The sequence below is a fragment of the Pseudomonas sp. MWU13-2862 genome (assembly GCF_023242495.1).
Taxonomy (GTDB): Bacteria; Pseudomonadota; Gammaproteobacteria; order Pseudomonadales; family Pseudomonadaceae; genus Aquipseudomonas; species Aquipseudomonas gingeri_D.
The window spans coordinates 345240-457824 of sequence record NZ_JALMEZ010000004.1 but is presented as its reverse complement, the minus strand read 5'-3'; the positions used below and the strand labels follow the sequence as shown (position 1 = coordinate 457824).

The 112585-nt window shown below is 62.3% G+C and carries 103 protein-coding genes, 1 tRNA gene and 1 pseudogene (2 of these 105 only partly in view); 51 read left to right on the top strand and 54 right to left on the bottom strand.

The window, feature by feature from the left end; translation table 11 throughout:
- Positions 1–310, top strand: the 3' end of a protein-coding gene (locus tag M5C56_RS10230; RefSeq protein ID WP_103498245.1) for an NAD(P)H-dependent oxidoreductase. 347 nt of this gene lie to the left of the window's left edge; the window shows 310 of its 657 coding nt (coding positions 348–657); its start codon lies beyond the left edge, outside the window; it ends in the stop codon at positions 308–310.
- A gap of 302 nt (positions 311–612) precedes the next feature.
- Here M5C56_RS10230 and M5C56_RS10225 read toward each other — a convergent pair whose 3' ends face one another.
- Both M5C56_RS10225 and M5C56_RS10220 read right to left on the bottom strand, forming a co-directional pair.
- Positions 613–1824 (bottom strand): methyltransferase, encoded by a 1212-nt coding sequence (locus M5C56_RS10225; RefSeq protein ID WP_103498244.1) that lies wholly within the window; start codon positions 1822–1824, stop codon positions 613–615.
- Between the two features lie 147 nt (positions 1825–1971).
- On the bottom strand, positions 1972–2826 hold the full coding sequence (locus M5C56_RS10220; protein WP_103498243.1) for an SDR family oxidoreductase: 855 nt from the start codon (positions 2824–2826) through the stop codon (positions 1972–1974).
- A gap of 86 nt (positions 2827–2912) precedes the next feature.
- On the opposite strand from M5C56_RS10220, the gene M5C56_RS10215 reads away from it, so the two are divergent.
- Positions 2913–3326 (top strand): helix-turn-helix domain-containing protein, encoded by a 414-nt coding sequence (locus M5C56_RS10215; protein ID WP_247263115.1) that lies wholly within the window; start codon positions 2913–2915, stop codon positions 3324–3326.
- Positions 3327–3398: 72 nt separating this feature from the next.
- Here the strand turns inward: M5C56_RS10215 and M5C56_RS10210 are convergent, their stop codons facing one another.
- The 4 genes from M5C56_RS10210 to M5C56_RS10195 form a co-directional block, all read right to left on the bottom strand.
- Entirely contained in the window at positions 3399–4088 is a 690-nt protein-coding gene (locus tag M5C56_RS10210; RefSeq protein WP_103498929.1) for an ABC transporter permease, read from the bottom strand.
- Complete coding sequence (locus M5C56_RS10205) at positions 4088–4780, bottom strand: ABC transporter permease subunit (RefSeq protein WP_103498928.1); 693 nt, start codon at positions 4778–4780, stop codon at positions 4088–4090. Before M5C56_RS10205 ends, M5C56_RS10210 begins: the two co-directional genes overlap by 1 nt.
- Positions 4781–4846: 66 nt before the next feature.
- Positions 4847–5602 (bottom strand): ABC transporter substrate-binding protein, encoded by a 756-nt coding sequence (locus M5C56_RS10200; RefSeq protein WP_103498927.1) that lies wholly within the window; start codon positions 5600–5602, stop codon positions 4847–4849.
- A gap of 13 nt (positions 5603–5615) precedes the next feature.
- Positions 5616–6389: an ABC transporter ATP-binding protein gene (locus M5C56_RS10195; protein ID WP_103498926.1), complete on the bottom strand. Its 774-nt coding sequence runs from the start codon at positions 6387–6389 to the stop codon at positions 5616–5618.
- A gap of 527 nt (positions 6390–6916) precedes the next feature.
- On the opposite strand from M5C56_RS10195, the gene gabP reads away from it, so the two are divergent.
- Entirely contained in the window at positions 6917–8308 is a 1392-nt protein-coding gene (gene gabP / locus M5C56_RS10190; RefSeq protein ID WP_103498925.1) for a GABA permease, read from the top strand.
- A 257-nt stretch (positions 8309–8565) separates the two neighbouring features.
- Here the strand turns inward: gabP and M5C56_RS10185 are convergent, their stop codons facing one another.
- The gene (locus tag M5C56_RS10185) at positions 8566–8973 is read right to left on the bottom strand and encodes a hypothetical protein (protein WP_103498930.1); all 408 of its coding nucleotides are present in this window, start codon (positions 8971–8973) and stop codon (positions 8566–8568) included.
- A 36-nt stretch (positions 8974–9009) separates the two neighbouring features.
- Positions 9010–9963, bottom strand: a complete 954-nt coding sequence (locus M5C56_RS10180; RefSeq protein WP_103498924.1) for an alpha/beta fold hydrolase — start codon at positions 9961–9963, stop codon at positions 9010–9012.
- A gap of 157 nt (positions 9964–10120) precedes the next feature.
- Here M5C56_RS10180 and M5C56_RS10175 point away from each other — a divergent pair, with 157 nt between their 5' ends.
- Positions 10121–11542, top strand: a complete 1422-nt coding sequence (locus tag M5C56_RS10175) for a PLP-dependent aminotransferase family protein (protein WP_152737806.1) — start codon at positions 10121–10123, stop codon at positions 11540–11542.
- A 17-nt stretch (positions 11543–11559) separates the two neighbouring features.
- Here M5C56_RS10175 and M5C56_RS10170 read toward each other — a convergent pair whose 3' ends face one another.
- The 9 genes and pseudogenes from M5C56_RS10170 to M5C56_RS10130 all read right to left on the bottom strand — a co-directional run bounded on the left by M5C56_RS10170 (position 11560) and on the right by M5C56_RS10130 (position 19098).
- On the bottom strand, positions 11560–11931 hold the full coding sequence (locus tag M5C56_RS10170; RefSeq protein WP_103498922.1) for a hypothetical protein: 372 nt from the start codon (positions 11929–11931) through the stop codon (positions 11560–11562).
- Between the two features lie 13 nt (positions 11932–11944).
- On the bottom strand, positions 11945–12724 hold the full coding sequence (locus M5C56_RS10165; RefSeq protein ID WP_103498921.1) for a class I SAM-dependent methyltransferase: 780 nt from the start codon (positions 12722–12724) through the stop codon (positions 11945–11947).
- A 50-nt stretch (positions 12725–12774) separates the two neighbouring features.
- Positions 12775–13674: a DMT family transporter gene (locus M5C56_RS10160; protein WP_103498920.1), complete on the bottom strand. Its 900-nt coding sequence runs from the start codon at positions 13672–13674 to the stop codon at positions 12775–12777.
- A gap of 157 nt (positions 13675–13831) precedes the next feature.
- Positions 13832–14677: pseudogene (locus tag M5C56_RS10155) on the bottom strand (AMP-binding protein); the annotation flags it as partial.
- Between the two features lie 212 nt (positions 14678–14889).
- Positions 14890–14965: transfer RNA gene (locus tag M5C56_RS10150), tRNA-Phe, on the bottom strand.
- Positions 14966–15068: 103 nt separating this feature from the next.
- Positions 15069–15341 carry an oxidative damage protection protein gene (locus M5C56_RS10145; RefSeq protein ID WP_100940325.1) on the bottom strand — a complete coding sequence of 91 codons (273 nt, stop codon included), beginning with the start codon at positions 15339–15341 and terminating at the stop codon, positions 15069–15071.
- Entirely contained in the window at positions 15338–16405 is a 1068-nt protein-coding gene (gene mutY / locus M5C56_RS10140; protein WP_103496795.1) for an A/G-specific adenine glycosylase, read from the bottom strand. Before mutY ends, M5C56_RS10145 begins: the two co-directional genes overlap by 4 nt.
- The gene (locus M5C56_RS10135; protein ID WP_103496796.1) at positions 16402–18615 is read right to left on the bottom strand and encodes an AsmA family protein; all 2214 of its coding nucleotides are present in this window, start codon (positions 18613–18615) and stop codon (positions 16402–16404) included. The genes mutY and M5C56_RS10135 overlap by 4 nt, the downstream gene beginning before the upstream one ends.
- Positions 18616–18699: 84 nt before the next feature.
- Positions 18700–19098, bottom strand: a complete 399-nt coding sequence (locus tag M5C56_RS10130) for an acetyl-CoA sensor PanZ family protein (RefSeq protein ID WP_103496797.1) — start codon at positions 19096–19098, stop codon at positions 18700–18702.
- Positions 19099–19439: 341 nt separating this feature from the next.
- Between M5C56_RS10130 and M5C56_RS10125 the strand changes: the two genes are divergently transcribed.
- The 7 genes from M5C56_RS10125 (at position 19440) to M5C56_RS10095 (ending at position 25173) form a co-directional block, all read left to right on the top strand.
- Positions 19440–21101 carry an OFA family MFS transporter gene (locus M5C56_RS10125; protein WP_103496798.1) on the top strand — a complete coding sequence of 554 codons (1662 nt, stop codon included), beginning with the start codon at positions 19440–19442 and terminating at the stop codon, positions 21099–21101.
- 191 nt (positions 21102–21292) lie between these two features.
- Positions 21293–21886, top strand: a complete 594-nt coding sequence (hisB, locus tag M5C56_RS10120; protein WP_100940330.1) for an imidazoleglycerol-phosphate dehydratase HisB — start codon at positions 21293–21295, stop codon at positions 21884–21886.
- Entirely contained in the window at positions 21886–22524 is a 639-nt protein-coding gene (gene hisH / locus M5C56_RS10115; protein WP_103496799.1) for an imidazole glycerol phosphate synthase subunit HisH, read from the top strand. The genes hisB and hisH overlap by 1 nt, the downstream gene beginning before the upstream one ends.
- Positions 22525–22785, top strand: a complete 261-nt coding sequence (locus M5C56_RS10110) for a DUF2164 domain-containing protein (protein WP_103496800.1) — start codon at positions 22525–22527, stop codon at positions 22783–22785.
- Between the two features lie 41 nt (positions 22786–22826).
- Complete coding sequence (gene hisA, locus M5C56_RS10105; protein WP_008041005.1) at positions 22827–23564, top strand: 1-(5-phosphoribosyl)-5-[(5-phosphoribosylamino)methylideneamino]imidazole-4-carboxamide isomerase; 738 nt, start codon at positions 22827–22829, stop codon at positions 23562–23564.
- Between the two features lie 9 nt (positions 23565–23573).
- Positions 23574–24344, top strand: a complete 771-nt coding sequence (gene hisF / locus M5C56_RS10100) for an imidazole glycerol phosphate synthase subunit HisF (protein ID WP_100940334.1) — start codon at positions 23574–23576, stop codon at positions 24342–24344.
- Positions 24345–24417: 73 nt separating this feature from the next.
- Positions 24418–25173 carry an ABC transporter substrate-binding protein gene (locus tag M5C56_RS10095; RefSeq protein WP_103496801.1) on the top strand — a complete coding sequence of 252 codons (756 nt, stop codon included), beginning with the start codon at positions 24418–24420 and terminating at the stop codon, positions 25171–25173.
- 13 nt (positions 25174–25186) lie between these two features.
- On the opposite strand, the gene M5C56_RS10090 is transcribed toward M5C56_RS10095, so the two are convergent.
- The 4 genes from M5C56_RS10090 to gpmI form a co-directional block, all read right to left on the bottom strand.
- The gene (locus M5C56_RS10090; protein ID WP_103496802.1) at positions 25187–25963 is read right to left on the bottom strand and encodes a divergent polysaccharide deacetylase family protein; all 777 of its coding nucleotides are present in this window, start codon (positions 25961–25963) and stop codon (positions 25187–25189) included.
- A 1-nt stretch (position 25964) separates the two neighbouring features.
- Positions 25965–27287, bottom strand: coding sequence for a S41 family peptidase (locus M5C56_RS10085; protein WP_103496803.1), 1323 nt, complete (start codon positions 27285–27287; stop codon positions 25965–25967).
- A 30-nt stretch (positions 27288–27317) separates the two neighbouring features.
- Positions 27318–28604, bottom strand: coding sequence for a murein hydrolase activator EnvC (locus M5C56_RS10080; RefSeq protein WP_103496804.1), 1287 nt, complete (start codon positions 28602–28604; stop codon positions 27318–27320).
- Between the two features lie 139 nt (positions 28605–28743).
- On the bottom strand, positions 28744–30279 hold the full coding sequence (gene gpmI / locus M5C56_RS10075) for a 2,3-bisphosphoglycerate-independent phosphoglycerate mutase (RefSeq protein ID WP_103496805.1): 1536 nt from the start codon (positions 30277–30279) through the stop codon (positions 28744–28746).
- Positions 30280–30427: 148 nt separating this feature from the next.
- Between gpmI and M5C56_RS10070 the strand changes: the two genes are divergently transcribed.
- Genes M5C56_RS10070 through secB form a run of 3 tightly spaced genes read left to right on the top strand, consistent with a single transcriptional unit; the run spans position 30428 to position 31627 of the window.
- Complete coding sequence (locus tag M5C56_RS10070; RefSeq protein ID WP_100940340.1) at positions 30428–30841, top strand: rhodanese-like domain-containing protein; 414 nt, start codon at positions 30428–30430, stop codon at positions 30839–30841.
- A gap of 1 nt (position 30842) precedes the next feature.
- Positions 30843–31097 carry a glutaredoxin 3 gene (gene grxC / locus M5C56_RS10065; protein WP_103496806.1) on the top strand — a complete coding sequence of 85 codons (255 nt, stop codon included), beginning with the start codon at positions 30843–30845 and terminating at the stop codon, positions 31095–31097.
- Between the two features lie 47 nt (positions 31098–31144).
- Positions 31145–31627: a protein-export chaperone SecB gene (gene secB, locus M5C56_RS10060; RefSeq protein WP_103496807.1), complete on the top strand. Its 483-nt coding sequence runs from the start codon at positions 31145–31147 to the stop codon at positions 31625–31627.
- A 151-nt stretch (positions 31628–31778) separates the two neighbouring features.
- Here the strand turns inward: secB and M5C56_RS10055 are convergent, their stop codons facing one another.
- Entirely contained in the window at positions 31779–32234 is a 456-nt protein-coding gene (locus tag M5C56_RS10055; RefSeq protein ID WP_103496808.1) for a tRNA (cytidine(34)-2'-O)-methyltransferase, read from the bottom strand.
- Between M5C56_RS10055 and M5C56_RS10050 the strand changes: the two genes are divergently transcribed.
- Positions 32233–32673 (top strand): hypothetical protein, encoded by a 441-nt coding sequence (locus M5C56_RS10050; RefSeq protein WP_100940344.1) that lies wholly within the window; start codon positions 32233–32235, stop codon positions 32671–32673. The two genes, M5C56_RS10055 and M5C56_RS10050, sit on opposite strands and share 2 nt — an antisense overlap.
- A 736-nt stretch (positions 32674–33409) precedes the next feature.
- Here the strand turns inward: M5C56_RS10050 and ntrC are convergent.
- The 5 genes from ntrC to M5C56_RS10025 all read right to left on the bottom strand — a co-directional run bounded on the left by ntrC (position 33410) and on the right by M5C56_RS10025 (position 38015).
- Complete coding sequence (ntrC, locus tag M5C56_RS10045; RefSeq protein ID WP_100940345.1) at positions 33410–34846, bottom strand: nitrogen regulation protein NR(I); 1437 nt, start codon at positions 34844–34846, stop codon at positions 33410–33412.
- Positions 34843–35928, bottom strand: a complete 1086-nt coding sequence (gene glnL / locus M5C56_RS10040) for a nitrogen regulation protein NR(II) (RefSeq protein WP_040063506.1) — start codon at positions 35926–35928, stop codon at positions 34843–34845. Before glnL ends, ntrC begins: the two co-directional genes overlap by 4 nt.
- Before the next feature lie 251 nt (positions 35929–36179).
- Positions 36180–36815: a DUF4124 domain-containing protein gene (locus M5C56_RS10035; RefSeq protein ID WP_103499147.1), complete on the bottom strand. Its 636-nt coding sequence runs from the start codon at positions 36813–36815 to the stop codon at positions 36180–36182.
- Positions 36816–36822: 7 nt separating this feature from the next.
- On the bottom strand, positions 36823–37362 hold the full coding sequence (locus M5C56_RS10030; protein WP_103499148.1) for a DUF4124 domain-containing protein: 540 nt from the start codon (positions 37360–37362) through the stop codon (positions 36823–36825).
- Positions 37363–37445: 83 nt separating this feature from the next.
- A complete protein-coding gene (locus M5C56_RS10025) occupies positions 37446–38015 on the bottom strand; it encodes a chorismate mutase (protein ID WP_103499149.1) in 570 nt (189 codons plus the stop codon).
- A 78-nt stretch (positions 38016–38093) separates the two neighbouring features.
- On the opposite strand from M5C56_RS10025, the gene M5C56_RS10020 reads away from it, so the two are divergent.
- Positions 38094–38294: a hypothetical protein gene (locus M5C56_RS10020; RefSeq protein ID WP_247263114.1), complete on the top strand. Its 201-nt coding sequence runs from the start codon at positions 38094–38096 to the stop codon at positions 38292–38294.
- A gap of 8 nt (positions 38295–38302) precedes the next feature.
- On the opposite strand, the gene M5C56_RS10015 is transcribed toward M5C56_RS10020, so the two are convergent.
- Positions 38303–38689 (bottom strand): cupin domain-containing protein, encoded by a 387-nt coding sequence (locus M5C56_RS10015; protein WP_103495505.1) that lies wholly within the window; start codon positions 38687–38689, stop codon positions 38303–38305.
- 205 nt (positions 38690–38894) lie between these two features.
- Entirely contained in the window at positions 38895–40301 is a 1407-nt protein-coding gene (gene glnA / locus M5C56_RS10010; protein ID WP_100940351.1) for a type I glutamate--ammonia ligase, read from the bottom strand.
- A gap of 331 nt (positions 40302–40632) precedes the next feature.
- On the opposite strand from glnA, the gene thiI reads away from it, so the two are divergent.
- Together thiI and typA are read left to right on the top strand one after the other, a co-directional pair.
- Positions 40633–42087 (top strand): tRNA uracil 4-sulfurtransferase ThiI, encoded by a 1455-nt coding sequence (gene thiI, locus M5C56_RS10005; protein WP_103495504.1) that lies wholly within the window; start codon positions 40633–40635, stop codon positions 42085–42087.
- 139 nt (positions 42088–42226) lie between these two features.
- Entirely contained in the window at positions 42227–44047 is a 1821-nt protein-coding gene (gene typA / locus M5C56_RS10000) for a translational GTPase TypA (protein WP_103495503.1), read from the top strand.
- A gap of 217 nt (positions 44048–44264) precedes the next feature.
- Here typA and M5C56_RS09995 read toward each other — a convergent pair whose 3' ends face one another.
- Positions 44265–44699, bottom strand: a complete 435-nt coding sequence (locus tag M5C56_RS09995; RefSeq protein WP_103495502.1) for a YkgJ family cysteine cluster protein — start codon at positions 44697–44699, stop codon at positions 44265–44267.
- Positions 44700–44964: 265 nt separating this feature from the next.
- Here M5C56_RS09995 and M5C56_RS09990 point away from each other — a divergent pair, with 265 nt between their 5' ends.
- The 5 genes from M5C56_RS09990 (at position 44965) to M5C56_RS09970 (ending at position 54294) form a co-directional block, all read left to right on the top strand.
- Entirely contained in the window at positions 44965–47415 is a 2451-nt protein-coding gene (locus M5C56_RS09990) for a glycogen/starch/alpha-glucan phosphorylase (RefSeq protein WP_103495501.1), read from the top strand.
- 96 nt (positions 47416–47511) lie between these two features.
- Positions 47512–51153: a DUF2339 domain-containing protein gene (locus tag M5C56_RS09985; protein WP_103495500.1), complete on the top strand. Its 3642-nt coding sequence runs from the start codon at positions 47512–47514 to the stop codon at positions 51151–51153.
- Positions 51150–52514: a DUF3999 domain-containing protein gene (locus tag M5C56_RS09980; protein WP_103495499.1), complete on the top strand. Its 1365-nt coding sequence runs from the start codon at positions 51150–51152 to the stop codon at positions 52512–52514. Before M5C56_RS09985 ends, M5C56_RS09980 begins: the two co-directional genes overlap by 4 nt.
- Positions 52515–52676: 162 nt before the next feature.
- Complete coding sequence (locus M5C56_RS09975) at positions 52677–53687, top strand: class 1 fructose-bisphosphatase (protein ID WP_103495498.1); 1011 nt, start codon at positions 52677–52679, stop codon at positions 53685–53687.
- A gap of 4 nt (positions 53688–53691) precedes the next feature.
- A complete protein-coding gene (locus tag M5C56_RS09970) occupies positions 53692–54294 on the top strand; it encodes a DUF924 family protein (protein ID WP_103495497.1) in 603 nt (200 codons plus the stop codon).
- Positions 54295–54432: 138 nt separating this feature from the next.
- Here M5C56_RS09970 and M5C56_RS09965 read toward each other — a convergent pair whose 3' ends face one another.
- Positions 54433–56325 carry a methyl-accepting chemotaxis protein gene (locus M5C56_RS09965; RefSeq protein WP_103495496.1) on the bottom strand — a complete coding sequence of 631 codons (1893 nt, stop codon included), beginning with the start codon at positions 56323–56325 and terminating at the stop codon, positions 54433–54435.
- 398 nt (positions 56326–56723) lie between these two features.
- Here M5C56_RS09965 and M5C56_RS09960 point away from each other — a divergent pair, with 398 nt between their 5' ends.
- Together M5C56_RS09960 and M5C56_RS09955 are read left to right on the top strand one after the other, a co-directional pair.
- Positions 56724–56978, top strand: coding sequence for a hypothetical protein (locus M5C56_RS09960; RefSeq protein WP_103495495.1), 255 nt, complete (start codon positions 56724–56726; stop codon positions 56976–56978).
- Between the two features lie 30 nt (positions 56979–57008).
- A complete protein-coding gene (locus tag M5C56_RS09955; protein ID WP_103495494.1) occupies positions 57009–57566 on the top strand; it encodes a lipocalin family protein in 558 nt (185 codons plus the stop codon).
- 37 nt (positions 57567–57603) lie between these two features.
- Here M5C56_RS09955 and M5C56_RS09950 read toward each other — a convergent pair whose 3' ends face one another.
- The gene (locus M5C56_RS09950; RefSeq protein ID WP_103495493.1) at positions 57604–58968 is read right to left on the bottom strand and encodes a formimidoylglutamate deiminase; all 1365 of its coding nucleotides are present in this window, start codon (positions 58966–58968) and stop codon (positions 57604–57606) included.
- Between the two features lie 105 nt (positions 58969–59073).
- On the opposite strand from M5C56_RS09950, the gene hutC reads away from it, so the two are divergent.
- From hutC to hutG, 12 genes are all read left to right on the top strand, one after another.
- Entirely contained in the window at positions 59074–59823 is a 750-nt protein-coding gene (gene hutC, locus M5C56_RS09945) for a histidine utilization repressor (RefSeq protein ID WP_103495492.1), read from the top strand.
- Positions 59820–60398: a HutD family protein gene (locus tag M5C56_RS09940; RefSeq protein WP_103495491.1), complete on the top strand. Its 579-nt coding sequence runs from the start codon at positions 59820–59822 to the stop codon at positions 60396–60398. The genes hutC and M5C56_RS09940 overlap by 4 nt, the downstream gene beginning before the upstream one ends.
- A gap of 404 nt (positions 60399–60802) precedes the next feature.
- Entirely contained in the window at positions 60803–62503 is a 1701-nt protein-coding gene (gene hutU / locus M5C56_RS09935) for a urocanate hydratase (protein ID WP_103495490.1), read from the top strand.
- 122 nt (positions 62504–62625) lie between these two features.
- Positions 62626–64095, top strand: coding sequence for a cytosine permease (locus M5C56_RS09930; protein ID WP_103495489.1), 1470 nt, complete (start codon positions 62626–62628; stop codon positions 64093–64095).
- Between the two features lie 116 nt (positions 64096–64211).
- The gene (locus tag M5C56_RS09925; protein WP_247263113.1) at positions 64212–65180 is read left to right on the top strand and encodes an ABC transporter substrate-binding protein; all 969 of its coding nucleotides are present in this window, start codon (positions 64212–64214) and stop codon (positions 65178–65180) included.
- A 71-nt stretch (positions 65181–65251) separates the two neighbouring features.
- On the top strand, positions 65252–66103 hold the full coding sequence (locus tag M5C56_RS09920; RefSeq protein ID WP_100940369.1) for a proline/glycine betaine ABC transporter permease: 852 nt from the start codon (positions 65252–65254) through the stop codon (positions 66101–66103).
- The gene (locus M5C56_RS09915) at positions 66100–66930 is read left to right on the top strand and encodes a glycine betaine/L-proline ABC transporter ATP-binding protein (protein WP_103497740.1); all 831 of its coding nucleotides are present in this window, start codon (positions 66100–66102) and stop codon (positions 66928–66930) included. The genes M5C56_RS09920 and M5C56_RS09915 overlap by 4 nt, the downstream gene beginning before the upstream one ends.
- 16 nt (positions 66931–66946) lie before the next feature.
- A complete protein-coding gene (gene hutH, locus M5C56_RS09910) occupies positions 66947–68470 on the top strand; it encodes a histidine ammonia-lyase (RefSeq protein ID WP_103497743.1) in 1524 nt (507 codons plus the stop codon).
- Positions 68471–68579: 109 nt separating this feature from the next.
- Positions 68580–70118, top strand: coding sequence for a histidine ammonia-lyase (gene hutH, locus M5C56_RS09905; RefSeq protein WP_103497738.1), 1539 nt, complete (start codon positions 68580–68582; stop codon positions 70116–70118).
- Between the two features lie 213 nt (positions 70119–70331).
- Positions 70332–71741: an amino acid permease gene (locus tag M5C56_RS09900; RefSeq protein ID WP_103497737.1), complete on the top strand. Its 1410-nt coding sequence runs from the start codon at positions 70332–70334 to the stop codon at positions 71739–71741.
- A 17-nt stretch (positions 71742–71758) separates the two neighbouring features.
- Positions 71759–72964 carry an imidazolonepropionase gene (gene hutI / locus M5C56_RS09895; RefSeq protein WP_103497735.1) on the top strand — a complete coding sequence of 402 codons (1206 nt, stop codon included), beginning with the start codon at positions 71759–71761 and terminating at the stop codon, positions 72962–72964.
- 11 nt (positions 72965–72975) lie between these two features.
- Positions 72976–73779, top strand: a complete 804-nt coding sequence (gene hutG / locus M5C56_RS09890; RefSeq protein ID WP_103497734.1) for an N-formylglutamate deformylase — start codon at positions 72976–72978, stop codon at positions 73777–73779.
- Position 73780: 1 nt separating this feature from the next.
- Here the strand turns inward: hutG and M5C56_RS09885 are convergent, their stop codons facing one another.
- Positions 73781–74701, bottom strand: a complete 921-nt coding sequence (locus M5C56_RS09885; RefSeq protein ID WP_103497732.1) for a hypothetical protein — start codon at positions 74699–74701, stop codon at positions 73781–73783.
- Positions 74702–74973: 272 nt separating this feature from the next.
- Between M5C56_RS09885 and pip the strand changes: the two genes are divergently transcribed.
- From pip to M5C56_RS09860, 5 genes are all read left to right on the top strand, one after another.
- Positions 74974–75945: a prolyl aminopeptidase gene (gene pip / locus M5C56_RS09880; protein WP_103497730.1), complete on the top strand. Its 972-nt coding sequence runs from the start codon at positions 74974–74976 to the stop codon at positions 75943–75945.
- Positions 75942–76379: a D-aminoacyl-tRNA deacylase gene (gene dtd / locus M5C56_RS09875; RefSeq protein ID WP_103497728.1), complete on the top strand. Its 438-nt coding sequence runs from the start codon at positions 75942–75944 to the stop codon at positions 76377–76379. The genes pip and dtd overlap by 4 nt, the downstream gene beginning before the upstream one ends.
- A 265-nt stretch (positions 76380–76644) precedes the next feature.
- Positions 76645–78498 (top strand): glucan biosynthesis protein G, encoded by a 1854-nt coding sequence (locus tag M5C56_RS09870; protein WP_103497741.1) that lies wholly within the window; start codon positions 76645–76647, stop codon positions 78496–78498.
- Positions 78491–81061 (top strand): glucans biosynthesis glucosyltransferase MdoH, encoded by a 2571-nt coding sequence (gene mdoH / locus M5C56_RS09865; RefSeq protein WP_103497727.1) that lies wholly within the window; start codon positions 78491–78493, stop codon positions 81059–81061. Before M5C56_RS09870 ends, mdoH begins: the two co-directional genes overlap by 8 nt.
- A 191-nt stretch (positions 81062–81252) precedes the next feature.
- Positions 81253–82053, top strand: a complete 801-nt coding sequence (locus M5C56_RS09860) for a transporter substrate-binding domain-containing protein (RefSeq protein ID WP_103497725.1) — start codon at positions 81253–81255, stop codon at positions 82051–82053.
- Positions 82054–82104: 51 nt separating this feature from the next.
- Here the strand turns inward: M5C56_RS09860 and M5C56_RS09855 are convergent, their stop codons facing one another.
- The 10 genes from M5C56_RS09855 to ubiE form a co-directional block, all read right to left on the bottom strand.
- A complete protein-coding gene (locus M5C56_RS09855) occupies positions 82105–84048 on the bottom strand; it encodes a methyl-accepting chemotaxis protein (protein WP_103497723.1) in 1944 nt (647 codons plus the stop codon).
- 292 nt (positions 84049–84340) lie between these two features.
- Positions 84341–85048, bottom strand: a complete 708-nt coding sequence (locus M5C56_RS09850) for a 16S rRNA (uracil(1498)-N(3))-methyltransferase (protein ID WP_103497721.1) — start codon at positions 85046–85048, stop codon at positions 84341–84343.
- Positions 85045–85848, bottom strand: a complete 804-nt coding sequence (gene tatC, locus M5C56_RS09845) for a twin-arginine translocase subunit TatC (protein ID WP_177103215.1) — start codon at positions 85846–85848, stop codon at positions 85045–85047. Before tatC ends, M5C56_RS09850 begins: the two co-directional genes overlap by 4 nt.
- Positions 85827–86288, bottom strand: a complete 462-nt coding sequence (tatB, locus tag M5C56_RS09840) for a Sec-independent protein translocase protein TatB (protein WP_103497717.1) — start codon at positions 86286–86288, stop codon at positions 85827–85829. The genes tatC and tatB overlap by 22 nt, the downstream gene beginning before the upstream one ends.
- 10 nt (positions 86289–86298) lie before the next feature.
- Positions 86299–86577, bottom strand: a complete 279-nt coding sequence (locus tag M5C56_RS09835; protein WP_103497716.1) for a twin-arginine translocase TatA/TatE family subunit — start codon at positions 86575–86577, stop codon at positions 86299–86301.
- A gap of 23 nt (positions 86578–86600) precedes the next feature.
- Complete coding sequence (locus M5C56_RS09830) at positions 86601–86933, bottom strand: phosphoribosyl-ATP diphosphatase (RefSeq protein ID WP_018929162.1); 333 nt, start codon at positions 86931–86933, stop codon at positions 86601–86603.
- A 2-nt stretch (positions 86934–86935) separates the two neighbouring features.
- Complete coding sequence (gene hisI, locus M5C56_RS09825; protein ID WP_103497714.1) at positions 86936–87328, bottom strand: phosphoribosyl-AMP cyclohydrolase; 393 nt, start codon at positions 87326–87328, stop codon at positions 86936–86938.
- An 80-nt stretch (positions 87329–87408) separates the two neighbouring features.
- Positions 87409–89010: a ubiquinone biosynthesis regulatory protein kinase UbiB gene (gene ubiB, locus M5C56_RS09820; RefSeq protein WP_103497713.1), complete on the bottom strand. Its 1602-nt coding sequence runs from the start codon at positions 89008–89010 to the stop codon at positions 87409–87411.
- A complete protein-coding gene (locus M5C56_RS09815; protein ID WP_103497712.1) occupies positions 89007–89630 on the bottom strand; it encodes an SCP2 domain-containing protein in 624 nt (207 codons plus the stop codon). The genes ubiB and M5C56_RS09815 overlap by 4 nt, the downstream gene beginning before the upstream one ends.
- Entirely contained in the window at positions 89630–90400 is a 771-nt protein-coding gene (gene ubiE / locus M5C56_RS09810; protein WP_103497711.1) for a bifunctional demethylmenaquinone methyltransferase/2-methoxy-6-polyprenyl-1,4-benzoquinol methylase UbiE, read from the bottom strand. The genes M5C56_RS09815 and ubiE overlap by 1 nt, the downstream gene beginning before the upstream one ends.
- Positions 90401–90554: 154 nt before the next feature.
- Here ubiE and M5C56_RS09805 point away from each other — a divergent pair, with 154 nt between their 5' ends.
- The 3 genes from M5C56_RS09805 (at position 90555) to M5C56_RS09795 (ending at position 92227) form a co-directional block, all read left to right on the top strand.
- The gene (locus M5C56_RS09805) at positions 90555–90830 is read left to right on the top strand and encodes a polyhydroxyalkanoic acid system family protein (RefSeq protein ID WP_103497709.1); all 276 of its coding nucleotides are present in this window, start codon (positions 90555–90557) and stop codon (positions 90828–90830) included.
- A 139-nt stretch (positions 90831–90969) separates the two neighbouring features.
- Positions 90970–91392, top strand: coding sequence for a phasin family protein (locus M5C56_RS09800; RefSeq protein WP_103497708.1), 423 nt, complete (start codon positions 90970–90972; stop codon positions 91390–91392).
- Between the two features lie 10 nt (positions 91393–91402).
- Positions 91403–92227, top strand: a complete 825-nt coding sequence (locus M5C56_RS09795; RefSeq protein WP_103497706.1) for a phasin family protein — start codon at positions 91403–91405, stop codon at positions 92225–92227.
- A gap of 131 nt (positions 92228–92358) precedes the next feature.
- Here M5C56_RS09795 and M5C56_RS09790 read toward each other — a convergent pair whose 3' ends face one another.
- From M5C56_RS09790 to M5C56_RS09745, 10 genes are all read right to left on the bottom strand, one after another.
- The gene (locus M5C56_RS09790) at positions 92359–92979 is read right to left on the bottom strand and encodes a TetR/AcrR family transcriptional regulator (protein WP_103497705.1); all 621 of its coding nucleotides are present in this window, start codon (positions 92977–92979) and stop codon (positions 92359–92361) included.
- A gap of 63 nt (positions 92980–93042) precedes the next feature.
- Positions 93043–94725 (bottom strand): class II poly(R)-hydroxyalkanoic acid synthase, encoded by a 1683-nt coding sequence (gene phaC, locus M5C56_RS09785; RefSeq protein ID WP_152737763.1) that lies wholly within the window; start codon positions 94723–94725, stop codon positions 93043–93045.
- A 129-nt stretch (positions 94726–94854) separates the two neighbouring features.
- Positions 94855–95712 carry a poly(3-hydroxyalkanoate) depolymerase gene (phaZ, locus tag M5C56_RS09780; RefSeq protein WP_103496428.1) on the bottom strand — a complete coding sequence of 286 codons (858 nt, stop codon included), beginning with the start codon at positions 95710–95712 and terminating at the stop codon, positions 94855–94857.
- Between the two features lie 156 nt (positions 95713–95868).
- A complete protein-coding gene (phaC, locus tag M5C56_RS09775) occupies positions 95869–97548 on the bottom strand; it encodes a class II poly(R)-hydroxyalkanoic acid synthase (protein ID WP_152737762.1) in 1680 nt (559 codons plus the stop codon).
- A 241-nt stretch (positions 97549–97789) separates the two neighbouring features.
- On the bottom strand, positions 97790–98170 hold the full coding sequence (locus M5C56_RS09770; protein ID WP_103495041.1) for a DUF971 domain-containing protein: 381 nt from the start codon (positions 98168–98170) through the stop codon (positions 97790–97792).
- Positions 98171–98295: 125 nt separating this feature from the next.
- Positions 98296–99633 (bottom strand): ATP-dependent protease ATPase subunit HslU, encoded by a 1338-nt coding sequence (gene hslU, locus M5C56_RS09765; RefSeq protein ID WP_103495040.1) that lies wholly within the window; start codon positions 99631–99633, stop codon positions 98296–98298.
- Positions 99634–99677: 44 nt separating this feature from the next.
- Entirely contained in the window at positions 99678–100208 is a 531-nt protein-coding gene (hslV, locus tag M5C56_RS09760) for an ATP-dependent protease subunit HslV (RefSeq protein ID WP_103495039.1), read from the bottom strand.
- Positions 100209–100502: 294 nt separating this feature from the next.
- Entirely contained in the window at positions 100503–101219 is a 717-nt protein-coding gene (locus M5C56_RS09755) for an SPOR domain-containing protein (RefSeq protein WP_103495038.1), read from the bottom strand.
- 1 nt (position 101220) lies between these two features.
- Complete coding sequence (gene argS, locus M5C56_RS09750; RefSeq protein ID WP_103495037.1) at positions 101221–102957, bottom strand: arginine--tRNA ligase; 1737 nt, start codon at positions 102955–102957, stop codon at positions 101221–101223.
- A 225-nt stretch (positions 102958–103182) separates the two neighbouring features.
- Positions 103183–105402 (bottom strand): primosomal protein N', encoded by a 2220-nt coding sequence (locus M5C56_RS09745; RefSeq protein ID WP_103495036.1) that lies wholly within the window; start codon positions 105400–105402, stop codon positions 103183–103185.
- 186 nt (positions 105403–105588) lie between these two features.
- Here M5C56_RS09745 and rpmE point away from each other — a divergent pair, with 186 nt between their 5' ends.
- Positions 105589–105810 carry a 50S ribosomal protein L31 gene (gene rpmE / locus M5C56_RS09740; RefSeq protein ID WP_100940403.1) on the top strand — a complete coding sequence of 74 codons (222 nt, stop codon included), beginning with the start codon at positions 105589–105591 and terminating at the stop codon, positions 105808–105810.
- A gap of 288 nt (positions 105811–106098) precedes the next feature.
- Complete coding sequence (locus M5C56_RS09735) at positions 106099–107367, top strand: malic enzyme-like NAD(P)-binding protein (protein ID WP_103495035.1); 1269 nt, start codon at positions 106099–106101, stop codon at positions 107365–107367.
- A gap of 215 nt (positions 107368–107582) precedes the next feature.
- On the opposite strand, the gene M5C56_RS09730 is transcribed toward M5C56_RS09735, so the two are convergent.
- On the bottom strand, positions 107583–110018 hold the full coding sequence (locus M5C56_RS09730) for a penicillin-binding protein 1A (RefSeq protein ID WP_103495034.1): 2436 nt from the start codon (positions 110016–110018) through the stop codon (positions 107583–107585).
- 203 nt (positions 110019–110221) lie between these two features.
- Here M5C56_RS09730 and M5C56_RS09725 point away from each other — a divergent pair, with 203 nt between their 5' ends.
- The 4 genes in view from M5C56_RS09725 to pilP are tightly spaced (each overlapping or abutting the next) and all read left to right on the top strand, a layout consistent with a single transcriptional unit that may run on beyond the window.
- Complete coding sequence (locus M5C56_RS09725) at positions 110222–111286, top strand: pilus assembly protein PilM (RefSeq protein ID WP_100940406.1); 1065 nt, start codon at positions 110222–110224, stop codon at positions 111284–111286.
- On the top strand, positions 111286–111852 hold the full coding sequence (locus M5C56_RS09720; protein WP_103495033.1) for a PilN domain-containing protein: 567 nt from the start codon (positions 111286–111288) through the stop codon (positions 111850–111852). Before M5C56_RS09725 ends, M5C56_RS09720 begins: the two co-directional genes overlap by 1 nt.
- Entirely contained in the window at positions 111849–112478 is a 630-nt protein-coding gene (gene pilO / locus M5C56_RS09715; protein ID WP_103495032.1) for a type 4a pilus biogenesis protein PilO, read from the top strand. The genes M5C56_RS09720 and pilO overlap by 4 nt, the downstream gene beginning before the upstream one ends.
- On the top strand, positions 112475–112585 hold the beginning of the coding sequence (pilP, locus tag M5C56_RS09710; RefSeq protein ID WP_103495031.1) for a type 4a pilus biogenesis lipoprotein PilP. It continues 417 nt past the right edge of the window; 111 of the gene's 528 nt are visible here — the first part of the coding sequence; it begins with the start codon at positions 112475–112477; its stop codon lies off the right edge, out of view. Before pilO ends, pilP begins: the two co-directional genes overlap by 4 nt.

Genomic DNA, 112585 nt, shown 5'->3' with positions numbered 1-112585 from the left:
CGCGGGGGAGAAGTTTGGTCTGCTCAAGGATCGGCCGACTTTTGTGCTGGTCAGTTCAGGGGGCTTGATTCAGGGCGAACAGGCTCGTCAGCCGGACTTTCTCACGCCTTATTTAAAGGCGATCCTCAATTCCATCGGCATTCATCAGCTGACGTTTATCTATCTGGAGGGCACTGTCCGTGGTGGTGAGGCGGTTGAGCAAGCTGTGTTGGCCGCTCGGGAGGCATTGCTGAGGGGGCTTCAGGCTAATACGAGAACCTGTTGGAGCCCGCTTGCCGGCGATGAGGCCAGTGAGTCTTGCATCGCCTGAGCGGACGCTATCGCCGGCAAGCCAGCTCCTACAGGGGGTTGTGGCGTTTTCAGAATGTGGAAAAAAGCGCGTTATATCTGTTGACTAAAACGCTTATGCACAAGTGACTGGTGGTTGGCGCGCTGAGAATGCAATTTTGTGGACGCGTTCTCATCACGCTGCAACTATCTGTTTTTCCGGTGCTTTATTTTGTGAACAAAAAATGATCAGTCAGCTTTTTGCTCTGTAGGCGGCGTTTTCAGGGCGTCTTCGGGAAAAGCATCAACAGACTTATCCACAGGCTGCGTCGTGCGCCAGGGCGGTCAATGGCGCTCTGCCAGTAGCATAAGATTGCGCGGCGTCAACGGGCTTTCGCAAAATAAGCCCAGGCGTACCGCATAGCCTTGCTCTTCGAGGAACAGCGCGCGGTCCAGCACCAGCCAGAGTTCCAGCGGGCGGCGGAACAGTCCGCGTAGCAGTTCCAGGTTGCGCACTTGCGCCAGTCGTTGCCAGCCTGCCGTTTCCAATTCCGCCCAATTCTGCTCGCCGACTGTGGATAACTCTTTGAGCGCGGCTAGGTCGTGGCAGTAATCGGCGAAGGGTTTATCGAGCCAGGCGCTGGGTAGCGAGGGGGTGGGCAAGTAGTCGCCGGTTTGTCGCAGACGGCGTTGCAGCAGGTCGAAGGCCAGGCGTCGGGCCATGGAGGTGTCGCGCTGGCGGCGGACCCGGGCACCGGCGGTGACGGTTTCGCTCAGGGGCAGGGCGAGGTCGTCCAGGGATAGATGCAGGGGCGAGGCTTGGGCGGCAGTGGACAGAGGTTGGTAGTTCGCGGTGCTGATGCGGTTGTAGCAGCAAGGGGCGATCGCCAGTTGGCGGCAGCCGGCGTGGCTGGCGAGTTGCATCAGGCGGACGTGGAGGTCGCCGCAGGCGTGGAGGGCGACCGGGGTGTGCTCGGCGTTCAGGCGGGCGGCGGCATCAGGCGCTAGGACGTCTTGTTGCAGGTGTTGGGCCGGTAGGTGGTGGTGCTGGCTGAGTTGCTGGCCGCTGGCGATCAGGGCCGGGTCGTATTCCAGGCAGGTCAGGTGTTGGCCGGGTTGTAGTAGACGGCGGCCCAGGTGGCCTTTGCCGGAGCACCAATCGAGCCAGTGGGTGGGCGATTGGGCGAAGTCCAGGCGGCTGGCGAAGGCTTCGATTTGTTGCCATTTGCGCCCGGGGACGTCGACGTTCAGGCGGTGATTGGCAGGGGGCAGGGCGCTGTCGGGGAGTGTTCCGACAGTAGCCAGTGCCTGGGATTCGGCAGCTAACGCGGGAAACGGCGCGGGGGCGGCGAGGTGTTCCGGGTGGTTGTGGCTGGCTTCGGCATCGTCGAGGCTGCGTTGGCGTAGCCAGGTGGCGAGTTCCGGGTGTTGGGTTTCCCACGGCAGATGCAGGTGGGTGAACGGGCGCGGGCGCCACAGGTGCTGGTGCGCCGAGAGGAATGCGTCCAGGGCCGTGAAGCGGGTTTGCAGGGTGGGGCCTTGGAGGATGGCGGGCATGCTGCGGGTTCCGGGGTGGCATCTTTGCGGGTAAGCGCCAATGTAAAGCAATCACGCGATATGTAGGAGCCGGCTTGTTGGCGAAACCAGGCTCCTCGATAACTGGGTATCGACGGCGCCGCTCAATGCGGCGGCCTAAAACGACGGTTAGTGCTTAAGCACCGTGCTAACCGATTCAGCGATCGGAGTGGTTGGACGCCCCAGCAGGCGACTCAGTTGGCGGGAGTCATCAAACAGGTCGCCTTTAGCTGCCGCGGCATCAGAATCGGCAAGCAAGGCGGCCAACCCTTCCGGCAGGCCCATGCCAATGAGCGCTGACTTGTATTGCTCCTGGGGAAGATCGTTGTAGACAACGGCTTTACCCGATTGTTTGGCGACTTCCGTGGCCAGTTCCGATAACGAGTAGCTCTCGTCACCTGCCAACTCGTAAACCTTGCCTGCTTGTCCTTCACGGGTCAGCACTATGGCTGCCGCCTTGGCATAATCTGCTCGAGAAGCGGATGAGATTCGACCCTCTTGGGCACTTCCCAGAATGGCTCCATGCTCGACTGCCGGCGCCAGACCCGCTGTGTAATTCTCGCTGTACCAACCATTGCGCAGCAATACGTAACCCAGTCCGGACTCTGCCAGCGCTTGCTCGGTGTCCCGATGCTCGACCGCCAAGCCCAGCGTCGACCGGTCTGCGTGTAGCAGGCTGGTGTACGCCAACAGATGCACACCTGCTGATTTAGCCGCCTGAATGACCGCACGATGCTGTGCGCTGCGTTGTCCGACTTCGCTGGACGAAATAAGCAGCAGCCGATCTACACCGACCAGAGCGCTATTGAGCGATTCGGGTTGGCCATATTCTGCCTGACGAACATTGATGCCTTTGGCGCCGAGATCTTGCGCCTTGAGCGGGTCGCGTACCAATGCGACCAATTCGTCCGGGGAGACGCTTTTAAGCAACTCGTCAATAACAAGGCGGCCCAACTGGCCTGTAGCGCCCGTGACAGCAATCATGAGAAGTACCTTGATTCCAATGGGAGGAACGGTCATCTTACGATTCGGACTAACCAATAGTAAGTACGTACAAAAAGGTAAGTTTCATGAGCTACCCCGAAAACCCTCCTCACACCTTTTCCGCAAAAGTACGTCGCGGCGAACTCCTGCAAGCCGATTGTCCATCACGAGAGGTCCTGAAACATATGACCAGCCGGTGGGGCGTGCTGGTGCTGGTGGTTCTGTTGGGGGGGACTCATCGTTTCAGTGAACTGCGCCGAAAAATCGGTGGAGTAAGCGAGAAAATGCTTTCACAGACACTTCAGGGACTGGAGGGGGATGGGCTGGTCCATCGGCTCTCTCGTCCGGTAGTGCCACCCTATGTGGAATACAGGTTAACGCCCCTGGGAAAAGCCGCCGCCGCCAAGGTGGAAGCAATGGTCGATTGGATCGAAGACAGCCTGCCCGAGATCATGCAGTTCAGGAGAGAAAGCATGATCGCGGACAAAGAGCTGACCTGAGGATCATTCTCGCTACTCAATCGGCCGCATGGTGAGGCGTGGTAGCGGTTCGATCATCAACAGCAAACACCCTCACCGCCCCTGGCAGGCATCCACCCGCATCCAGCGCTCCACCTGCTTGAACGCCTGCACCAGCAGGAACGAGATCACCAGGTAGAACACCCCCGCGGTGAAGAACATATCCACCGTCAGGTAGTTGCGCGCAATGATGGTCCGGGTCATGCCGGTCAGTTCCAGCAGCGTCACGGTGCTCGCCAGCGAGCTGGCCTTGAGCATCAGGATCACTTCGTTGCTATAAGCCGGCAAGCCGATCCGCGCCGCGCGCGGCAGGATGATGTAGACCATCGCCTTGGCCCGCGACATCCCCAGCGCCCGTGCCGCTTCGATCTCCCCCGGCGGAATGGCCTGGATCGCACCGCGCAGGATCTCAGCGATATACGCGGTGGTGTGCAGCGTCATGGTCGCCGTCGCACACCAGAACGGGTTGCGCAGGTAAGGCCACATAAAGCTCTCGCGAATCGCGTCGAACTGCGCCAGGCCGTAATACACCAGGAACAGTTGCACCAGCAGCGGCGTCCCGCGGAAAAAGAAGATGTAGGCGTAGGGCAGGGATCGCACATACCAGAGCTTCGACGCCCGGGCGATACCCAGCGGCACCGCCAGGATCAACCCCAGCACCACGGCGATGCCCACCAGTTCCAGGGTCAGTACCGCGCCCTGGAAGAACTTCGGCAGCCATTTGAAGATGACTTCCCATTCCATTATGTGGTCCTCACAAAACCGCGAGCGGCACGTTTTTCCAGGAAATGCATGCCGGTCATGGCCAGGACGGTCAGCCCCAGGTACATAAAGGCCGCCACCAGGTAGAAGGTGAACGGTAACTTGCTGAACAGCACCGCGTTCTGCGCCTGGCGCATGATTTCTTCCAGGCTGATCACCGACACCAGCGCGGTGTCCTTCATCAGGATCATGAACAGGTTACCCAGGCCCGGCAGGGCGATGCGCCACATCTGCGGCATGATCAGCCGGGTGAAGATCCGCACCCTGGACATGCCCAGTGCGACCCCCGCTTCCCGATGCCCCTTGGGGATCGCCAAAATTGCGCCACGAAACACTTCCGTGGCGTAGGCACCAAAGCACAGGCCCAGGGCGATCACCCCGGCGGCGAACGGGTTCAAGGCCAGTTCGGGATTACCGAACACCTCGCCCAATGCGCTCATCAACGTGACGGTGCCGTAGTACATCAGCAGCACCCAGAGCAGTTCCGGTATGCCGCGAACCAGGGTCGAATAGGCGCCCCCCAGCCATTGCAGCGGTTTGTACGGTGAAGTCTTGGCCAAGGCGCCGAGCAGCCCGAGGACCAGTCCCAGGCACAGGGCACAGAGCGCAAGCTTGACGGTCATCAGCGCGCCGGCGGCGAGCGCCGGGCCGAATCCATAGAGGTCGATATTCATGGGCAGAGGCAGGCTTTACCAGGGACAGCCGACACCTTGCGTTGAGGTGCCGGCCATCGGGGCAGGTCAGAGGATGCTGAACGGGAAGTACTTGTCGTTGATCTTCTTGTAAGTACCGTCGGCGATGATTTCTTTCAGCGCGGCGTTCAGCTTCTCACGCAGTTCGTCGTCCTTCTTGCGCACGGCGATGCCGATCTTGTCGCTCTCTTCGACCGGGTTGCCCTTGAACTCGTAAGGCTTGCCGGCTTCGCTCTTCAGCCATTCATAGTTGACGTATTTGTCCGCCAGGATGGCATCCAGGCGCCCGGCCTGCAGGTCGAGGTAGGCGTTTTCCTGGGTGTCGTAGAGCTTGATGGTGACGTCGTCGCCCAGGTGGTCATCCAGCCAGCTGCCGGCCAGGGTCGCGCGCTGGGCACCGATGATCTTGCCCTTGAGCGAATCCTTGTCGGTCTTGAAATCGGCGTCTTTCTTGGCCGCGATAAATTGCAGCTTGTTGGAGTAGTAGGGGTCGGTGAAGTCGACCGCCTGCTTGCGTTCTTCGGTGATCGACATCGAGGAGATCAGGAAGTCGAACTTCTTGGTCTGCAGGGCCGGAATGATCCCGTCCCAGTCGGAGGTCACGACCGTGCACTCGACCTTCATCTTGGCGCACAGGGCGTCGCCGATGTCCTTGTCGAAGCCCACGACCTGGCCGCTGGCATCCTTGTTGTTGAACGGCGGGTAGGCGGCTTCGATACCCATTTTCAGGGTTTCGGCAAAGGCACTGGCGCTGAAGGCCATGGAGACGGCAGCGGCCAGGAGGAATTTTTTGTAGGTCTGCATACGTGTTGCTCCGTTAGCGGTTGCTGGACATGAATTGTTTGCAGCGCGCCGACAGCGGGTTGTCGAAAACCTGCTGCGGGGTTCCTTGTTCTTCCACCAGGCCCTGGTGCAGGAACACCACTTCACTGGACACCTGGCGGGCAAAGCCCATTTCGTGGGTGACCAGCAGCATGGTGCGGCCTTCTTCGGCCAGGGCACGGATTACAGCGAGGACTTCCTGGACCATTTCCGGGTCGAGGGCCGAGGTCGGCTCGTCGAACAGGATGACCTTGGGCTGCATCGCCAGGGTGCGGGCGATGGCCGCGCGCTGTTGCTGGCCGCCGGACAGTTGCGAGGGGTAGGCGTGGCGCTTGTCTGCGATGCCGACCTTGGCCAGCAGCGCTTCGGCCACGTCGATGGCCTCGGCCTTGCTCTGGCCGAGCACCCGGCGCGGGGCCTCGATGATGTTGTCGAGGATGCTCATGTGCGGCCAGAGGTTGAAGTTCTGGAACACAAAGCCGATTTCGCTGCGCAGGCGGTTGATCTGCTTGCCGTCGGCGGCCACCAGCTCACCGTTTTTCGCGGCCTTGAGCTTGAGTTCCTCGCCATTGACCAGGATCTGGCCCTGGTGCGGGTTCTCCAGCAGGTTGATGCAACGCAGGAAGGTCGACTTGCCGGAACCGGAGGAACCCAGGATCGAGATCACATCACCGTCGCGGGCGGTCAGCGAGATACCTTTGAGTACCTCCAGCTCACCGTAGCGTTTGTGCAAGTTGCGGATTTCAAGCGCGGGCGTGGCCTCAGCCATGTGCGGTCCTCATTGTGTTCTGTCGTGCTCCTGCTATTGGCGGCCTTCCTGGCGAGCGCCAAGCTAGCATAGGGAAAAGCCGGTGCAGGACGGATGGGTGACAGGTTGTCGCATCGGCACAGCAGTCTGTCGCCACGGCAACAACCAAAGAGCCTTTGATCCGTCTTCCTGACTCGGCAGTCGCTTAAAAAAGGGCGCGATGGTGCCAGCTTTGGCCAAGGGTGGGAAGGGTAAACCCGCTGAGTGGGCATAGGCTCGCCCTGAAATGGGGCGTTACGCTATTTTTTGAGTGTTTCTGGTGCGACCGGCAGGTCTAGATTTGGGTGCCTCGGTAACGTCTTGGCAAATAGCCATTAATCTCAACAGGTTACGAATATCCTTCGGTCGGGCGTGCAGGCCACGGAAACCGGAGTCCTGTAACATTTTGGCGCAAATCTTGCGTAAAAAATAAAATACGCCCCCGTTGGATTCCTTCAACAAGGTCTTCCGATGTGTAGGGCGAGCTCTTCATTGCAAAGGTAGCCTCAATGAGCAGTACGCATAATTCCAATAACCTGGAGCAAGGGCTCAAGTCGCGGCATGTGACCATGCTGTCGATTGCCGGGGTGATCGGGGCCGGTCTGTTTGTCGGTTCCGGGCACGCGATCGCCGAAGCCGGTCCTGCCGTACTGATGGCTTACGCCGCGGCCGGGACCCTGGTGGTGCTGGTGATGCGCATGCTCGCCGAAATGGCCGTGGCCTCGCCGGATACCGGTTCCTTTTCGACCTACGCCGACCGTGCCATCGGGCACTGGGCCGGTTTCACCATCGGCTGGTTGTACTGGTGGTTCTGGGTGTTGGTGATCCCGCTGGAGGCCAACGCCGCCGCGACCATCCTCCATGCCTGGTTCCCCAATGTGGCGATCTGGGCCTTTACCCTGATCATTACCTTGTTGCTGACCGCGACCAACCTGTTCAGCGTGAAGAACTACGGTGAGTTCGAGTTCTGGTTCGCGCTGATCAAGGTGATTGCGATCATCGCGTTCATCGTGTTGGGCGTGCTGGCGATCTTTGGCTTGCTGCCGACCAGCCAGGTCAGTGGCGTGTCGCATCTGGTGGATACCGTGGGCTTTATGCCCAATGGCCTGGGCGCGGTATTGGCGGCCATGCTGACCACCATGTTCTCGTTCATGGGCACGGAAATCGTCACCATTGCCGCGGCTGAATCGAAAGACCCGGGCAAGCAGATCTCCAAGGCCACCAACTCGGTGATCTGGCGGATCGGCCTGTTCTACCTGGTGTCGATCTTTATCGTGGTTGCGCTGGTGCCGTGGAATGACCCGAGCCTGGCGGCGGTCGGTTCCTATCAGGTGGTGCTGGATCGCATGGGCATCCCGAATGCCAAGCTGATCGTTGACCTGGTGGTGCTGGTGGCGGTGACCAGTTGCCTGAACTCGGCGCTGTATACCGCGTCGCGGATGCTCTTTTCCCTCGGCAAGCGCGGTGATGCGCCGGCCGTGTCCAAGCGCACCAATGCCAGCGGCACGCCTTATTGGGCGGTGATGCTGTCGACGGCGGCGGCCTTCCTGGCGGTGTTCGCCAACTATGTCGCGCCGGCAGCGGTGTTCGAGTTCCTGTTGGCCAGTTCCGGCGCCATTGCGTTGCTGGTGTACCTGGTGATTGCGGTGTCGCAGCTGCGCATGCGTCGTCAGCGCATGGCCAAGGGCGAGAAGATCGACTTCAAGATGTGGCTGTTCCCGGGGCTGACCTGGGCGGTGATTGTGTTCATCGTGGCGGTATTGGCGGTGATGTTGTGCCAGGAAGCCCATCGCGTCGAGATTCTCGCCACGGGCTTGCTCAGTGTGCTGGTGGTGGCCGCCGGGCTGCTGGTGGCGCGCCGTCGTCGGCATGAGAAAGTCGGGCGGGTGGTGTTGAACTGATGGATTGATGGTGGTTTGTCTGCGGGGCTTTGGGTGATAGTGACGGCCTCTTCGCGGGCAAGCCCTGCTCCTACAGTTCTGTGTCGTGCGCAGGTTTGGCGCATGGTATGCGGTTCGGTGTCGTGCGCAGGTTTGGCGCATGGCGTGCGGTTCGGTGTCGTGCACAGGGGGTGTGTACGACGCGAACCTGTAGGAGCAGGGCTTGCCCGCGAAGGTCGTGAACGATTACGCGAAGAATCAGAGACGCCGCCGTATGGTTAGCCGGCGGCTTTCTGTAGCGCCTGCGAAGCCGCCACATAGTCGGCCTGGAAGGCCGGGCTTTCGATCCAGGCCAGGGCCGCTTCCTCGGTGGCCTCGGTGGACCACTGGCGGTATTCGATCAGTGCCGAAAGGATAAAGTCCGTCGCTTCTTCCTCACCTTCCTGCTCCAATACCAGCTCCAGTAGCGGGTCCTCCAGGAACACGCTGCACATGGCCAACTGGCCGCCGTGCTCGGCGTCACGCATTCTCTTGAACAGATCCGTCAGGTCGACGGAAGCGAAGTCGATCCGGTCGTCATCCACCGGCAGCGTCTCGACCGGTTCGCTGGCGCGGCGGGTGCGGTTCTGCTTGGCCTTGGCTTTCGCCCGTTGCGCGCGTTTGTCTTGCTTGTTCTGGGATGCCATGGACTCGGGTGCTTTCACAAAGAGGTAAGCAGGCAATTATCCTCCGTGAGCCGCCGCAATTCCAATCTTCCCCGGCGCTCCCGCCTGCAACTCCCCCTTCTCCAGCCAGTTCAACGCAATCGGCCAGAGCTTTTCCTGGTACTGGCTGCGGAAAAAAGCGAAATGCCCCACCTCTGATTCATCGATATCTTCCGGTGCAATGCGCAGGTGAGTCCGGCTGCTGGCGCTGAAATACGCCAGCAGCCGTTCGATGGCGGCGACGGTGCCGAACGGGTCGTCGGTCAGGCTGATCGCGAGGATCTGCGCCTTGACCCGGGCAAAGGGCAGCGCCGCCAGCTTGCGTCCGCTGGGGCGCTTTTCGTAGCGGGCGGTCGGCGTACTCCAGTCCCGCACCACCCCGGCCGGGGTATCTTCCAGCCAGCCGAGGCGCTTGCCGGGGAAGTAGCCGTAGAGGCCGGTCAGGAGCGGCATGACCAGGTGCCATTTGCCGAACATCTTCCAGCGGGTGGCGGGCGCATAGTCGCGCCAGTAGGCGAATTGCGCGCCGACGGTGACCACCCGGCGAATCAACTGGCCCGAGGCTGCCAGCCCGACCGCGCAGCCGCCGAAGCTGTGGGCGACCACATCGATGGGCTGGCCGGGATATTCGCGCGCCGCCCGTTGCAGCATGGCTTCGAAATCCAGCGCGCCCCAGTCGGTCCAGGAAGCCTTGAGCCCGCGCAGGGTCGCCGGCCGCGATTCGCCGATGCCGCGATAGTCGTAGGTGATGACATCCATGCCGTTGGCAAACAGGTAGTCGGCAAAGCGCGAGTAATGGCGGCAGCGCACCGAGGTCGCGGCATTGATGATCACCACGGGACGGACGAGAGCGCTGTCACCGTGACGCCAGGCGAATCCGCCCAATGCGAAGCCGTCGGCGGCCCGCTCAATAAAGGGCTCGGCGCACAAGGCGTCGGGCGAGAGACAGGGTTGGCAGTTGATCGAAGTCATTGAACGGCTTCCAGGCATGGAATGTGTCTGTTCTTGAACGCTATTGGTGCCCCAATACAGTGCTTGCAGCTGGGCAAATTGATGGCTGATACTGCGGCTTCTATCGGTGCACGAGGCGCTGGCCTGCTGGCTGCGGCTGTTTCAACAAGGGAATGCCATGTTCCAGATAGACCGTAACAGCAAGACGCTGTTGGTGGACCAGATCAGAAATGCGATCATTGCCCGTATTGAATCCTTCCAGTGGGTCCAGGGCGGGCGACTCCCGTCTGTGCGTGCGCTGGCCAAGCAATTGGGCGTCAGCATCTTCACGGTGAGCAGCGCCTACGAAGACCTGGTGGCGCAGCACATCATCGAGTCGCGTCCGGGGGCGGGCTATTTCATCCTGGCCTGCCATTCGGTCGGTCCGCTCAAGGACGTTGACACGCTGGTGCCACCTTCCAGTGAGCACTCGAGTTTTCTCTTTCGTGCACTGGATCCGACGCAATACGATATTCCCGTCAGCTCAGGCTACCTGCCACCGGCCTGGCTGGCCGACGCGGTCCCGGCTTCCGTGACCGGACGGCTGATTCGTAACACACTTTCCTGCAGCACTCCAGCGCCCGCGGCCGGCAGCCAGGACCTGCGGGCAGTGATTGCGCGCAAATTGCGCGAGGTCCATATCAACGCCTCCAGCAGCCAGATCGTGGTCACCATGGGCGCCACCCATGCGTTTTCCCTGCTGCGCAGTATTCTCCTGAAACCCGGGGATTACCTGCTGGTGGAAGACCCCAGCTACCTGCTGCTGCAACTCAAACTGATCAAGGATCGCGACTTCAAGATCATCACCGTGCCGCGCCTGGATGACGGGCCTGACCTGGCGGCGATGGAAGCGATGCTGATCAAATATCGGCCGAAGCTGTTCCTGACCCAGACCCTGGTGCACAACCCCACCGGCGGCAGTACGTCTCCGGAGAAAGGGTTCAAGCTGCTGTCGCTGGCTCGCCAGTATGATTTCCATATCATCGAGGACGATATTTTCGGTGTACTGTCGTCCCGACAGACGCTTCGGCTCGCCAGCCTGGATGGCTGCGAAAGGACTTTCTATATCAGTGGTTTCAGCAAGATGCTGAGCCCGGCGCTACGCCTGGGGTATGTGGCGGCGCCACCGGCTTTTGTCGAGCGGCTGGTCGAGCAGAAAATGTACAACCTGCTCTGCGGCTCGGCTATCGACGAAACCATCGTCACCTACACCCTGGAGTCCGGTCGCTATCAGCATCATCTGGATGCGCTGGGTCAGCGGGTCATGCAGGAGCGCTCAAGGGCGCGGGAGTGGTTGGGGGCTTGTGGGGTGGTGTTTGACGAGCACGGCGCCGATGGCCTGTTTCTCTGGGGGCGTCTGCCGGGGTATGTGAATATCTCGAACCTGGTCGAACAGGCCCATCACGCCGGCATCCTGCTGGCGCCAGGTTCCTTGTTCAGCAATACCGGCGATTATGATCAGTACATCCGCTTCAATGTCAGCCACTGCAATCATCCTGGATTCAAGCGTTTTCTCCAGGCGCATATCACGTCGGTGCTGTCCATCGAACACGGTGCCTGAGAACGTCGCACGCGAGCTCAGGCGTTGGTCGTGCTGCGTAGTATCTGTCCGCCTGCCGCTTCGATTATCGAGCTGAGCTTTTCATATTGGGCTTGGGGGATGAAGGCGCCGAGGAAGACCGAGCCGAGGCTGCGCTGCCAGAGTTTGAAGTAGCGCTCCAGGCTCATGACTTCGCTCAGGTTCTGATAGGAGAAGATGGTGCCTTCAAGGATGATGACCTCATCACTGTCCTGCAGATTCTGAATGCACAGCTCGTCATCCACTTCCGAGTTGTTGATGGTCAGTCTGATGTTCTCTATCCAGTGCAGTGGCCTGCCGTCATGGCTCAGCCACACGGCGGGTTCGGCATAAAAGGATTTCAGTGCAGATCCAGTGGTTTTCGTCGACATGGACACCTCCTGTTCACTTTTTCTCGGCTTTGAACCGTAGGCACGTGCAGTCCAGTGTCCATTGGCCATTGCTGTCCAGCAAATCGGCAGCCAACTCTTCGGTCACTTCATTCAAAAACGCATCTTGCGATTCGACGGGCAGCAAGGCCAGGTAGCGGGCACCGAACTTTTGCAGCCATTGGGCAATCGAACTATCCAGGGGCGCCGGGCGTTCGAACCAATGAATGGAATTGACATGGAATCCCGCGTTTTCCAGCACCCGCTGATAAGCCCCGGCGGTAGGCAGATAAAGCTGATCGGCGACTTCGAAGTCAAGGGATCTGCGCGCCAGTGAGTCGCGTAGCGCGCGCCGCAGAATTTTCTGGTGTCCGGCCCCGGCGAATTCGCCGACAAAACGTCCCCCTGGTTTCAGGGCTTCATAGATCCCGATGGCCACCTGGTCCGAGCGCTGCATCCAGTGCAGTGCGTCATAGCTCAGGACCGCGTCGAACTCCTGGTAGAAGTACAACTGTTCGGCATTGCCATGGCGTACCTCCAGCCCTCTGGACCGGGCTGCCGAGACCAGTCCTGGGTCGTTGTCGAACCCCACCACCTGATGCCCATCGCGTTGGAGTTGTTCGCTCAGGTAGCCGTCGCCGCAGCCGATATCGAGGAGCAGTTCGCCGGGCTTGGGTGCCAGCAGTTCAAGGATTGCCCTGGCAGTATGGTCTGTAAAATGGATGTCACGTTCATCCCGCGCTGCCCCCCTTTGCTGCGATTCACCGCTCTGACAAAAAGATGTCGAAGAAGTCATGCTCAAGATTCCATTCTAGGGCGAGGGCGGCGCGGCCACCGGGCGAGGAGTCAGGTACGTTTGGACACCCAGACCAAGATGATGACAATAGCGCAGACTAATGGTGTCAGCCAGTTCCAGGTTTCGCCCATCAACCAGATCGAGAAGCCGAAGGTGAAGAACGGTTGCAGCAACTGCAGCTGGCTGATCCGCTGGATACCACCGAGTGCGAGGGCACGGTTCCAGGAAAAGAAGCCCAGCAGCGAGTTGACCAGCGCCAGGAACAGCAGGGCGGCGACGCCGGTGCCCGGCAGGTGGGCGATGGTGTTGCTGTCGAAGAGCCACAGGCTGGCCGGCAGCAGCACCGGCAGGCTGATGACCAGGGTCCAGCACATCACCTGCCAGCCCGGCAGTTCCTTGGACAGCGCGCCGCCCTGGGCATAGCCGAAGCCCGCCAGGGCAACGGCGCCGAGCAAGGCGAGGTCACCGATGTAGATGTCGGAAACATTCGACTTCATCACCGTGTACGACATGACCACCAGGAAGCCCAGGCTGGAGACTGCCCAGAACGCCTTGGACGGCCGGGTGCCGGTGATCAGGGTGCCGAAGATCGCGGTCGACAACGGCAACGCGGCCAGGACCACGCCGCCGTGGCTGACGGGCACAGACTGCATGCCCAGTGCCGTGAGGATCGGGAAGCCGTAGACGATCCCGGTGGAGGTCAGCAGCATGCGCTTGATCTGCGAGCGGTTCGGAAGCCTGGCGCGACCAATGAGCAAAAAGGGAATCGCGGCGAGGGCCGCGATCACCGAGCGAAAGATCCCGACCTGGACGGCGCTCAGATCGCCCGCGAGCATCTTGGCCGCGGGCAGGGTCATGGCAAAGGCTGCTACTGAGATCAGGCCCAGGAAGTAGGCTTGCAGGTCTTGACTCTTGGTTTCTGGAACGCTGGCTATGTTGGCTTGCGTCATGCTGACGGCTCCTTTTTGTGGTGGGGAGGGCTCCGGGGCGGCCGGGTATCCGTAAATATGTTCTTCAGGGCGTGGAGGGGTCATTTGCGCTGGCTTTCAACCACAGGCGCAGCTCCGTCTTGAGGAGTTCGCCGTAGTTGTTCCTGAGCACTACGTTGCGCAGGTCTGTCGGGTAGATGGGCGCGTCGCCGTAGATGATGGTCTTGATGCCCTTGCCGTCGTAGCCTTGGAGGCGGGCCTGCTCGACTATGTAGGTGAACATGGTGGGGGCCATGAATAGCGAGATATTGCCGAACCCGCTCGCCAGTTCGAACAGTTCATCGGCCTTGAAGTCGCGGGACTGCGGGACGACATGGCGGGCGGCCCGACGCACATGGATCAGGTTGTAGAGCCCGGCGCAGTGAGACATCGGCGCGGCATAGACCACGGCCTCATCGGCGTCGAACGGATCGAGATCGGGCGAACAGTCCTGCGACATGGCCGTCAAGTTGCCGTGGCTGAGCATCACCGCCTGTGCGTCGCCTGTGCTGCTGGGGGTGTAGAACAGCCAGGCCAGGTCGTCGGCATGCCGCGGATAAGGTGTGTCCGGCGGCGAAGTGATCGAGGTGAGTGCGCCCATGTCCTCCCGGTCCAGTTCGTGGCACCCCAGGGGGAGTCTCTCGGGGGCGAATACCTGGCCGCCGTCGGTGAAAATCAGCCGGGCGTCGGCGTTGCCGACGATCCAGCCGGCCTCGACGGGGTGCAGCTTGCAGTTGATCGGCACTGCCACGGCACCGGCCCACCAGATGGCGTAGAGCAGTTCGAGGTATTCGCAACAGTTCTTCATGAACAGCACGACCCGATCGCCGGGGGCGATGCCGTGCTCGTCGATCAGATAAGCGGCCCGGTGTCGGACCAGGGCGACAAAGGCTCCGTAGTTGGCGACTAGCTGCTGCCCTTCGAACAAGGCCGGACGCTTCGGGTATCGAAGGCCGGCTTCATCCAGCCAGTTGGCGATATTCATGCTCGGCTCCTGCGTGCCTGAAGGACAGGTGCACACTAGTCAGCCAGGCGGGCCCAGTACCGGTACGGTTGGGAGTGAGCGCAACGAACTGTATTGTTTGCCGACCATGACAGTTGTCGGACGGAGAAGAAAATCCGGACAACAAAAAACCCGCACTAGGCGGGTTTCTTGTGGGCTTTCAGATGATGTTGACACCACCTAAAACTAATTAGTGGTGCCCAGAGACGGAATCGAACCGCCGACACGGGGATTTTCAATCCCCTGCTCTACCGACTGAGCTATCTGGGCAACGGGGCGCATTAAACTGGTTTTTCGAGGGGTCGTCAAGCGCGATTTCAAAAAATATTTAATTATTACCGTCGCTTACGACCCAAAGCTGTTCCAGCCCTGATTATTCGGCCGGCGGAACGTAGCCTTCGGCCTGGGCGTATTCCTCGCCGGAAAAGAACTTGTCCATCTCGCCCTGGATGTATTTGCGGTCTTCGCCGTTCATCATGTTCAGGCGTTTTTCGTTGATCAGCAGGGTCTGGTGCTTCAACCAGTCGCCCCAGGCTTTCTGCGAAATATGTTCGAAAATATCCTGGCCCTTGGCACCCGGGTACGGAGGGCGCTCAAGGCCGGGCAGTTCTTCGTGGTACTTGCGGCACATTACGGTGCGGGTCATGACGACTCTCCTGCATTCAAAACGTCGGCTGCCCGTTTGAGCAGCTTTTTCACCGGGGCGGCAAGGCCCAGGCGCGGCGGGGTGGCGAGGTTATACCAGAGCCAGTCGGCCTCGGCCACGTGATGGGCGCTCTCCTCGACCTGCACCAGCCACGGCTCGATGGCCAACTGGAAGTGGCTGAAGGTGTGGGTCAGGTTCGGCAACGCCTGTTGCGCGCCCAGTTCCAGCGAGTGCTGCGCCGCCAGGTGTTGCAGGTCGTCGAGGTCGTCCAGCTCCGGCAAGCTCCACAAACCGCCCCAGAGGCCGCTGGAAGGGCGCCGGTAAAGCAGAATGGCGCCCTCGCGGTTGGCGAGCATTGGCATCAGCGTGCGCTTCTGCGGCACGCTCTTGCGCGGCTTGGGAATCGGGTAGCGGGTCTCCAGGCCGAGCATGTGGGCTTCACAGCCGACTTTCAGCGGGCAGAGCAGGCAGCTGGGCTTGCTGCGGGTGCACAAGGTCGCGCCCAGGTCCATCATCGCCTGGGTGTAGTGGTTCACCCGGGTGTCGGGGGTAAAGCGCTCGGCGTTGGCCCAGAGCTGCTTGGCCACCTTGGGTTCGCCCGGGTAACCCTCCTGGGCGGTGTAGCGCGCCAGCACGCGCTTGACGTTGCCGTCGAGGATCGCCGCGCGCAGGCCCATGCTGATGCTGGCGATGGCGCCGGCGGTGGACAGGCCGATGCCCGGCAGCTCGGTGAGTTTCTCGACGTCGCGGGGAAACTCGCCGCCATGCTCGGCAACGACGATCTTCGCGGTCTTCTGCAGGTTGCGCGCCCGGGTGTAGTAGCCCAGGCCCGTCCACAGGTGCAGCACTTCATCTTCCGGCGCGGCGGCCAGGGCCTCGACCGTCGGCAGCGAGGCCATGAAGCGGTCGAAGTAGTTCAGCACGGTGCTGACCTGGGTCTGCTGCAACATGATCTCCGACACCCACACCCGATAGGGCGTGATGCCCTGTTGCCAGGGCAGGTCGTGACGGCCGTGACGGTCGTACCAGTCCAGCACGGCGCTGGAAAACTGCTCGGCTCTCATCGCTTGAACAGCCCCTTGAGTGCGTCCTTGAGTTCAGGACTGACCTTGTCGCCGAGCTTTTCTTCAACTTTCTCGCTCAGTTTGTTGCCGGCCAGCCGCGCGGCGACCTGGCCGAGGCCGTCCTTGTCGATGCGGCAGGCCTTGGCGCCCAGCTCCAGCGGTCCACGGCAGCGCAGCGGCCATTCGATCCCGGCGAAACGTTCGCTGACCTGGCAGGCCGGGTCCGGCATGTCGCTCTTGTCGCCTTCGACGATGATGCCGATGCGGTAGTCCATGCCCAGCACGCGCAGGTCGATATCGCCGTTGCCGTTGACGCTCAGGCCCGGGATGTTGACTTTCAGGTCCGGGTTGCTGGCCACGCCGTTGTGCAGGTTCAGGCTGCCCTTGAGGTCCTGGAACGGTGTGTCCTTGCCCCGCGGTTCGCCACTCAGGGTCTTGCGGTTGAGGGTGGCGATGCCGGTGCACAGTTGCTGTTCGAGGTTGGCGTTGAGCAGCAGACCGTCGTTGAGGACAAAGCTGGCGGTGCCGTTGAGGCTGTCGATCAGGGCTTTCTGGCTGTTGCCGCTGGCAGTGAAGTCGCTGTTGAGGGTCAGGGCGCCCTTGACCGGCGGTTTCTGTCCCTGGGCTTGCAGGATACGTTCGAGCGGCACCCGGCTCAGCCGCGTTTGCAGGCTCAGGCGCGGCACGTCAGGGCGCACGTCGAGGCTGCCCTTGGCGCTGAAGCTGCCGCTGTAGAGCTCGCCGCGTAGGTCGCCGAGGGTCAGCACGCCACCCAGGCCGGTGGCCTTGAGGGCGGCGTTGCCGATCGGCAGCTTCTTCAGGGTCAGTTGGTCGAAACTCAGGTCGGCGTCCACATCGGCGCTGCGCAGGCGTTCGATGGGCAGCAACTTGTCGCTGCTCCAGGCACCCTTGGTCGGGGATTCCGGCAATGGCGAGCTACTGGCGATGGCGTTGGCTTCGCTATTCAGCACATCGGCCTGGCGGACCTTCGAGGCGCTGTTGGCGTCGGCCGATTTCGGCGGCAGGTAGCGATCGGCGTCGAATTTGTCGCCCTTGAGCTGTACGCGCAAGGATTGCTTGGCGAAATCCTCGATGGCGATGCGACCGGTGAAGTTGCTGTCATCGAGTTTCAGGTTGAGGCCATCCAGCACCAGGCTGGTGGGCGTGCCGGTGAGGTGGGTGACCAGCTCGACCTTGCTCAGGCTGCCGTCGGCGACGGTCGGCAGGGGCTGGCCGATACTGTCGAGAAACTTCATCAGGTCCAGTTGGGCAATCGACAGCGTGCCGTTGAGTTGCGGGGTCTTGTTCAGGTCGTTGGCCTTCAGCTCGCCGAGGGCGCGCAGTTGGTTGGCCGACAATTTCAGGCTGGTCCATTCGGCGACGTTCGCCTGCATATCCACCAGCAATTGGCCCTGGGCCGAGAACGTCAGCGGCTTGCCTTGCAGCGGATCGCCCGTCAGTTCGCCGCCGAGGCGCATGTCTTCGAACTGGTAGCGCTTGAGTACGCGGTCGAAACGCAGGTTGCCGCTGAGTTCGGTACGGGCCCGCAGGACCGGCTGGTTGGTGCCGAAGAAGGCGGTCAACTTGACCGGAATTTCCTTGCCGTCATGCACCGCGCCGGTGCTCAGCTGGATGCTTTCCGAGGTGATCTGGCGGCCGGTCTTTTCATCGTTGAATTCGATCCGGGCGTTGTTCACGGTCAGGCTGTCGATATCCAGGCGGATCGGCTGCGAGGGTTTTTCTTCCGCCTCGGCGCCGGCCGGTTCGGCGACCTTGTCGGCCTGCGCGGTGATGCTGGCGCCGGGGGCCGGGCGGCCGATGTCCTGCCAGTTGCCGTGGCCGTCCTTGTCGCGATTGAGCCGCAGGTTCAGGCCTTCGACGCGGACATCGCTCATCTGCACTTCACGACGCAGCAGCGGCAGGACGCGCACCGACAGGCCGAGCATCTGCAGGTCGGCAAACGGCTGGGTCGGGGTGACCAGGGTCGCCACGCTGGCATCGTGCAGCTCCAGGCCCAGCCAGGGGAAAAGGCTCCAACCGATGTCGCCATTGAGGGTCAGCTCAATGTGGGCCTTGTCGCGGGCAATCTGGCGAATCTCGTTTTTATAGTCGTTGGGATTGAACAGGTGGGTCAGGGCAAAGCCTGCCGCCACGATGATCAGCAACAACCCGAGAAGCCCCAGACCCAGGATTTTGCCGAACGCTTTCATGGGCGAGTCCTTGTAGTCAGTGGAATTTGAAATTCAGCCCGCGAGTATAGCGTCACGGGGCTGGCGACAGGGCAGGGATGATCCCTAGAGCGGATCCAGGGGAATCCGCAGCTTGGCCGCCAGCGCCTGGGCTTCGAGATGTCCGGCGGGGGCCAGGAGCCGCAGTTCCGCGCCGGCCAGCCTGGCCATCCGTGCGGCTTCCGTCACCAGTCGTTCGGCTACCCCACGGCGCCTGGTGACTTTTCTGACGCAAAGTTGGGATAAAAGCCAGAGATCCGCCCGCCGCTCCAAGCGCGCCGCGCCCAGCAGGCGGTCATTGAAACGCCCGGCGATCAGGCTGCCGTCGGCCAGGGCGGTCTCGATCAGTTGCTGGCCGTCGGCTTGCGGTGCGAAAAGCCAGGCGGGGGCGTCCAGGTAGATTTTCTGCAGGTCCTGCTGGTCCTGGTAAGAGGCTTCGGTGAGGGACTCGACAACGATGGGCATAGATTCCTCGAACGTCCGGGGTTGGCGTTTCGTAGGAGCAGGCTTGCTCGCGATAGCGATCTTTCGGGCGCCATCTGCATTCGCGGCTGATGGCCGCCTGCGGCGGATCGCGAGCAAGCTTGCTCCTACAGGAAAGCAGAGCAGTTGCATTACATAAAGAGCGTATCAGTCTGGTTGTGCTGTCATGCGTAAATGGTAACCTCTCGCAGTTGGTCGGTCTTTCTGCGACCTATTGTCGCGTAACAAGCATCACTCAATAACACGGCCATGCCTGCGTGCACCAAGGTCGGGAGTGATGTGTGGCCGGCGAACCATCATTTCAATTGGGGGAAACACTTCAAATGAGCAGCAGCATGACGGCGCGCATTCAAGCCGCCGAACCTGCGTTCCTGTCAAAAGAGCGCATTATCGCCAAGCCCGGTTTCAACCGCTGGCTGGTTCCACCGGCCGCCCTGGCCATCCACCTGTGCATCGGCATGGCCTACGGTTTCTCGGTGTTCTGGTTGCCACTGTCCAAGGCCTTGGGCATCACCGCACCGGTCGCTTGCGCGCCGGACATGAGCTTTATCTCACAAGTGTTCTCGTCACAGTGTGATTGGCCGATTTCCATGCTCGGCTGGATCTACACCCTGTTCTTCATTTTCCTCGGCTGCTCGGCCGCGATCTGGGGCGGCTGGCTGGAACGTGCCGGTCCGCGCAAGGCCGGTGTGGTGTCCGCACTGTGCTGGTGTGGTGGCTTGCTGATTTCCGCGTTGGGGGTCTATACCCACCAGATCTGGCTGATGTGGATCGGTTCCGGGGTGATTGGCGGTATCGGTCTGGGGCTGGGCTATATCTCGCCGGTCTCGACCCTGATCAAGTGGTTCCCGGACAAGCGCGGCATGGCCACCGGCATGGCAATCATGGGCTTCGGCGGCGGCGCGATGGTCGGTGCACCGTTGGCGGCGGCCTTGATGGGCCACTTCGCTTCGCCTACCAGTGTCGGCGTGTGGCAGAGCTTCGCGGTGATGGCGGCGATCTACTTCGTCTTCATGATCGGCGGCGCATTGTCGTACCGCGTGCCGCCTACCGGTTGGAAGCCCGAGGGCTGGACCGCGCCGGTGAAGAAGAGCAGCAACGCGATGATCACCCACCGTCACGTGCATGTGAACGTGGCCTGGAAGACCCCGCAGTTCCGTCTGGTGTGGCTGGTGCTGTGCCTGAACGTGTCCGCCGGTATCGGCATCCTCGGCATGGCTTCGCCGCTGTTGCAGGAAGTCTTCGCCGGTAAATTGCTCGGCAACGGCCTGACCTTCGGCCAGTTGGACGCCGCGCAACTGGGCCTGATCGCTGCCATCGCAGCCGGCTTCACCGGTTTGCTCAGCCTGTTCAATATCGGCGGCCGGTTCTTCTGGGCGTCGTTCTCGGACTATATCGGCCGCAAGGCGACCTACTTCGTGTTCTTCGCCCTGGGTTTCGCGCTCTATGCGTCGGTGCCGAGCCTTGGTCATCTGGGCAGCGTCGCGCTGTTCGTGGCGGCGTTCTGCGTGATCCTGTCGATGTACGGCGGTGGTTTCGCCACGGTGCCGGCTTACCTGGCGGACCTGTTCGGCACCCAGATGGTCGGTGCGATCCACGGTCGCCTGCTGACCGCCTGGGCGGCAGCCGGGGTGCTGGGGCCGGTGCTGGTGAACTACCTGCGTGAGTATCAGTTGAGCATCGGCGTCGAGCGCGCCGCGGCCTACGACATCACCTTGTACATCCTCGCCGGCCTGCTGGTGCTGGGGTTCATCTGCAACCTGCTGGTGCGTCCGGTGGCCGACAAGTACTTCATGACCGACGCGGAACTGGCCGCCGAGCAGGCGCTGGGTCATGACAAGGGCGCCGACAGCACTACCGTGCTGGAGTGGAAAGCCGCTGCGGGCAGCAAGCCGATGGCGGTTGCCGCCTGGCTGGTGGTGGGCATTCCGTTGGCGTGGGGCGTGTGGGTCACCCTGCAGAAGACGGCGGTGCTGTTCCACTAAGTTGTACATCGTGATCATTCCCGCGTAGCGCGTGGGAGTGATCACGCCCTCCTTTCGTAGTTGTCCTGACAGGTATATCCCCGACACGCCTGGATTCAGCCCGTCCGGGAGTTCACCTTGCGTGTTTCTGTTTGCCGCCCGCGCCCCTATAATGGCTGCCTTTTTCGCCCAATGATTTTGCGGAGCTGGTGATGGCCGAACGTAAGGCGTCCGTCGAGCGCGACACTCTGGAAACCCAGATCAAAGCCTCGATCAACCTGGATGGCACCGGAAAGGCCCGATTTGATATCGGTGTGCCTTTTCTTGAACACATGCTCGACCAGATCGCCCGTCACGGGCTGATCGACCTGGATATCGAGTGCAAGGGCGACCTTCATATCGACGACCACCACACCGTGGAAGACGTCGGTATCACCCTGGGTCAGGCCTTTGCCAAAGCCATCGGCGACAAAAAAGGCATCCGTCGCTACGGTCACGCCTATGTGCCGCTGGACGAAGCGCTGTCGCGAGTGGTCATCGACTTCTCCGGCCGTCCCGGCCTGCAGATGCACGTGCCCTACACCCGCGCCACCGTGGGCGGCTTCGACGTCGATCTGTTCCAGGAATTCTTCCAGGGCTTCGTCAACCACGCCCTGGTCAGCCTGCACATCGACAACCTGCGTGGCACCAACACCCACCACCAGATCGAAACCGTGTTCAAGGCCTTCGGTCGCGCCCTGCGCATGGCCGTCGAACTCGACGACCGCATGGCCGGGCAAATGCCTTCGACCAAGGGCGTCCTGTAATGCAGACGGTCGCGGTTATCGATTACGGCATGGGTAACCTGCACTCGGTGGCCAAGGCCCTCGAGCACGTGGGTGCCGGCAAGGTGCTGATCACCAGCGATGCGGCTGTGATTCGCGAAGCCGACCGGGTGGTTTTCCCCGGCGTCGGCGCGATTCGCGACTGCATGGCCGAGATCCGTCGCCTGGGTTTCGACGCCCTGGTGCGTGAAGTCAGCCAGGATCGTCCGTTCCTTGGCATCTGTGTCGGCATGCAGGCCTTGCTCGACCATAGCGAAGAGAACGCCGGCGTCGACTGCATCGGCCTGTTTCCTGGCCAGGTGAAGCTGTTCGCCAAGGACCAGCACGAGGACGGCGAGCATCTGAAAGTGCCGCATATGGGCTGGAACGAGGTGACGCAGGTAGTGGATCACCCCCTGTGGCACAACATCCCGGACCTGGCGCGCTTCTACTTCGTGCACAGCTACTACATCGCCGCCGGTAACCCGCGGCAGGTGGTGGGCCGCGGGCACTACGGCGTCGACTTCGCTGCGGCTCTGGCCGAGGGCTCGCGTTTCGCCGTGCAGTTCCACCCGGAGAAAAGCCATACCCATGGCCTGCAATTGCTGCAGAACTTCGCCGCCTGGGACGGACGCTGGTAAATGGCCGCGAAGAAGACCAAGCCGCCGATCCTGACCCTCGCTCCGGAACAGGAGAACGAGGCCAATCAGAAGATCAAGCGCTTCATGGAAGAGCGCTTCGAACTGGACCTGGGTTCGTTCGAAGCGGCTGAAATCCTCGACCTGTTTACCCGTGAAATTGCTCCGCACTATTACAACAGGGCGATTTTCGATGTGCAGACGCACCTTAAAGAAAGGTTCGAAAGCATCGAAAGCGACCTGTGGGCACTCGAGAAAAACTGATTTCCGAGTGAAGCTGAAAAAACGACTCTAAGGTTTGCCAGATGCTGATTATCCCCGCTATCGATCTCAAAGACGGTGCCTGCGTTCGTCTGCGCCAGGGCCGCATGGAAGATTCCACGGTGTTCTCCGATGACCCGGTGAGCATGGCTGCCAAGTGGGTGGAGGGCGGCTGCCGCCGTCTGCATCTGGTCGACCTGAACGGCGCGTTCGAAGGCCAGCCGGTCAATGGCGAGGTGGTCACCGCCATCGCCAAGCGTTACCCGAACCTGCCGATCCAGATCGGCGGCGGTATCCGTTCCCTGGAAACCATCGAGCACTACGTCAAGGCCGGCGTGAGCTACGTGATCATCGGCACCAAGGCGGTGAAAGACCCTGCGTTCGTTGCCGAAGCCTGCCGCGCGTTCCCGGGCAAGGTCATCGTCGGCCTGGATGCCAAGGACGGTTTTGTCGCCACCGACGGCTGGGCTGAAATCAGCACCGTGCAGGTCATCGACCTGGCCAAACAGTTCGAAGCCGACGGCGTCTCCGCCATCGTCTACACCGATATCGCCAAAGACGGCATGATGCAGGGCTGCAACGTGCCCTTCACCGCAGCCCTGGCTGCGGCCACGAAAATTCCGGTGATCGCTTCCGGCGGTATCCACAACCTGGGCGATATCAAGAGCCTGCTGGACGCCAAGGCACCGGGCATCATCGGCGCGATTACCGGCCGGGCGATCTACGAAGGCACCCTCGATGTCGCCGAGGCGCAAGCCTTCTGCGATTCGTACAAAGGCTGAGGACTCACCATGGCGCTGGCCAAACGCATCATCCCTTGCCTGGACGTCGACAACGGTCGCGTGGTCAAGGGCGTCAAGTTCGAGAACATCCGTGATGCCGGTGACCCGGTGGAAATCGCCCGGCGTTACGACGAGCAGGGCGCGGATGAGATCACCTTTCTCGACATCACCGCCAGCGTCGACGGCCGTGACACCACGCTGCATACCGTCGAGCGCATGGCCAGCCAGGTGTTTATCCCGCTGACGGTCGGCGGCGGCGTGCGCACCGTGCAGGACATCCGCAACCTGCTCAATGCCGGGGCCGACAAGGTCTCGATCAACACGGCGGCGGTGTTCAACCCCGAGTTCGTCGGCGAAGCGGCGCAGCATTTCGGCTCGCAGTGCATTGTCGTCGCCATCGATGCGAAGAAGGTCTCGCTGCCGGGCGAAACCCCGCGCTGGGAAATCTTCACCCACGGCGGGCGCAAGCCCACCGGGCTCGATGCGGTGGAGTGGGCTTCGAGGATGGAAGGCCTCGGTGCCGGCGAGATCCTGCTCACCAGCATGGACCAGGACGGCATGAAAAGCGGTTTCGACCTCGGCGTGACCCGGGCCATCAGCGATGCCCTGGGTATCCCGGTGATCGCTTCGGGCGGTGTCGGCAACCTGCAGCACTTGGCCGACGGGATTCTGGAAGGCCACGCCAGTGCGGTGCTGGCGGCGAGCATCTTCCACTTCGGCGAGTACACGGTGCCGGAAGCCAAGGCCTATATGGCCGCGCGCGGTATCGTGGTGCGCTGAGGGCAACAGTCCACTGGACAGTATGGCGGGCTCAAGTCACTCTTGAGTCCGCCACGGATTCCGGTTGCCTACTATGTCTAAACGCTTTTTCCTCGCGCTGTTTTGCCTGATCGGACTGTTGTCGGGCACGGTGGCTGCGGCGGACGCTACCGATGACGGCATTGTCCTGCTGACGGAGAACTTCCCGCCCTACAACATGGCGAAAAATGGCAAGAACTTCGCCAAGGACGAGAATATCGAAGGCATTGCCGCCGATATCGTGCGGGAAACCTTCAAGCGCGCCGGTATTTCCTACAGCCTGACCCTGCGTTTCCCCTGGGAACGTATCTACAAGCTCGCCCTGGAAAACCCCGGCTACGGGGTGTTTGTCATGGCCAGGCTGCCGGAGCGCGAGAGACTGTTCAAATGGGTCGGGCCGATCGGTCCTGACGATTGGGTGCTGCTGGGCAAGACGGACAGCCCCATTGCCTTGTCGGGCCTGGAGCAGGCCCATCGCTACCGGATCGGCGCCTACAAGGGCGACGCTATCGCCCAATACCTGGCGCAGCACGGATTCAACCCGGTGCTGGCCCTGCGCGACCAGGATAATGCGCGCAAGCTGGTCGACGGTCAGATCGACCTGTGGGCCTCGGGCGATCCCGCCGGACGCTATCTGGCGCGGCAGGAGGGCATTGCCGGGCTCAAGACGGTCTTGCGCTTCAACAGTGCGTCCCTTTACCTGGCCCTCAACAAAGAGGTGCCCGATACCGTCGTTGCCAAGCTGCAGTCGGCACTCGATCAGCTACGCCGTGAAGGTGTGGTGGATCAGGCCTTCGGGCGTTACCTGTAACGGTGTCGTCCACTCAGTGATAGACGCCCTGCTTGCCGTGAGCCTCGGTCGCCTGGTTGCCGCGTAGGGCGATCATCGATTTGATATCGATCCAGTCGATGCCCTGCTCCTTGAGTTTAGGCAGTTCGCGTTCGAGGACCGCCAGGGTCTGCGGGTAGGGGTGGCCGATCACCACCGCCGAGCCGTGCTTGCGCGCCAGCCTGATCGCTTCTTCCAGTTGTGCGGTGATGGCCGGTTCGGTGCGTTCGTTGTCGAGGAAGACATCCCGCGACACGCTGGGCAGGCCGATCTTCTGCGCTTGGGCCGCGGCGACGGTCTTGGCGCTGGTGCGGCTGTCGACGAAGAACTTGTTGCGCCGCTGCAATTCGCCCATCAGCCAGGCCATGGCCACCGGTTCGGCGGTCATGCGGCTGCCTTCATGGTTGTTGATCCCGCTGGTAAAGGGCACGGCCTTGAAGGCGGCGGCCAGGCGCGTTTGCAATTCATCGAGGGACAGGTCGGGATGCCAGGCGAAAGGCCCGGTGGCCGGGTCCATGGGCATGTGCAGCATGACGATCTTGCCGGCGGCATGGGCCTCGCGGGCGAATTCGGCGGCGTGCAGGGTGTCGGGCATGATCGATGGAGTGACCGGCCCGGGCAGGGCCAGCACCCGACGATCCCGGGGCAGGTTCTGCCCCAGGTCATCGATAATCAGGGTGAGGTAGGCCTTGGTCGGTGCCGGCGGCTCGACCGGCGCCGCCTGGGCAACGCCGATCAAACAGCCGATAAGGAGCAGCAGCCAGCGGCGCATCTCAGTTGCCGCGTGTCACGCTCAGGCCTTTGAGCAGGCTCAGGGCCTGTCCCAACTGGTAGTCGTCGTCCTGCAGGCGTGGCTTGGCCTTGGGCGCCTTGACGCTTGGCTTGTCCGCGCCGCCGTTGCCGTTGCCCAGGTGACCCTGGAGATCGGCTTCCTTGAAGGTGTCGTCGTCCTGGGCACCGGTGACCTTGGCCTGGCGGACTTCAACATCGGGGATGATGCCCTGGGCCTGGATCGAGCGACCGTTAGGCGTGAAGTACAACGCGGTGGTGATCTTCAGCGCGCGGTCATTGCTCAGCGGCAGCACGGTTTGTACCGAGCCCTTGCCGAAGCTGGTGGTGCCCATCAACACGGCGCGTTTCTGGTCTTGCAGGGCACCGGCAACGATTTCCGAAGCCGAGGCGCTGCCGCCGTTGATCAGCACCACCATCGGCACCGCTTCGCTTTCGTCGTGGCCGGTGGCCGAGAAGCGCAGTTCGGAGTTGGCGATGCGACCTTTGGTGTAGACGATCAGGCCCTTGGTGATGAAGTGGTCGACCACTTCCACCGCCGCCTGCAACACGCCGCCCGGGTTGTTGCGCAGGTCGAGGACGATGCCGTTGAGCTTCTTGCCGTTTTCCTTGTGCAGGGCCGCGAGGGCCTTGGAGACCTCTTCGCCGGTCTTGACCTGGAACTGGGTGATGCGGATATAGCCGTAGCCGTTTTCCAGCAACTGGCTGCGCACGCTCTTGGTGCGGATGATCGCCCGGGTCAGGGTCACGTCGAACGGCGCGCCGCCGCCGCGCACCAGGGTCAGGGTGATTTTCTGGCCGACCTTGCCGCGCATCTTGTCGACGGCTTCGGTCATGGTCTGGCCGCGGGTCGGCTGGCCGTTGATCTTGACGATCAGGTCGCCGGCCTGCACGCCGGCCTTGGACGCCGGGGTGTCGTCGATCGGCGAGACCACCTTGACGAAGTTGTCTTCCATGCCGACTTCGATGCCCAGGCCGCCGAATTCGCCGCTGGTGTCTTCCTGCAACTGGGCGAAGTCGTCCGGCCCGAGGTAGGCGGAGTGTGGGTCAAGGTTGCTGAGCATGCCCTTGATGGCATTCTCCAGCAGGGTCTTGTCGTCCACCGGTTCGACATAGGCGGCCTTGATCCGGTCCATGACCTCGGCAAAGGTGCGCAGCTCGTCGAGCGGCAGCGGGGCCTTGGCGGTGACGGCCGGAGCAGCGGCAGCCGGCGCGGGCTGGGCAGGTTGCGCAGCGAACGCGTGGGGCGCACCGATCACCAGGGCGATCGTCAGGGCCAGCGAGGTGAGGCGGGACAAATGCAACATGTCGAACGAACTCCTGATTAAGATGCGGGCCTATCCTTGGGCGCGGCACCATTGGGCCGGATCACTCGGGTGACCCTGCTGACGTATAGCGAAATACAACGCGGGTGCGTCCTGACCGCCACTGTTGCCTACAGTAGAGATCGACTCACCGGCTTTTACCACATCGCCTGCGGACTTGAGCAGCGTCTGGTTGTGCCCGTAGAGGCTCAGGTAACCGTTGCCGTGGTCCAGAATGACCAGCAAACCGGCGCCCCGCAACCAATCGGCGAACACCACGCGGCCACCGTGCACGGCGTGCACCTGGCTACCGGCGGCGGCGCTGATCATTACCCCGTCCCACTTGGTCCGGGCGTCATCGCCACGGGTTTCACCAAAGCGCGCAAGCAGTCGACCATCAACTGGCCATGGAAGTTTGCCGCGCGCTGAAGCAAAAGGGCCGCCGAAGGATTCTCCCGCACTCGATACCAAGGCTCCAGGCGTGGTTTTACGCGGTGGCCGTGGGCTGTCGTCGGTGGCGACCGCAGCCTCACGCTGGCGCTTTTTTTCGGCTTCCTGCTGGGCGAGCAGCGCTTTCTGACGCGCTTCTTCCGCCTCGCGGGCCTGGCGAGCCAGGGTTTCTTCGATGGTCTTGAGGACTTTCGACAGGTCGGCCTGGTCCTGTTCGCGAGCGGCGAGCTTCTGGTCGCGGGCTTTCACGTCGTCACTGAGTTTGGCCAGGGCCGCCTGGCGTTCCTTGCGGACCTTGTCCAGTTCGTCGCGCTGGCTGTCCAGGCTGCTTTTCTGCACCAGCAACTGGGCTTGCTGCAGATTGATGTCGTTTTCGACATTGGCCAGTTGGCGCAGGGTTTCGTTGAAGTTCTTCAACTGCTCCATGCGCGCCTGGCTCAGGTAATCGTAATAGGTCAGGGTGCGGGCGAATTTTTCCGGGTTTTGCTGGTTGAGCAACAGCTTGAGGTACTCCTGGCGGCCACCCTGGTAGGCGGCGCGGGCCTGGATCGCGATCAGTCGCTGCTGTTCAATGCGCGCGCTCTGGAGTTTTTTTTTCTCTGCGTCGAGCCGCTGCAGTTCGCTTTCGCTCTTTTTCAGCTCTTTCTGCAGGGCATCGACCTGCTTCTCCAGCTTGCCCATCTCGGTTTCGGTGCCGCGCAGTTCTTTCTGCACCCCGGATTTTTCTTCCTGCAGCTTGCCCAGGAGCTTTTTCAGCTCAGCGATATCCTGACGCGTGGCGTCCAATTGCTGCTGGGTTTGTGCGCGCTCGTCGGCAAAGGCCGGTTGGAGCAGGCAGATCAGGGCTAGGGCGATAAGGGCGCGAAGCATGGGGCGGGCGACACCTGGGAACGAGACGCCCTAGTATGCCCGCCGCGGGCTGCAAAAAAAACGCCCAAAAGCGGTTGCTTTCAGGCGTTTCCGATAAAGAGGTAGGCCGCAGGCCTGCGGCCTACCTGATTTGTGGCGTTTAGAGGTCAGTCAGGATCGACGTACCGGTCATCTCTTTCGGCTGTTCCAGGCCCAGAAGCTTGAGCATGGTCGGTGCGACATCTGCCAACACGCCGCCTTCACGGACCTTCAGCGGACGCTTGCCGACATAGATGAAAGGTACCGGCTCGGTGGTGTGGGCGGTGTGGGCCTGGCCGGTGGATTCGTCTTCCATTTGTTCGACGTTGCCGTGGTCGGCGGTGATCAGCGCTTCGCCGCCGACCTTGTCCAGGGCCTCGACGATACGTCCTACACACAAATCCAGACATTCCACTGCTTTAACGGCCGCATCGAACACGCCGCTGTGGCCGACCATGTCGCCGTTGGCGTAGTTGACCACGATCACGTCGTAACGCTGGTGTTCGATAGCATCGACGATGCGGTCGGTGACTTCCGGCGCGCTCATTTCCGGTTGCAAGTCGTAGGTGGCGACTTTCGGCGACGGGATCAGGATACGTTCCTCACCCGGGAAAGGTTCTTCGCGCCCGCCGGAAAAGAAAAAGGTGACGTGGGCGTACTTCTCGGTTTCGGCGATCCGTAGCTGGGTCTTGCCGTTTTTCGCCAGGTAGTCGCCCAGCACGTTTTCCAGGCTGCCCGGGGCGAAGGCCGACGGCGTGTGAATGCTGGCGGCGTACTGGGTCAGCATGATGAAGCCGGCGGTTTTCGGCTGGCGGGCGCGCTCGAAGTCCTTGAAGTCGTCTTCGACGAACACCCGGGTCAGTTCACGGGCACGGTCGGCGCGGAAGTTCATGAATACCACCGCATCGCCGTCTTCGACGGTGACTTTCTCGCCAATGCGGGTGGCCTTGACGAATTCGTCGCTCTCGCCGCGCTCATAGGCGGCTTGCAGGCCTTCCTGGGCATTGGCGGCGTGGAACTCGGCCTGGCCGTCGACAATCAGGTTGTAGGCCTGGGCCACACGGTCCCAGCGGTTGTCGCGGTCCATGGCGAAATAGCGCCCGATCAGGCTGGCGATACGGCCCTTGCCCAGGGTACGGAAGGTTTCGTCGAGCAACTCGATGGATGACTGGGCGCTTTTCGGCGGGGTGTCGCGGCCATCGAGGAAGGCGTGCAGGTAGATTTTCTCGGCGCCGCGCTTGAACGCCAGCTCGGCCATGGCCACCAGGTGGTCCTGATGGCTGTGCACGCCACCTTCGGACAGCAGGCCGAGGATGTGCACCGCCTTGCCCGCGCCCACGGCCTTGTCCACCGCCGCGCAGATGGTCGGGTTCTCGAAGAACTCGCCGTCGCGGATCGACTTGGTCACGCGGGTGAAGTCCTGGTACACCACCCGGCCGGCGCCGAGGTTCATGTGGCCGACTTCGGAGTTGCCCATCTGCCCATCCGGCAGGCCGACATCCATGCCGGAGCCGGAGATCAGGCCGTTGGGCTGGGTCGCGACCAGGCGGTCGAGCACCGGTTTTTTCGCCGAATAGACGGCGTTGTAGTCATGGCTCTCACTGTGACCGAAGCCATCCAGGATGATCAGGACCAAAGGTTTAGGCGTGGTAGTCATGGACGGCACTCGCGGCTGGATTGAAAGGTCATGGAAAAAAGAGTCGCAGTTTAAAGCCAAGTTCAAATGCAGTCACCGCCGGGCGGGGTTTGGCCGACCTTGACGGCTGTGTATACTGGCCCACATTTTAACGCCCTGGAACCTCCTGATGGTCGATCACCTGATTGCATTTGCCACTAGCCACTACCTGTTAGCCGGCGCCTTCGTGCTCCTGCTGGCCTTGCTGATTGCCCATGAAATGAGCCGCGGTGGCGCCAGCCTCAGTACTGGCCAGTTGACCGCACTGGTCAACCAGGACCAGGGCGTGGTCATCGACTTGCGCCCGAGCAAGGACTTTGCCGCCGGTCATATCGTCGGCGCGCTGAACATTCCCCAGGACAAACTGATGGCTCGCATCGGTGAACTGGAGAAGCACAAGGCCAAGACCCTGATTCTGGTCGACGCCCAGGGCCAGCACTCCGGGACTCACGCCCGCGAGCTGCTCAAGTCCGGTTTCACTGCCGCCAAGCTGTCCGGTGGTATTTCCAGCTGGAAAGCCGACAATCTGCCGCTGGTGAAGTGATATGAGCCAGGTCGTTGTCTACTCCAGTGATTACTGCCCTTACTGCATGCGCGCCAAGTCGTTGCTCGGCAGCAAGAACGTTGCTTTCGACGAGATCAAGGTCGATGGTAAACCGCAGTTGCGGGCCGAGATGTCCCAGAAGGCCGGGCGCACGTCCGTGCCGCAAATCTGGATCGGCGACCGGCACATCGGTGGTTGCGACGACCTGTTCGCCCTCGAGCGCGCCGGTAAGCTGGACGCGTTGCTGGAAGCTTGATTCCCCCAACCCTTTAAAGACCTGAAGATCAAGAAGGATCTGCTGCGATGACTGACCAACAGAACACTGCTGCCACTGAAGAAGATAGCCAACCGCAATTCTCCTTGCAGCGTATCTACGTGCGCGACCTGTCCTTCGAAGCCCCGAAAAGCCCGGCGATCTTCCGCCAGCAGTGGGAGCCGAGCGTCGGCCTGGACCTCAATACCCGTCAGAAAGCCCTGGAAGGCGACTTCCACGAGGTGGTGCTGACCCTGTCGGTGACCGTGAAGAACGGTGAAGAAGTGGCTTTCATCGCTGAAGTGCAGCAGGCCGGTATCTTCCTGATCAAGAACCTCGATGCGGCTTCCATGAGCCACACCCTGGGTGCATTCTGCCCGAACATCCTGTTCCCGTACGCCCGTGAAACCCTGGACAGCCTGGTCACCCGTGGTTCGTTCCCGGCGTTGATGCTGGCCCCGGTGAACTTCGATGCCCTGTACGCGCAAGAGCTGCAGCGTCTGCAGGAAGACGGCGCGCAAACCGTTCAATAAACGGATTGCCTGCCCTTTGTAGGAGCCGGCTTGCTGGCGATAGCGGTCAGCCAGGCGGCGCAAGTCTGGCAGGCTTCATCGCCAGCAAGCCGGCCCCACAGAAAAAAAGCGCCCAGTCCGGCGCTTTTTTTGTTCAGGCGGGGCCTGGTTTTCAGGCAAAGCCCAGCTGGCGCCAGCCTTCGTAGACCGCCACCGCCACGGTGTTGGACAGGTTCAGGCTGCGGCAGCCTTCGCGCATCGGCAGGCGCAGGCGTTGTTCGCCGGGCAGGGCGTCGAGCACCTCGGCCGGCAGGCCACGGCTTTCCGGGCCGAAGAGAAACGCATCACCCTCGGCGAAGCGCGCCTCATGGAACACTCGCGAACCCTTGGTGGTAAAAGCGAACAGGCGCGGGTGGCCGAGGCTTTCCAGGCAACTGGCGAGGTCGGCGTGGGTCTTGAGCGTGGTGTACTCGTGATAGTCGAGGCCGGCGCGGCGCAAGCGCTTGTCGTCCATTTCAAAACCGATGGGCTCGATCAAATGCAGGTGGCAGCCGCTGTTGGCGCACAGCCTGATAATGTTGCCGGTGTTCGGCGGAATTTCTGGTTGAAAAAGGATGACGTGAAACATGCACGGCTCCGAAGATGAAGATGGGCAGCATTCTACCCCCGAAGAGGACCCGCGATCGAAGCTATTGCCGCGGGTGTTGGGATCGCTGGCGATTGTCGGCTTGATGGTCGGGATGATGATCGGTCGCCTGACCGCGCCCGAGCCCCTGGTTTTGCAACAGGTCGAGGTGGTGCCCGAGGGGGTGGTGGTCTGGTTCAGTGCCGAGCCCAAGGTGCATGGCGAGCAGGTCGACGGCACGGTTGCGTTGTTGTTCGACGCCGAGGGCAAGGCGCAGAACGGTCACTTGCAGGTGGCCGGCAAGGACGCCAACTGGCGTGTGCGCTTGAGTGACAAGGGGTTGTTGCTGACGCTGCTGGCGGCGCGTCCGTTGCACGGCGAATGGGCCGGGGCGAAGGTGGACGGACGCTGGAGATTGGCGATCAATCTGCGGGAGGAATAAAAGAGGGAATCTCCGGCCTGCCTGTACCGGAGCTCCCAGAACGGCTATCGGGCTCGTCGCGGTGAGCGGTGTGAGCCCCGGTGTAAAGAGGGGGAGTCCCGGCCTGCCTGTACCAGGGTCCCCGAAAACGTCTGGACTCATCGCTGTGTGCGGTATGAGTCCCGGTGTAAAGAAGGGAATTCCTGACCTGCCTGTATCAGGGTTCCCAAAAGCGTTTTGGGACTCGTCGCTGTGAGCGGTGTGAGTCCCGGTGTAAAGAAGGGGAGTCTTGACCTGCCTGTATCAAGGTCCCCGAAAGCATCTGGACTCGTCGCTGTGAGCGGTATGAGTCCTGGTGTAAAGAAGGGAAGTCCCGGCCTGCCTGTACCAGGGTTCCCAAAAGCGTCTTGGGACTCGTCGCTGTGAGCGGTGTGAGTCCCGGTGTAAAGAAGGGGAGTCCCTGACCTGCCTGTATCAGGGTCCCCAAAACTGGGTTGTACTGGGGTTATTGCAGGGCGCGTGCCAGCTTTTGAAAAAACGCCAATGATTGCCCTGATAATTTTCAAAATGTGTCTGAAGGTCCCGGAATACGGGGCCTTTCTGCTCGAGCGTAAAAACGGCGATGGCGCCTGCGCGGCCTGATTCTCTGCTCGATCGCGGTTCAAGGCGCATTGCCGTGGTGCACGCCGCCCCATTTGCAGGGCAATAAAAAACCCTCTACAGCCAGGCTGTAGAGGGTTTGGCTTGAAGCGACGGATCAACCCTCGTCGCTGTCGTCCTCATCGCCGCCATCGACCTTCATGCCCAGTTCCTTGATCTTGCGGGTCAAGGTGTTGCGGCCCCAGCCCAGCAGCACGGCGGCGTCGCGACGGCGGCCGGCGGTGTGCTTGAGGGCGGTCTCGATCATGATCCGCTCGAAACTCGGCACGGCGCTGTCCAGCAGGCTCGATTGGCCGCGTGCCAGCGCCTGGTCGGCCCACTGGCGCAGTGCCTGTTCCCAGTTGGTCACCGGTGCCGAATCCTGCGGCAGGTTCAGCAGCTCCGGCGGCAGGTCGCTGATATGCACCTCGCGCCCGGAAGCCATCACTGTGATCCAGCGGCAGGTATTCTCCAGCTGGCGCACGTTGCCCGGCCACGGCAGGTTCTTCAGGTATTCCTCGGTTTCCGACTTCAGCAGCTTCGGCTCCACCGACAGTTCCTGGGCGGCGCGGGCGAGGAAGTGCTTGGCCAGGGTCGGGATGTCTTCGCGACGGTCCGACATCCGTGGAATATGGATGCGGATCACGTTCAGGCGATGGAACAGGTCCTCACGGAATTTGCCCGCGTGAACCAGGGTTTCCAGGTTCTGGTGGGTCGCGGCGATGATGCGCACGTCGACCTTGACCGGCGTATGCCCGCCGACCCGGTAGAACTCGCCGTCCGCCAGTACCCGCAGCAGACGGGTCTGGGTGTCGGCCGGCATGTCGCCGATTTCGTCGAGGAACAGGGTGCCGCCGTCGGCCTGTTCGAAACGCCCGCGCCGCAGGTTGGCCGCGCCGGTAAAGGCACCTTTTTCATGGCCGAACAGCTCGGATTCCATCAGGTCCTTGGGAATCGCCGCCATGTTCAAGGCGATGAACGGTTGCGCCGCCCGTGGGCTGTGGCGGTGCAGGGCGTGGGCCACCAGCTCTTTGCCGGTGCCGGACTCGCCATTGATCAATACGGTGATGTTGGAGTGGCTGAGGCGACCGATGGCGCGAAACACTTCCTGCATCGCCGGCGCTTCGCCGATGATTTCCGGGGTCCGGGTCAGGGTCGGCGCCACGGCCATGCCTTGTTGTTCCTGGGCATGCTGGTTGGCGCGCTTGACCAGCGACACCGCTTCATCGACGTCAAACGGCTTGGGCAGGTATTCGAACGCCCCGCCCTGGTAGGAGGCCACCGCGCTGTCGAGGTCGGAATGGGCGGTCATGATGATCACCGGCAGGCGCGGGTGCTGCTCGCGAATCCGCGCGAGCAGGTCCAGGCCACTGGCGCCGGGCATGCGGATGTCGGAGATGATCACATCCGGCTGCTGACGGACCAGGCGGCTCATTACGCCATCGGCACTGTCGAAGCTCTGGGTGGTCATCCCTTCCTGTTGCAGGGCTTTTTCCAGGACCCATCGGATAGAACGGTCGTCATCGACGATCCACACGGTTTCACTACGGCTCATGTCGATGTGGCTCCTTGTTCCAGTGGCAGAAAGATCGAGAATGTGGTGTGGCCGGGGTGGCTCTCACATTCGATCAGGCCCTGGTGCTGGCTGATGATGTTCTGGGTAATGGCCAGGCCGAGCCCGGTACCGTCCGGGCGGCCGCTGACCATGGGATAGAAGATGGTTTCCTGCAGCTCGGCGGGAATCCCCGGGCCGTTGTCGATGATCTCGATCTTGGTCACCAGGCGATGGCGCACGTGGCCGATGGTGAACTGGCGGATCGCCCGGGTGCGCAGGCTGATGCGACCCAGGCGCAGCTCGTTCTGGCTGCTGATGGCCTGCATGGCGTTGCGCACGATATTGAGCACGGCCTGGATCATCTGTTCACGGTCGATCAGTACATCGGGAATACTGGGGTCATAGTCGCGCACCAGATTGATGCAGCCCTGGCTCTCGGCTTCCACCAGGCTGCTGACGTGTTCCAGGACTTCATGGACATTGGTCAGCGCCAGGGACGGCAGCTTGTTCGAGCCGAGCATGCGGTCCACCAGGTTGCGCAGGCGGTCGGCCTCTTCGATGATGACGTTGGTGTAGTCCTTGAGGCTTTCTTCCGGCAGCTCGCGAGCCAGCAACTGTGCGGCGCCGCGAATCCCGCCCAGGGGATTCTTGATTTCGTGGGCCAGGCCGCGCACCAGCATCTTGGTGGTTTCCTGCTTGGACAGCTGGGCCTCTTCCTTGGTGATCCGCAACAGGCGGTCGCGGGGATGGACTTCCAGCAGCAGGAGGGTTTCGCCCTGGCTGAGAATCGGCGTCACGGCGTAGTCGACGGTCAGGGTCTGGCCGGTCAGCGCCGTGAGCATGGCTTCGCGCTTGGTGAACGGGTGCGCCTGTTCCACGGCCTGGCGCAGGGAGTTCAAGGCCTCGACCGACTCGGTGAACAGTTCGCTGATGAACTGGCCATGGCTGCGCTGGCCACTGATGGCCAGGAGCATTTCAGCCGCCGGGTTCATGTACTCCAGGCGCAATTCGGCGTTGAGCAGGATGGTCGCGGTGGTCAGGTTGTCGAGTAACAGTCTGTGCAGGGCGTCACTGATGGTCATGGGGACCTCTTTTGGAGCATGGCAAACGGGGCCGGTCCCGATTTGCGCGCGCGAACAAGGCGTCGATACAAGGAAAATGCAAAAACCAAACCAAGGCTCCGAAAAGAAGCGCGAATTGCCTGAAATGGGCGTTTCAGGCTCGATTGAGTGGCGTTCTGCCAGAAACGACGGGTACTTTCGAACCAAAATGGGATTTGGTTCGGGTAGGTGTGCAGTTTAGTGCACCAATCTGGTGCCATGCTTGGCGTGGGTCAGAGAAACGGCAAAATGCTGCTGCTTTCTTCCTCGGGCTTGTCTGCCAGCGGGCATTCCGGCCGTTGTCCGTAATCAGCCAGTTGGCAGGGGTTGGCCTGGCGTTTCTGCGCCAGCGAGATACGCACCATATGGAAGGGTTGGTTGGCCGTGCGTTCGGCGATCCGCCCCTGTTCGTCGAGGATCTCCACCGCGAGCTGGTGGCTGCCGCGGTCGATATTGTTCAAGGCGAACACCGGGCTGGGGCCGGGCGCGGCGGTGGGTTTGCCGTCCAGCAGCAATTGGTAGGTGTGCCCGGGCATCAGGCCGGGTTCACTGGTGACGCTGACGATCAGGTTGCCTTCGGTGCTACGGATGGTGGCATCGGGGTCCGGCACCAGGATGCGTAGCATCTGGTAATGGACAATCGGCTGGACCTTGGGTTTTTGCGCGGTGGCCGGCGTGGGCAGGGGCGCCGTCGGGGTCAGCGACAGGCGATTGACCGGCGGCAACGGCACCGCCTTGGCACCGGCCCGGTGTTGATCGGTGAAGACCCGGTTGCCCTGGCTGTCGATGTAGGTGTAGATCTCGGCCAGTGCCGAGCCGGCGCAAAGCGTCAGGAGCAGCGGCAGCAGGCGGACGAAAACGCGAATCATAAGTGGCTCAAGGCTTGTGTACCCGTTGGACGGTAAAGGGTACGAGGGCGCTTTGCTGCACCACCTGTTCGCCGGCCAGCACCTGGACGCTGAGGGTATGGTCACCGCGGTCGATATTCACCAGTTGCAGGCGTGGCACATTGCTTGGCTGGCCGTAGGGCGCACCGTCGAGCACCAGGCGCAGCAGGTGCTGGCGTTGCAGGCGCGGCTCCATCTTCACGCCGACGGTGAAGGTGCCGTTGTTGGCACGCAGGGCTTCCTGGGTCGGGATGTCCGTCAGTTCCAGGGTGCTGTAGGCCGCGCCGGCATTGGTGGGTGTCGCCGCTGAAGTCGCCGGTGCGGGTGTCGCCGGTGTGGGCAGCGGCAGCGTGTACGACTGCTGCAGGCCCACGCTGTTGAGCGGCGGCAGCTCCACGGTCTGTGCGGCGGTGCCGTCGGGCGGCTGGTTGCTGTAGGCCGTGTTGCCGTTGGCATCGGTGTACTTGTAGATCTGTGCGGCGGCTGGCAAGGCGACCGCCATTAGCAGCAAAAGAAGGCTTCGACCCATGGGCGCTCCCGATAGTGGTCCTGGCGCTGACATCCCGCCCAGGTGCTTCAGGGTGTCAGCATAGAGCACAACCTTCAACGGCTTCAGCGCCCGCTGAGGCACAACTCGCCCACGGCGCGAATCAGCGCCAGGTCATGGATCTCGTCGGTGCTCAGGACCTGGCGCTCCTGGGCCAGCCAGGTCGGGCATTGCGGGTCCTGCCGGGAGGCGGCGAAGGCGGCGTAATGCTGCAGAAGGCGCACTTGCAGTTGATCAAGGGCCGGGCGGATCTGCTTGACCAGGTCGGGGCGGGCGATGGTCGGGGCCTTGCCCGCGGCGTGCCACTTGGCCAGCAGGGCGTATTGCACCAGCTTGTTGGCTTCGATCTGGGCGGCGAGGAACTGGCTGACGTCTTCAGGCTTGAGCTGGTAGGTGGCGGCTTCCTGCGCGGCATTGGCGATGACTTGCTGCTCGCGCGGGCTGTCCTGGATCGGCTTGCCGCTGTCCCATTTGGTCAACGCGACCTGATCGGCGATCTCCAGGCGTTCGCTCACGGCCTGGAGCAAGGGTGCCAGGGACGCGGGGGCGGGTGTGGGCTTCGGGGTTTCGGCGAAGGCACCGGTGCTGAGGAGAATAAGCAGCAGCGGGCTGGCAAGGCGTTTTGTCAGGTACATGGAGCGGGCTTCGTCCAGAGGGTGGGCACAGGGCCCTGAGTAAACGTCACAAGCGCGGCCAGGCGCCAGTTTCTTTTCATGAAAAAGATGTCGGTGTGTCTCGGGATGCCATTCGTGGCGTGGGATCTTGAAAACACCACAATACCTGTAGGAGCAGGGCTTGCCCGCGAAGCTTTTAGCGATCTTGAGGCCCCCTTCGCGGCGGTGCGGCGTCCCGACAAGCCTTGCTCCTACAGTTCAGTGTTTAATGCACATTTTGTGTTCGGCAAAAATCTGTAGGAGCTATGTCAGAGGTCCGATACCGAGAGCGGCACGCCCTCGGTGCCGGCGTAGAACACCAACAGGTCCACCGGAACCGCGCCGGTCTTGGCGCGGTGCTGGATGTTGACCAGGGCGGCTATTGTGTCGCCCTGTTTCAGGTGGGTGTTGTGGCCCCCTTCCCGGGTCTCGACCCACACTTCGCCCGAGAGGATGTAGGCGGCGCTGGGAATCGGGTGGAGGTGCCAGCCCAACTCGGTATCGGCCGGAATATTGACCTGCAACAAGGTCAGTTCCGGTGGTCCTTCGGGATAGCGTTCGTAGGGCGTGCCATCCCAGGAGCTGGTGCTGCGCAGCAGCACTTGGGCGCTGGGTTGGGGTGGGGTTTGTGCATTGGATGTGGAGATCGGGGTCATGTGCTGGCTTCCAGGTTAACGTCCTTGTACCGCGCGCCACGCGCGGTGCCTGTGGTTCCCGTCACAAGGTCGGGAGCCCCTAGTTAACGCCGCTCCACAGCGTCCTGCCAGTCTGGAAACGTTTCAAGAATTCTCGATTTCTGCCCATGAAAAAGGCCACCCGAAGGTGGCCTTTCGTTACGCCGCTTGCGCGAGCGCTACCGGATCAGCAGCTGTAGTACAGCTCGTATTCCAGTGGGTGTACGAAGGTGCGTACTTTGATTTCTTCTTCGCTTTTCAGCTCGATGTAGGCATCGATGAAGTCGTCGCTGAAAACGCCGCCTTTGGTCAGGAACGCACGGCCTTTGTCCAGCTCTTCCAGGGCTTCTTTCAGGCTACCGCACACCTGTGGAATCTCTTTGGCCTCTTCAGGCGGCAGGTCATACAGGTTTTTGTCAGCAGCGTCGCCAGGGTGGATCTTGTTCTGGATACCGTCCAGGCCGGCCATCATCAGTGCGGCGAAGGCCAGGTAAGGGTTGGCAGCCGGATCCGGGAAGCGTGCTTCGATACGACGAGCCTTGGGGCTGTTGACGTAAGGAATACGGATCGAGGCGGAACGGTTGCGTGCCGAGTAGGCCAGCATTACCGGCGCTTCGAAGCCTGGGACCAGACGCTTGTAGGAGTTGGTCGACGGGTTGGTGAAGCCGTTCAGGGCCTTACCGTGCTTGATGATGCCGCCGATGAAGTACAGGGCGGTGTCGGACAGGCCGGCATAACCTTCGCCAGCGAAGGTGTTCTTGCCATCTTTGGAGATGGACATGTGAACGTGCATACCCGAGCCGTTATCGCCGTACAGCGGTTTTGGCATGAAGGTCGCGGTACGGCCGTAGGCGTCTGCCACGTTGTGTACGCAGTACTTCAGGGTCTGGACTTCGTCAGCCTTGTTGACCAGGGTGTTGAACTTCACACCGATTTCGTTCTGGCCGGCAGTTGCCACTTCGTGGTGGTGAACTTCGACGGTCTGGCCCATCTCTTCCAGTGCGTTGCACATGGAGGTACGGATTTCGTGGTCGTGGTCGAACGGTGGAACCGGGAAGTAGCCGCCTTTGATACCTGGACGGTGGCCTTTGTTACCGCCTTCCACGTCCTGGTCGGACATCCACGAACCTTGTTCGGAGAAGATCTTGAACATGGAGCCGGAGATGTCGGACTTGAACTTGACCGAATCGAAGATGAAGAACTCAGGCTCAGGGCCGAAGAAAGCGGTGTCGCCGATACCGGTCGACTTCAGGTATTCCTCGGCGCGACGGGCGATCGCACGTGGGTCGCGGTCATAGCCCTGCATGGTCGAAGGCTCGATCACGTCGCAGACCAGGATCAGGGTCGGCTCTTCGGTGAACGGGTCGAGTACGGCGGTGCTGTCGTCCGGCATCAGGATCATGTCGGAGGCTTCGATGCCTTTCCACCCGGAGATGGAGGAGCCGTCGAACATTTTGCCGATTTCGAAGAATTCGTCATCCAGTGCATCACGGGCCGGCATGGTCACGTGGTGCTGAGTGCCTTTGGTGTCAGTGAAGCGCAGATCAATCCATTTAACGTCATGATCTTTGATGAGTTGAACCGACTTCGACATGGTGTCCTCCGGGTGGCTTCGGGCTGGGTAGTGGAGTTAGCCCTGAAAGAGTGGTGATGCCGGCGCGAATATCGGCCAAGGCAACCTGCCTCACAAGAGAGCAAATTGCATGCCAGTGCCCCGTGATGGGTTTTTTGCCCCAATCTCACGCGTTGCAGCGAGCATAGGAGAATTTTCGGGCGTTTGTCGCACCATTTTGGATCTAAAATAATCGACGGCGACCTGTTTTGGTGCGTGCAAAACCATCTGCACAATAACTGGTTAAACCTTGAGCAATTTCCGCTATAATCCGCGCCCCCCTTTTTCGGCCGGCCCTTCGCGCGCTGTTTTCATGAAACTTATCGTAAAAGTCTTCCCCGAAATCACCATTAAAAGCCGCCCTGTCCGGATGAAATTCATCCGCCAGCTGGCCAAGAACATCCGTACCGTGCTCCGTGACCTGGACCCGAACGTGGTGGTGAACGGCGTGTGGGACAATCTCGAGCTGGAAACCGCGCTGAGCGAGCCCAAGGCCCTGCAGGAACTGACCGAGCGCCTGTGCTGCATGCCGGGCATCGCGCATTTCCTGCAGGTCGACGAATACCCGCTGGGTGACTTCGACGAGATCACCGCCCAGTGCAAACAGCACTTCGGCGAGGCCCTGCCCGGGAAGATTTTTTCGGTGCGTTGCAAGCGCGCCGGCAAGCACAGTTTCAGCTCCATGGATGTGGAGAAATACGTCGGCAGCCAGTTGCGCCGACAGTGCAATGCCGCCGGGATTTCCCTCAAAGAGCCGGAAATCGAAGTGCGGATGGAAATTCGCGACCAGCGGTTGTTTGTTATCCATAGTCAGCACAATGGCCTGGGCGGCTACCCGCTGGGTTCCATCGAACAGACCCTGGTGCTGATGTCCGGCGGTTTCGACTCCACCGTGGCCGCCTACCAGATGATGCGCCGCGGCCTGATGAGCCATTTCTGCTTCTTCAATCTCGGTGGCCGCGCCCACGAGCTGGGGGTGATGGAAGTCGCTCACTTCCTCTGGAAGAAGTACGGCAGCTCCCAGCGGGTGCTGTTTGTCAGCGTGCCGTTCGAGGAAGTGCTGGGAGAAATTCTCGGCAAAGTCGATAACAGTCATATGGGCGTAGTATTGAAGCGTATGATGTTGCGCGCTGCTACCGTCATGGCCGATCGCCTGGAGATCGGCGCGCTGGTGACCGGCGAGGCGATCTCCCAGGTATCCAGCCAGACGCTGCCGAACCTGTCGGTGATCGACTGTGTGACCGAGAAGCTGGTGATTCGCCCGCTGATCGCCAGCCACAAGCAGGACATCATCGACCTGGCGACCGAGATCGGCACGGCGGATTTCGCCAAGCACATGCCGGAATATTGCGGGGTCATTTCGGTGAACCCCAAGACCCACGCCAAGCGCAACCGCGTGGAGTACGAAGAACAACAGTTCGACATGGCGATTCTCGAGCGGGCGCTCGAGCGGGCCAAACTGGTGCCGATCGATCGGGTGATCGACGAATTGGGCCAGGATTTGCAGATTGAAGAAGTCAGCGAGGCGCTGGCCGGTCATATCGTGATCGACATCCGTCACCCGGATGCTCAGGAAGATGATCCGCTGGCGATCGCTGGCATCGAGGTACAAGCGATGCCGTTTTATGCTTTGAACGCTCGTTTCAAGGAACTGGACCCTACTCGCCAGTACCTGTTGTATTGCGACAAAGGCGTGATGAGTCGCCTGCATGCCCACCATTTGCTCAGTGAGGGGCATGCCAATGTGCGCGTTTATCGACCGAGCTAAGAGCCCGGGGCTGTTTGCCTGTGGCCTGCGTCACCGGCCCCCCGACTCTGCCGTCAAGCTGTAACGGCTAGGCCTGACTCTACTGTTAATCGCTGCCACGACCTGTCAGCACACCGAATCCTCTGATCGAGATACACAAGTGATCGAAAATCTACGCAACATCGCCATCATTGCTCACGTTGACCATGGTAAGACCACCCTGGTAGACAAACTCTTGCGTCAATCCGGCACCCTGGAGCGCAACGAGCTCAACGACGAGCGCGTGATGGACTCCAACGACCAGGAGAAAGAGCGCGGTATTACCATTCTGGCGAAAAACACCGCCATCAACTGGAACGGCTACCACATCAACATCGTGGACACCCCGGGCCACGCCGACTTCGGCGGCGAAGTTGAACGTGTAATGTCGATGGTCGACTCCGTTCTGCTGCTGGTTGACGCTCAAGACGGCCCTATGCCGCAAACCCGTTTCGTGACCAAGAAGGCGTTCGAAGCCGGCCTGCGTCCAATCGTGGTGATCAACAAGGTCGACCGTCCAGGCGCGCGTCCGGACTGGGTTCTGGACCAGATCTTCGACCTGTTCGACAACCTCGGTGCCACCGAAGAACAGCTGGACTTCAAAGTCGTCTACGCCTCGGCCCTGAACGGTATTGCCGGTCTGGACCACACTGCCATGGCTGAAGACATGACCCCGCTGTACCAGTCGATCGTCGACGACGTACCGGCGCCGAAAGTCGACCGTGACGGTCCGTTCCAGATGCAAATCTCGGCACTGGACTACAACAGCTTCCTGGGTGTTATCGGCGTTGGTCGTATCGCTCGTGGCCGCATCAAGCCGAACACCCCGGTTGTCGCTATCGACGCCGACGGCAAGAAGCGTACCGGTCGTATCCTGAAGCTGATGGGTCACCACGGCCTGCACCGTATCGACGTTGAAGAAGCAGCTGCCGGCGACATCGTCTGCATCAGCGGCTTCGAGCAGCTGTTCATCTCCGACACTCTGTGCGACCCACTGAACGTCGAAGCGATGAAGCCGCTGACCGTTGACGAACCTACCGTTTCGATGACCTTCCAGGTCAACGACTCGCCGTTCTGCGGTCGTGAAGGCAAGTTCGTCACCAGCCGTAACATCAAGGAACGTCTGGATAAAGAGCTGCTGTACAACGTTGCTCTGCGCGTTGAAGAAGGCGACTCGGCTGACAAGTTCAAGGTCTCCGGCCGTGGTGAGTTGCACCTCTCGGTACTGATCGAAACCATGCGTCGCGAAGGCTTCGAAATGGGTGTAGGTCGTCCGGAAGTGATCATCCGTATGGTTGACGGCGTGAAGCACGAACCGTACGAAAACGTGACCATCGACCTGCCGGAAGAATCCCAGGGCGCGATCATGGAGCAAATGGGCCTGCGTAAGGGCGACCTGACCAACATGGTTCCGGATGGCAAGGGCCGTGTGCGCCTTGAGTACAACATCCCGGCTCGTGGCCTGATCGGTTTCCGTAACGAGTTCCTGACCCTGACCTCCGGTGGCGGCATCCTGACCTCGATCTTCGACCGTTACGACGTGATGAAGTCCGGCGACATGTCCGGCCGTCAGAACGGCGTGCTGGTTTCGGTCGCTACCGGTAAGGCGCTGACCTACTCGCTGGAAACCCTGCAGGCGCGTGGCAAACTGTTCGTTGAACACGGCCAGGACATCTACGAAGGTCAAATCGTTGGCTTGAACAGCCGCGACAACGACCTGGGTGTGAACCCAACCAAAGGCAAGAAGCTCGACAACATGCGTGCTTCGGGCAAAGACGAAACCATCGCCCTGGTTCCGCCGGTCAAGTTCACCCTGGAGCAGGCTCTGGAGTTCGTACAAGAAGACGAACTGTGTGAAGTCACGCCTAAGTCCATCCGTCTTCGCAAGAAGATCCTGGGCGAAAGCGAGCGTACCCGCGCTGCCAAGAAGTCCGGTAACTAAGTCATTTAGTTAGCTGGCAAAAAAACGCCCCCGACCGCAAGGTCGGGGGCGTTTTTGTTTGTCTGGCTGAAATGCTGATGCAGCCCCTGGCTCAAGACTGCCGCAAAACCTGTAGGAGCCGGCTTGCTGGCGATGACGGCCGATCAAGCGATGCAAGGCTCGCGGGCCTCATCGCCAGCAAGCTGGCTCCTACAAAGGGCCCCTGGTATAGAGGGTGTCAGAAGTTGTACAGCATCTTGTCCGGTGCCGGGCGTTCCGGGGTCTTGGGCTTGTAGGCGCAGTAACCCGGGCGTGGCCCGATTTTTGGATGGTTACGGCAGGTGTCCGGACGTTTTTCGTAGATGGTGCACAGCCGTGACTTGCGATCCAGGTACAGGCAATCGTTGTTGCTCATGCGCTGCAAGGTGAAGATCTCGGACTTCTGGTTGTAGCGCTCGACGATCCCCTCCTTCTGCAGGCGCTTGGCGATGTTCTTCGGCGGGTCGCCACGCTCGAATTCGTCGACGATGCCGATGCGGATCAGGTCCTTGATCTTCACTTCCACCGGCAAGGTGCAGCAACTGGACATGCAGCCCCCGCACATATGGCTGGCGTATTTCTGCCAGGTTTCGAGGCGGTCGAGTTCCGCGGCGGCGATCAGGGTAGGTTTCATCCGGCTGTTGTCCAGGGTGTATCAGGGCGCGCGATGATACCGGGGCTGGTGGATTTGTGAACAACCTTTTGACGGTTTTTCGTACAAACGCGCCGTTGCAGGGAGATTTCCACATGAGTGCATGCTTTTGGGGCAATCCCGGCTCGTCGGGTTTTCCCGAGGCGATCTGCAAAAAACGCCGAACCTGCAGCGCCACCCTGTGTCGAACCGTCTAGGCTCAGAAAACTCGTCTTTCAAATCGTCCATCTCGCTAGAGGTTGTACCGATGTCTCAGGAACCGCTTGTCCGTGAAGCCGAGGTCGCTGCCTTTCGCGACGCTGTCCTCGCCAAACTTACATACGCGGTGGGCAAGGACCCGGACCACGCGTTTGATCATGACTGGTTTGAAGCCATTGCCCTGGCCGCCCGCGACCATATGGTCGAGCACTGGATGGACCACACGCGGCATATCTATCGCAAGGGCCAGAAACGGGTGTATTACCTGTCCCTGGAATTCCTGATCGGGCGGCTGCTGTACGACAGCCTGAGCAACCTCGGCCTCCTGGAGATCGTTCGTGAGGCGATGGTGGAGCTCGGGGTGGACCTGGAGCGTATTCGCCTGCTGGAGCCCGATGCGGCCCTCGGCAACGGTGGCCTGGGGCGCCTGGCGGCCTGCTTCATGGAAAGCATGTCGACCCTCGGCATCGCCGGCCACGGTTATGGCATTCGCTACGAGCACGGTCTGTTCCGCCAGGCCATCGTCGATGGCTGGCAGCAGGAGCAGACCGAGAACTGGCTGGACTTCGGCAACCCCTGGGAGTTCGAGCGCGCCGAAGTGATCTATCCCGTGGGCTTCGGCGGCCAGGTGCAAACCATCACCGACGAAAATGGCGCGACCCACCAGGTCTGGACGGCATCGGAAACCGTGCGCGCGGTGGCTTATGACACGCCGGTGGTGGGTTGGCGCGGCGCCAGTGTGAACACCCTGCGGCTGTGGCGGGCGCGGGCGACCGAAGAGCTGCACCTGGAACGTTTCAACGCCGGCGACCACCTCGGCGCGGTAGCCGAAGTGGCCCGGGCCGAGAGCATTTCCCGGGTCCTGTACCCGGCCGACAGCACCGAGGCCGGCCAGGAGCTGCGGCTGCGCCAGGAGTACTTCTTTGTCTCCGCTTCCTTGCAGGACCTGCTGCGCCGGCACAAGAATATGCACGACTCGGTGCTCAGCCTCGGCGAGCACGCGGCGATCCAGCTCAATGACACGCACCCCTCGATTGCCGTGGCCGAGTTGATGCGCCAACTGGTCGACCTGCACGATATCGCCTGGGATGCGGCCTGGCAGGTCACCGTGGAAACCCTTTCCTACACCAACCACACCTTGCTCCCCGAAGCCCTGGAAACCTGGCCGGTGGGCCTGATGGAGCGCATGCTGCCGCGGCATATGCAGATCATCTACCTGATCAACGCCCAGCACATCGATTCGCTGCGGGCCAAGGGCATCCACGATTTCGACGTGCTGCGCGCGGTCTCGCTGATCGAGGAGGATAACGGTCGGCGGGTGCGCATGGGCAACCTGGCGTTCCTCGGCTCCCACAGCGTCAACGGCGTTTCCGGCCTGCACACCCAACTGATGCGCAGCACGGTGTTCTCCGAACTGCACAAGCTCTATCCGGAGCGGATCAACAACAAGACCAACGGCATCACCTTCCGCCGCTGGCTCTACCAGGCCAACCCGAAGCTCACGGCGATGATGGTCGACGCCGTGGGGCCGGAGCTGCTCGACAACCCCGAGGAACTGCTGCTGGGCCTGGAGCCTTTTGCCGAGAAGGCCGGTTTTCGCAAACAGTTCGCCGAACAGCGCCTGCACAGCAAGCGCGCCCTGGCGGCCTTGATCCATGAGCGCCTGGGGATCGCGATCAACCCGGCGGCGATGTTCGACGTGCAGGTCAAGCGCATCCACGAATACAAGCGCCAGTTGCTCAACCTGCTGCACACCGTGGCGTTGTACCAGGCGATCCGTGCCGAGCCGGAAACCGACTGGGTACCACGGGTGAAGATCTTCGCCGGCAAGGCGGCGGCCAGTTATCACCAGGCCAAGCTGATCATCAAGCTGGCCAACGACATCGCCCGCACGGTGAACAACGACCCGACCGTACGCGGTCTGCTCAAGGTGGTGTTCCTGCCCAACTACAACGTCAGCCTGGCGGAAAGCATCATTCCGGCGGCGGACCTGTCGGAGCAGATTTCCACCGCCGGCTTCGAGGCCTCGGGCACCAGCAACATGAAGTTCGGCCTCAACGGCGCGCTGACCATCGGCACCATGGACGGGGCCAACGTCGAGATGTGCGAGCGGATCGGCGAAGAGCACATGTTCATCTTCGGCCTCAGTGCCCAGCAGGTGGAGTCGCGCAAACAAAACGGCGAGTTCAGCGCGGCGGCCGATGTGGCCGCCTCCCATCGGCTCAACGATGTGCTGCAAGCCATTCGTGGCGGGGTGTTTTCACCGGATGATCCGTCCCGTTATGTCGGGCTGGTGGATTCGCTGATCGACTACGACCGCTTCCTGGTCTGCGCCGATTTCGACTCCTACTGGAGTGCCCAGGCCCGGGTCGAAGCCCATTGGCACGACTCCAAGGAATGGTGGCGTTCTGCCGTACTCAACAGTGCGCGAATGGGCTGGTTTTCCTCGGACCGGACCATTCGGGAATACGCCACGGAAATCTGGAAAGCACTGGATTAACTTTTTGCGGCAAGTTGTGCGGCCGGCCCCACTTTCCGGGGGCCGGATCGATATACTACGCGGCATCTTTTCGGACGCCGCATAGGGATATCGTGCATGCAATGGATTCTGATGCTGGTGGGCCTGGCACTGGGCTGGCTGGTGGACTCGGTGTTCACCGACGCCCTGATCGGTGCCTTGTTGGGCCTGGGCATCGGCCAGAGTTTCCGGCTGATGAGCCTGGGCCGGCGAGCCGCCGAGCAGGTGGTCGAACTGGAACAGGCGCGAAAAGCCCTGGCGACCATCGAACTGCGCGTACGCCAACTCGAAATCACCTCGGGCAGGGCGCCCGAACCGTCAGTTGCCCCGCAGGTCACTGAAACGACGCCCGAAGTTGCCGGGCACGTGCCGCAAGTTGTTGCCGAACAAGCTCCAGCGGAACAACCCCTCGCACCCATTCCTGAAGCCCTGCGCGCCACTCCCGAGCTGGTCTGGGAACTGCCGGACGAACTCCAGCAACCCCAGCATGCAGCCCCGCAACCCGAAAGCCTGCACCCCGAGGTCGATGCCTGGGCGCCGGAACCGGTCATGGCCGAATCCCGCGAGCCACAAGCGCCGCGTGCCCCACGCGAACCCAATCTGATCGAACGTGCCCTGGCCGGCGCGCGCAACTGGCTGTTCGGCGGCAACACGGTGTTGCGCGTCGGTGTGCTCCTGCTGTTTCTCGGCCTGGCCTTCCTGCTGCGCTATGCCACCGAAGGCATGGTGGTGCCGATCGAGGCGCGTTATGCCGGGGTCGCCGCCTGCGCCATCGGCCTGCTCGGACTCGGTTGGTGGCTGCGCCTGCGCAACAGCAACTACGCGTTGATGCTGCAAGGCACCGGGATCGCGGTGCTGTACCTGACGGTGTTTGCGGCGATGCGCCTGCATCCGCTGCTTGATCCCTCGGCCGCCCTTGGCCTGCTGGTGGCGGTCACGGTGTTTTCGGCGATTCTCGCTATCACCCAGGATGCCCTCGGCCTGGCTGCCGCCGCGGCCCTGGGTGGCTTCGCCGCGCCGATCCTGACCTCCACCGGCAGCGGCAACCATGTGGCGCTGTTCAGCTATTTCGCCTTGCTCAACGCCGGCATCCTGGCCATTGCCTGGTTCAAGACCTGGCGCCTGCTCAACCTGATCGGCTTTGTCGGCACCTTCGGCATCGGCTTCGCCTGGGGCCTGCGTTCGTATAAACCGGAATTGCTCTGGAGCACTGAACCCTTCCTGGTGCTGTTCTTCCTGATGTACCTGGCGATCGGCCTGCTGTTCACCCGGCGTAAATTACGCGAGATGGCCGTCGGTCCCGAGGACGACAGCCGTGAAGCCTTGCTGCGCTGGTCGGCCCGCCAGGGCGACTATGTCGATGGCGCCATGCTGTTCGGTCCGCCGCTGGTGGGCTTCGGCCTGCAATTCGCGGTGGTCCGGCACCTGGAGTTCGCCGCGGCCTTCAGTGCCCTGGGCCTGGGCATTATCTATATGGGCCTGGCGCGGATACTCGCCGGCGGGCGCGCCTTGCTGCTGGGGGAAACCTGCCTGGCCCTGGGCGTGATCTTCGCCAGCCTGGCGATCCCGCTGGGCCTGGATGCCCGTTGGACATCGGCGGCCTGGGCGGTGGAGGGTGCCGGGATCTTCTGGCTCGGCCTGCGCCAGCAACGGCCGTTCGCCCGGGCGTTTGCCCTGCTGTTGCAGATCGGTTCGGCGCTGGCGTTTCTCGGCAAGCTGCAACTCGGTGAAACCAGTCTGCTGGATGGCGCGCCGCTGGGCGCCTTGCTGCTGGGCGGGTCCTTGCTGTTCAGCTTCCAGCAAGTGCGCAAGGCGCTGCCTGAACAGCTCTCGTCCTGGGAGCGCAGCCTGGCGCCGGTGCTGGCCTGCAGCGGCCTGACTTTCCTCTATCTGCTGGCGCCGTTGTTCTTCTTCACCCAGGGCACGGCCATCAGCTGGGCGCTGGCCGGGTTGGCGACCTTGTTTATCGGCCTGCGCCTGCAATCACGGAGTTTCCTGTTCTGCGCCTTTGCCGTGCAACTGCTCGGCGGCGCGCTGTTCCTGCTGCGCCTGCAAGGTGCCCAGGGCGATTCGACGGCGGTCTTCAACGCCGGCTGGAGCGGTTTGATGAGCGCTTCGCTGATCGGTCTGTCACTGATCGCCGGGATGCTGCTGGCGGCCCGGGACGAGATGGTGCGCAACGATGTGCGTCTGCTCCGTGGCTTGTCGGTGGTGTTGCTGGCAGGTCTGGTGCTGATCAACCTCGCCGTGCTGTTCGTTCTGCCGTGGGAAACCGCCAGTGGGGTCTGGGCCGCCAGCGGTTTGTTGATCATCTGGCTGAGCCTGTATTTGCAGCAACGGGTGAGTTTTGTCTTCGGCCTGCTGTTGCAGGTGATCGGCGGCGCGGCATTCCTGATGGCCGAGCCGGAACTGTTCCGCGCGTTGTCCGCCGAAGGCTTGCGACCATTGGCCCACAGCGGTTTCTGGACGCCGATGGTGCTGAGCCTGGCCGCCATGATCGGCGCCTGGCGTTTGCAACGGGGTACCCAGGCCGCGGCTTTCGATGCCCTGAGCCTGGGCGGTCTGTCCAATGTCCTGCTGGTGTGGGGCGCGTTGTGGTGGGGGCTGGCCTGGGTCAGCGAAATCCTGCGCTTTGTCCCGACGCATCTGCAGCCTCAGGCGTTGCTGGGGTTGGCGGCGCTCAGCGTGGTGCTCTGGACGCTGCTGGCGTCGCGCTTGAACTGGCCGACCCTGGGCCGCCTCTGCACCTTGCTGACACCGGTGGCGGTGCTGGTGCTCTTCGGCGCCTGGTACCCGGCTTATCACCCGGCGGCCGATTACGGCTGGCTGGCCTGGGCGGCGGTGTTTGTCGTGCATCTGCTGTCGTTGCGCCGCCTGGCGTCGATCCTGCCCGCCAAGGCCCTGAGTTATGCCCATGTGCTGGGTTGCTGGCTGATCCTTGGCGTGCTGGCGCTGGAGCTGCGCTTCGGCCTGATGAGCCTGTCGGAGCATTACAACGCCTGGCGCTGGCTGGGCTGGGCGATCCTGCCGAGCCTCTATCTGGTGCTGATGGCCGCGCCACGCCAATGGCCATGGCCGGTGGCGGCTTACCCGCGCGAATATCGCCTCTACGCCGCGCTGCCCCTGGCCGTGCTGATGCTGGCCTGGTTCTGGCTGGCGAACACCTTCAGCGACGGCCAGGCCGAGCCGCTGCCTTATGTGCCACTGCTCAACCCGTTGGATCTGGGCCTGATGTTCGCCCTGCTGGGGATCTACCTCTGGTCCCGGAGCGCCGTGGCGCAATGGGCGTTGCGCCGCGACTATGCGCAACTGGTCACCCAGGCCGTGGCCGGACTTTCATTGTTCGCCTTTGTCAGCGCGCTGGTGATGCGCACCGCGCACCATTGGGGCGGGGTGCCGTTCAATCTGGATGACCTGCTGGCGTCGATGCAGGTGCAGGCCGGCTTGTCGATTGCCTGGACCCTGATTGCCCTGGGCCTGATGATCGGTGGGCATCTGCGCCATCGTCGCGAGGTCTGGCTGGTGGGCGCGGCGCTGATCGCCGTGGTGGTCGCCAAGCTGTTCTTCGTCGAATTGAGCAACCGTGGCGGGTTGGCGCGGATCGTCTCGTTCATCGGCGTGGGCGTGCTGTTGCTGGTGGTCGGTTACTTTGCACCGCTGCCGCCCAAGCGTCCGGAGCCAACGCCTGTGACCGAAGAAACTGAAGGAGTGTCGTCTTGATTCACAAACTGAGCCCGTGCTGGCTGGGCATCCTGGGGTTGTGTGCGGCGCTGTCGGCGTTCGCCCAGGAAAAACCGAGCGACTACAGCACCCAGGTGCCCCTGACCCTGAGTGGTGAGGGGCCCTGGTATCGCCTGGAACTGCCTCTGACGCTGCAACTGAGCGCACGCCAGTCCGATCTCAGCGATGTACGGGTGTTCAATGGCGCCGGTGAACCCCAGGCCTATGCCCTGGCGCGGGAACAGGCGCAGGCGACGCAGAGCAACAGCCTGACGGATGTGAAGTGGTTCCCGTTGTACAACTCGGCGGATGCGGCCCAGGCCACGCCGAGCGTGCGGGTCCAGTCGTCGGCCAACGGTACCCTGGTCGAGGTGAGTCCTTCGGGTAAGTTGCAAACGGGTGAAAAAGTGCTGCGCGGCTGGCTGCTGGATGCCAGCGCGATCAAGACGCCATTGCAGCAGCTTGTTCTGGATTGGAGCAGCGAGCGCGACGGCTTCCAGCGTTTCAGCATCGAGGCCAGCGACGACTTGCAACACTGGCAGGCCTGGGGCGACGGGCAGGTGGCGCGCTTGTCGTTTGCCGACGAGCGGGTGGAACAGCATGAAGTCGCCTTGCCGGGGTTGTCGGCGCGTTACTTGCGCTTGCTGTGGCAGTCGCCGCAGGCGGCGCCGATGCTCAGTTCGGCGCAGTTGGCCAGTTCCACCACCAGCAGCCTGCCGTTGCCGCTGGTGTGGTCGCAGCCGTTGGCCGGCAGCAGCGCCAAGGCCGGGGAATACACCTGGCAATTGCCCCTCGGCCTGCCCCTTGAGCAGGTGCGGGTCGAGCTGGCGCAGGCCAACAGCCTGGCACCGGTAAACCTGTACGGGCGCCAGGACGGCAATGCGCCCTGGCAGACGCTGAGCAGCGGTTTGCTCTATCGCCTGACCCAGAACGGCCAGGATGTGGTCCAGGACCAGTTGCAGTTGCCCGGCCGTGCGGTTGCGCAATTGAAGCTGGTGGTCGACGAGCGCGGCGGTGGTTTGGGCGCCCAGGCACCGACCTTGCGTTTCGCGGTGCGTAGCACGCAGCTGGTGTTCCTGGCCCGTGGCGAGCCGCCGTTTTCCCTGGCCCTGGGCAATCCGACGGTCAAGGCGGCGAACCTGTCGCTATCGACCTTGATCCCCGATTACAGCCCGCAGCGTCTGGCCGGATTGGGCAAGGCCACGGCGACCGGTGCGGCCGTGACCACGGTGCAGCCGCCAGCGGTGCCGGTTGCGGTGGGCACCGATTGGAAGAAAATTGGTTTGTGGGCGGTGCTGTTGCTGGGGGTGGCGGCCTTGGCCGGGATGGCCTTCAGCCTGTTGCGCAAGCCTCAGGTCTAGACGCCTGGCAATGACCGGGGGCAGGGGATTTCCCGCTCTTTTGGACTACGCTCAACCCGGTTCATGAACTCTCCCTGTCGGAACTCGGTCTGACAGGAGGCAATACATGTCGACTCGCGTTAAACTGCGCGGGTTTTCAGCCCCCCATCTCCGGAGCCATCCATGTCCCGCGTTACCCTGAGTCGCTATTTGATTGAGCAGACCCGCAGCAATAACACGCCTGCCGATCTGCGTTTCCTGATCGAAGTGGTCGCGCGTGCGTGCAAGGAAATCAGCCATGCCGTCTCCAAAGGCGCGCTGGGTGGGGTTCTGGGCAGCATGGGCACAGAAAACGTGCAGGGTGAAGTACAGAAGAAACTCGACGTGCTTTCCAACGAAATCCTCCTCGAAGCCAACGAATGGGGCGGTCACCTGGCCGGCATGGCGTCCGAAGAAATGGACAATGCCTACCAGATCCCCGGCAAATACCCGAAAGGCGCCTACCTGCTGGTATTCGACCCGCTGGACGGTTCGTCGAACATCGATATCAACGCCCCGGTCGGGACCATCTTCTCGGTGCTGCGTTGCCCGAACGAGTACCTGAGCCAGAACGAAGCCCTGAACGAAAAGGCCTTTCTGCAGCCAGGTACCGAGCAGGTCGCCGCTGGTTATGCCATCTATGGCCCACAGACCATGCTGGTGCTGACCCTGGGCGATGGCGTGAAAGGCTTTACCCTTGACCGTGAAATGGGCAGCTTCGTGCTGACCCATGAAGACATCACGATCCCGGCCTCTACCCAGGAGTTCGCGATCAACATGTCCAACCAGCGTCACTGGGAAGCGCCGGTCCAACGTTACGTCGGCGAACTGCTGGCCGGCGAAGAAGGCCCGCTGAAAAAGAACTACAACATGCGCTGGGTCGCCGCGATGGTGGCGGACGTGCACCGCATCCTGACCCGTGGTGGTCTGTTCATGTACCCGCGCGACAGCCGCGAGCCGTCCAAGCCGGGCAAGCTGCGCCTGATGTACGAAGCCAACCCGATGTCGTTCCTGGTGGAGCAGGCGGGCGGTGCGTCCAGCGACGGTCACCAGCGTATTCTCGATATCAAGCCGGACGGCCTGCACCAGCGCGTTGCGGTGTTCCTCGGCTCCAAGGAAGAAGTGGCACGGATCACCGGCTACCACAAGGACTGAACCCATGTCCGCGCCCTGGCAGCCCTTGCTTGAGTGGTGGTTCGGTTCAGCCGGGACGACCGCCGGGCAGGTGGCCGACAAGGGCCGGTTGTGGTTCGGCAAGCGCGACAGCCAGGACCTTGAAGCGCGTGAGCGTTTCGGGGGCCAGGTCGAGCAGGCACTGGCTGGCGATTTGGCTGAGTGGACGCAATGTCCCGAAGGCTGGCTGGCGCTGGTGCTGTTGCTCGATCAACTGCCGCGGATGATCTTCCGTGACACCCCCAAGGCTTTCTCCGGTGATGCCCGCGCCCAGGCGCTGGTGGCGCAAGGGATAGCTGCGGATTTTGATCGGCGGTTGTCGGCGATAGAGCGGGTGTTTGTCTACCTGGTGTTCGAGCATTGCGAACACCTGGCGGTGCAGAACGAGGCGGTGTCGCGTTTTGCGGCGTTGTTGGCGGAGCAGGTGGAGGTGGATCGGGGGATATTTGCCGATTATCTGGACTATGCCGAGCGGCATCGTGACGTTATTGCCCGGTTCGGGCGTTTTCCCCATCGCAATGCCATTCTTGGGCGTGAGTCTACGGCTGAGGAAGTGGTGTTTTTGCGGGAACCGGGTTCACGGTTCTAGATCGGCTGTGTGGCGGATGGCCCTTTCGCGGGCAAGTCCTGCTCCTACAGTATGGCGTCGATCACAGATTTTGTGCGCGACACAAACCTGTAGGAGCAGGGCTTGCCCGCGAAGAGGCCAAAAGCCCCCCCGCAGATCTCAGATCCGGAAACTCCCCACCAACTGCTTCAACCGCGCCGCCTGCTGTTCCAGGTCCGCACACGCGCGTAAGGTCGATTGCAGGTTTTCCACGCCTTCCTGGTTCAGCGTATTGATCTCGGTAATATCGACGTTGATCGACTCCACCACCGCCGTCTGTTCCTCGGTCGCGGTCGCCACCGACTGGTTCATGCCGTCGATCTCGCCGATCCGCTGGGTCACGCTGCCCAGCCGCTCGCCCGCCTGGTTGGCGATGCCGACGCTGCTTTCGCTCTGACGCTGGCTGTCGGTCATGACACTTACCGCTTCCCGGGCACCGACCTGCAACTCCTCGATCATCTTCTGCACTTGCTGCGCCGAATCCTGGGTGCGGTGCGCCAGGTTGCGCACCTCATCGGCCACCACCGCAAACCCACGCCCGGCCTCACCGGCCCGCGCCGCCTCGATAGCCGCGTTGAGCGCCAGCAGGTTGGTCTGCTGGGAAATGCCGGTGATCACTTCGAGGATCTGCCCGATATTCACCGTGTTGCTGTTCAGGGTCTCGATATTGCCGCACGAATCGCTGATCTTGGCCGACAGTTGCTGCATCGCGGTGATGGTCTTTTCCACCACCTGCTGGCCGTCTTCCGCCAGGCTGCGGGCTTCGCTGGAATGCTGCGAGGCGAGGGCGGCGTTCTGCGCGATCTCCTGGGCCGCGGCGCCGAGTTCGTTGATTGCCGCCGCCACGCTGCTGGTACGGCTGGCCTGCTGGTCGGAATTGATCATCGACGAATTGGAGGCGCTGACCACCCGCAAGGCCACTTCGTTGACCTGGCCGGTGGCCGAAGCCACTTCGCGGATCGAGGTGTGGATACGCTCGACGAAGCGGTTGAAGGACATGCCCAGGGTGCCGAACTCATCGTGGCCGTGGATGACCAGGCGTTTGGTCAGGTCGCCTTCACCCTCGGCGATGTCGTGCATGGCGCGACCCATCAGGTGCAACGGCTGCATCAACACGCGGATCAGCATGCTCAGCAGGGCGATGATAATGATCACGGCGATCACCGTGGCGATGATCGCCGAGGTGCGGAACTCGCTGAGCATGGAGAACGCGGTTTCCTGGTCGAGCACCAGGGCGACGTACCAGTCCACCGAGGACACGCCGCTGACATGGGTGAAGGAGATGAACTGTTGCTTGCCGTCGACCTCGACTTCCTTGAGCCCGGCACTGATTTTCGGTGCGCCGCTGGGGTAGGCGTCAGAGAGGTTTTTCAGGATCAGCTTGCTGTCCGGGTGAATCAGGATCTTGCCGTCGGCGCTGACGATGAACGCGTGCCCGTGACCACCGAAGTTCAACGAGTTGATAATGGCGCTGATGCTGCCCAGGTCTATATCGGCGCCGGCCACGCCGATGAATTGGCCCTGATGCTGTACCGGGGTGGCCAGGGTGATCACCAGCTTGCCGGAGGAGGCGGCGATGTAGGGTTCGGTGACGATGGTCTGTTGGGCGGCGGTGGCCGCCTTGTACCAGCCGCGTGAGCGTGGGTCGTAGTCGGCGGGGCGGTTGCCCACCGGAACCGAGGTCATCACGCCCTCCGCGCTGCCGAAATAGCTGAGCTGGAAGTTGCTGCCGTAGGCGGGCAGGCCGATGGCGTGTTTCAGGCTGTCGGCGGAGCTGCCGTCCGCAGCGATCTGCTGGGACAGCGATTGCAGAAGCTGAATGCGACTTTCCAGCCAGGTCTGGATATTGCTGGTGGTCAGGCTGCCCAAGGCCTGCATCGAGTCCTCGGTGCTGTGGCGCAGGGCCTCGCGTTGGCGGTAGTCGTTGAACAGGATGAAGCAGGCGAACGCCACCGCGACCACCAGGGCCGCCGCCAACAGAATCTTATGGCTGAACTTGAAATTTTTGGTCATGAAATGGGCTGTCCACAGGGGGGCTGGTCACCGGGGGGCGTCAATTTGCCACAGGTCTGCACCTGTGGGGCAATTTCTCTTGATCAACGTCGGCGTCGGAAGTCCTTGTCCTGCTTTTCCATTGCTCGCCATATTGGGGCGTTGCGCCGTGAACATCGGCGTGCGGGCCTTTCATACAGGCAAAATGGTATTACCTGAATATGTCGACACCATTGCCCCGAATATTAATTTTCGAACGACAAAACCGACGAAATACCTTTTTCGCTGAAAAAGCGCCTGAAAATTCTTGAAGGAAGTTGCTGTAAGAAAAGCACCCGCGCTCGGGAACCAGATGGCCCTTTTCTCTTCTAAGCTTGCGGTAGGCAGCCGTGCCCACCTTTGAGCCCCAGGAGTTCCCCATGTCGTTGCGCTCTCTCGCCCTTTTGTCGTTCTGCGTGCTGTTGGTCGCGTGCAGCAAGGTCAATCAGGAAAACTATTCGAAAATCTCTGCGGGCATGGCCAAGGCCGATGTCGAGAAATTGCTCGGCTCGCCTTCGGACTGTTCCGGCGCACTGGGCATGTCCAGTTGCACCTGGGGTAACAAGAACAGCTTTATCAGCGTGCAGTACGCCGGTGACAAAGTCCTGATGTTTTCCGGGCAAGGCCTGAAGTAAACCGGGGCGATCGCCCACGGGAGAAGAACAATGTTGCGTTTAGTGGTCACTCTTTTGGCTGGCTTGTTGCTGGCTGGTTGCGCTACGTCCGGCGACGATTTGGCGCCCAAGACCGCAGGTCACGTGGACCTGAACCGTTACCAGGGTACCTGGTACGAGTTGGCACGGATGCCGATGTATTTCCAGCGCAATTGCGCGCAGTCGGAGGCCCGCTACAGTCTGATGGCGGACGGCAAGGTCGCGGTGTTCAACCGTTGCCTGACCGAGCAGTGGACCTGGGAGGAAGCCAAGGGCACGGCGACGCCGCAGGTCCCGGGGCAGACCGACAAGCTGTGGGTGAAGTTCGATAACTGGTTCACGTCGCTGTTGCCGGGCGTGGCCAAGGCCGACTACTGGATTCTGTATGTCAGCGACGACTACAAGACGGCGCTGGTCGGCAATCCGAATCGTCGTTACCTGTGGTTGTTGTCGCGTACCACCAAGGTCAGCGCGGAGACCCGCGAGGACCTGCTGAGCCGCGCGCGCCAGCAGGGTTACGACACCACCCGGCTGATCTGGCGCACGCCGGATTCGAAGATGCCCAACTGAGTCGGGGGCGTATGCGCCCCCTTCAGGAACCGTGGGTTCAGTTCAGCAGATCACGCAGCACCTGGGTAAACGCCCGGGCGCTTTCTTCTTCGCCCGCATGCCGACCACCGCGCACTGCCCACTGGCCGTTGACCATCACGTCGCGCACCTGGCGGTCGCCGCCGGCGAACAACCAGCGGTTGAGAATGCCGTCGTCCCGGGCCGTGGCCAGGTACGGGTCGTTGCCGTCGAGTACCAGCCAGTCGGCGCGCTTGCCGACTTCCAGCCGACCGATCCCTTGCCCCAGGGCCTGGGCACCGCCGTCCAATGCCGCGTCATACAGGGTGCGTCCGACCATCGGCTGGTCGGCGCGGTACAGGCGGTTACGCCGCTGGTCGCGCAGGCGCTGGCCATATTCCAGCCAGCGCAGCTCTTCCACCACGCTCAATGACACATGGCTGTCGGAACCGATACCCATCCGCCCGCCCTGGGCGAGGAAGTTCACCGCCGGGAAAATCCCGTCGCCGAGGTTGGCCTCGGTGGTCAGGCACAGGCCGGCAATCGCCCGGCTCTTCGCCATGCGCGTGACTTCCTCGGCGTCGGCGTGGGTCGCGTGCACCAGGCACCAGCGCTCATCCACCTCGACATTGTCGTACAGCCATTGCAGCGGACGCTTGCCGCTCCAGCTCAGGCAGTCGTCGACTTCCTTCTGTTGCTCGGCGATATGGATATGCACCGGGCAGTGCTTGTCGCTGGCGGCCAGCACTTCATTGATCTGCCCGGGCGTTACCGCGCGCAACGAGTGGAAACACAACCCGAGGGACTGGGCCGGCTGTCTGGCGAGAAACGGCTGCAAACGTGCCTGCAACTTCAGGTAATTCTCGGTACTGTTGATAAAGCGGCGTTGCCCTTCGTTGGGTGCCTGGCCGCCGAAACCGGAGTGGCTGTAGAGCACCGGCAGCAGGGTCAGGCCGATGCCGGCGTCGCTGGCCGCCAGGCTGATGCGCAAGGCCAGCTCGGCCGGATCGGCGTAGGGCTGGCCGTTGGTGTCGTGGTGCACATAGTGGAACTCGGCCACCGAGGTGTAGCCGGCCTTGAGCATCTCGATATATAACTGGCGGGCGATGATGCCCATCTGCTCCGGACTGATCTTGCCCACCAGCCGATACATCAGGTCGCGCCAGGTCCAGAAGCTGTCGTTGGGATTGCCGGCGACTTCCGCCAGGCCGCCCATGGCGCGCTGGAAAGCGTGGGAATGCAGGTTCGGCATGCCCGGCAGCAGCGGGCCGCCCAGCCGTTCGGCAGCTTCTGCGTGGGAATCGGCCTGGACCTGGGTCAGTACGCCCGCGGCGTTGACCTCCAGGCGTACATTGTTGGCCCATCCACTAGGCAGCAGCGCGCGTTCGGCAAAGAAAGCGGACATGGTTCAGCACCCCATCGTGTGTTATTTGTATATACATATACAGACGTTTGCGTGCCCGGTAAACTCCGGCAAGCTAGCCATCTTTGAATCAAACAAGGATTTCCCGTGCCGACTCCGCCTGCCAATCACTCGCTGGCTGCCCATATGGGCGACAGTCCGGCGCCGCTATACGCCCGCGTCAAACAAATGATCAGCCAGCAGATCGACAGCGGAAACTGGCCGCCGCATTACCGCGTGCCGTCCGAAAGCGAGCTGGTGGAACAATTGGGCTACAGCCGCATGACCATCAACCGGGCCCTGCGCGAGATGACCGCCGAAGGTCTGCTGGTACGCATGCAGGGTGTCGGTACGTTTGTCGCCGAGCCCAAGAGCCAGTCGGCGCTGTTCGAAGTGCATAACATTGCCGATGAGATCGCTTCGCGCGGCCATCGGCACACCTGCAAGATCATCACTCTTGGGGAGGAGGCTGCCGGTTCCGAGCGCGCCGTGGCCCTGGATATGCGTGAAGGGCAGAAGGTCTTCCACTCGCTGATCGTGCATTTCGAGAACGATATCCCGGTGCAGATCGAGGATCGTTTCGTCAATGCGCTGGTGGCGCCAGACTACCTCAAGCAGGATTTCACCCTGCAGACCCCCTACGCCTATCTGTCCCAGGTCGCGCCGCTGACCGAGGGCGAGCACGTGGTCGAAGCCATCCTCGCCGAGGCCGAGGAGTGCAAGCTGTTGCAGATCGAGCCGGGCGAGCCGTGCCTGCTGATTCGCCGCCGGACCTGGTCCGGTCGTCAGCCGGTGACCGCCGCCCGTCTGATCCACCCCGGTTCCCGTCATCGTCTGGAAGGACGCTTTAGCAAATGAGCCAGTTGAAAGTCTTGCGCGCGGCGGATTACCCGCGCATGCCGTGGAAAAACGGCGGCGGCAGCACCGAGGAAATCACCCGGGACGCGGGCGAAGGCCTGGACGGCTTCGGCTGGCGCCTGTCGATTGCCGATATCGGCGAGTCGGGCGGGTTTTCCACCTTTGCCGGTTATGAGCGGATCATTACCGTATTGCAAGGCGCGGGCATGACCTTGCAGGTCGATGGCCAGCGTACGCGCGCTTTGTTGCCGCTGGATCCGTTTGCCTTCAGCGGCGCGAGCCAGGTGAGCTGCACCCTGATCGACGGGGCGATCCGCGACTTCAACCTGATCTATGCGCCGGATCGCTATCGCGCGCGCCTGCAATGGCTCGATGCCGCGCAGCCGAAGCGCTTTTTCAGTTCGGCGGCGGTGCTGCTGATCTTCAGTGTCAGCGAGCAATTGCATATCGGCCTGGGTAACAGCGGCTATGAAGTGCTGGGGCGGCATGACTGCCTGCAACTGGACAGCAACGACGGGCTGCTGGAAGTGGCCGTGACCGGACGTTGCTGTGTGATCGAGCTGACGCCCGCCTGACAGACTGCTCCCAATTTATGGTGAGTGGGCGAGCCCACTCACCACATGGCGTTATCGTTTCCACCCCGCCCCATTTTGTTACCGAACGCCCCAGCATGGCGCAAAACCCTGCCTCGGTAACAGCTTCCTGCCTGCCGCCTGTCATCCTCCTGCAATTTCATTTCCCGCTCAAAGTCCTGTCCCACAAGGCCTGTGGGGCATCCTGAAAAATTCTTCTGCTCGCGATTTGCAAGTTGGCCGCCTGATTGCATATGCTTGTATGTACAAGTAAAGATGTGTGCGTATGAGTCATCAGGGAGATCGACGCACCGCCCCCTAATTTCCGCTTGTGCCGGGGACCTTCCCCCACAGGCTTGCTCGCCCGTTGCCTGGGCTGGTTTGGACGATCGCAGAGGAGTTATTTCGTGACTGAGAATACCCAGAAACCTACCGCCACTTTTACCAAGCGCCGTGACGTCGAAATCCGTGCCGCCCGTGGCAACAAGCTGACCGCGAAAAGCTGGCTGACCGAAGCGCCACTGCGGATGCTGATGAACAACCTCGACCCCGAAGTGGCCGAGAACCCCAAGGAACTGGTGGTCTACGGCGGTATCGGCCGGGCCGCGCGGAACTGGGAGTGCTACGACAAGATCGTCGAGAGCCTGACCAACCTGAATGAAGACGAGACCCTGCTGGTGCAATCCGGCAAGCCGGTCGGCGTCTTCAAGACCCACAGCAACGCCCCGCGCGTACTGATCGCCAACTCCAACCTGGTGCCACACTGGGCGAATTGGGAGCACTTCAACGAACTCGACGCCAAGGGCCTGGCCATGTACGGCCAGATGACCGCCGGCAGCTGGATCTACATCGGCAGCCAGGGCATCGTCCAGGGCACCTACGAAACCTTCGTCGAAGCAGGTCGCCAGCACTACGACAACAACCTGAAAGGTCGTTGGGTCCTGACCGCGGGCCTTGGCGGCATGGGCGGCGCACAGCCTCTGGCGGCAACCCTGGCCGGCGCCTGCTCGCTGAACATCGAGTGCCAGCAGGTCAGCATCGATTTTCGCCTGAACAGCCGTTATGTCGATGAGCAAGCCACCGACCTCGACGACGCCCTGGCGCGTATCGCCAAGTACACCAAGGCAGGCCAGGCGATTTCCATTGCCCTGCTCGGCAACGCGGCGGAAATCCTGCCGGAGCTGGTCAAGCGTGGCGTGCGTCCGGACATGGTCACCGACCAGACCAGCGCCCACGACCCGCTCAACGGCTACCTGCCGGCCGGCTGGACCTGGGAAGAGTACCGTGCCCGCGCCATCACTGAACCCGCAGTGGTCGTGAAGGCCGCCAAGGCGTCGATGGCCGTGCACGTCAAGGCCATGCTCGACTTCCAGAAACAAGGCATCCCGACCTTCGACTACGGCAACAACATCCGTCAGATGGCCCAGGAAGAAGGCGTGGAAAACGCATTCGACTTCCCGGGTTTCGTCCCGGCTTATATCCGTCCGCTGTTCTGCCGTGGCATCGGTCCGTTCCGTTGGGCTGCACTGTCGGGCGATCCGCAGGACATCTACAAGACCGACGCCAAGGTCAAGGAACTGATCCCGGACGACGCCCACCTGCACAACTGGCTGGACATGGCCCGTGAGCGCATCAGCTTCCAGGGTCTGCCGGCGCGGATCTGCTGGGTCGGCCTGGGCCTGCGCGCCAAGCTCGGCCTGGCGTTCAACGAAATGGTCCGCAGCGGCGAGCTGTCGGCGCCGATCGTGATCGGTCGCGACCACCTGGACTCCGGTTCCGTGGCCAGCCCGAACCGTGAAACCGAATCGATGCAGGACGGTTCCGATGCCGTGTCCGACTGGCCACTGCTCAACGCCTTGCTCAACACCGCCAGCGGCGCGACCTGGGTGTCCCTGCACCACGGCGGCGGCGTCGGCATGGGTTTCTCCCAGCACTCGGGCATGGTGATCGTCTGTGACGGTACCGACGAAGCGGCCGAGCGTATCGCTCGCGTCCTGCACAACGACCCGGCCACCGGCGTTATGCGTCACGCCGATGCCGGTTACCAGATCGCCATCGACTGCGCGAAAGAGCAGGGCCTGAACCTGCCGATGATTACCGGTAAATAAGCGGTTGGAGGAAACCCGATCTGTAGGAACCGGCAAACCGGCTCCTACAGATCGGGTGTTTCACCTGGAGCCTGTTTCACAACGCTGTGCACCTAACTAAAACAATCCACAGAGGTTGAACAATGTCTGCGTCAAATGATCGTGCAAGCAGCAAACCGTTGATCGAAAGGCGTTCGATCGACTACATCCCGGAAGCGGAAAGACACGGTCGTCTACTCAGTCAGTTCACCCTGTGGTTGGGTGCCAACCTGCAAATCACCGCGATTGTCACGGGCGCCTTGGCGGTCGTGCTCGGCGGTGATGTCTACTGGTCGCTGATCGGCCTGCTGATCGGGCAACTGATCGGTGGCGGGGTCATGGCGTTGCACGCCGCGCAAGGTCCGCAACTGGGCCTGCCGCAGATGATTTCCAGCCGTGTGCAGTTCGGTGTCTATGGGGCGGTGATCCCGTTGGTGCTGGTGTGCCTGATGTATATCGGCTTTTCCGCCAGCGGTTCGCTGCTGGCGGGGCAGGCGGTGGCGCAGCTGCTGCATGTGGAAGACTGGGTCGGCATTGTGTTGTTCGCCGCCAGTATCCTGGTCTGCACCATCTTCGGTTACCGGGTGATCCACGGCATCGGCCGGATCGCCAGCGTGCTCGGGGTGGTTGCCTTCGTCTACCTGTTCTACAAATTGTTGGCCGGCAACGATATCTCGGCGCTGCTCGGCAACAAGCATTTCTCCCTGGCGAGTTTCCTGTTGGCGATGTCCTTGTCGGCATCCTGGCAGATCGCGTTCGGGCCTTATGTGGCGGATTACTCACGTTATCTGCCGCGCAGCACTTCGCCGGTGAAAACCTTCTGGGCCGTGGGCCTGGGTTCGGTGATCGGCGCTCAGGCGTCCATGGTCTTCGGCGTCTTCGCCGCCGCCCTGGCCGGCTCGCAGTTCTCCCACCACGAAGTCTCGTTCATCGTCAGCCTCGGCGGCACTGGCGCGGTCGCGGCGGCGCTGTATTTCGCCGTGGCCTTCGGCAAGGTGACGGTCACCACCCTGAACGCCTATGGCAGCTTCATGTCGATCGCCACCATCATCAGCGGTTTCCGTGGCAACCGGCATATTTCCAGTGGTGTGCGCCTGCTGTACATCTTCATCATGGTCAGCGTGTCCGCGGCCCTGGCGCTGCTGGGCAAGGATTCGTTCCTCAAGGAATTCTCCTCCTTCATCCTGTTCCTGCTGGCGTTCTTCACGCCCTGGAGCGCGATCAACCTGGTGGACTTCTACTGCATCACCAAGGAACGCTACGACATTCCCGCGCTGTCCAATCCCAAGGCGCGCTACGGCGGCTGGAACATCCTGGGCATCAGCATCTATGTGTTCGGCGTGCTGATCCAGATGCCGTTTATCAACACCCAGTTCTACACCGGCTCCCTGGTGGCGGGCCTGGGCGATACTGATATCTCCTGGATCATCGGCCTGGTGGTGCCGGCGGCGTTGTACTACGTCGCGGCGAAGAAGTGGCATGGGGCAATTCCTGATCGTCTGATCCTGCCGGTAGAGTCGGCCGTGGAAGCGCCGGCCCAGCCCCGTGGTCGTGTACAACCGGCGTCGAACTGACCGGTTGCAGCCGGGTGTCCACGTGGGTGAGCGTGGACAGGGCCTGCTCGCAGGCCAACCCGGGCCGCTAGTCTCTTGAGCGGCGTTAACCCTTTTATGATTTGGAGCGGCACAGTATGAAGATGACCAAGACCCTGCTGACCACGGCGCTGTCCCTGGGCCTGTTGGTCGTGGCCGGCGCAAGCCAGGCCGCCGGCTGGTGCGAATCCGGCAAGCCGGTGAAGTTCGCGGGTCTGAATTGGGAAAGCGGCATGCTCTTGACCGACATGCTGCAATTCGTGCTGGAAAAGGGTTACGACTGCAAGACCGACGCCCTGCCGGGCAACTCCATCACCATGGAAAACGCCCTGAGCAGCAACGATATCCAGGTTTTCGCCGAGGAGTGGGTCGGCCGCAGCGAAGTCTGGAACAAGGCTGAAAAAGCCGGCAAGGTCGTCGGGGTCGGCGCCCCGGTGGTGGGTGCCGTCGAAGGTTGGTATGTGCCGCGCTACGTGATCGAGGGCGATGCCAAGCGCAACCTCAAGGCCTTGGCGCCGAACCTCAAGCACATTGCCGACCTGGGCCAATACGCCGCCCTGTTCAAGGACCCGGAAGAGCCGAGCAAAGGCCGCTTCTACAATTGCCCGGCGGGCTGGACCTGTGAGCTGGAAAACAGCGAGATGCTGAAAAGCTACGGTCTGGAAAAGTCCTATACCAACTTTCGCCCTGGCACCGGCCCGGCACTGGACGCCGCCGTGCTGTCGAGCTACAAGCGTGGCGAGCCCATTCTGTTCTACTACTGGTCGCCGACGCCCCTGATGGGCCAGGTCGACCTGGTGAAACTGGAGGAGAAACCCGGTGTCGACAAGCGCGTGAGCATCAAGGTCGGTCTGTCGAAGACCTTCCACGAGCAAGCGCCCGAGCTGGTCGCCGTCCTGGAAAAGGCTAACCTGCCCATCGATCTGCTGAACCAGAACCTCGGTCGCATGACCCGGGAGCGGATCGAATCGCCGAAACTGGCGAAAATCTTCCTCAAGGAACACCCTGAGGTCTGGCAGGCTTGGGTCAGCGCTGACGCTGCCAAGAAAATCAACGCGGCTCTGTAGGTCGACTACCTCCCGGCTAACCGAGAGGCTGGCCGGGAAGTTCGCCACAACCACTTGATCGAGAGTTTCCAATGTTTCCCGAACGTTTCACATTTTCCATCGCCGACTGGGTCAACAGTTGGGTCGATGCACTGGTGACCAACTACGGCGATGTGTTCCGCCAGATCTCCGACACCCTGTTGTGGGCCATCGTCAATCTGGAAGGCCTGCTGCGCCTGGCGCCCTGGTGGCTGATGCTGGCCATTGTCGGCGGGATCGCCTGGCATGCCACCCGTAAATGGGTGACGACGCTGGTGATCGTCGGCCTGTTGTTCCTGGTGGGCGCGGTCGGCCTGTGGGACAAGCTGATGCAGACCCTGGCCCTGATGCTGGTGGCCACCCTGATCTCGGTGCTGATCGGGATTCCCCTGGGAATTCTCTCGGCGCGCAGCAACCGCCTGCGTTCGGTGCTGATGCCGCTGTTGGACATCATGCAGACCATGCCCAGCTTCGTGTACCTGATTCCGGTGCTGATGCTGTTCGGCCTGGGCAAGGTCCCGGCGATCTTTGCCACGGTGATCTACGCCGCGCCGCCGCTGATCCGCCTGACCGACCTGGGCATCCGCCAGGTGGATGGCGAGGTCATGGAAGCGATCAACGCCTTTGGCGCCAACCGCTGGCAGCAACTGTTCGGCGTGCAACTGCCGTTGGCCCTGCCGAGCATCATGGCCGGGATCAACCAGACCACCATGATGGCGCTGTCGATGGTGGTGATCGCCTCGATGATCGGTGCCCGTGGCTTGGGTGAGGACGTGCTGGTGGGTATCCAGACCCTGAACGTCGGTCGCGGCCTGGAAGCCGGCCTGGCGATCGTGATTCTCGCGGTGGTGATCGATCGCATTACCCAGGCCTATGGTCGTCCACGCCATGAGGTGAGCAAATGAGCGAGGCCATCGTCAGCAAGATCGAAGTCAAGAACGTCTTCAAGATCTTCGGTTCACGCGAGAAGGACGCGATGAGCCTGATTCGCCAGGGCAAGACCAAGGACCAGGTGCTGGCCGAGACCGGTTGCGTGATCGGGGTCAACGACCTGTCGCTGAGTGTCAGTACCGGCGAGATCTTCGTGATCATGGGCCTGTCGGGTTCCGGCAAGTCGACCCTGGTGCGGCATTTCAACCGCCTGATCGACCCCACCAGCGGCGCGATCCTGGTGGACGGCGTGGACATTCTCCAGCACGACATGGAGGCGCTGCGCGAATTTCGCCGGCACAAGATCAGCATGGTGTTCCAGAGCTTCGGCCTGTTGCCCCACAAGACCGTGCAGGAAAACGTCGCCTACGGCCTCAAGGTACGGGGTGAGAGCAAGGACGTCTGCGCCGAGCGCGCCTTGCACTGGATCAATACCGTGGGCCTGAAAGGCTACGAGAACAAGTACCCGCACCAGCTGTCGGGCGGTATGCGCCAGCGTGTGGGCCTGGCCCGGGCCTTGGCGGCGGACACCGACATCATTCTGATGGACGAGGCCTTCAGTGCCCTGGACCCGCTGATCCGGGCCGAGATGCAGGATCAGTTGCTGGAGCTGCAGAAGACCTTGCACAAGACCATCGTTTTTATCACCCATGACCTGGATGAAGCGGTGCGGATCGGCAATCGGATTGCGATTCTCAAGGACGGCAAGTTGATTCAGGTCGGGACGCCGAAGGAGATCCTGCATTCGCCGGCGGATGAGTATGTGGATCGGTTTGTTCAGCGGCGTGCCGCGATCGTTTAAGCAGATGAGGTTGAAGATGTCCCAGGCTGAAAAAATCGTTATCGCCGACGCCCCCTTGCGTTGGCAGGATGTGGTCGCGGTGGCCCGTCATGGCGCCTTGCTCGAACTGGCGCCGCAGACCTGGGCGCGGATCGACAACGCCCAGGCCATCGTCCAGCGCATCGTTGTCAGCGGTGAGCGCGCCTATGGCGTGAACACCGGCCTCGGCGCGCTGTGCAATGTGTCGCTGTCCGGCGAGCAACTCAGCCAGTTGTCGCGCAACACCCTGCTCAGCCATGCCTGCGGTGTCGGCGCGCCGTTGCCCGACGAACAGACCCGGGCCATCCTCTGCGCCGCCATCGTCAACTACAGCCACGGCAAATCCGGCCTGCACCGCCAGGTGGTCGAAGCCCTGCTGGCCCTGCTCAACCGGGGCATCACCCCGCAAGTGCCGGCCCAGGGCTCGGTGGGTTACCTGACCCATATGGCCCATATCGGCATCGCCCTGCTCGGTGTTGGCCAGGTGAGCTATCGCGGGCAGATCGTTCCGGCGCACCAGGCCCTGGCCGCCGAAGGCCTGCAACCGGTGCAACTGGGGGCCAAGGACGGTCTCTGCCTGGTCAACGGCACGCCGTGCATGACCGGCCTGAGCTGCCTGGCCCTGGCCGACGCGACCCGCCTGCTGCAATGGGCCGATGTGGTAGGGGCCATGAGCTTCGAGGCCCAGCGCGGGCAGATCGCCGCGTTTGATGCGCAAATCATCGCACTCAAGCCCCATCCCGGCATGCAGCAGGTCGGCAACAACCTGCGCAGCCTGCTCGACGGCAGCGAAGTGATCGCCGCCAGCCTGGGTATTCGCACCCAGGACGCCCTGAGCCTGCGTTCGATCCCGCAAGTCCACGGTGCCGCCCGCGACCAGCTGGCTCACGCCACCCGGCAGATCGAAATCGAACTCAACGGCTGCACCGACAACCCGTTGCTGTTGGGTACGCCGGACAACTACCGGGTGATGTCCCAGGCCAACCCCCATGGCCAATCGGTCGCCCTGGCGGCGGACCTGCTGGCAATCGCCATGGCGGAAATCGGCTCGATTGCCGAACGCCGTCTCGATCGCCTGATCAACCCCCATGTCAGCGGCCTGCCGGCGTTCCTGGTGAGCAACCCCGGGGTCAACTCCGGGATGATGATCGTGCAGTACGTCGCCGCGTCCCTCTGTGCGGAAAACCGCCAGTTGGCGCAGCCGGCGGTGCTCGACAACTACGTCACCTCGGGCCTGCAGGAAGACCACCTGAGCCTGGGCACCAACGCCGCGCTGAAATTGCACCGGGCCCTGGAAAACTGTACGCAGATCCTCGCCATCGAGTACCTGCTGGCGGCCCAGGCCTTTGAATTCCTCAAGGAGCAGCGCTTCGGCGCCGGCACCGAGCGTGCCTGGAAACTGCTGCGCGAGCGTGTTCCGGCCTACGACCAGGACCGCTGGCTGGCGCCGGATATCGCCAGCGCGGCGAGCCTGCTCAAGGACCCACTATTGATCCAGGGCAGGTTTCCCGACCTGCACTGATTCCACGAATAACCAGCGTGCCAAGGCGCCTCCGGCTCAAAAAGTCGGCGGCGACGGATAACGGAAGCTTCCGGAGCGTCTGGTAGTTGATAAAACTCTCAAAAGGAGCATGAATGTGACTGCGTTGAACCTGATTCCCGGCCAACTGAGCCTGGCCCAACTGCGTGCCATCTACCAGCAGCCGGTGAAACTGACCCTGGACGACAGTGCCTCGGCACAGATCGAAGCCAGCGTGGCCTGCGTCGAACAGATCCTCGCCGAAAACCGCACCGCCTACGGCATCAACACCGGTTTCGGCCTGCTGGCCTCGACCCGTATCGCCAGCGAAGACCTGGAAAACCTCCAGCGCTCCCTGGTGCTGTCCCATGCCGCCGGTGTCGGCGTGCCGATCAGCGATGCGCTGGTACGCCTGATCATGGTGCTCAAGGTCAACAGCCTGAGCCGTGGTTTCTCCGGGATTCGCCGCCAGGTGATCGACGCCCTGATCGCCCTGATCAATGCCGAGGTCTACCCGCATATTCCGCTGAAAGGTTCGGTCGGTGCTTCCGGCGACCTCGCGCCGCTGGCCCATATGTCCCTGGTTCTGCTGGGTGAAGGCAAGGCCCGCTACAAGGGTGAATGGCTGGACGCCCACGCCGCGCTGAAACAGGCCGGCCTGCAACCGCTGACCCTGGCCGCGAAGGAAGGCCTGGCGCTGCTCAACGGCACCCAGGTGTCCACCGCCTTTGCCCTGCGCGGTCTGTTCGAAGGCGAAGACCTGTTCGCCGGCGCCCTGGTCAGCGGTGCGCTGACGGTTGAAGCGGTACTGGGTTCGCGTTCGCCGTTCGACTCGCGTATCCATGCCGCCCGTGGTCAACATGGCCAGATCGATGCGGCTGCCGCCTATCGCCACCTGCTGGGCGAGCGCAGCGAAGTGTCCGACTCCCACGAGAACTGCGAGAAGGTCCAGGACCCGTACTCCCTGCGTTGCCAGCCACAGGTCATGGGCGCCTGCCTGACCCAGTTCCGCCAGGCCGCCGAAGTGCTGGTGATCGAAGCCAACGCGGTGTCCGACAACCCGCTGGTGTTCGCCGCGGAAGGCGATGTGATCTCGGGCGGCAACTTCCACGCCGAGCCGGTGGCCATGGCCGCTGACAACCTGGCGTTGGCGATTGCCGAAATCGGTTCCCTGAGCGAGCGCCGCATCTCGCTGATGATGGACAAGCATATGTCGCAACTGCCGCCGTTCCTGGTGGCCAATGGCGGCGTCAACTCCGGCTTCATGATCGCCCAGGTGACCGCCGCGGCCCTCGCCAGCGAGAACAAGGCCCTGGCGCACCCCCACAGCGTCGACAGCCTGCCGACTTCCGCGAACCAGGAAGACCATGTGTCGATGGCCCCGGCAGCTGGCAAGCGTCTGTGGGAAATGGCTGAAAATACCCGTGGGATTCTGGCGGTGGAATGGCTGGCGGCTTGCCAGGGTCTGGACCTGCGCAATGGCCTGAAAACCTCGCCGGCCCTGGAAACCGCGCGGGCGACCTTGCGTGAGGAAGTGGCGTACTACGAGAAGGACCGTTTCTTTGCCCCGGATATCGAGGCGGCGACCGAGTTGCTGGCTTCCCGTTGCCTGAATGCCCTGGTCCCGGCGAAGTTGCTGCCAAGCCTGTAAGCGTTGCCCGAGAACGGACTGGGGTTGAGCTCGCTCGTCACAAGGCGGCGGGTCAGCCAGTTTGCGGGTTGTTGCCACCCGGCAGATGCGTTTTGCCTGCGCGTGCCGGGTTGGGTACTCTGCGACCCCTTTTGCGGCCGGGCGGTCGCAAGACACTCGCCATCAGTCTGATTCTCATCGAGTTTTACCGATAAGAATAATTAAGGACGAGCAATGCAACAGCAAGTCAAAGGTTTGAAACGCGGGCTTTCGGCCCGACATATTCGCTTTATGGCCCTGGGGTCCGCTATCGGCACCGGGCTGTTCTACGGCTCCGCCTCGGCCATCCAGATGGCCGGTCCGGCCGTGCTGCTGGCCTACCTGATCGGCGGCGCCGCGGTGTTCATGGTCATGCGCGCCCTCGGCGAAATGGCCGTGCACGATCCGGTCGCCGGTTCCTTCGGCCACTACGCCAGCACCTACATCGGTCCCCGTTCCGGTTTTATCCTCGGTTGGACCTATGCATTCGAGATGGTTATCGTCGGCCTGGCCGACGTCACGGCCTTCGGCATCTATATGGGCTTCTGGTTTCCCGACGTCGATCGCTGGGTCTGGGTGCTCGGCGTGGTCTTCTTTATCGGCGCGCTGAACCTGTGCACGGTCAAGGTCTTCGGCGAAATGGAGTTCTGGCTTTCGCTGCTCAAGGTCGGCGCCATTGTCGCGATGATCCTCGGCGGCTTCGGCATTATGTTCTTCGGCATCAGCACGGCCACGCCCTCGGCGAGCGTCGGTATCAGTAACCTCTGGAGCAACGGCGGCTTCATGCCCAACGGCGCGGCCGGGATGATCGCCTCGTTCGCGGTGGTCATGTTCGCCTTCGGCGGTATCGAGATCATCGGTGTCACCGCCGGTGAAGCCCAGGACCCGCAGCGGGTGATCCCCAAGGCGATCAACGCGGTGCCACTGCGCATCCTGCTGTTCTACGTGCTGACCCTGTTCGTGCTGATGTCCCTCTACCCGTGGCAGCAGATCGGCAACCAGGGCAGTCCCTTCGTGCAGATCTTCCAGAACCTGGGGATCGGCTCGGCGGCAACCATCCTCAATATCGTGGTGATCTCGGCGGCGATTTCCGCCATCAACAGCGATATCTTCGGCGCCGGGCGCATGATGTACGGCCTGGCCGAGCAAGGTCATGCGCCGAAGGCCTTTGCCAAGCTGTCCCGCGCCGGTGTGCCGTGGATGACCGTGGTGGTCATGGCCGCCGCGCTGCTGCTGGGGGTGCTGCTCAACTACCTGATCCCGGAAGATGTATTCCTGCTGATCGCGTCCATCGCCACCTTCGCCACGGTGTGGGTGTGGATCATGATTCTGGTCACCCAGGTGGCCATGCGCCGTTCCATGAGCCGTGAACAGGCCGCGCAACTGAAGTTCCCGGTGCCGTTCTGGCCCTATGCGCCGATGGCGGCGATTGCCTTCATGGTGTTTATCTTCGGCGTGCTGGGCTATTTCCCCGACACCCGGCCGGCGCTGATCGTCGGTGCGATCTGGATCGGCCTGCTGGTGCTGGCCTACCAGGTCTGGGTCAAGCCGAAGGCGGCCCAGGCCGCAGGCGCTCAGCAAGAACCTGCTTTGTCTCATCGATAACCTAACGGAGGCCCCGGATGAAAACGCTTTGGCAGAACTGTCACGTTGCAAGCATGGCGCAAGGCACTTACTCGATCATCGAGGATGCCGCCATCGTGACCGTGGCGTCGACGATCGAGTGGATCGGCCCGCGCGCCGAACTGCCGGCGGCGGATTATCCCCGGGTCGAGGATCTGGACGGCGCCTGGGTCACGCCGGGGCTGATCGATTGCCACACCCACACGGTGTTCGGCGGCAACCGCAGCGGTGAATTCGAGCAGCGCCTGCAAGGCGTGAGTTATGCCGAGATCGCCGCCGCCGGTGGCGGGATTGCCAGCACCGTGCGGGCGACCCGTGCCGCCAGCGAGGACGAGCTCTTCGCCAGCGCCCGGCAACGCCTGACCTGCCTGCTGCGCGACGGTGTGACCAGCGTCGAGATCAAGTCCGGCTACGGCCTGGACCTGGACAGCGAGCGCAAGATCCTCAAGGTGATTCGCCGTCTCGGCGCCGAGCTGCCGGTCAGTGTGCGCAGCACCTGCCTGGCCGCCCATGCCTTGCCGCCGGAATATGTCGGGCGGGCCGACGATTATATCGAGCATATCTGCAGCGAAATGCTTCCGGCCCTGGCGGCCGAAGGCCTGGCGGATGCGGTGGATGCCTTCTGCGAATACCTGGCGTTTTCCCCCGATCAGGTCGAGCGGGTATTCAAGGTCGCGCAGCAACTGGGCCTGCCGGTAAAGCTGCATGCCGAGCAGCTGTCGTCACTGCATGGTTCGAGCCTGGCGGCGCGTTACCAGGCGCTGTCGGCGGACCACCTGGAATTCATGACCGAAGAGGACGCCATCGCCATGGCCGCCTCCGGTACCGTCGCGGTGCTGTTGCCCGGGGCGTTCTACTTTCTGCGCGAAACCCAGTTGCCGCCGATGGATGCCCTGCGCAAGCACGGTGTGAAGATGGCCATCGCCAGCGACCTCAACCCTGGCACCTCGCCGGCGCTGTCCCTGCGCTTGATGCTGAACATGGCCTGCACCCTGTTCCGCATGACCCCGGAAGAAGCCCTGGCCGGTGTTACCCAGCATGCCGCCACGGCGTTGGGCATGGGTGCTACCCACGGTTCGCTGGAGATCGGCAAGGTTGCGGATTTCGTCGCCTGGCAGATCGAGCGCCCGGCGGACCTGGCCTACTGGTTGGGCAGTGACCTGAGCAAGCGCGTGGTGCGCCATGGTGTCGAAGTATTGATCTAGGAGATTGTCCTGTGGATAACGTTCTGAGTTTCAAACAAGGTCGCGTGCCGCTGTTGATCAGCATGCCCCATGCCGGTGTGCAGTTGACCCCGGCGGTCAAGGCCGGGTTGGTCCCCGAGGCACAAAGCCTGGAGGACACCGACTGGCACATCCCGCGGCTCTATGATTTCGCCGCTGACCTGGGCGCCAGCACTCTGGAGGCCCGTTATTCGCGGTTTGTCATCGACCTGAACCGGCCGTCCGACGACAAGCCGCTGTACGTCGGTGCCACCACCGGCCTGTATCCAGCCACCCTGTTCAATGGTGAGCCGTTGTTCGTCGAAGGGCAGGTGCCGTCGGCCGAGGAGCGGGCGAACTACCTGGAGCAGGTCTGGACGCCTTATCACCAGACCTTGCAGCAGGAACTGGCGCGGCTCAAGGCCGAGTTCGGTTACGCCTTGCTGTTCGACGCCCACTCGATTCGCTCGGTGGTCCCGCACCTGTTCGACGGCAAACTGCCGGACTTCAACCTGGGCACCTTCAACGGTGCCAGCTGCGACCCGCAACTGGCGGCTCGGCTGGAAGGCATCTGTGCCGGGCATCCGGCTTATAGCCATGTGCTGAACGGGCGCTTCAAGGGCGGGCATATCACCCGTCACTATGGTGACCCGGCGCAGAACATCCACGCGGTGCAGCTCGAACTGGGGCAGTGCACCTACATGGAAGAGTTCGAACCGTTCAACTACCGCAGCGACCTGGCGGAACCGACGCGGGTCGTGCTCAAGGAACTGCTGCAAGGCCTGCTGGCCTGGGGCCGCGAGCACTACGGGCGCTGATTTATCCCGGGAGCACCTCGACGCCCGGGCTCAGGAAGTCGATGTGATAACCGCTGGCGCCGTCCCCCAGGCCCACATGCACGCCGCTGACGCCTTCGTTCATCGGCGAGTTGTGGCTGTAGTTGATATTCGGTCCGATGGTGTCGTTGACGCCAATGGCGAACTCGCTGAGGAACAACCCCCGCTCGCCCGCGGCCCGCGCCAGCAGGCCGGCATATTCCTGCCCGGCGACCTTGAAGGAGCGCACCTGGTTGTGTTCGATGTGCAGCCAGGCCTGGTGCCGGGCGACACGCTGGGTCAGTTCCAGCAACTGTTCGTCGACGCCGCTGACCAGCGGCGTCCGGCGACGGCCCTGGGAGGTCAGCAGGCCGCTGATGCGCAGGATACCGTTCAATTGGAAGAGGTCGGGGCTGTCCGGGCGCATGTGCGCGTAATGCACCTCGAACAATTCCGAAACGGACAATACGAACCGCTCGCTGATCTCGTCGCGGGTCGTGACATAGGGGGCCGAACGGCTTTTCAACCAGACATCGGCCCGCGATCCCTCTCCGACCAGATGCAGGCGTTGGTGCCGGCTCAAGAGCCTGAGATGGTCGCGCTGGCGCCTCAGGCAGTCGGCGAAATCGCTGCGCAGTAACAGCATCAGGCTGTACAGCGCATTTTCCAGGCCTGAATCGAAAGCGTGCAACGGGCAGAGAATGCATTGTTTGTCTCGGGTCCTGGCCGCGCGCTCATAGAATTGCCGGGCGCCCTGCCTGGTAAAGGAAAACACCAGGCTTTGCGCCGGCAGCGGTTCGGTCGAGTCGACGACGGCGGCATCCAGCCCCAGTTCGGAGAGGGCACGGATAAACATTTCGTTGTCAGCGAGGATGATGGCTTTCTCCGGGTAGGAAAGCAGGCCCGGCAAACAGTCTTGTTGCATTGGAAACTCCCTTTCACTTTTGCACGGCTACCCCGGCAGAACGGCTCCTGCCGCTCTACGTGACCTGGCTATTGAAGCGTTTATCGGGCCGGCTTGAACACTGACCGAACGGCTAGGCAGCGTCCGACGGAAGGGAAAGTGCGACAAATGCGTCTGTACACCCGCACTTTTGACAAGGGCATGCCGATTCCGCGATTCGGGTTTATGATGCCGGACGGCAGAATAATATGAAGTCCCCATCAGGGATGACCTCGACCCCTACGGAGCGCGTGATGCAGACTTTGTACCCGCAGATCAAACCCTACGCCCGGCACGATCTGGCCGTGGATGAAACGCATGTACTGTATGTCGATGAGAGCGGTTCGCCGGAAGGCTTGCCGGTGGTCTTTATCCACGGAGGCCCGGGAGCCGGTTGCGATGCGCAGAGCCGGTGCTATTTCGACCCCAACCTGTTTCGTATCATCACCTTCGACCAGCGCGGTTGCGGGCGCTCAACCCCCCATGCGAGCCTGGAGAACAACACCACCTGGGACCTGGTGGCGGACCTCGAGCGGATTCGCCAGCACCTGGGGATTGAAAAATGGGTGCTGTTCGGCGGCTCCTGGGGCTCGACGCTGTCCCTGGCCTACGCCCAGACCCACGCGGAGCGGGTGCATGGCCTGATCCTGCGGGGGGTTTTCCTGGCCCGGCCACAGGACGTCGATTGGCTCTACCAGAGCGGGGCCAGCCGTCTGTTCCCGGATTACTGGCAGGACTACATGGCGCCGATCCCGCTGGATGAGCGCGACGACCTGCTCAACGCATTCCACAAGCGTCTGACCGGCAACGACCAGATCGCCCAGATGCACGCGGCCAAGGCCTGGTCCCTGTGGGAAGGCCGTACCGCGACGCTGCGCCCGAACCCGCTGGTGGTCGATCGCTTCTCCGAGCCGCAGCGCGCGCTGTCGATTGCCCGGATCGAATGCCACTACTTCACCAACAACTCCTTTCTCGAACCCAACCAACTGATCCGCGACATGGACAAGATCGCCCACCTGCCGGGGGTGATCGTGCACGGTCGCTACGATGCGATCTGCCCATTGGACAACGCCTGGGAGTTGCACCAGGCCTGGCCCAACAGCGAGTTGCAGGTGATTCGCGATGCCGGTCACGCGGCTTCCGAGCCGGGGATCACCGATGCCCTGGTACGCGCGGCCGACCAGATGGCCCGACGCCTGCTCGACCTGCCTCTCGAAGAAGCATGAAGGGGCTGTTGCAACGGGTCAGCGGCGCGCGGGTGGAAGTGGCGGGAGAAATCGTCGGGGCCATCGACCAGGGGTTGCTGGTGCTGCTGGCGGTGGAACCGGACGATACCCAGGCGCAGGCCGACAAACTGCTGAAGAAGCTGCTTAACTATCGGGTGTTCAGCGATCCGCAGGGCAAGATGAACTTGTCCCTGGCGGACACCGGTGGCGGGTTGCTGCTGGTGTCGCAGTTCACCCTGGCGGCCGATACCCGGAGTGGATTGCGTCCGAGCTTCTCCACGGCGGCGCCTCCGGCGCTCGCCGAGGTGTTGTTCGACTACGTAGTGGCACAGGCGCAACGCTTGCATGGGCAGGTGGCGACCGGGCGTTTCGGGGCGGACATGCAGGTGCATCTGGTCAATGATGGCCCTGTGACCTTCCTGTTACAGACCTGAATGCATCAAAAACGACGTACTTGGCTGAAAACAGGAGGTTTTCGCGATAAATACTTTGTTTCACCTGATGCGTTGTAACGCGGCCTACTAGATAATCGCGCGCTACGGGGATCGGCGTTCGTTGGTCCAATTTGACTTAGGTAGAGACTTGTCCGTGACCGTTTGGGGAATCATTTGCCCCCATGGGAGTCGGAACAATGCTCGCCAACCTGGCATATAGATAGCTAGCCGTTGGTTTTTGATCTGTTTTCGGCGAGGGTTGCTCGTGATTGTTAGTCCCTGTAATGCTCCAACACTGACCGCCAAAGGGTTGAGAAAAGCACTGGTGGCGGGCTCGGCACTGCTTTGCCTGCTCAGCGCCGGCCAACTCTTTGCGTTCAATCTGGATGATGTGTCGGCCAAGGCCAAGACGCTGGCCGGGCAGAAATACGAAGCTCCGCGCAGCAATCTGCCGAACGAGTTCCGTGACATGAAGTTCGCGGACTACCAGAAAATCCGTTTCCTGACCGACAAGGCCGAATGGGCGGGCGAGAAAACCCCCTTCAAACTGTCGTTCTACCATCAGGGCATGCACTTCGATACGCCGGTGAAAATCAACGAAATCACCGCCGACGATGTGAAAGAGATCAAGTACGACCCGACCCGTTTCGATTTCGGTGACGTCAAGTTCGATCCTAAATCCACCGAACAGCTGGGTTATGCCGGCTTTCGTGTGCTTTACCCGATCAACAAGGCGGACAAGCAGGACGAGATCATGACCATGCTCGGCGCGAGTTACTTTCGCGTCGTCGGCAAGGGCCAGACCTATGGCCTGTCGGCCCGTGGCATGGCCATCGACACTGCCTTGCCGTCCGGCGAAGAGTTCCCGCGCTTCACCGAGTTCTGGATCCAGCAACCGAAGCCGACCGACAAGCACCTGGTGATTTTCGCCCTGTTGGACTCGCCACGGGCTACCGGCGCCTACCGCCTGATCCTGCGTCCGGGCACCGACACCATCGTCGACGTGAAGGCGCAGATGTTCCTGCGTGACAAGGTCGGCAAGCTCGGCGTAGCGCCGTTGACCAGCATGTTCCTGTTCGGCGCCAACCAGCCGTCCAAGGTCCTCAACTACCGTCGCGAGCTGCATGACTCCAGCGGCCTGTCGATCCATGCCGGCAATGGCGAGTGGGTCTGGCGTCCGCTGAACAACCCGAAACACCTGTCGGTGAGCAATTTCTCCGTGGAAAACCCACGGGGCTTCGGCTTGCTGCAACGTGGCCGTGATTTCAGCCACTACGAAGACCTTGACGACCGTTACGACAAGCGCCCAAGCGCCTGGATCGAGCCCAAGGGCGACTGGGGCAAGGGCACCGTCGACCTGGTGGAGATTCCGACCGCCGACGAAACCAACGACAACATCGTGGCTTTCTGGAACCCGGCCGAACGCGCCGACACCGGTCAGCCGATGAACTTCGCCTATCGCCTGCACTGGACCACAGATGAAGCGGCCCTGCATTCGCCGGACGGCGCCTGGGTCAAGCAGACCCTGAAGTCCACCGGCGACGTCAAGCAATCCAACCTGATCCGTCAGCCGGACGGCAGCGTGGCCTACCTGATCGACTTCGAAGGTCCGTCCCTCAAGGCCCTGCCTGAAGACGCGCCGGTACGCAGCCAGGTCAGCGTCGGCGACAACGCCGAACTGGTGGAAAACAGCCTGCGCTACAACCCGGAAACCCAGGGCTGGCGCCTGACCCTGCGCCTGAAGGTCAAGGATCCGGGCAAGGCCACCGAGCTGCGCGCGAACCTGGTCAAGGACCTCGCCACGGCGGATCCGGCCAAGGTTGCGGTCTCTTCCCAGGTGGTCAAGGCCGACAAGGTTGCGGCCAAGCAGCAGGAGAAAGAGAAGGCCCTGGAGAAGAAAGAGCAGGCTCAGGAGAAGAAGGATCCGGCCCAGGATAAGAAAGAGCCGGTCCAGGACAAGAAGGATCCGGCCCAGGATAAGAAAGAGCCCGCCCAGGACAAGAAAGAGCACGACGCCGCGGCGCCGGCTCCCGAGGCTGCCCCTATCACCCCGGAACCGGTGCCGACTGAGCAAGTCCTGACCGAGACCTGGAGCTACCAGTTGCCTGCCGATGAGTAACCCAAACGTACAGCCAGAGGCTCTTTTCGAGTACCTGGCACACTTGCCGCTGAGCAATGAGCAACGTGCGGAGCTGGCGAACTGTACCTCGTTCGCCGAACTGCACGAGCGCCTGAGCGAACAACCGCTGCTTGACTCCGCCGAGGCCGCGCAGGCTTCGGTGGGGCGCCGCCTGACCCTCGATTCGGCCGCCGAGCTGGAAGACGCCGAGATGCTCGCGCTGGATGCTTCCGGGCGCGTGCGCCTCAAGGCCACACCGCCGATCCGCCGGACCAAGGTGGTCCCGGAGCCGTGGCGCACCAATATCCTGGTGCGCGGCTGGCGGCGTATGACCGGACGGAGCAATCCGCCGGTGCCCAAGGACGACAAACGCGACCTGCCCCATGCGCGCTGGCGCACCGTGGGTTCGATTCGTCGCTATATCCTGCTGGTGTTGATGCTCGGCCAGACCATCGTTGCCGGCTGGTATATGAAAGGCATCATGCCTTACCAGGGCTGGGCCTTCGTCGATCTCAACGAAGTGGTGCATCAACCGCTGTTGCAGACCGCCCAGCAAGTGCTGCCCTACCTGCTGCAAACCAGCATCCTGGTGCTGTTCGGGATTCTGTTCTGCTGGGTTTCGGCGGGTTTCTGGACCGCGCTGATGGGCTTTCTCGAATTGCTCACCGGGCACGACAAGTACCGTATCTCCGGTGCCAGCGCCGGCAGCGAGCCGATCGCCAAGGATGCGCGTACCGCCATCGTCATGCCGATCTGCAATGAAGACGTGCCGCGAGTCTTTGCCGGCCTGCGGGCGACCTTCGAGTCGGTGGCGGCCACCGGTGACCTGGACCGCTTTGACTTCTTCGTCCTCAGCGACAGTAACGACACCGATATCTGCGTCGCCGAGCAACAGGCCTGGCTGGATGTCTGCCGCGAAGCCTCGGGCTTCGGCAAGATCTTCTACCGCCGTCGCCGTCGTCGCGTGAAGCGCAAGAGCGGTAACCTTGACGACTTCTGCCGTCGTTGGGGTGGCGACTACAAGTACATGGTGGTGCTCGACGCCGACAGCGTCATGAGCGGCGAGTGCCTGACCAGCCTGGTGCGGTTGATGGAAGCCACGCCGGACGCCGGGATCATCCAGACCGCGCCACGGGCGTCGGGCATGGACACCCTCTATGCGCGCATGCAGCAGTTCGCGACCCGCGTCTACGGTCCGTTGTTCACCGCCGGCCTGCACTTCTGGCAGCTGGGCGAATCCCACTACTGGGGCCACAACGCGATCATCCGCATGAAGCCGTTTATCGAGCACTGCGCCCTGGCACCGTTACCCGGTAAAGGTGCCTTCGCCGGCGCGATCCTCTCCCACGACTTCGTCGAGGCCGCGCTGATGCGCCGTGCCGGCTGGGGTGTATGGATCGCCTACGACCTGCCGGGCAGCTACGAAGAACTGCCGCCGAACCTGCTCGACGAGCTCAAACGCGACCGCCGCTGGTGCCACGGCAACCTGATGAACTTCCGCCTGTTCCTGGTCAAGGGCATGCACCCGGTGCACCGCGCGGTGTTCCTCACCGGCGTGATGTCCTACCTGTCGGCGCCGCTGTGGTTCTTCTTCCTGGTGCTGTCGACGGCCCTGCTGGCGGTCAACACGCTGATGGAGCCGCAGTACTTCATGGAGCCGCGCCAGCTCTATCCGCTATGGCCGCAATGGCATCCGGACAAGGCGGTGGCGCTGTTCTCCACCACCATCGTGCTGCTGTTCCTGCCCAAGCTGCTGAGTATCATCCTGATCTGGGCCAAGGGTGCGAAAGAGTTCGGCGGCAAGTTCAAGGTGACCTTGTCGATGCTGCTGGAGATGCTTTTCTCCATGTTGCTGGCGCCGGTGCGGATGATTTTCCACACCCGTTTTGTCCTGGCCGCGTTCCTCGGCTGGGCGGCGACCTGGAACTCTCCGCAGCGTGACGACGACTCCACGCCGTGGGGCGAAGCGGTGCGCCGGCATGGTCCGCAAACCCTGTTGGGTGCGCTCTGGGCACTGCTGGTGGTCTGGCTCAACCCGAGCTTCCTCTGGTGGCTGACCCCGATCGTCGGTTCGCTGATGCTGTCGATCCCGGTCTCGGTGATTTCCAGTCGGGTCAACCTGGGCTTGCGTTCCAGGGATGAGAGCCTGTTTCTCATTCCCGAGGAATACAATCCGCCCCAGGCGCTGCAGGCAACGGATGAGTACACCCACGAAAACCGTTGGCATGCGCTGAATGACGGCTTTGTCCGGGCCGTGGTCGATCCACGCCAGAATGCCCTGGCCTGCGCCCTGGCAACGGCCCGTCACGGCCACGCCGAGCCGATCGAATGGCTGCGTGTCGAGCGTGTTCGGCATGCGCTGAAGGTCGGGCCATCCGGTCTGGACAATCAGTCGCGGCTGCACCTGCTGAGCGATCCGGTGGCCCTGACCCGCCTGCATGAGCAGGTCTGGAGCGAAGGCCACGCCGAATGGTTGGGCGCCTGGCGCGACTCGATCAAGGCCGATCCCCATGCGCCGTTGCTGCCCCTGCAGCCGGCCACAGCGCCGGCCCAGCCGGCCTGACGCCCGAGGGGCCGCGGTGTGACAAGCACCGCGGCCCCTTTGTCATTTGGTAACAAAAGACCCGTCCCCCCTTGGTGTTGCCCCGTACTCGAGTACGTTAGGATCGCCCCCCAAAATCGTGCCCGCCAGATCACGGCGACTGTGTGTTCGCGCAGACTGGCACGACCGGAAAAGCGGCCCTGGGGAGTTTCATGATGAAAAGGTTTCTGTCGATGCTGCTGCTGGGCATCGTTGTGCTCACTCACGCCTGTGGGGTGCAGGCGGGTGCCGTTGATGACGCGCTCAAGCGCGGCACGCTGAGAGTCGGGACCAATCCCACGTATATCCCCTTCGAAATGACGAGCAAGCGCGGCGAAATCATTGGCTTCGAAATCGACCTGTTGCGGGAAATGAGCCGGGCGCTGGGGGTCAAGCTGGAACTGGTGGACAGTCCTTACGCCGAGTTGCTCCCCGGTTTACTGGCGAACAAGTTCGACCTGGTCGCCAGCGGCATGACCCTGACCCAGGAGCGCAACCTGCGACTCAACTTCAGCGATGCCTTTATCGTGGTCGGGCAGACGCTGTTGATCCCCCTGGAACTGGGCAGCAAGGTGCAGAGTTTCGAGGACCTCAACGAGGCCGGCTATCGCATCGCCGCCAAGGCCGGGACCACGGGGGAAATCGTTGCAAAAAAAATGATGGGCGCAGCCCAACTGAGCACCTATGCCAATGAGGAAGAGGGCGTGCAGGCCGTGCTCGACGGCAAGGCCGACGCCTTTGTCCATGACGCCCCCTACAACCTGGTGGCGGTGAACAAGCTGGGCGACGGCAAGCTGTTGTGCCTGGACCAGCCGTTCACCTACGAACCGCTGGCCTTCGGGGTGAAGAAGGGCGACCACGACAGTCTCAACTGGATCAACCACTTTCTCCACCAGATAGCCGAAGATGGCACCTACGATCGGATCCACGACAAGTGGTTCAAGACCAGCGACTGGCTGGCCGAGATCGATTGAAACGCTACCCCCTGTAGGAGCCGGCAAACCGGCTCCTACAGGGGGCATCGCTCAGACCTTGAAACGTTCCACCAGGCGCTGCAGTTGTGCACCCAGCTGACTCAGTTGCAGGCTGGCGGCAGCGGTTTCATCGCAGGCGTTGGCAGTCTGCTGGGACATATCCCGCACGTGCAACACGCTGCGGCTGATCTGCTCGGCGACGACACTCTGTTCTTCGCCGGCGGCGGCGATCTGCTCGTTCATCCCGAGGATCTGCGACACGCTGCGGCTGATGGCTTCCAGCTTGCCACCGCTGTGGCGGCTCGACTCGACGCTGTGGCGGGTCAGTTTGCGGCTGTTGTCGAGCATGCCCGCGACCTCCTGGGTCCCACCTTGCAAAGCCACGATCAGGTCCTTGATCTCTTGTGCCGAGTCCTGGGTGCGCTGCGCCAGGCAGCGCACCTCGTCGGCGACCACGGCGAAGCCAGTGCCGGCCTCGCCGGCCCGGGCCGCCTCGATGGCGGCATTCAGGGCCAGCAGGTTGGTTTGCTGGGACACCGACTTGATCACGTCGAGCACGCTGCCGATCCGCTCGCTTTCGCGCTGGAGCCCGCCCATGGCCTGGGAGCAGCGCTGCATATGTTGCTCGAGCTGTTCGATCTGTTCGATAGCATCGGCCACGGCGCTGTCACCTTCACGGGCCTGCTGGTCGGCCTGGGTCGCCGCCACGGAGGCGGTTTCGGCGTGACGGGCGACTTCGAGCACGCTGGCGCTCATCTGTTTCATGGCGGCGGCCACTTGCTCGGTGGCGGCGTACTGGCTGCTGACGCTGGCATCGGTCTGTTCGGTACTGGTCGACAGGTGTTCGGCGGCGCTGGCCACCCGCGAAGCGCTGATGCCGATGCCACGGATCAGCTCCCGCAGGCCCAGGGTCATGCCGCGCATGGCCTGTTGCAACTGGCCGAGCTCGTCCTGGCGATCCACCGCCACATCGCGGCTCAGGTCGCCCGCGGCGATATGGTGGGCCAGCTTCAGGCTGCGTGAGAGCGGGATCAGCAATTGGCGGCTGAGGACCCAGGCGGCCAGGGTCGCGATCAACCAGGCCAGCAGGGCTATTTTCGCCAGCAGCCATTTCGCCGCCTGGGTCTGGCGATCACGGGCCTGGGTCTGGCTGCGGCTGAGATCCTCGTTGCCGGCCAGCAGCTGGTTGCCCAGGCCTTCCATCACATTGTGGGCCGCCTCGGTGAGCAGTTGCGCGTCCTTGAAACGCTGCAGGGCCTCGCGGTAGTGGCGCAGTTCCAGCAGCATGCGCTGGTGGTCGTCGGCCAGTGGCGCCGTCAGCGGTGCCACCTGGGTTTCAAGTTGTCCAAGCCGGTCGATAGCCTTCAGTGCCTGCTCGGAATAGGCTTGCAGCGAATCGGCCAGATAGGCCGGTGTCTGCACGTTGGAGTGGGTCTCGTTGAGCAGTTGACGGAGTTCTTCGACCCGTTTGAGCGGGGCCTGCCACTGTTGCTCGTGGGGACTTTTGCCGGCTTCGCGCAGTTGATGGGCGGCAAAGCGGGCCACCGCCTGGGTGGCCTGGATCAGGCCGGCGTTCATCCGCTTGCGGGCGCGGTCACGATCGCGAAGGTTTTCATCGAGATCGTCGAGGGTGGTCTGGAAACCTTGGGCCGCGTGCTGCTGGTCGGCGAGGATCTGTCGTTCGCCCGGGTCCGTCAGGCGCGGCAGGAGCGTCGTCAGCAGTTTCTCGATACTCGCCAGCTGGCGGGTGATCCGGGTGCGACTCTGCGGGTCGTTCAGCACCCGGAAGGCGATGCGATCAGCGCGCATGTCACTGGTCAGGCGGCTGAGCCGGGCGATGCTCGACAGCGTGTGCGAGCGCTCTACCGTGGTACTCAGGGCGTGCCAGCCGGTGAGAGTGATCGCCAGGGTCAAGAGCAATACCAGGCCAAAGCCCAGGGCCAGTTTGAAGCGGATACTGCGGTCGCGCAGTGCGCGGGTCAGCCAACGGAACATGGTGAATCTCCTGCCAAACAGATAAGTCCATGGGCCTCACGCGCGAGTGCGTGGGGCATGTTCTGTCATCGGCTTGGACGCGGGAGATGCGACCTGAATGGGCTGTAGGGGGATTCCCTTAAAGGTGAAGGCTTTTGCTTTCTGCCTGTCGAACGCGTACTTGTAGGAGCATGGCTTGCCGGCGAAGAGGACCTTGAGATCGCCAAAAGCTTCGCGGGCAAGCCCTGCTCCTACAGGGGACCGAGTACATCCGGGTGTTGGGCGAGGGGGCTATGAAAAGAGCGTTGGTGGATCAGAACAACCGGGCGAGCAGGGCGGTCACGGCGGTCTCGACCCGCAGGATGCGTTCGCCGAGTTGCACCGGTTGCAGCCCGGCCTTGCCCAGCAGGTCGATTTCGTAAGGAATCCAGCCGCCTTCCGGGCCGATGGCCAGGGTCACCGGCTCATCCAGGCCACGAGGGCAGGCCGGGTAGTCGCCGGGGTGGCCGACCAGGCCGAGAGTGCCCGCGCTGATGGCCGGCAGGCGGTCTTCGACAAAGGGCTTGAAGCGTTTCTCGATAACGATTTCCGGCAGCACGGTGTCGCGGGTCTGCTCCAGGCCGAGGATCAGTTGCTCGCGAATCGCTGCGGGTTCGAGGAACGGGGTCTGCCAGAAGCTCTTTTCCACCCGGTAGCTGTTCACCAGCACCACTTTCGGTACGCCGAGGGTGGCGACGGTCTGGAACACCCGGCGAAGCATTTTCGGGCGCGGCAGGGCGAGGATCAGGGTCAGCGGCAGTTTCGCCGGTGGCGCTCGATCCAGGCTGACCCGCAACTCGGCTTCCGTGGCGTCCAGGCGCAGCACCTCGGCGCTGCCCATCAGGCCGCCGATACGCCCGACCCGCAAGCTGTCGCCCACCGCCACGCGATGGACTTCCTGCATATGGGTCAGGCGCCGATCGCGCAGCACCACGAGGTCGGCCGCGATAAAGTCGGCCTCCTCCAGAAGCAGCAGGTTCACGTCAGCGGGGCTGGCGGCTGGGCGTCGTCGCGGTCGGCGGCCTCTTCGTCACTGCGTTTGCGGACCAGGCCACCGAACAGGATGCCGATCTCGAACAGCAGCCACATCGGCACCGCCAGCAGGGTCTGGGAGAACACGTCCGGCGGGGTCAGGATCATACCGACCACAAAGCAGCCGATGACCACGTAGGGACGGATCTTCTTCAGGTACTTGACGTCGACCACGCCGATCCATACCAGCAGCACCACCGCCACGGGGATTTCGAAGGCCACGCCGAAGGCGAAGAACAGCGTCATCACGAAGTCGAGGTAGCTGGTGATATCGGTCATCATTTCCACGCCGGCCGGGGTGGCGGCGGCGAAGAACTTGAAGATCAGCGGGAACACCAGGAAGTAGGCGAAGGCCATGCCGGTGTAGAACAGCAGGATGCTCGACACCAGCAGCGGCACGGCGATACGTTTTTCGTGCTTGTACAGGCCCGGTGCGATAAAGCCCCAGATCTGGTGCAGGATCACCGGGATGGCCAGGAACAGCGAGACCATCATGGTCAGTTTGAGCGGCGTCAGGAACGGTGACGACACGTCGGTGGCGATCATCGTCGCGCCCGCCGGCAGGTACTGGCGCAGCGGGATCGAGACGAAGGTGTAGATCTGCTGGGTAAAGGCGAACAGCCCGGCGAAGATCAGGAAGATCGCCGCGACACAGCGCAGCAGGCGGGTGCGCAGCTCGGTGAGGTGCGAAACCAGCGGCATGTGCTGGTCGTTTTCCGGAATATCGCTCATGGGGCTCGCGGCGGCAATGTAGGGTCATGAGGCGCAGGCGCGGCGGCTGGCGTCGTGCTTGCGGGTTCTGTCAGGTGCGGCACGGGCTCCACGGCACCGAGTACCGCTACCGGCTCGGCGGTGCTCGCCGGCGTCGGCGGGGTTTCCGTCGACACGGGTGGAGCGGTATGGATCGTCTGCTCCACCACCGGCTCGGCCGGCGTGCTGGTGGCGATCGGCGAGAGGATCTTGCGAGCCTCCTGCTCCAGCGAGAGGATGTGCTCGTTGTGCAGTTGCCGACGGATTTCGTCGGCGCCGATCTCGCGTTCCACTTCCTGCTTGATCGCGTTGAAGCTGCGCTTCAACCGGCCGACCCACAGGCCTGCCGTGCGCGCGGCATGGGGCAGGCGCTCGGGGCCGAGCACCAACAGGGCCACCAGGCCCACGAGCAGCAGTTCACTGAAGCTGATACCGAACATTTGTCAGTACTCAAGAATTGTTGCGGGGCTCGTCAACTTTCTGCGCCTGCACATCGATGGTGTGCGGCGTGTTCTGCTGGGCGGTAGCCTGTGGCTGTACCGGTGGCGCCGGTTGCACGACAGGGGGGACCACCGGCTCGGCAGGTTTTTCTTCGTCGTTCATGGCCTTGCGAAAGCCCTTGATCGATTCGCCGACGTCAGTGCCCAGGTTCTTCAGTTTCTTGGTGCCGAACACCAGCACGACGACAACCAGGATGACGATCCAGTGTTTCCAGTCAAAAATGCCCATGATGCTGCTCCTCTCGAAAGTTGTTAGGCGGACGGGCGCGAGGCTTTCTCGACGTGTCCGGACAGGCCGAAGCGGCGATCCAGTTCGTCCAGCACGGCCTGCGGATGCTGCCCCAGTTGGGCGAGCATGACCATACTGTGGAACCACAAATCGGCGGTTTCGTAGATGACGTCGCTGCAGTCGCCACTGATCGCGGCATCCTTTGCAGCAATAATAGTCTCGACCGACTCTTCGCCAACCTTTTCCAGGATCTTGTTCAAGCCTTTGTGATAGAGGCTGGCGACGTAGGAGCTGTCGGCGGCGGCGCCTTTGCGCTCTTCCAGCACTTGGGCCAGACGTGTCAGGGTGTCAGTCATGTTCAGTGTCCTGCCGAGTAGATGCTGTACGGGTCCTTGAGGACCGGGTCGACGATCTTCCAGCCGCCGTTTTCATACACGCGGTAGAAGCAACTGTGCCGGCCTGTGTGGCAGGCGATATCACCGACCTGCTCGACCATCAGGATGATCACGTCGGCGTCGCAATCCAGGCGCATTTCGTGCAGGTGCTGCACATGGCCAGACTCTTCGCCCTTGCGCCACAGCTTGCCACGGGAGCGTGACCAGTAAATGGCGCGGTTTTCGCTGGCGGTCAGTTGCAGCGCTTCGCGGTTCATCCAGGCCATCATCAGCACGCGCCCGGTCTTGTGATCCTGGGCAATGGCCGGCACCAGGCCGTCACTGTCCCATTTGATCTCGTCCAGCCAGTCTTTCATCTTCGACTCCGACAACCGGACACCACCCGCGTGGTGATGCCTCGGCGAATCAACAGTGTGCCAGCCCACGGCCCGACTGGCTATCGGCGCACGATCAGATACAAACCGACGATCACCATGATCGCCGCCGGCCAATGGCCAAGCTCGTGCAGCGGCCCACCGGCGGCCAGTACCACGCCGCCGCCGAGGTGCGCACTGCCGAGCAGGCGCAGGAGCCAGTCGTCCTTGCGCCTGGTTTTCGGCTCGGGATTGCTGGCGTGGGGTTGGGCCATGCGTTCGAGCAGATCGCGGGTCATCTGGGCCAGGTGCGGCAACTGCTCGATCTGGCCGTGCAGGTTGCCGAGCAGGGTTTTCGGGCTGACGCGCTCGCGCATCCAGCGTTCGAGGAACGGCTGGGCGGTGCTCCACAGGTCCAGGTCCGGGTACAGCTGGCGGCCCAGGCCTTCGATGTTGAGCAGGGTTTTCTGCAATAACACCAACTGCGGCTGGACTTCCATATTGAAGCGCCGCGCGGTCTGGAACAGGCGCATCAGCACCTGGCCGAAGGAGATGTCCTTGAGCGGTTTCTCGAAGATCGGTTCGCACACGGTACGGATTGCCGCTTCGAACTCGTTGAGCTTGGTGTGCGCCGGCACCCAGCCCGAATCGATGTGCAACTGGGCGACCCGGCGGTAGTCACGCTTGAAGAAGGCGAACAGGTTGCGGGCCAGGTAATCCTGGTCTTCTGGGGTCAGGCTGCCGACGATGCCGCAGTCGATGGCGATGTACTTCGGGCTCCACGGGTTCACGGTGCTGACGAAGATATTGCCGGGGTGCATGTCGGCATGGAAGAAGCTGTCGCGGAACACCTGGGTGAAGAAGATTTCCACGCCACGCTCGGCGAGCATTTTCATGTCGGTGCGCTGGTCGGCCAGGGTCGCCAGGTCGGTGACCTGGATGCCGTAGATGCGCTCCATCACCAGTACTTTCGGCCGGCACCAGTCCCAGTAGACCTGGGGCACGTACATCATGTCCGAACCTTCGAAGTTGCGCCGCAGCTGGCTGGCGTTGGCCGCCTCGCGCAGCAGGTCGAGTTCGTCGTAGATGGTCTTTTCGTAGTCGCTGACCACGTCCACCGGGTGCAGCAGGCGGGCATCGGCCGAGACTCGCTCGGCGGCGCGGGCGAGGAGGAACAGCCACGCCAGGTCCTGGGCAATGATCGGCTTGAGGCCGGGGCGGATGACCTTCACCACCACTTCTTCGCCGCTCTTGAGCTGGGCGGCGTGGACCTGGGCCACCGAGGCCGAGGCCAGGGGCTCGATATCGAAGCGGCTGAAGACTTCGCCGATCTTCTTGCCCAGTTGCGCCTCGATCAGCTTGACCGCGGTCTGAGAGTCGAACGGCGGCACGCGGTCCTGGAGCAGCATCAGCTCGTCGGCGATGTCCTCGGGCAGCAGGTCGCGGCGGGTCGAGAGGATCTGGCCGAACTTGATAAAGATCGGTCCCAGGTCCTGCAAGGCCAGGCGCAGGCGTGCGCCGCGACTCAGGTCCAGGGTCTTGCGCGGGAACCAGCGCCAGGGCAGGGCAAAGCGCAGCGCCAGGAGGAACCAGGGCAGGGGCAATTCGAACAGCAGGTCATCGAGACGGTAACGGATCACGACGCGCTGGATGCGCAACAGACGGCGGACGGCAAGCAGCTTCATGCGTTATCGCTGGATTTGAGGGATCGGGAAAGGCGCTCGACACGCGCCTCGAGACGTTCCAGGTCGAGCTTTACCCGGTCCAGTTCGGCGAAGCGCGCTTCGGCCTCATGGGTGCCGACCAGGGCACGGGACTCTTCACTGAGGTATTCGGCAAGGTTCTGCTTCAGGCTGACAAAGCCCTGCTTGTACCAGCCGGCGCGGCTGCGCAGGTGACCGCTGAGCAGGGGCGTGGCGATCGGCCCGAGCCAGCGCGAGAGTTCGTACTCCCAGTCCAGCTCCAGGTCCTGGAGCACGCCGGCCAGGTCCAGCAGCACCGCGCTGTCGCCTTCCAGGTCGACCTCGGGGCTGTGGAGCGCGGCGGTCTTGTCGCGGCTCAGGGCCAGGTTCACTAGGCTCGAAGCCGGGGCGCGGAGAATGCAGTCGGCCTCGGCGGCCCAGTGCGCGGCCAGCAGCAGGCCTTCGTCGCTGGGCAGGATGAACAGCTTCAGGGCCGGGCTGGCGCAGTCGACTTCGATGACTTTGCCGGTCAGGTGGCCCAGGCGGCTCAAGGCCGTGCTGTCGAGGCGCAACACACGGTTGAGACCGTGTTCGACGCCGGCGAGAAGGCCGCTTAGGATCATCAGGGCTTGATGCCGCGATGCAGGGCGACGATGCCCGCGGTCATGTTGTGGTAGGTCACGCGGTCGAAACCGGCTTCCACCATCATCGACTTCAGGGTTTCCTGGTTCGGGTGCATGCGGATCGATTCGGCCAGGTAGCGATAGCTTTCCGAGTCGTTGGTGATCAGCTTGCCGGCCAGGGGCATGAAGGCGAACGAATAGGCGTCGTAGACCTTGGACATCAGCGCGTTGGTCGGCTTGGAGAACTCCAGCACCAGCAGGCGGCCCCCGGGCTTGAGGACTCGCAGCATGGAGCGCAGGGCGTCTTCCTTGTGGGTGACGTTGCGCAGGCCGAAGGCGATGGTCACGCAGTCGAAATGGTTGTCCGGGAACGGCAGTTTTTCCGCGTCGGCCTGGACGAACTCGACATTGCCGGCCACGCCCAGGTCCAGCAGGCGATCACGGCCGACCTTGAGCATGGAGGCGTTGATGTCGGCCAATACCACCTGGCCGGTGGGGCCCACCAGGTGCGAGAACTTGCGCGCCAGGTCGCCGGTGCCGCCGGCGATATCCAGCACCCGGTTACCCGTGCGCACGCCGGACAGCTCGATGGTGAAGCGCTTCCAGAGGCGATGCATGCCACCGGACAGCACGTCGTTCATCAGGTCGTACTTGGCGGCCACGGAGTGGAACACCTCGGCGACCTTCTCGGCCTTTTGGCTTTCCGGTACGTTCTTGAAGCCGAAGTGCGTGGTGGGTTCGGCATCGCTGCCTTTGCGCTGATCAGTCATGTCGCTGTCACCAGAAGAGAATGCGGGCATTCTAATCCCGGTGGCCGGCTTTGTCTTGGCAAGGGTGCATGTAAGATAGGCAACCGCCGGGACGTTTTGACGCATTCAGGGTCAGGAATCACCGGACAAGTCCCGATAGAGCAGGAGTCATTCGATGGCCCGTATTAGTGTTGAACGCGCCCATGGCCTGGGCAAGGCCGGTGCACGCGAGAAGGCCGACCAACTGGCGCAGAAGCTGGCCGGGCAGTATGGCCTGGAGCCGCAGTGGTCCGGCGATACCCTCAACCTCAAGCGTTCCGGGGTCAAAGGCGCGGTGCATGTGAGTGAAGAAACGATCCGCGTCGAGGTCGAGCTGGGCCTGTTGATGTCGGCCATGAGCGGCACCATCAAGGCCGAGATCGAAAAGGCCCTGGACAAGGCGCTGGTCTGATTCGCGGTCCTCGCGCCTGCAAGGATCAGGGCATCCCTGTCGCGGGTTAGGGTGCCCATTCTAATTTTTGTCATTACTTTGTGCATAAGCCCCCATTCCGGTGGGCAGATCCTCCAACCCTTCACGTGTGAGGTGCACCATGGCCAAAGTAAGTCTGAAGAAAAAATCCGACGGTCAGCCAACCGCCCTGGCTGAGGTGAAAGTGTATGCCCGCAAGATCTGGCTGGCGGGTCTGGGCGCTTATACCAAGGTCGGCCGCGAAGGCAGCGAGTACTTCAAGGAACTCGTGGAAGCTGGTCAAGACGTTGAAAAAGAAGGCAAAAAACTGATTGGCGCGCAACGTGAAGCGGCCAACAGCCAGATCGATAACGTAAAGAGCGAAGTCACCAGCCTCAAGGGCAAGGTGGAAGTGCAACTGGACAAGGTCGAGAAGGCCTTTGACAACCGTGTCGCCAGTGCCTTGAATCGCATCGGGATTCCGTCTAAACATGATGTGGAGACACTCTCTGCTAAGCTCGATGAGCTGACGGCATTGCTCGAACGTGTCGCGCGTAAACATTAAGGAGAACGGGATGGCTGGCAAAAAGAATACCGAGAAAGAAAGCAGCTCGTGGATCGGGAAGGTTGAGGAGTACTCCCGCAAAATCTGGCTTGCTGGTTTAGGCGTGTACTCGAAGATCGATACCGACGGCAGCAAACTCTTCGAGACCCTGGTGAAAGACGGCGAGAAGGCCGAGAAACTCACCAAGACCGCCGTCGACAAGAAAGTCGATGCGGCCAAGGACTCCGCCAGTTCGGCCAAGTCGCGCATCGCCGGGGTCAAGGACCGTGCGCTGGGCAAGTGGGACGAGTTGGAAGGGGCTTTCGACAAGCGCTTGAACAGCGCCATTTCGCGCCTGGGCGTACCGAGCCGCAATGAAGTGAAAGCGCTGCACAGCAAGGTCGATACCTTGACCAAGCAGATCGAGGCGCTCACCGGTCACTCGGTGCCCAAGGCCTCGGCGGGGACCGCAGCGGCCAAGCCGGCGGCGAAAGCGGCCGCCAAGCCCTTGGTTAAAGCAGCGGCTAAACCGGCTGCCAAGCCGGCGGCGAAAACCGCGGCGGCCAAGCCGGCAGCTAAATCAGTTGCCAAGCCTGCGGCGAAACCTGCCGGCAAGCCTGCGGCGAAACCGGCAGCAGCGGCGAAACCGGCGGCCAAGCCTGTGGCAGCCAAACCGGCCGCCAAGCCAGCCGCAAAACCAGCAGCGGCGAAAAAGCCTGCTGCCGCGAAGCCGGCTCCTGCTGCGGCAGCCAAGCCAGCTTCGGCTCCGGTATCGGCCGCCAACTCGGCCGCTCCGGCACCGGCATCCGCTCCAGCGGCTACGCCAACAGCACCGACGCCAGCTTCTCAAGCCTGAGTCGTCGCCTGCTGAACGAAAACGCCCGGCCTGTGAAGGTCGGGCGTTTTTGTGTGGGGCTGTCGAGCACCGCTCTTGTAGGAGTCGGCTTGCCCGCGAAGAGGTCGGCACTGGCGCTACAGAAGATAACGTTAGTCGTGATCTTCGAGATAACGCAACGCCATCTGCTCCGTCACCAACCGCGACGAGGGCAGCAGATGCGGGGCCACCAGCATCATGATCTGGTACACCACCAGCCGCACTTCACCCTCCCGCCCAAGAATCCGCTGGTAATCCAGGGAGAACAACAGCGTCAGGGTAATCTGCTCCACCAATTGCCCCAGGGCCTGGGTTTCACTCAGCAGCATGCCCTGCGCCTTCAGTCGCGCCAGCAACGACGCCAACGTCCGCTTGAGGGCATTGAGCAGGTTGCGGATGCCCTTGGCCAGCTTGGGCAAGCGCCCGGACAGATTGGACAGGTCCTGGAACAGAAAACGGTAATGGGCCAGCCGCTCGACGATCAGATGCAGGAAGAACCAGTAATCCTCGGGCGCCAGCCGCGCGTCGGCCGGTGGGTCGAGCAAGGGCGCCAGCTCGCCCTGGAAACGCTCGAACAAGCCCAGCACCAGCGGCTCCTTGCCATGGAAATGGTAGTAGAGGTTGCCCGGGCTGATCCCCATTTCATTGGCCACCTCCATGGTCGAAACGTTGGGCTCGCCTTTCTGGTTGAACAGTTGCAGGGCACATTCAAGTATCCGGTCGCGGGTCTTCATCCAGTCTTCTTAGGTCGTTCCGACCGTTCGCCACGGCTGTGGGGCAGCCGTGGCCGGTAATCGTCAACGCACTCGCACATAGGTGCCGGGTGCCGCTTCCATGGGTGGGTAATTGGCGTTGCCCAAGGTCATCTGGGTTTCACGTTGCGCTCCCGAACGCTCCTGGATCCAGCTCAGCCATTGGGTCCACCAGCTGCCTTCGACCTGTTTGCCGTCGTAGTACCAGGCCCGCGGATCACTGCTCAGCCTGGGGTTGTCGACGTAGTTGGCCTTGGGGTTGCTCGGCGGGTTGAGGATGCTCTGGATATGCCCGCTGTTGGACAGCACGAAGCGCCGATCGCCCCCCAGCAGCAGGGTCGAGCGATACACCGCGTCCCAGGGCGTGATGTGGTCGTTGATACCCCCGACGCTGAAGCTGTCGACCGTTACTTTTTGCAGGTCGATGGGCGTGCCGCAGACTTCCAGGCCGCCCGGATGGCTCAGCGGGTTGTGCTTGAAGAAGTCCAGCAGGTCGCCGTGAAAAGCCGCCGGCAGGCGGGTGTTGTCGTTGTTCCAGTAGAGAATGTCGAACGCCGGCGGTTCCTTGCCCAGCAGGTAGTTGTTGACCCAGTAGTTCCAGATCAGGTCGTTGGGCCGCATCCAGGCGAAGACTTTCGCCATGTCGCGGCCGTCGAGTACACCTTGCTGGTAAGAACGGCGCTTGGCGGCTTCCAGGGTCTGCTCATCGGCGAACAGCATGGCCGGGCTGTCCAGTTGGCTGTCGAGCAGGCTGACCAGGTAGGTGGCGCTGGATACCCGGCGCAGTTGTCGTTTGGCCAACAGGTGGCCCTGCAGAGCGGCGATGGTCAGGCCGCCGGCACAGGCACCCATCAGGTTGACCTCGCGGCTGGCGGTGATCGCCCGGCACACGTTCAGCGCTTCTTCCAGCGCTTCGACATAGCTGGACAGGCCCCATTCGCGATGACGCACATCCGGGTTGCGCCAGCTGACGATAAACACCTGCAGGCCGTTCTTCAGCGCGTACTGGACGAAGCTGTTGGATGGGCTGAGGTCGAAAATGTAGTACTTGTTGATCTGCGGCGGGACGATCAACAGCGGCTTGGCGTACTGTTTTTCGCTCATGGGCTTGTACTGGATCAGTTCCAGTTGCTCGTTGCGAAACACCACCGAGCCGGGGGTGGTGGCCACGGTCTTGCCGACTTCGAACGAGTGCTTGGTGACCTGGCTGGGCAAGCCGTTGTTGTGCAGCAGGTCATCCACCAGGTGGCTGATGCCGCGCACGATGCTGTTGCCGCCGGAGTTGAAGACTTCCTTGACCGCCAGCGGATTGAGCAGGGTATTGGACGGCGCCATGGCGTCGTTGAGCAGGGCGAAGACAAAGTGCGCGCGGGCGCGGTCATCGTCGCTCATCCGGCTCTCGTCGATCCAGTGCTTGACCTGTTTCTGCCAGGCCAGATAGGCCTGCAGGCTGCGGCGGTAGAACGGGTTCAGGCTCCAGGCCGGGTCGGCGAAGCGCGGGTCATGGGGGTTGGGCTTGTACGGTGTGTCACCGAGCAGCACCTTGCCCAGTTGTCCGCCCAGGGCCAGGGCATGCCGGGCGGTATGGATCGGGTTGCGCAGGCCGTGGGCGGCCACGCTGCGCAGGGTGGAAAACAGATCCCGGCCGCGCAGACCGGTAATCGCACTCTGTGCGTTGATGAACGCGGCGGGTGTGGGCATCGAGCCCGTCGCTGGTTTGTCTCGCATGAGTCAACACTCCTTCGTCATCAAGCTATCAACCAACACAGGGGACCGCGACGGACGGGGGCGTCGGTCGCTGACCTTGTGCGCCGCACGGACGTCCTGCCCGTGTGCGCTTACTACCAGGGAATACTCCTAGGTGCTTTTCAAAGGCGCCGGTTGTGGATGCATCACCGCCCGTTGGCGTTCTTCCTGGAGGAATTTCATGATGATCGGCGCGACGGCCTCGGCCCGGGTGATCAGGAATAAATGACCGTCGTCGATTATGTGTAGCTGGGCATTGGGGATTCGCCAAGCCAGCAGGCGCATATTGATCAGTGGAATCAGCGGATCGTCATCACCGGCCAGCACCAGGGTCGGCTGGCGGATCCTGTGCAGCCAGTGGATGCTGGTCCAGCCGAGGCCCGCGAACAGTTGCCAGTAGTAACCGAGCTTGCCGGCGGAGCGGACCTTGGCGGCATGCTCGGCGGCCAGGTGCGGGTCGCGGCGAAAGGCGCCGCCGTAGATGGTCGGGGCAATGCGGATCACGTGGGACGGCTGGATATAGCGCCGTGGACTGGCCATGTTCCACAACACCTTGGGCTTGCCCGGAACCATCACCGCACCGGCGGCGGTGGCGGCGAGGATCAGCTTCTTGCAGCGTTCCGGGTAGTCATGGGCGAATTGTTGCGCCAGGGCGCCGCCCCAGGACACGCCCACCGCGTTGACCTGGCCGTAATCCAGGTAGTCGAGCATGCGCGCGGTGAGCTTGGCCAGGCCGGGGAAGCGATAGGGCCGCTTGGGGGTCGACGAGCCGCCGACGCCGGGGACGTCGAAGGCGATGACTTCCAGGTCCGGGTCCAGGGCATGGACGAACGGAAACACCAGCTCCAGGTTGGCGCCGATGCCGTTGAAAATCAGCAAGGGCGTCATATGAGGCTTGCCGGGGCGAACCGCGGTGCGGATGGTCTGGCCATCCAGATCGATGGTTCGGAAGATAAACGGTTGCGGCATGCTCGAAGCCCTGTGGTTAAAACCTGTTTGCAGCCCCGGCTCCGTAGGAGCGAGCTTGCTCGCGGTGGTTGCCGGGACGCTGCGGGGTGTCAGGTTTCCCGCATTATCGTTGGCCTCCATCGCGAGCAAGCTCGCTCCTACAGGGTGAGGGCTGTTCTAGCGCTCGTGCACATAGGTGCCCGGTGCCGCCTCGCCGGCCGGGTAGGCCTTGCTGCCCAGGCTGGTCGGTGATTTCTTCAGTTTGCCCGAGCGCTCGGCCTGCCACGCTTGCCAGTGCAGCCACCACGAATCGGTGTGTTTGGTAGAGTTTTCCTGCCAGTCGTCGGCCTTGGCCGGCATCTCGGTGTTGGTCATGTAGCGGGATTTCGGGTTGCCCGGCGGGTTCAGGATGCTCTGGATATGGCCGCTGCTGGACAGCACGAACTCGACCTTGCCGCCGAACAGCTGCGCCGACTTGTAGCAGGACTTCCAGGGCGTGATGTGATCGTTGGTGCCGGCCAGGGCAAAGATATCGGCGTCGACCTTCTTCAGGTCGATCGGCGTACCGCACACTTCGAGGGCATTGGGGCGTATCAGTGGGTTGTTCTTGAACATCTCGATCAGGTCGCCGTGGAAGGCGGCCGGCAGGCGCGTGGTGTCGTTGTTCCAGAAAAGGATATCGAACACCGGCGGCTCGTTGCCCAGCAGGTAGTTGTTGACCCAGTAGTTCCAGATCAGGTCGTTGGGGCGCATCCAGGCGAAGACCTTGGCCATGTCGCTGCCTTCCAGCACGCCGGCCTGGTAGGAGTGGCGCTTGGCGGCTTCGAGGGTCTGTTCGTCGACGAACAGCGCGACCTGGGTGTCGAGGGTGGTGTCGAGCACGCTGACCAGCAGGGTCAGGGCGTTGACCTTCTTCTCGCCGAGGGCGGCGTAGTGGCCGAGCAGGGCGGTGCAGGTGATGCCGCCGGAGCAGGCCCCGAGCATGTTCACGTCCTTGCTGCCAGTGATGGCGGTGACCACGTCGACGGCTTCTTTCAGGGCGTCGATATAGGTCGACAGGCCCCACTCGCGCTGCGCCTTGGTCGGGTTGCGCCAGCTGACGATAAAGGTCTGCACGTGGCTGCGCAGGCAGAAACGCGCCAGGCTCTTGTCGGGGCTCAGGTCAAACACATAGAACTTGTTGATCTGCGGCGGCACCACCAGCAGCGGCCGCTCATGCACCTGCTCGGTGACGGGGCTGTACTGGATCAGCTCCAGCACATCGTTGCGAAACACCACCGCGCCTTCGGTGGTGCCCAGGCTCTTGCCGACCTCGAAGGCGCCCATGTTCACCTGGCTGGGCATGCCGCCGTTGTGCACCAGGTCCTTGGCCAGGTTCGAGAGGCCGTCGAGCAGGCTCTTGCCGCCGGTTTCGAAGAAGCGCTTGACCGCCGCCGGGTTGGCTGCGGTGTTGGTCGGGGCCATGGCCTCGGTCATCAGGTTGATGACGAAGTGGCCGCGACTGATGTCCTGTGGCGACAGCGAACTCTCGTCGATCCAGGCATGGAGCTCCTTGCGCCAGGCCAGGTAGGTTTGCAGGTAACGTCGGTACAGCGGGTTCTGGCTCCAGGCCGGGTCGTTGAAACGACGGTCATCGCTTTCCGGCTGCAGGCCGGACTTGCCCAGCAGCACGTTCTTCAATTCGACGCCGAAATGGGCGACATGCTTGACGCTGTGGATGGGTTGTTTGATGGCTTGGGTCAATACCATTCGTGCAGAAGTAAGAAGATCCTTTCTACGCAAGCCGACGACGGGGTTCAGGCCCAGGGTGTTTTCCGAGGCTTGCCGCTGCAGGTCATCGTTGTTCTTGTTACTCATCTACGACGCTCCATTGTCCTGAGACGAGTACCGGGTACAGCTGTGCAAATGGCACAGCGAATGCCAAGTACTACTGCTCGGGTGACCGTTGATTGCACATCGTTAAATGCACGGAACTTGCCAGCTCCATTGGTTACCCGAGTTTGATTTTTTTCGCAAGCGGGCCAATCGTTAGCCACGCCGTGGGGGATTGAATCAGATGTGATTAGAAAATGCCCCCCAAAACGACCAGAGGTCCGGATTAGAGCATCAGCCTGACGACGGACTCGGACGGGTCGCGGGATTTTCCGGCGGCTTTGAGTTCGGCAAGATAATCGGCCCACAAGTCATCCTGGCGACGGGCGAGCTCGTAGAGGTAGTCCCAGGTGAACAGTCCGCTGTCATGACCGTCGTCGAAGGTCAATTTCAGTGCGTACTGGCCGGCGGGTTCGAGTTGGCTCAAACCGACGTTGAGCTTGCCGAACTGGAGGATGGGCTTGCCGTGGCCCTGGACCTCGGCCGAAGGCGAGTGCACCCGCAGGAATTCGGCGCTCAGGTGGTATTCCTCGTCCGGACCGTATTTGAGGGTCAGGGTTTTCGAGGCTTTGTGCAGGTTGATGGCGGTGGGGAGTCGGGTGGTCATGGGAAGCCTGCGATCCGTCTGTGTAAGCGAATCCTGTAGGAGCAGGGCTTGCCCGCGAAGGGGGCCTTGAGGGCGCCAAAAGCTTCGCGGGCAAGCCCTGCTCCTACAGGGGCGCGATGTGCTCCTTAGAGGATATACCGCGACAGGTCTTCGTTCTTCGCCAATTCACCCAGGTGGCTGTTGACGTACTCGGCGTCGATGCGGATCGGCTCTTCGCTGTGGGTGCTGGCCAGGTCGCCGGCGCTGAACGAGACTTCCTCCAGCAGGCGCTCGAGCAGCGTGTGCAGGCGACGGGCACCGATGTTCTCGGTCTTCTCGTTGACCTGCCAGGCGATTTCCGCCAGGCGCTTGATGCCGTCCGGCATGAACTCGATGGTCAGCCCTTCGGTTTTCAGCAGTTCACGGTACTGCTCGGTCAGCGAGGCATGGGGTTCGCTGAGGATGCGCTCGAAGTCTTCCGGGCTCAGGGCCTTGAGTTCGACACGGATCGGCAGGCGGCCTTGCAGCTCGGGCACCAGGTCGCTCGGCTTGCTCAGGTGGAACGCGCCGGAGGCGATAAACAGGATATGGTCGGTCTTGACCATGCCCAGCTTGGTGTTCACCGTGCAGCCTTCGATCAGCGGCAGCAGGTCGCGCTGTACGCCTTCACGGGATACGTCGGCACCGCCGACATTGCCGCGCTTGGCGACCTTGTCGATTTCGTCGATAAACACGATACCGTGCTGTTCCACCGCTTCCAGGGCCTTGGCCTTCAACTCCTCGTCGTTGACCAGGCGCCCGGCTTCTTCGTCACGGACCAGCTTGAGCGCGTCCTTGACCTTGAGCTTGCGGCTCTTGCGCTTGCCCTTGCCCATGTTGGCGAACAGGTTCTGCAACTGGTTGGTCATTTCTTCCATGCCTGGCGGCGTGGCGATCTCGACGCCGAACGACTCGGCCACTTCGATTTCGATTTCCTTGTCATCCAGCTGGCCTTCGCGCAGGCGCTTGCGGAACAGCTGGCGGGTGTTGGAGTCCTGGGCCGGGGCGGCATCTTCGTTGAAACCCATGCGTGCCGGTGGCAGCAGGGCGTCGAGGATACGTTCCTCGGCGGCGTCTTCGGCACGATGGCGGACCTTGACCAGCTCCTGCTCGCGCAGCAGCTTGATCGCGGCGTCGGCCAGGTCACGGATGATCGATTCGACGTCACGGCCGACATAGCCGACTTCGGTGAACTTGGTCGCTTCGACCTTGATGAACGGGGCGTTGGCCAGTTTGGCCAGGCGCCGGGCGATTTCGGTCTTGCCGACACCGGTCGGACCGATCATCAGGATGTTCTTGGGGGTCACCTCGACGCGCAGCTCCTCGGGGAGCTGCATCCGCCGCCAGCGGTTGCGCAGGGCAATGGCGACGGCGCGCTTGGCATCGTCCTGGCCAATGATATGGCGATTGAGTTCGTGGACGATTTCGCGGGGGGTCATGGACATAATATGTGGGTCCTCAAGCGGGAACGGGCAGCCGGACAGGCTGGTTATTCCGCGAGGTCCTGCTCCTCGATGGTGACGTTGTGATTGGTGAAGACGCAGATGTCAGCGGCGATACCCAGGGCGGCTTCGACGATTTCCCGGGCCGACAGATCGGTTTTCTTCAACAGTGCGCTGGCCGCGGCCTGGGCGTAGCCACCACCGGAGCCCATGGCGATCAGGCCGTTTTCCGGTTCAACGACGTCGCCGTTGCCGGTGATGATCAGTGAAGCATCTTTGTTGGCGACCGCCAGCATGGCTTCCAGGCGACTCAGGGAGCGGTCGGTACGCCACTCCTTGGCCAATTCGACAGCGGCGCGGACCAGATGACCCTGGTGTTTTTCCAACTGGCCTTCGAAACGCTCGAACAGGGTGAAGGCGTCGGCGGTGGCACCGGCGAAACCGGCGATGACTTCGCCGTGGTAGAGGCGCCGGACTTTTTTCGCGTTGCCCTTCATGACGGTGTTGCCGAGGGAAACCTGGCCGTCGCCGCCCATGACGACTTTGCCGTGGCGACGAACTGAAACGATGGTGGTCAAGGGAGAATCTCCACGCAGCGGGGCGAAAATGCCTGATGGAAACTCATATGGGGGTGGTGGTGGGTTTTTCAACCGTGGGCGGGATGAGGGGATGAGTGGTGTAGGCGGGCGAGGTTTGTTTTGTCTGAACGATTGCTATCGCCAGCAAGCCAGCTCCTACAGTTCCGTGTCGTATATGAGGCTTATGTACGCCACAAAATTGTAGGAGCAGAGCTTGCTCGCGAAGGGGCCCTCAAGACCGCCAAAAGCTTCGCGGCGATCCGACAAGCAACGCTCCCACAGGCTTGGCGCCCGTCAGCGACTCTGGCGCTGTTGCAGCAGCAGATTGTTGAAACCGCTGCCAGCCAGTTGTTTCTGTGCCTTGGTCAGTTGTTCGCGATTGCTGAACGGTCCGACCAATACCCGGTACCAGGTCTCGTCCTTCACAGTCCCGGACTCCACCGCTACGGCCTGCCCGAGCAGGATGATCTGCGCCCGGACCTTGTCCGCATCGGCTTCCTTGCGGAACGAGCCGGCCTGCAGGAAGAACTGTGTCACCGCTGCCGGCTTGGCCACGGCCACAGCCACGGGCGGCGGCGGTGGAGGGGTAATCCCGGACAGCGCGGCCTGGGCCCGCGCGGTATCGATCTTCGCCGCTTCGGCCGGGGTCACCGGGGTGGTCGGCGTCGGCACGGTCTGCGGCGTCGGCAGGGTTTTCTCTGGCACGGCTTCCGGTGGCACGATGACTTCCGATTCCGGCAGCAAGGTGTAGAAGTCGTACTTGGGCTTGACCGGCTGGGTCGGGCTCGGTGGGGTCTTGTTGGCTTCGGCGATCTTGCTCGCCTTCAGCTGTTCCTGCTTGACCCGCTTGATGTCATCGCCCTTGCCCGGCTCCAGCTTCATCAGGAACACGATAAACGCGCCCACGCCGAGGCCGATCGCCAGCCACAACCAGCCCGGGATCGGCTTTTTCGCAGGAGCTTGGTAACGGCTGGCGCCACGTTTGGGTGCTGGGGTTTTCTTGGCAGCCAACTTACATACGCTCCAGGGTTTCCAGACCCAGCAACTCCAGGCCTTGCTTGAGGGTGCGACCGGTCAGCGCGGCGAGGCGCAGGCGGCTCTGTTTCTGTTCGGCGGTATCGGCGGACAGGATCGGGCAGTTCTCGTAGAAGCTGGAGAACAGCCCGGCGACATCGTACAGGTAGGTGCACAGCACGTGCGGCGTGCCTTTCTCGGCAACGCTGCCGAGCACTTCGCCGAACTGCGCCAGTTTGGCGGCCAGTTCGTGCTCGTGGGGCGCTTCAAGGACGATCTGCCCTTCAACCTGGCTGAAATCCGTGCCCAGTTTGCGGAATACACCGGCCACGCGGGTGTAGGCGTACAGCAGGTACGGCGCGGTGTTGCCTTCGAAGTTGAGCATCAGCTCGAAGTTGAAGCTGTAGTCGCTGGCGCGGTGCTTGGACAGGTCGGCGTACTTGACCGCGCCGATGCCCACCACGCGGGCGATGGTGCGCAGTTCGTCTTCGGCCAGCTCCGGGTTCTTTTCCTTGACCAGCAGGTAGGCGCGGTCCATGGCTTCGGTCAGCAGGTCGATCAGCTTCACGGTGCCGCCGTCGCGGGTCTTGAACGGGCGGCCGTCGGCGCCGTTCATGGTGCCGAAGCCCATGTGCTCCATGTCCATCGGGTGGCCGACGAAGCCGGCCTTGCGTGCCACCGCAAACACCTGCTGGAAGTGCAGGGCCTGGCGCTGGTCGACGAAATACAGCGCGCGATCGGCTTTCAGCACATTGCTGCGGTAGCGCACGGCGGCCAGGTCGGTGGTGGCATACAGATAGCCACCATCGGCCTTGACGATGATCACTGGCAGCGGTTCGCCTTCGGCGTTCTTGAACTCGTCGAGGAACACGCACTGGGCGCCGTTGCTCTCGACCAGCATGCCCTTGGCCCTGAGGTCGTTGACCACGTTGATCAGGTCGTCGTTGTAGGCGCTTTCGCCCATCACGTCGGCCATGGTCAGTTTGACGTTCAGCAGTTCGTAGATCTTCTGGCAGTGGGACAGCGAGATGTCCTTGAAGCGGGTCCACAGCGCCAGGCAATCCGGGTCGCCGGCTTGCAATTTGACCACCAGGCCGCGGGCGCGGTCGGCGAACTCCGGGGATTCGTCGAAGCGTTTCTTGGCCGCGCGGTAGAAGTTTTCCAGGTCCGAGAGTTCGTCGCTGGTAATCGGGTTTTCCTGCAGGTAGGCCATCAGCATGCCGAACTGGGTGCCCCAGTCGCCGACGTGGTTCTGGCGGATCACGGTGTCACCGAGGAACTCGAGGACGCGCGCCACGCCGTCGCCGATGATGGTCGAACGCAGGTGGCCGACGTGCATTTCCTTGGCCAGGTTGGGGGCCGAGAGGTCGACCACTACCCGTTGCGCCGGGCCTGCCTTGTGCACGCCGATGCTGGCGTCGGCCAGGGCGGCGTCGAGGCGCGCGGCCAGGGCCTGGGTGTTCTGGAAGAAGTTGATAAAGCCGGGGCCGGCGATCTCGGCCTTGCTCACGCTGTCGGCGACGGGCAGGGCGGCGATGATTTTTTCCGCCAGGTCGCGGGGTTTGAGACCGGCCGGCTTGGCCAGCATCATCGCGATATTGCTGGCGAAGTCGCCGTGGGTCTTGTCCCGGGTGTTTTCCACCTGGATCGCCGGCGTCAGCCCTTCAGGCAACACACCTTCGGTGACGAGTTGGGTGATGGCTTGTTGGATCAGCTGGCGAATGGTGTCTTTCATGGTCTTCTCTTTCGACCGCATGCGCGGCGGCGCTTCGATGCGCAGGTGGAAAAACTGGGCATTATCCGTTGCCGGGACGAGCTTGCCAACCGGTTACGGACTTGTGGCGTCTGGGCGGGCCTATTCGCGGGCAAGCCCTGCTCCTACAAGTTTGAGTCGTTCACAGTATTTGCGTACGACTCGGTCCTGTAGGAGCAGGGCTTGCCCGCGAAGGCGTCCGTCGGATCAATACAAATCTACGGGATCGACATCCAACGACCAGCGCACCTGCCGCCCGCTGGGCATTTGCTCCAACACCAGCAACCAACTGCTCAACAATCGGTGCAGCGAGGCCCGGCCATTGGCCTGCAACAACAACTGCGCCCGATAACGTCCGGCCCGGCGCTCCATGGGCGCCGGCACCGGCCCCAGCAGTTCGATGCCGCCCAGGTTCATCTCGGCCAGCAAACGCTCGGCCTCGCTGCAGGCTTCATCGAGAAAGCTCTCGGCCTGCCCCGGCTTATGGGCTTCGGCCCGCAGCAGGGCCAGGTGTGCGAACGGCGGCAAGCCAGCCGCCCGACGCTCGCTCAAAGCCTGTTCGGCAAAGGCGAAATAACCCTGCTCGGTCAGCTGAATCAACAGTGGATGGTCCGCCAGGTGCGTCTGGATAATCACCTTGCCCGGCTCTTCCGCCCGCCCGGCCCGGCCCGCCACCTGGACGATCAACTGGGCCATGCGCTCGCTGGCGCGGAAGTCGCCGGAGAACAGGCCGCCGTCGGCATCGAGGATCGACACCAGGGTCACCCGGGGAAAGTGATGGCCTTTGGCAAGCATCTGCGTGCCGACCAGGATGCACGGCTGGCCTTTCTGGATAGTAGCGAACAGCTGGTTCATCGCGTCCTTGCGCGAGGTACTGTCGCGGTCGACCCGCAGCACCGGGTAATCGGGAAACAGGATGCCCAGGCGCTCCTCGGCGCGCTCGGTCCCGGCACCCACCGGGCGCAGGTCGACCTTGCCGCACTGCGGGCAATTGCGCGGTACCCGCTCGACATAACCACAGTGATGGCAGCGCAGTTCGCCGGAGCGCTGGTGTACGGTCATGCGTGCATCGCAGCGCGAGCATTCGGACATCCAGCCGCAGTCGTGGCACAGCAGTGTTGGCGCAAAGCCGCGGCGATTGAGGAACACCAACACCTGCTGGCCGGCGGCGAGGGTCTGGCCGATGGCCTGCTGCATCGGTCCGGAAATGCCGCTGTCCAGTGGCCGGCTTTTCACATCCAGGCGCAGGAAGCGCGGCTGCTTGGCCCCGCCCGCGCGTTCGTTCAGGCGCAACAGGCCATAACGCCCGGTGTAGGCGTTGTGCAGGCTTTCCAGGGATGGCGTGGCCGAACCCAGCACAATCGGAATGTTTTCCTGGCGCGCGCGCACCAGCGCCAGGTCGCGGGCGTGATAGCGCAGGCCTTCCTGCTGTTTATAGGAACCGTCGTGCTCTTCGTCAATGATGATCAGACCGGGGTTTTTCATCGGGGTGAACAACGCCGAACGGGTACCGATAATGATGTCGGCTTCGCCGTCGCGGGCGGCGAGCCAGGCGTCCAGGCGCTCGCGGTCGTTCACCGCCGAGTGCAGCAGGGCGATGCGGGCGTTGAAGCGTTGCTCGAAACGCACCAGGGTCTGCGGCCCCAGGTTGATTTCCGGGATCAGCACCAGCGCCTGCTTGCCGGCTTCCAGGGTCTCGCGGATCAGTTGCAGATAGACTTCGGTCTTGCCGCTGCCGGTGACCCCGGCCAACAGGAAGGCATGAAAACTGTCGAACCCGGCGCGGATCGCTTCGCAGGCGGCGCGTTGCTCGCTGTTGAGCGGCAGCTCCGGTTGCGCCAGCCAGTGTTCGTGACGCTCGCTCGGCGCATGGCGGCGAACCTCCACACGCACCAGGTCCTTGGCCAGCAGCAGGTCGAGGCTGTCCTTGCTCAGCATCAGCTTGCTCAGTAGTTGATGGGCCACGCCGTGGGGATGCTGCGCCAGTGTCGCCAGGGCTTCGCGCTGGCGCGGGGCGCGGGCGATGCGCGGATCGTCGAGGCGGGCGCCGGGGACCATCGACCAGAAGCGGTCCTGGCGCGCTTCGGCCGGCTCGCCCTGGCGCAGCAGCACCGGCAGCGCCCAGCTCAGGGTGTCGCCGAGGCTGTGCTGATAATACTGGGCGGTCCACAGGCACAGCTTGAACAGCGCCGGCGGCAGCGGCGTGCTGGCGTCGAGCAGGGCCGTGGCGCGCCTGAGCTTTTCCGCCGGGACTTCACTGTGCTCGGCGATTTCCACCAGGATACCGATCATCTCCCGGCGGCCGAACGGCACCCGCAGGCGCATGCCGGGCTGCAACGCGCTACGCGGCACACCCTCCGGCGCCCGGTAATCGAACAGGCGGCGCAGTGGCGAGGGCAGGGCAAGGCGCAGGATGGCGTCGGGCACGCGGTTCTCTCTGGGAGGGGTTCGTGGAGGGCGCGAGCCTAGCAGACGGCTCGGGCAGTGTCTTCCCGACGGAGGGCACGCTGGCCACTTGCGCCGGGCAAAAGGTCTGGTATGATCGCCGGCTAAATTACGTGCGGTGTTCAACAATCGTGTTGAGCGGCGGCACGCCAGCCTGAGGAAGTCCCCATGAAAGCCGATATCCATCCAGCATACGTAGACATCGACGTTACCTGCAGCTGCGGTAACAAGTTCGTGACCCGTTCGACCCATGGCAAAGCTCTGCCAATCGACGTGTGCAACGAATGCCACCCGTTCTACACCGGTAAGCAGAAGACCCTGGACACTGGCGGCCGCGTACAGAAGTTCGCCGACCGTTTCGGCATGTTCGGCGCTGTCAAAAAGGCCTGAGGCTGATCGCTCCGGGAAAAATCGCTGGTTTTTCCCGGTCGATAAAAAAGGCGTCCCCCGTGGACGCCTTTTTTGTGGGCGCTGTTTGTATCAGCGGCCGCCGCATAAAAAATTGTAGACATTTTTCTGCATGATTGTGAACAGTTTATCCCTTGTGTTTCCTGGCTCTTGGGCCAAAGTCGTAGGGACAGGTGCTTGACACCTGTGACTGGTCAGTCTTGTGAGGACTTGGCGACACGCGTATCCTCGGCGGTCCGTCTGTCCCACAGTAAAAAGCGGAATGCCCACATGTCAGATTTGAAAACTGCCGCTCTCGAATATCATGCCAATCCTCGTCCGGGGAAGCTGAGCGTCGAGCTCACCAAAGCCACCGCCACCGCCCGTGACCTGTCGCTGGCCTACAGCCCTGGCGTCGCCGAACCAGTACGCGAAATCGCCCGCGATCCTGAGCTGGCCTACAAGTACACTGGCAAGGGCAACCTGGTTGCAGTCATTTCCGATGGCACCGCGATTCTCGGCCTGGGTAACCTCGGCCCATTGGCCTCCAAGCCAGTGATGGAAGGCAAGGGCGTGCTGTTCAAGCGTTTCGCCGGTATCGACGTGTTCGACATCGAAGTCGATTCGGAAAGCCCGCAAGCCTTCATCGACACCGTCAAGCGTATCTCCATCACCTTCGGTGGCATCAACCTGGAAGACATCAAGGCCCCTGAGTGCTTTGAGATCGAACGTGCTCTGATCGAGCAGTGCGATATTCCGGTGTTCCACGATGACCAGCACGGCACCGCGATCGTCACCGCGGCCGGCATGATCAATGCCCTGGAAATCGCTGGCAAGACCCTGCCGGAAGCCAAGATCGTCTGCCTGGGCGCCGGCGCTGCCGCCATCTCCTGCATGAAATTGCTGGTGAGCATGGGCGCCAAGATCGAAAACATCTTCATGGTTGACCGTACTGGCGTGATCCACGCTGGCCGTGACGACCTGAACCAGTACAAGGCGGTGTTCGCCCACGCCACTGAGAAGCGCACCCTGGCTGACGCCCTGAAAGGCGCTGACGTGTTCGTCGGTCTGTCCGGCCCGAACCTGCTGGACGCTGAAGGCCTGCTGTCGATGGCGGCCAACCCGATCGTGTTCGCTTGCTCGAACCCGGATCCGGAAATCTCGCCAGAGCTGGCTCACGCCACTCGCAACGACGTGATCATGGCCACCGGTCGTTCCGACTACCCGAACCAGGTCAACAACGTCCTCGGCTTCCCGTTCATCTTCCGTGGTGCCCTGGACGTTCGCGCCAAGCGCATCAACGAAGAGATGAAAGTGGCTGCCGCCAACGCCCTGCGCGAACTGGCCAAGCTGCCGGTGCCTCAGGAAGTGTGCGACGCCTACGGCGGTATCAAGCTGGAATTCGGTCGTGAGTACATCATTCCGAAACCAATGGATGCCCGCCTGATCACCCTGATCTCCGATGCCGTGGCCAAAGCCGCGATCGAGACCGGTGTGGCAACCCTGCCGTATCCGAAGAACTACCCGCTGAAAAGCGTGGATGATGTGTTCAACGGCTAAGCTGTTGTAGCGTCAAACAAAAAGCCCCGGCTCGAATGAGTCGGGGCTTTTTTGTGGCTGCCGTTTGAGCGGTGTGGGCAACCAGGCTGAACGCGGTCCTTTGTAGGAGCCTGGCTTGCCAGCGAAGAGCCCTTTGAGCCTTGCACCGTTCATGCGGACGCCATCGCTGGCAAACCAGGCTCCTGCAAGGGCGGCACTGTGGCCGCTCTCTCGGATCAGAACAGATCGATCGGCGCCGCCTCGTCCGCCGGCAGCGGACTGCCCGGGGCGCTGCCGCCATTGCCGATCTCGTTGACCGACGGCGGTGTGTCTTCGCTCTTGAACAGTTCGAAGTAGGCGTTCGGCGTGCCCGGGGTTGCCGCGCGACCGCTGATCGGATCCACCCGCAGGCTGAGGATGCCTTCCGGCTCCGCCTGGGTGTGCAACGGCTTGCCCTTCAGTGCGGCGCCCATGTAGTCCATCCAGATCGGCAGCGCCACGGTGCCGCCGAACTCGCGACGGCCCAGGCTTTCGGGCTGGTCGAAACCGGTCCAGACGGTGGTGATGTAGTCGGCGTTGTAACCGGTGAACCAGGCGTCCTTGGAGTCGTTGGTGGTACCGGTCTTGCCCGCCAGGTCGCCACGGCCCAGGGCCAGGGCACGACGCCCGGTACCGAGCTTGATCACGTCCTCGAGCATGCTGTTGAGGATAAAGGTGGTCCGTCCGTCGACGATCCGCTCGGCCACCGCTGGGGCTTGGGCAGCCGGTGCTGGGGCTTCACTGGTGCTGTTGACGGTGAACGACGGTTGGCTTGGTGCCGCGATGCCGCTGCTGGCCGCCGCGCCGGTCGGCACGCTTGGTGGATTGGCGACGAACAGGGTGTCGCCGTTGCGGCTTTCGATCTTGTCGATCAGGTAGGGGGTGATCTTGTAGCCGCCGTTGGCAAAGGTGCTCCAGCCGGTGGCAATTTCCATTGGCGTCAGGGTTGCGGTACCCAGGGCCAGGGACAGGTTGCGCGGCAGGTCCTGCTTGTTGAAGCCGAATCTGGCGATGTAGTCGATGGTCTTGTCGACGCCCAGGCTTTGCAGCAGGCGGATCGAGACCAGGTTACGCGACTTGTACAGTGCCTCGCGCAAGCGGATCGGGCCGAGGAAGGTGTTGGTGTCGTTTTTCGGCCGCCAGACCTTGTCCAGGTATTCGTCGACGAACACGATCGGCGCATCGTTCACCAGGCTGGCCGGGGTGTAGCCGTTATCCAGCGCGGAGCTGTAGATGAACGGTTTGAAGCTCGAACCCGGTTGGCGCTTGGCCTGGGTGGCGCGGTTGTAGTTGCTCTGCTCGAAGGCGAAACCGCCGACCAGTGCACGGATCGCGCCGTTTTGCGGGTCAAGCGAGACCAGGGCGCCCTGGGCCACCGGTACCTGGCTGAACTTCAGGCTGTTGTCGGCCTGGCGCTGGACGCGGATCAGGTCGCCGACCTGGGCTACGTCGGACGGTTGCTTGGGGGCGGCACCGAGGCTGTTGGTGTTGAGGTACGGGCGGGCCCACTTCATGCTGTCCCAGTTGACGATTTCCGGGCCGTTGCGGGTCAGCACGTGCAGGCTGGCCTTGTCCACCTGGGTGACGATGGCCGGGTCCAGGCCGCTGATGGTGCGCTGCTTGCCCAGCTCGGCGATCCAGGCGTCACGGGTCTTGCCCGGCAGCCGCGATTCCGGTCCACGGTAGCCGTGGCGCTGGTCGTAGGCGATCAGGCCTTCTTCAATCGAGTGGTTGGCCAGCTCCTGCAGGTTGCTCGGCACGGTGGTGGTGACGCGGAAACCTTCGGTGTAGGCTTCGCTGCCATAGCGACCGACCATTTCCGCACGGGCCATTTCGGCGATGTACGGCGCGTTCACTTCCGGCGTCGGTACGTGATAGCTGGCGTTGATCGGCTCGACGATGGCGGCCTGGTAGGCGGCCTCGTCGATCTTGCCCAACTTGTACATGCGGCCGAGGATCCAGTCGCGGCGCTCTTTGGCGCGCACCGGGTTGGCCAGCGGGTTGAACCGCGACGGCGCCTTCGGCAGGCCGGCGATCATGGCCATCTGGGCCAGGGTGATGTCACGGATCGACTTGCCGTAATAAACCTGAGACGCCGCTTCGATACCGTAGGCGCGGTTGCCCAGGTATATCTTGTTCACGTACAGCTCGAGGATCTCGTCCTTGGTCAGCTGGCGCTCGATTTGCAAGGCGAGAAGAATTTCGTTGGTCTTGCGCGAGAAGCTACGCTCGCTGGACAGGAAGAAGTTCTTCGCCACCTGCATGGTGATGGTGCTGCCGCCGGACTGGATGTGCCCGCTCTTGACCAATTGGGTTGCGGCGCGCATCAGGCTGCTGGGGTCTACGCCATAGTGGTTGGCGAAGTTGTCGTCTTCGGCGCTCAGCAGGGCGTTGATGAAATTGGGCGGAATATCTGCGAATTTAAGGGGCGAACGGCGCATCTCGCCGAATTCGGCGATCAGCTTGCCATCGCTGGTGTAGACCCTGAGCGGAATCTGCAATTGTATGCTGCGCAAAGTCTCGACGGACGGCAGGCCCGGACTAAGATAAAGAAAAGCGCCGCTCAGGACGAGCAGCAGCCCGCAGAACACGGCGACGAAAGACCACCCGAAAAACTTCAGCAGACGAATCAAGGCTTGTGGATTTCCAGATAAAAGAATGGGTTAGGCGTCAGGCTAAATTCGCAGCAAGCGCTGGTTCGGCGATTCGGAAAAAAACGCTGGGCATTATAAGCATTTTTGGGCGTGAGCGTCATTTGCGCTTATGTCAAGACTGCTATTAAATGCCCATCATCATAAAGGGTCCGTAAGTCGCGGATAGTAATAGGGAATCGGTAGTGCTTGGACTCTTTGGCAAAAAAGCGCATTCGCTCCTGGGGATCGACATCAGTTCCACCTCGGTAAAGCTCCTCGAATTGAGCCGCTCAGGCAATCGATATCGGGTCGAGTCCTACGCCGTGGAACCGTTGCCAGCCAATGCCGTGGTCGAAAAGAACATCGCCGAGCTCGAAGGCGTCGGGCAGGCCCTTGCACGGGTGCTGCTCAAGGCCAAGACCAATGTGCGCGGCGTGGCGGTGGCCGTGGCCGGTTCCGCGGTGATCACCAAGACCATCGAGATGGATGCCGGGCTTTCCGATGACGAAATGGAAAACCAGCTGAAGATCGAGGCCGACCAGTACATTCCCTATCCCCTGGAAGAAGTGGCCATCGACTTCGAGATCCAGGGTTATTCGGCGCGCAATCCCGAGCGTGTCGAAGTCCTGCTTGCCGCCTGTCGGAAAGAAAACGTCGAGGTCCGCGAGGCAGCCCTGGCCCTGGCCGGGCTCGAAGCCCAGGTGGTCGATGTCGAGGCCTACGCCCTGGAGCGTTCCTTCGGCCTGCTCGCCGCGCAACTGGCCAGCGACCACGAGAAGCTGACGGTGGCGGTGGTGGATATCGGCGCGACCATGACCACCCTCAGCGTCCTGCATAACGGCCGCATCATCTATACCCGCGAACAATTGTTCGGCGGTCGCCAGCTCACCGAGGAAATCCAGCGCCGCTACGGCCTGTCCAACGAGGAGGCGGGGCTGGCGAAGAAACAGGGCGGCCTGCCCGACGACTACGTCGCCGAGGTGTTGCAGCCCTTCAAGGATGCGGTGGTCCAGCAGGTGTCGCGTTCCCTGCAGTTCTTCTTTGCCTCCGGACAGTACAACGATGTCGACTACATCCTGCTCGCCGGCGGCACCGCGTCGATTGCCGGGCTCGATCACCTGATCCAGCAGCGGCTCGGTACGCCGACCCTGGTGGCCAACCCCTTCGCCGACATGGCCTTGAGCAGCAAGGTCAATGCCGGGGCCCTGGCCAGTGATGCGCCGGCCCTGATGATCGCTTGCGGTCTGGCCTTGAGGAGTTTCGACTGATGGCGCGGATCAACCTTCTGCCCTGGCGCGAGCAACTGCGTGAAGAGCGCCGCAAACGTTTCCTCACCGCCCTGGTCGGCGTATTGGTGGCGGCGGTCGGCGTGGTGTTGCTGACCGACCAGTACTTCAGCGGTGCCGTCGACCGCCAGGTCGCGCGCAATGCCTACATGAACAAGGAAATCGCCCAGCTCGACGGCCGGATCAAGCAGATCAGCGAGCTCAAGGCACGTCGCCAGCAACTGATCGAGCGTATGAAAATCATCCAGGACCTGCAGGGCAACCGCTCCATCAGCGGGCGGATCTTCGATCAACTGGTGCGGACCCTGCCGGACGGCGTGTATTTCACCGCAGTGAAGATGACTGACAAGACCATCGCGATCACCGGCGCGGCGGAGTCCAACAACCGGGTGTCGGACCTGATGCGTAACCTCGAGGCCTCCGATTGGCTGACCGCGCCGACGCTGACCGAGGTCAAGGCGACCACCGCCGGCGCGGTGGACCAGGCCAACACTTTCCAACTGAGCGTGCGCCAGACCCAGCCGAAACCAGAGGGGGTGGTTAAATGAATGTCTCCCTCTGGTTGGAAAACCTTCGCAAGGTCGATCTCGGCGACCTCGATATGCAGAACATCGGCTCCTGGCCGGCGGTGGTCAAGGTCGCTAGCGGCATACTGACCGCGATCCTGGTGCTGGCCCTGGGCTACAACTTCTACATCAAGGACCTCACCGATCAACTGGACCAGCAGCGCTTGACGGAAGTGACCCTCAAGGAGCAGTTCGCCACCAAGGCCCACCTGGCCGCGAACCTTGAAGCCTATACCCGGCAGATGGAGGATATGGAAACCTCCTTCGGCACCCTGCTCAAGCAGTTGCCGAGCGACACCGAGGTGCCGGGGTTGCTGGAGGACATCACGCGCACGGGGCTGGGCAGCGGGCTGGAGTTCGAGGAGATCAAGCTCCTGCCGGAAGTCACCCAGCAGTTCTATATCGAGCTGCCGATCCAGATTACCGTGACCGGCGCCTATCACGACCTGGCCACCTTCGTCAGCGGCGTGGCGGCCCTGCCACGGATCGTGACCCTGCATGATTTCGAGATCAAGCCGGTCGTAGCCTCACCGGCCGGCGGCACCAAATTGCGCATGAGCATCCTGGCCAAGACCTATCGCTACAACGACAAGGGGCTGCAGAAATGAGCCGCTTGCATGGGATCTGCCTGGCCCTGTTGACGCTGATGCTGGCCGGTTGCGGCAACAGCAACGACTTCAGCGACCTCGATGCGTACATGAAGGAAGTGCGCGCG

Excerpts from the sequence above, each read along its gene's own strand:
- M5C56_RS10225 (WP_103498244.1), bottom strand. The coding sequence starts at position 1,824 with ATGCCCGCCATCCTCCAAGGCCCCACCCTGCAAACCCGCTTCACGGCC.
- M5C56_RS10220 (WP_103498243.1), bottom strand. The coding sequence starts at position 2,826 with ATGATTGCTGTCACGGGCGCTACAGGCCAGTTGGGCCGCCTTGTTATT.
- M5C56_RS10215 (WP_247263115.1), top strand. The coding sequence starts at position 2,913 with ATGAGCTACCCCGAAAACCCTCCTCACACCTTTTCCGCAAAAGTACGT.
- M5C56_RS10210 (WP_103498929.1), bottom strand. The coding sequence starts at position 4,088 with ATGGAATGGGAAGTCATCTTCAAATGGCTGCCGAAGTTCTTCCAGGGC.
- M5C56_RS10205 (WP_103498928.1), bottom strand. The coding sequence starts at position 4,780 with ATGAATATCGACCTCTATGGATTCGGCCCGGCGCTCGCCGCCGGCGCG.
- M5C56_RS10200 (WP_103498927.1), bottom strand. The coding sequence starts at position 5,602 with ATGCAGACCTACAAAAAATTCCTCCTGGCCGCTGCCGTCTCCATGGCC.
- M5C56_RS10195 (WP_103498926.1), bottom strand. The coding sequence starts at position 6,389 with ATGGCTGAGGCCACGCCCGCGCTTGAAATCCGCAACTTGCACAAACGC.
- gabP (WP_103498925.1), top strand. The coding sequence starts at position 6,917 with ATGAGCAGTACGCATAATTCCAATAACCTGGAGCAAGGGCTCAAGTCG.
- M5C56_RS10185 (WP_103498930.1), bottom strand. The coding sequence starts at position 8,973 with ATGGCATCCCAGAACAAGCAAGACAAACGCGCGCAACGGGCGAAAGCC.
- M5C56_RS10180 (WP_103498924.1), bottom strand. The coding sequence starts at position 9,963 with ATGACTTCGATCAACTGCCAACCCTGTCTCTCGCCCGACGCCTTGTGC.
- M5C56_RS10175 (WP_152737806.1), top strand. The coding sequence starts at position 10,121 with ATGTTCCAGATAGACCGTAACAGCAAGACGCTGTTGGTGGACCAGATC.
- M5C56_RS10170 (WP_103498922.1), bottom strand. The coding sequence starts at position 11,931 with ATGTCGACGAAAACCACTGGATCTGCACTGAAATCCTTTTATGCCGAA.
- M5C56_RS10165 (WP_103498921.1), bottom strand. The coding sequence starts at position 12,724 with ATGACTTCTTCGACATCTTTTTGTCAGAGCGGTGAATCGCAGCAAAGG.
- M5C56_RS10160 (WP_103498920.1), bottom strand. The coding sequence starts at position 13,674 with ATGACGCAAGCCAACATAGCCAGCGTTCCAGAAACCAAGAGTCAAGAC.
- M5C56_RS10145 (WP_100940325.1), bottom strand. The coding sequence starts at position 15,341 with ATGACCCGCACCGTAATGTGCCGCAAGTACCACGAAGAACTGCCCGGC.
- mutY (WP_103496795.1), bottom strand. The coding sequence starts at position 16,405 with ATGAGAGCCGAGCAGTTTTCCAGCGCCGTGCTGGACTGGTACGACCGT.
- M5C56_RS10135 (WP_103496796.1), bottom strand. The coding sequence starts at position 18,615 with ATGAAAGCGTTCGGCAAAATCCTGGGTCTGGGGCTTCTCGGGTTGTTG.
- M5C56_RS10130 (WP_103496797.1), bottom strand. The coding sequence starts at position 19,098 with ATGCCCATCGTTGTCGAGTCCCTCACCGAAGCCTCTTACCAGGACCAG.
- M5C56_RS10125 (WP_103496798.1), top strand. The coding sequence starts at position 19,440 with ATGAGCAGCAGCATGACGGCGCGCATTCAAGCCGCCGAACCTGCGTTC.
- hisB (WP_100940330.1), top strand. The coding sequence starts at position 21,293 with ATGGCCGAACGTAAGGCGTCCGTCGAGCGCGACACTCTGGAAACCCAG.
- hisH (WP_103496799.1), top strand. The coding sequence starts at position 21,886 with ATGCAGACGGTCGCGGTTATCGATTACGGCATGGGTAACCTGCACTCG.
- M5C56_RS10110 (WP_103496800.1), top strand. The coding sequence starts at position 22,525 with ATGGCCGCGAAGAAGACCAAGCCGCCGATCCTGACCCTCGCTCCGGAA.
- hisA (WP_008041005.1), top strand. The coding sequence starts at position 22,827 with ATGCTGATTATCCCCGCTATCGATCTCAAAGACGGTGCCTGCGTTCGT.
- hisF (WP_100940334.1), top strand. The coding sequence starts at position 23,574 with ATGGCGCTGGCCAAACGCATCATCCCTTGCCTGGACGTCGACAACGGT.
- M5C56_RS10095 (WP_103496801.1), top strand. The coding sequence starts at position 24,418 with ATGTCTAAACGCTTTTTCCTCGCGCTGTTTTGCCTGATCGGACTGTTG.
- M5C56_RS10090 (WP_103496802.1), bottom strand. The coding sequence starts at position 25,963 with ATGCGCCGCTGGCTGCTGCTCCTTATCGGCTGTTTGATCGGCGTTGCC.
- M5C56_RS10085 (WP_103496803.1), bottom strand. The coding sequence starts at position 27,287 with ATGTTGCATTTGTCCCGCCTCACCTCGCTGGCCCTGACGATCGCCCTG.
- M5C56_RS10080 (WP_103496804.1), bottom strand. The coding sequence starts at position 28,604 with ATGCTTCGCGCCCTTATCGCCCTAGCCCTGATCTGCCTGCTCCAACCG.
- gpmI (WP_103496805.1), bottom strand. The coding sequence starts at position 30,279 with ATGACTACCACGCCTAAACCTTTGGTCCTGATCATCCTGGATGGCTTC.
- M5C56_RS10070 (WP_100940340.1), top strand. The coding sequence starts at position 30,428 with ATGGTCGATCACCTGATTGCATTTGCCACTAGCCACTACCTGTTAGCC.
- grxC (WP_103496806.1), top strand. The coding sequence starts at position 30,843 with ATGAGCCAGGTCGTTGTCTACTCCAGTGATTACTGCCCTTACTGCATG.
- secB (WP_103496807.1), top strand. The coding sequence starts at position 31,145 with ATGACTGACCAACAGAACACTGCTGCCACTGAAGAAGATAGCCAACCG.
- M5C56_RS10050 (WP_100940344.1), top strand. The coding sequence starts at position 32,233 with ATGCACGGCTCCGAAGATGAAGATGGGCAGCATTCTACCCCCGAAGAG.
- M5C56_RS10055 (WP_103496808.1), bottom strand. The coding sequence starts at position 32,234 with ATGTTTCACGTCATCCTTTTTCAACCAGAAATTCCGCCGAACACCGGC.
- ntrC (WP_100940345.1), bottom strand. The coding sequence starts at position 34,846 with ATGAGCCGTAGTGAAACCGTGTGGATCGTCGATGACGACCGTTCTATC.
- glnL (WP_040063506.1), bottom strand. The coding sequence starts at position 35,928 with ATGACCATCAGTGACGCCCTGCACAGACTGTTACTCGACAACCTGACC.
- M5C56_RS10035 (WP_103499147.1), bottom strand. The coding sequence starts at position 36,815 with ATGATTCGCGTTTTCGTCCGCCTGCTGCCGCTGCTCCTGACGCTTTGC.
- M5C56_RS10030 (WP_103499148.1), bottom strand. The coding sequence starts at position 37,362 with ATGGGTCGAAGCCTTCTTTTGCTGCTAATGGCGGTCGCCTTGCCAGCC.
- M5C56_RS10025 (WP_103499149.1), bottom strand. The coding sequence starts at position 38,015 with ATGTACCTGACAAAACGCCTTGCCAGCCCGCTGCTGCTTATTCTCCTC.
- M5C56_RS10020 (WP_247263114.1), top strand. The coding sequence starts at position 38,094 with ATGAAAAAGATGTCGGTGTGTCTCGGGATGCCATTCGTGGCGTGGGAT.
- M5C56_RS10015 (WP_103495505.1), bottom strand. The coding sequence starts at position 38,689 with ATGACCCCGATCTCCACATCCAATGCACAAACCCCACCCCAACCCAGC.
- glnA (WP_100940351.1), bottom strand. The coding sequence starts at position 40,301 with ATGTCGAAGTCGGTTCAACTCATCAAAGATCATGACGTTAAATGGATT.
- thiI (WP_103495504.1), top strand. The coding sequence starts at position 40,633 with ATGAAACTTATCGTAAAAGTCTTCCCCGAAATCACCATTAAAAGCCGC.
- M5C56_RS09995 (WP_103495502.1), bottom strand. The coding sequence starts at position 44,699 with ATGAAACCTACCCTGATCGCCGCCGCGGAACTCGACCGCCTCGAAACC.
- M5C56_RS09990 (WP_103495501.1), top strand. The coding sequence starts at position 44,965 with ATGTCTCAGGAACCGCTTGTCCGTGAAGCCGAGGTCGCTGCCTTTCGC.
- M5C56_RS09985 (WP_103495500.1), top strand. The coding sequence starts at position 47,512 with ATGCAATGGATTCTGATGCTGGTGGGCCTGGCACTGGGCTGGCTGGTG.
- M5C56_RS09975 (WP_103495498.1), top strand. The coding sequence starts at position 52,677 with ATGTCCCGCGTTACCCTGAGTCGCTATTTGATTGAGCAGACCCGCAGC.
- M5C56_RS09970 (WP_103495497.1), top strand. The coding sequence starts at position 53,692 with ATGTCCGCGCCCTGGCAGCCCTTGCTTGAGTGGTGGTTCGGTTCAGCC.
- M5C56_RS09965 (WP_103495496.1), bottom strand. The coding sequence starts at position 56,325 with ATGACCAAAAATTTCAAGTTCAGCCATAAGATTCTGTTGGCGGCGGCC.
- M5C56_RS09960 (WP_103495495.1), top strand. The coding sequence starts at position 56,724 with ATGTCGTTGCGCTCTCTCGCCCTTTTGTCGTTCTGCGTGCTGTTGGTC.
- M5C56_RS09955 (WP_103495494.1), top strand. The coding sequence starts at position 57,009 with ATGTTGCGTTTAGTGGTCACTCTTTTGGCTGGCTTGTTGCTGGCTGGT.
- M5C56_RS09950 (WP_103495493.1), bottom strand. The coding sequence starts at position 58,968 with ATGTCCGCTTTCTTTGCCGAACGCGCGCTGCTGCCTAGTGGATGGGCC.
- M5C56_RS09940 (WP_103495491.1), top strand. The coding sequence starts at position 59,820 with ATGAGCCAGTTGAAAGTCTTGCGCGCGGCGGATTACCCGCGCATGCCG.
- M5C56_RS09930 (WP_103495489.1), top strand. The coding sequence starts at position 62,626 with ATGTCTGCGTCAAATGATCGTGCAAGCAGCAAACCGTTGATCGAAAGG.
- M5C56_RS09925 (WP_247263113.1), top strand. The coding sequence starts at position 64,212 with ATGAAGATGACCAAGACCCTGCTGACCACGGCGCTGTCCCTGGGCCTG.
- M5C56_RS09920 (WP_100940369.1), top strand. The coding sequence starts at position 65,252 with ATGTTTCCCGAACGTTTCACATTTTCCATCGCCGACTGGGTCAACAGT.
- M5C56_RS09915 (WP_103497740.1), top strand. The coding sequence starts at position 66,100 with ATGAGCGAGGCCATCGTCAGCAAGATCGAAGTCAAGAACGTCTTCAAG.
- hutH (WP_103497743.1), top strand. The coding sequence starts at position 66,947 with ATGTCCCAGGCTGAAAAAATCGTTATCGCCGACGCCCCCTTGCGTTGG.
- hutH (WP_103497738.1), top strand. The coding sequence starts at position 68,580 with ATGAATGTGACTGCGTTGAACCTGATTCCCGGCCAACTGAGCCTGGCC.
- M5C56_RS09900 (WP_103497737.1), top strand. The coding sequence starts at position 70,332 with ATGCAACAGCAAGTCAAAGGTTTGAAACGCGGGCTTTCGGCCCGACAT.
- hutI (WP_103497735.1), top strand. The coding sequence starts at position 71,759 with ATGAAAACGCTTTGGCAGAACTGTCACGTTGCAAGCATGGCGCAAGGC.
- M5C56_RS09885 (WP_103497732.1), bottom strand. The coding sequence starts at position 74,701 with ATGCAACAAGACTGTTTGCCGGGCCTGCTTTCCTACCCGGAGAAAGCC.
- pip (WP_103497730.1), top strand. The coding sequence starts at position 74,974 with ATGCAGACTTTGTACCCGCAGATCAAACCCTACGCCCGGCACGATCTG.
- dtd (WP_103497728.1), top strand. The coding sequence starts at position 75,942 with ATGAAGGGGCTGTTGCAACGGGTCAGCGGCGCGCGGGTGGAAGTGGCG.
- mdoH (WP_103497727.1), top strand. The coding sequence starts at position 78,491 with ATGAGTAACCCAAACGTACAGCCAGAGGCTCTTTTCGAGTACCTGGCA.
- M5C56_RS09860 (WP_103497725.1), top strand. The coding sequence starts at position 81,253 with ATGATGAAAAGGTTTCTGTCGATGCTGCTGCTGGGCATCGTTGTGCTC.
- M5C56_RS09855 (WP_103497723.1), bottom strand. The coding sequence starts at position 84,048 with ATGTTCCGTTGGCTGACCCGCGCACTGCGCGACCGCAGTATCCGCTTC.
- tatB (WP_103497717.1), bottom strand. The coding sequence starts at position 86,288 with ATGTTCGGTATCAGCTTCAGTGAACTGCTGCTCGTGGGCCTGGTGGCC.
- M5C56_RS09835 (WP_103497716.1), bottom strand. The coding sequence starts at position 86,577 with ATGGGCATTTTTGACTGGAAACACTGGATCGTCATCCTGGTTGTCGTC.
- M5C56_RS09830 (WP_018929162.1), bottom strand. The coding sequence starts at position 86,933 with ATGACTGACACCCTGACACGTCTGGCCCAAGTGCTGGAAGAGCGCAAA.
- hisI (WP_103497714.1), bottom strand. The coding sequence starts at position 87,328 with ATGAAAGACTGGCTGGACGAGATCAAATGGGACAGTGACGGCCTGGTG.
- ubiB (WP_103497713.1), bottom strand. The coding sequence starts at position 89,010 with ATGAAGCTGCTTGCCGTCCGCCGTCTGTTGCGCATCCAGCGCGTCGTG.
- M5C56_RS09815 (WP_103497712.1), bottom strand. The coding sequence starts at position 89,630 with ATGATCCTAAGCGGCCTTCTCGCCGGCGTCGAACACGGTCTCAACCGT.
- ubiE (WP_103497711.1), bottom strand. The coding sequence starts at position 90,400 with ATGACTGATCAGCGCAAAGGCAGCGATGCCGAACCCACCACGCACTTC.
- M5C56_RS09805 (WP_103497709.1), top strand. The coding sequence starts at position 90,555 with ATGGCCCGTATTAGTGTTGAACGCGCCCATGGCCTGGGCAAGGCCGGT.
- M5C56_RS09800 (WP_103497708.1), top strand. The coding sequence starts at position 90,970 with ATGGCCAAAGTAAGTCTGAAGAAAAAATCCGACGGTCAGCCAACCGCC.
- M5C56_RS09795 (WP_103497706.1), top strand. The coding sequence starts at position 91,403 with ATGGCTGGCAAAAAGAATACCGAGAAAGAAAGCAGCTCGTGGATCGGG.
- M5C56_RS09790 (WP_103497705.1), bottom strand. The coding sequence starts at position 92,979 with ATGAAGACCCGCGACCGGATACTTGAATGTGCCCTGCAACTGTTCAAC.
- phaC (WP_152737763.1), bottom strand. The coding sequence starts at position 94,725 with ATGCGAGACAAACCAGCGACGGGCTCGATGCCCACACCCGCCGCGTTC.
- phaZ (WP_103496428.1), bottom strand. The coding sequence starts at position 95,712 with ATGCCGCAACCGTTTATCTTCCGAACCATCGATCTGGATGGCCAGACC.
- phaC (WP_152737762.1), bottom strand. The coding sequence starts at position 97,548 with ATGAGTAACAAGAACAACGATGACCTGCAGCGGCAAGCCTCGGAAAAC.
- M5C56_RS09770 (WP_103495041.1), bottom strand. The coding sequence starts at position 98,170 with ATGACCACCCGACTCCCCACCGCCATCAACCTGCACAAAGCCTCGAAA.
- hslU (WP_103495040.1), bottom strand. The coding sequence starts at position 99,633 with ATGTCCATGACCCCCCGCGAAATCGTCCACGAACTCAATCGCCATATC.
- argS (WP_103495037.1), bottom strand. The coding sequence starts at position 102,957 with ATGAAAGACACCATTCGCCAGCTGATCCAACAAGCCATCACCCAACTC.
- rpmE (WP_100940403.1), top strand. The coding sequence starts at position 105,589 with ATGAAAGCCGATATCCATCCAGCATACGTAGACATCGACGTTACCTGC.
- M5C56_RS09735 (WP_103495035.1), top strand. The coding sequence starts at position 106,099 with ATGTCAGATTTGAAAACTGCCGCTCTCGAATATCATGCCAATCCTCGT.
- M5C56_RS09720 (WP_103495033.1), top strand. The coding sequence starts at position 111,286 with ATGGCGCGGATCAACCTTCTGCCCTGGCGCGAGCAACTGCGTGAAGAG.
- pilO (WP_103495032.1), top strand. The coding sequence starts at position 111,849 with ATGAATGTCTCCCTCTGGTTGGAAAACCTTCGCAAGGTCGATCTCGGC.